At 63.8% G+C, this 109,145-nt stretch carries 110 protein-coding genes, 1 tRNA gene and 1 pseudogene (2 of these 112 only partly in view); 54 read left to right on the top strand and 58 right to left on the bottom strand.

Going from position 1 to position 109,145, the window contains the following annotated elements:
* Together ACTG4K_RS08920 and ACTG4K_RS08915 are read right to left on the bottom strand one after the other, a co-directional pair.
* On the bottom strand, positions 1–1,201 hold the 5' portion of the coding sequence (locus ACTG4K_RS08920) for a DNA translocase FtsK (RefSeq protein ID WP_439113843.1). It extends 1,160 nt beyond the left edge of the window; 1,201 of the gene's 2,361 nt are visible here — the first part of the coding sequence; it begins with the start codon at positions 1,199–1,201; its stop codon lies beyond the left edge, outside the window.
* 113 nt (positions 1,202–1,314) lie between these two features.
* Complete coding sequence (locus tag ACTG4K_RS08915) at positions 1,315–1,989, bottom strand: Crp/Fnr family transcriptional regulator (protein WP_439113842.1); 675 nt, start codon at positions 1,987–1,989, stop codon at positions 1,315–1,317.
* Positions 1,990–2,155: 166 nt separating this feature from the next.
* Here ACTG4K_RS08915 and trxB point away from each other — a divergent pair, with 166 nt between their 5' ends.
* From trxB to rpmG, 3 genes are all read left to right on the top strand, one after another.
* Entirely contained in the window at positions 2,156–3,103 is a 948-nt protein-coding gene (gene trxB / locus ACTG4K_RS08910) for a thioredoxin-disulfide reductase (protein ID WP_439113841.1), read from the top strand.
* Positions 3,104–3,346: 243 nt separating this feature from the next.
* Complete coding sequence (gene rpmB / locus ACTG4K_RS08905) at positions 3,347–3,580, top strand: 50S ribosomal protein L28 (protein WP_056269541.1); 234 nt, start codon at positions 3,347–3,349, stop codon at positions 3,578–3,580.
* A gap of 12 nt (positions 3,581–3,592) precedes the next feature.
* The gene (gene rpmG / locus ACTG4K_RS08900; protein ID WP_056269543.1) at positions 3,593–3,763 is read left to right on the top strand and encodes a 50S ribosomal protein L33; all 171 of its coding nucleotides are present in this window, start codon (positions 3,593–3,595) and stop codon (positions 3,761–3,763) included.
* A gap of 202 nt (positions 3,764–3,965) precedes the next feature.
* On the opposite strand, the gene ACTG4K_RS08895 is transcribed toward rpmG, so the two are convergent.
* Both ACTG4K_RS08895 and ACTG4K_RS08890 read right to left on the bottom strand, forming a co-directional pair.
* Positions 3,966–5,183, bottom strand: coding sequence for a DesA family fatty acid desaturase (locus tag ACTG4K_RS08895; RefSeq protein ID WP_439113840.1), 1,218 nt, complete (start codon positions 5,181–5,183; stop codon positions 3,966–3,968).
* Positions 5,184–5,351: 168 nt separating this feature from the next.
* Positions 5,352–6,620 (bottom strand): RsmB/NOP family class I SAM-dependent RNA methyltransferase, encoded by a 1,269-nt coding sequence (locus ACTG4K_RS08890; RefSeq protein WP_439113839.1) that lies wholly within the window; start codon positions 6,618–6,620, stop codon positions 5,352–5,354.
* A 210-nt stretch (positions 6,621–6,830) separates the two neighbouring features.
* Here ACTG4K_RS08890 and ACTG4K_RS08885 point away from each other — a divergent pair, with 210 nt between their 5' ends.
* Positions 6,831–8,450 (top strand): peptide chain release factor 3, encoded by a 1,620-nt coding sequence (locus ACTG4K_RS08885; protein WP_439113838.1) that lies wholly within the window; start codon positions 6,831–6,833, stop codon positions 8,448–8,450.
* Between the two features lie 88 nt (positions 8,451–8,538).
* Here ACTG4K_RS08885 and purN read toward each other — a convergent pair whose 3' ends face one another.
* Positions 8,539–9,150, bottom strand: coding sequence for a phosphoribosylglycinamide formyltransferase (purN, locus tag ACTG4K_RS08880; protein WP_439113837.1), 612 nt, complete (start codon positions 9,148–9,150; stop codon positions 8,539–8,541).
* A gap of 14 nt (positions 9,151–9,164) precedes the next feature.
* Here purN and ACTG4K_RS08875 point away from each other — a divergent pair, with 14 nt between their 5' ends.
* The 4 genes from ACTG4K_RS08875 to ACTG4K_RS08860 all read left to right on the top strand — a co-directional run bounded on the left by ACTG4K_RS08875 (position 9,165) and on the right by ACTG4K_RS08860 (position 14,921).
* On the top strand, positions 9,165–9,884 hold the full coding sequence (locus tag ACTG4K_RS08875; RefSeq protein ID WP_439113836.1) for a YceH family protein: 720 nt from the start codon (positions 9,165–9,167) through the stop codon (positions 9,882–9,884).
* A gap of 77 nt (positions 9,885–9,961) precedes the next feature.
* Positions 9,962–11,164 carry an acyl-CoA dehydrogenase family protein gene (locus tag ACTG4K_RS08870; RefSeq protein ID WP_439113835.1) on the top strand — a complete coding sequence of 401 codons (1,203 nt, stop codon included), beginning with the start codon at positions 9,962–9,964 and terminating at the stop codon, positions 11,162–11,164.
* 32 nt (positions 11,165–11,196) lie between these two features.
* Positions 11,197–12,312, top strand: a complete 1,116-nt coding sequence (locus ACTG4K_RS08865) for an acyl-CoA dehydrogenase family protein (protein WP_439113834.1) — start codon at positions 11,197–11,199, stop codon at positions 12,310–12,312.
* Between the two features lie 158 nt (positions 12,313–12,470).
* On the top strand, positions 12,471–14,921 hold the full coding sequence (locus ACTG4K_RS08860) for a hypothetical protein (RefSeq protein ID WP_439113833.1): 2,451 nt from the start codon (positions 12,471–12,473) through the stop codon (positions 14,919–14,921).
* An 81-nt stretch (positions 14,922–15,002) separates the two neighbouring features.
* Here ACTG4K_RS08860 and ACTG4K_RS08855 read toward each other — a convergent pair whose 3' ends face one another.
* The gene (locus ACTG4K_RS08855; RefSeq protein ID WP_439113832.1) at positions 15,003–15,560 is read right to left on the bottom strand and encodes an HNH endonuclease; all 558 of its coding nucleotides are present in this window, start codon (positions 15,558–15,560) and stop codon (positions 15,003–15,005) included.
* A 154-nt stretch (positions 15,561–15,714) separates the two neighbouring features.
* Between ACTG4K_RS08855 and ACTG4K_RS08850 the strand changes: the two genes are divergently transcribed.
* The 4 genes from ACTG4K_RS08850 to ACTG4K_RS08835 all read left to right on the top strand — a co-directional run bounded on the left by ACTG4K_RS08850 (position 15,715) and on the right by ACTG4K_RS08835 (position 21,568).
* Positions 15,715–16,788, top strand: coding sequence for a bifunctional riboflavin kinase/FAD synthetase (locus tag ACTG4K_RS08850; RefSeq protein WP_439113831.1), 1,074 nt, complete (start codon positions 15,715–15,717; stop codon positions 16,786–16,788).
* Between the two features lie 116 nt (positions 16,789–16,904).
* On the top strand, positions 16,905–19,829 hold the full coding sequence (gene ileS / locus ACTG4K_RS08845; RefSeq protein WP_439113830.1) for an isoleucine--tRNA ligase: 2,925 nt from the start codon (positions 16,905–16,907) through the stop codon (positions 19,827–19,829).
* Positions 19,829–20,335, top strand: coding sequence for a signal peptidase II (gene lspA, locus ACTG4K_RS08840; RefSeq protein WP_439113829.1), 507 nt, complete (start codon positions 19,829–19,831; stop codon positions 20,333–20,335). Before ileS ends, lspA begins: the two co-directional genes overlap by 1 nt.
* A gap of 87 nt (positions 20,336–20,422) precedes the next feature.
* Complete coding sequence (locus ACTG4K_RS08835; RefSeq protein WP_439113828.1) at positions 20,423–21,568, top strand: aminotransferase class V-fold PLP-dependent enzyme; 1,146 nt, start codon at positions 20,423–20,425, stop codon at positions 21,566–21,568.
* A gap of 76 nt (positions 21,569–21,644) precedes the next feature.
* On the opposite strand, the gene ACTG4K_RS08830 is transcribed toward ACTG4K_RS08835, so the two are convergent.
* Entirely contained in the window at positions 21,645–22,637 is a 993-nt protein-coding gene (locus ACTG4K_RS08830; protein ID WP_439113827.1) for a quinone oxidoreductase family protein, read from the bottom strand.
* A gap of 149 nt (positions 22,638–22,786) precedes the next feature.
* Here ACTG4K_RS08830 and ACTG4K_RS08825 point away from each other — a divergent pair, with 149 nt between their 5' ends.
* The 6 genes from ACTG4K_RS08825 to ACTG4K_RS08800 all read left to right on the top strand — a co-directional run bounded on the left by ACTG4K_RS08825 (position 22,787) and on the right by ACTG4K_RS08800 (position 29,087).
* Positions 22,787–23,725 (top strand): DMT family transporter, encoded by a 939-nt coding sequence (locus tag ACTG4K_RS08825; RefSeq protein WP_439113826.1) that lies wholly within the window; start codon positions 22,787–22,789, stop codon positions 23,723–23,725.
* Positions 23,726–23,767: 42 nt separating this feature from the next.
* The gene (locus tag ACTG4K_RS08820; RefSeq protein WP_439113825.1) at positions 23,768–24,436 is read left to right on the top strand and encodes a response regulator; all 669 of its coding nucleotides are present in this window, start codon (positions 23,768–23,770) and stop codon (positions 24,434–24,436) included.
* Positions 24,433–25,866 carry a sensor histidine kinase gene (locus ACTG4K_RS08815; RefSeq protein ID WP_439113824.1) on the top strand — a complete coding sequence of 478 codons (1,434 nt, stop codon included), beginning with the start codon at positions 24,433–24,435 and terminating at the stop codon, positions 25,864–25,866. Before ACTG4K_RS08820 ends, ACTG4K_RS08815 begins: the two co-directional genes overlap by 4 nt.
* A gap of 113 nt (positions 25,867–25,979) precedes the next feature.
* Positions 25,980–26,966: a Bug family tripartite tricarboxylate transporter substrate binding protein gene (locus ACTG4K_RS08810; RefSeq protein ID WP_439113823.1), complete on the top strand. Its 987-nt coding sequence runs from the start codon at positions 25,980–25,982 to the stop codon at positions 26,964–26,966.
* Between the two features lie 167 nt (positions 26,967–27,133).
* Positions 27,134–27,580, top strand: coding sequence for a tripartite tricarboxylate transporter TctB family protein (locus ACTG4K_RS08805; protein WP_439113822.1), 447 nt, complete (start codon positions 27,134–27,136; stop codon positions 27,578–27,580).
* A gap of 1 nt (position 27,581) precedes the next feature.
* A complete protein-coding gene (locus ACTG4K_RS08800; protein ID WP_439113821.1) occupies positions 27,582–29,087 on the top strand; it encodes a tripartite tricarboxylate transporter permease in 1,506 nt (501 codons plus the stop codon).
* Between the two features lie 69 nt (positions 29,088–29,156).
* Here ACTG4K_RS08800 and ACTG4K_RS08795 read toward each other — a convergent pair whose 3' ends face one another.
* The 5 genes from ACTG4K_RS08795 to ACTG4K_RS08775 all read right to left on the bottom strand — a co-directional run bounded on the left by ACTG4K_RS08795 (position 29,157) and on the right by ACTG4K_RS08775 (position 34,575).
* Positions 29,157–29,954 carry an SDR family oxidoreductase gene (locus ACTG4K_RS08795; protein WP_439113820.1) on the bottom strand — a complete coding sequence of 266 codons (798 nt, stop codon included), beginning with the start codon at positions 29,952–29,954 and terminating at the stop codon, positions 29,157–29,159.
* Positions 29,955–29,975: 21 nt separating this feature from the next.
* Complete coding sequence (locus ACTG4K_RS08790) at positions 29,976–30,899, bottom strand: DMT family transporter (RefSeq protein ID WP_439113819.1); 924 nt, start codon at positions 30,897–30,899, stop codon at positions 29,976–29,978.
* Positions 30,900–30,939: 40 nt separating this feature from the next.
* Positions 30,940–31,650, bottom strand: coding sequence for a Crp/Fnr family transcriptional regulator (locus ACTG4K_RS08785; protein WP_439113818.1), 711 nt, complete (start codon positions 31,648–31,650; stop codon positions 30,940–30,942).
* A gap of 325 nt (positions 31,651–31,975) precedes the next feature.
* Complete coding sequence (locus ACTG4K_RS08780; protein WP_439113817.1) at positions 31,976–33,784, bottom strand: GspE/PulE family protein; 1,809 nt, start codon at positions 33,782–33,784, stop codon at positions 31,976–31,978.
* 8 nt (positions 33,785–33,792) lie between these two features.
* Positions 33,793–34,575, bottom strand: a complete 783-nt coding sequence (locus ACTG4K_RS08775) for a spermidine synthase (RefSeq protein ID WP_439113816.1) — start codon at positions 34,573–34,575, stop codon at positions 33,793–33,795.
* A 140-nt stretch (positions 34,576–34,715) separates the two neighbouring features.
* Between ACTG4K_RS08775 and ACTG4K_RS08770 the strand changes: the two genes are divergently transcribed.
* Positions 34,716–35,525, top strand: a complete 810-nt coding sequence (locus tag ACTG4K_RS08770; RefSeq protein ID WP_439113815.1) for a mechanosensitive ion channel family protein — start codon at positions 34,716–34,718, stop codon at positions 35,523–35,525.
* Between the two features lie 194 nt (positions 35,526–35,719).
* On the opposite strand, the gene ACTG4K_RS08765 is transcribed toward ACTG4K_RS08770, so the two are convergent.
* The 4 genes from ACTG4K_RS08765 to ACTG4K_RS08750 are packed head-to-tail and all read right to left on the bottom strand — an operon-like array spanning position 35,720 to position 39,047.
* Entirely contained in the window at positions 35,720–36,217 is a 498-nt protein-coding gene (locus ACTG4K_RS08765) for a DNA-deoxyinosine glycosylase (protein WP_439113814.1), read from the bottom strand.
* Complete coding sequence (locus ACTG4K_RS08760) at positions 36,214–37,071, bottom strand: TatD family hydrolase (protein WP_439113813.1); 858 nt, start codon at positions 37,069–37,071, stop codon at positions 36,214–36,216. The genes ACTG4K_RS08765 and ACTG4K_RS08760 overlap by 4 nt, the downstream gene beginning before the upstream one ends.
* 40 nt (positions 37,072–37,111) lie before the next feature.
* Entirely contained in the window at positions 37,112–37,786 is a 675-nt protein-coding gene (lolD, locus tag ACTG4K_RS08755; RefSeq protein ID WP_439113812.1) for a lipoprotein-releasing ABC transporter ATP-binding protein LolD, read from the bottom strand.
* Between the two features lie 4 nt (positions 37,787–37,790).
* Complete coding sequence (locus ACTG4K_RS08750) at positions 37,791–39,047, bottom strand: lipoprotein-releasing ABC transporter permease subunit (RefSeq protein ID WP_439113811.1); 1,257 nt, start codon at positions 39,045–39,047, stop codon at positions 37,791–37,793.
* 45 nt (positions 39,048–39,092) lie between these two features.
* Between ACTG4K_RS08750 and ACTG4K_RS08745 the strand changes: the two genes are divergently transcribed.
* Positions 39,093–40,088, top strand: coding sequence for a phosphoglycerate mutase (locus ACTG4K_RS08745; RefSeq protein WP_439113810.1), 996 nt, complete (start codon positions 39,093–39,095; stop codon positions 40,086–40,088).
* The gene (recJ, locus tag ACTG4K_RS08740) at positions 40,085–41,824 is read left to right on the top strand and encodes a single-stranded-DNA-specific exonuclease RecJ (RefSeq protein WP_439113809.1); all 1,740 of its coding nucleotides are present in this window, start codon (positions 40,085–40,087) and stop codon (positions 41,822–41,824) included. Before ACTG4K_RS08745 ends, recJ begins: the two co-directional genes overlap by 4 nt.
* A gap of 25 nt (positions 41,825–41,849) precedes the next feature.
* Here recJ and ACTG4K_RS08735 read toward each other — a convergent pair whose 3' ends face one another.
* From ACTG4K_RS08735 to ACTG4K_RS08725, 3 genes are read right to left on the bottom strand one after another with little or no spacing between them, the layout of a single operon-like run.
* Complete coding sequence (locus tag ACTG4K_RS08735) at positions 41,850–42,380, bottom strand: hypothetical protein (RefSeq protein ID WP_439113808.1); 531 nt, start codon at positions 42,378–42,380, stop codon at positions 41,850–41,852.
* 22 nt (positions 42,381–42,402) lie between these two features.
* The gene (locus tag ACTG4K_RS08730) at positions 42,403–43,155 is read right to left on the bottom strand and encodes a LytR/AlgR family response regulator transcription factor (RefSeq protein ID WP_439113807.1); all 753 of its coding nucleotides are present in this window, start codon (positions 43,153–43,155) and stop codon (positions 42,403–42,405) included.
* Positions 43,156–43,179: 24 nt separating this feature from the next.
* The gene (locus ACTG4K_RS08725) at positions 43,180–44,241 is read right to left on the bottom strand and encodes a sensor histidine kinase (protein ID WP_439113806.1); all 1,062 of its coding nucleotides are present in this window, start codon (positions 44,239–44,241) and stop codon (positions 43,180–43,182) included.
* Positions 44,242–44,402: 161 nt separating this feature from the next.
* Between ACTG4K_RS08725 and argH the strand changes: the two genes are divergently transcribed.
* The 5 genes from argH to ACTG4K_RS08700 all read left to right on the top strand — a co-directional run bounded on the left by argH (position 44,403) and on the right by ACTG4K_RS08700 (position 51,631).
* On the top strand, positions 44,403–45,854 hold the full coding sequence (gene argH, locus ACTG4K_RS08720) for an argininosuccinate lyase (protein ID WP_439113805.1): 1,452 nt from the start codon (positions 44,403–44,405) through the stop codon (positions 45,852–45,854).
* 106 nt (positions 45,855–45,960) lie between these two features.
* On the top strand, positions 45,961–47,124 hold the full coding sequence (locus ACTG4K_RS08715) for an HDOD domain-containing protein (RefSeq protein ID WP_439113804.1): 1,164 nt from the start codon (positions 45,961–45,963) through the stop codon (positions 47,122–47,124).
* Positions 47,125–47,220: 96 nt separating this feature from the next.
* Positions 47,221–49,626 (top strand): alpha/beta hydrolase fold domain-containing protein, encoded by a 2,406-nt coding sequence (locus ACTG4K_RS08710; RefSeq protein WP_439113803.1) that lies wholly within the window; start codon positions 47,221–47,223, stop codon positions 49,624–49,626.
* An 81-nt stretch (positions 49,627–49,707) separates the two neighbouring features.
* Entirely contained in the window at positions 49,708–50,211 is a 504-nt protein-coding gene (locus tag ACTG4K_RS08705) for a bacteriohemerythrin (RefSeq protein WP_439113802.1), read from the top strand.
* A 217-nt stretch (positions 50,212–50,428) separates the two neighbouring features.
* The gene (locus ACTG4K_RS08700) at positions 50,429–51,631 is read left to right on the top strand and encodes an ammonium transporter (protein WP_439113801.1); all 1,203 of its coding nucleotides are present in this window, start codon (positions 50,429–50,431) and stop codon (positions 51,629–51,631) included.
* A 39-nt stretch (positions 51,632–51,670) separates the two neighbouring features.
* Here ACTG4K_RS08700 and ACTG4K_RS08695 read toward each other — a convergent pair whose 3' ends face one another.
* Both ACTG4K_RS08695 and ACTG4K_RS08690 read right to left on the bottom strand, forming a co-directional pair.
* A complete protein-coding gene (locus ACTG4K_RS08695; protein WP_439113800.1) occupies positions 51,671–52,186 on the bottom strand; it encodes a TIGR00645 family protein in 516 nt (171 codons plus the stop codon).
* 115 nt (positions 52,187–52,301) lie between these two features.
* Positions 52,302–52,505, bottom strand: a complete 204-nt coding sequence (locus tag ACTG4K_RS08690) for a YjfB family protein (protein ID WP_439113799.1) — start codon at positions 52,503–52,505, stop codon at positions 52,302–52,304.
* Between the two features lie 170 nt (positions 52,506–52,675).
* Between ACTG4K_RS08690 and ACTG4K_RS08685 the strand changes: the two genes are divergently transcribed.
* Together ACTG4K_RS08685 and ACTG4K_RS08680 are read left to right on the top strand one after the other, a co-directional pair.
* The gene (locus ACTG4K_RS08685; RefSeq protein WP_439113798.1) at positions 52,676–52,966 is read left to right on the top strand and encodes a hypothetical protein; all 291 of its coding nucleotides are present in this window, start codon (positions 52,676–52,678) and stop codon (positions 52,964–52,966) included.
* A complete protein-coding gene (locus ACTG4K_RS08680; protein ID WP_439113797.1) occupies positions 52,963–53,634 on the top strand; it encodes a hypothetical protein in 672 nt (223 codons plus the stop codon). Before ACTG4K_RS08685 ends, ACTG4K_RS08680 begins: the two co-directional genes overlap by 4 nt.
* A gap of 119 nt (positions 53,635–53,753) precedes the next feature.
* On the opposite strand, the gene ACTG4K_RS08675 is transcribed toward ACTG4K_RS08680, so the two are convergent.
* On the bottom strand, positions 53,754–55,301 hold the full coding sequence (locus ACTG4K_RS08675) for a class I adenylate-forming enzyme family protein (RefSeq protein WP_439113796.1): 1,548 nt from the start codon (positions 55,299–55,301) through the stop codon (positions 53,754–53,756).
* A 104-nt stretch (positions 55,302–55,405) separates the two neighbouring features.
* On the opposite strand from ACTG4K_RS08675, the gene ACTG4K_RS08670 reads away from it, so the two are divergent.
* The 3 genes from ACTG4K_RS08670 (at position 55,406) to ACTG4K_RS08660 (ending at position 58,997) form a co-directional block, all read left to right on the top strand.
* Entirely contained in the window at positions 55,406–56,986 is a 1,581-nt protein-coding gene (locus tag ACTG4K_RS08670; protein ID WP_439113795.1) for an AAA family ATPase, read from the top strand.
* Positions 56,987–57,298: 312 nt separating this feature from the next.
* Complete coding sequence (locus tag ACTG4K_RS08665; protein ID WP_439113794.1) at positions 57,299–58,450, top strand: alpha-hydroxy acid oxidase; 1,152 nt, start codon at positions 57,299–57,301, stop codon at positions 58,448–58,450.
* Positions 58,451–58,457: 7 nt separating this feature from the next.
* Complete coding sequence (locus ACTG4K_RS08660) at positions 58,458–58,997, top strand: anti-sigma factor domain-containing protein (protein WP_439113793.1); 540 nt, start codon at positions 58,458–58,460, stop codon at positions 58,995–58,997.
* A 142-nt stretch (positions 58,998–59,139) separates the two neighbouring features.
* On the opposite strand, the gene ACTG4K_RS08655 is transcribed toward ACTG4K_RS08660, so the two are convergent.
* The gene (locus ACTG4K_RS08655) at positions 59,140–59,868 is read right to left on the bottom strand and encodes an SIMPL domain-containing protein (RefSeq protein WP_439113792.1); all 729 of its coding nucleotides are present in this window, start codon (positions 59,866–59,868) and stop codon (positions 59,140–59,142) included.
* Positions 59,869–60,012: 144 nt separating this feature from the next.
* Between ACTG4K_RS08655 and ACTG4K_RS08650 the strand changes: the two genes are divergently transcribed.
* A complete protein-coding gene (locus tag ACTG4K_RS08650; RefSeq protein WP_439114029.1) occupies positions 60,013–61,251 on the top strand; it encodes a Y-family DNA polymerase in 1,239 nt (412 codons plus the stop codon).
* Positions 61,214–62,059: an enoyl-CoA hydratase-related protein gene (locus ACTG4K_RS08645; RefSeq protein WP_439113791.1), complete on the top strand. Its 846-nt coding sequence runs from the start codon at positions 61,214–61,216 to the stop codon at positions 62,057–62,059. Before ACTG4K_RS08650 ends, ACTG4K_RS08645 begins: the two co-directional genes overlap by 38 nt.
* A 20-nt stretch (positions 62,060–62,079) precedes the next feature.
* Here ACTG4K_RS08645 and ACTG4K_RS08640 read toward each other — a convergent pair whose 3' ends face one another.
* Positions 62,080–62,493 carry a DUF1161 domain-containing protein gene (locus ACTG4K_RS08640; RefSeq protein WP_439113790.1) on the bottom strand — a complete coding sequence of 138 codons (414 nt, stop codon included), beginning with the start codon at positions 62,491–62,493 and terminating at the stop codon, positions 62,080–62,082.
* Positions 62,494–62,512: 19 nt separating this feature from the next.
* A complete protein-coding gene (locus tag ACTG4K_RS08635) occupies positions 62,513–63,727 on the bottom strand; it encodes a 6-phosphofructokinase (RefSeq protein ID WP_439113789.1) in 1,215 nt (404 codons plus the stop codon).
* Between the two features lie 434 nt (positions 63,728–64,161).
* Here ACTG4K_RS08635 and ACTG4K_RS08630 point away from each other — a divergent pair, with 434 nt between their 5' ends.
* Positions 64,162–65,223 (top strand): histone deacetylase family protein, encoded by a 1,062-nt coding sequence (locus tag ACTG4K_RS08630; protein ID WP_439113788.1) that lies wholly within the window; start codon positions 64,162–64,164, stop codon positions 65,221–65,223.
* A gap of 146 nt (positions 65,224–65,369) precedes the next feature.
* Here ACTG4K_RS08630 and ACTG4K_RS08625 read toward each other — a convergent pair whose 3' ends face one another.
* Together ACTG4K_RS08625 and ACTG4K_RS08620 are read right to left on the bottom strand one after the other, a co-directional pair.
* Positions 65,370–65,918, bottom strand: coding sequence for a DUF3455 domain-containing protein (locus tag ACTG4K_RS08625; protein ID WP_439113787.1), 549 nt, complete (start codon positions 65,916–65,918; stop codon positions 65,370–65,372).
* 95 nt (positions 65,919–66,013) lie between these two features.
* Positions 66,014–66,616, bottom strand: a complete 603-nt coding sequence (locus tag ACTG4K_RS08620) for a ferritin-like domain-containing protein (protein ID WP_439113786.1) — start codon at positions 66,614–66,616, stop codon at positions 66,014–66,016.
* A 246-nt stretch (positions 66,617–66,862) separates the two neighbouring features.
* Here ACTG4K_RS08620 and ACTG4K_RS08615 point away from each other — a divergent pair, with 246 nt between their 5' ends.
* From ACTG4K_RS08615 to ACTG4K_RS08595, 5 genes are all read left to right on the top strand, one after another.
* On the top strand, positions 66,863–67,807 hold the full coding sequence (locus tag ACTG4K_RS08615; RefSeq protein WP_439113785.1) for a DUF3034 family protein: 945 nt from the start codon (positions 66,863–66,865) through the stop codon (positions 67,805–67,807).
* A 52-nt stretch (positions 67,808–67,859) separates the two neighbouring features.
* Positions 67,860–68,351 carry a group I truncated hemoglobin gene (locus tag ACTG4K_RS08610; RefSeq protein ID WP_439113784.1) on the top strand — a complete coding sequence of 164 codons (492 nt, stop codon included), beginning with the start codon at positions 67,860–67,862 and terminating at the stop codon, positions 68,349–68,351.
* Positions 68,352–68,362: 11 nt separating this feature from the next.
* Positions 68,363–69,019: a cupredoxin domain-containing protein gene (locus ACTG4K_RS08605; protein ID WP_439113783.1), complete on the top strand. Its 657-nt coding sequence runs from the start codon at positions 68,363–68,365 to the stop codon at positions 69,017–69,019.
* Between the two features lie 68 nt (positions 69,020–69,087).
* Positions 69,088–69,660: a sigma-70 family RNA polymerase sigma factor gene (locus ACTG4K_RS08600; RefSeq protein WP_439113782.1), complete on the top strand. Its 573-nt coding sequence runs from the start codon at positions 69,088–69,090 to the stop codon at positions 69,658–69,660.
* Positions 69,661–69,815: 155 nt separating this feature from the next.
* Positions 69,816–70,595, top strand: a complete 780-nt coding sequence (locus ACTG4K_RS08595; protein ID WP_439113781.1) for an anti-sigma factor — start codon at positions 69,816–69,818, stop codon at positions 70,593–70,595.
* Positions 70,596–70,769: 174 nt separating this feature from the next.
* On the opposite strand, the gene queF is transcribed toward ACTG4K_RS08595, so the two are convergent.
* The 4 genes from queF to yaaA form a co-directional block, all read right to left on the bottom strand.
* On the bottom strand, positions 70,770–71,621 hold the full coding sequence (gene queF, locus ACTG4K_RS08590) for an NADPH-dependent 7-cyano-7-deazaguanine reductase QueF (RefSeq protein WP_439113780.1): 852 nt from the start codon (positions 71,619–71,621) through the stop codon (positions 70,770–70,772).
* A complete protein-coding gene (locus tag ACTG4K_RS08585; protein WP_439113779.1) occupies positions 71,618–72,517 on the bottom strand; it encodes an alpha/beta fold hydrolase in 900 nt (299 codons plus the stop codon). The genes queF and ACTG4K_RS08585 overlap by 4 nt, the downstream gene beginning before the upstream one ends.
* A 67-nt stretch (positions 72,518–72,584) precedes the next feature.
* Positions 72,585–73,436, bottom strand: a complete 852-nt coding sequence (locus ACTG4K_RS08580) for a 2OG-Fe(II) oxygenase (protein WP_439113778.1) — start codon at positions 73,434–73,436, stop codon at positions 72,585–72,587.
* A gap of 40 nt (positions 73,437–73,476) precedes the next feature.
* A complete protein-coding gene (gene yaaA / locus ACTG4K_RS08575; RefSeq protein ID WP_439113777.1) occupies positions 73,477–74,253 on the bottom strand; it encodes a peroxide stress protein YaaA in 777 nt (258 codons plus the stop codon).
* Here yaaA and ACTG4K_RS08570 point away from each other — a divergent pair.
* Positions 74,252–74,959 (top strand): pseudouridine synthase, encoded by a 708-nt coding sequence (locus tag ACTG4K_RS08570; protein WP_439113776.1) that lies wholly within the window; start codon positions 74,252–74,254, stop codon positions 74,957–74,959. The two genes, yaaA and ACTG4K_RS08570, sit on opposite strands and share 2 nt — an antisense overlap.
* Here ACTG4K_RS08570 and ACTG4K_RS08565 read toward each other — a convergent pair.
* The 3 genes from ACTG4K_RS08565 to ACTG4K_RS08555 all read right to left on the bottom strand — a co-directional run bounded on the left by ACTG4K_RS08565 (position 74,956) and on the right by ACTG4K_RS08555 (position 77,578).
* Complete coding sequence (locus tag ACTG4K_RS08565) at positions 74,956–75,546, bottom strand: DUF3501 family protein (protein WP_439113775.1); 591 nt, start codon at positions 75,544–75,546, stop codon at positions 74,956–74,958. The genes ACTG4K_RS08570 and ACTG4K_RS08565 overlap by 4 nt on opposite strands.
* A 64-nt stretch (positions 75,547–75,610) precedes the next feature.
* A complete protein-coding gene (locus ACTG4K_RS08560) occupies positions 75,611–76,960 on the bottom strand; it encodes a (Fe-S)-binding protein (RefSeq protein ID WP_439113774.1) in 1,350 nt (449 codons plus the stop codon).
* A 195-nt stretch (positions 76,961–77,155) separates the two neighbouring features.
* Positions 77,156–77,578, bottom strand: coding sequence for a rubrerythrin family protein (locus ACTG4K_RS08555; RefSeq protein WP_439113773.1), 423 nt, complete (start codon positions 77,576–77,578; stop codon positions 77,156–77,158).
* Positions 77,579–77,870: 292 nt separating this feature from the next.
* Here ACTG4K_RS08555 and ACTG4K_RS08550 point away from each other — a divergent pair, with 292 nt between their 5' ends.
* Together ACTG4K_RS08550 and ACTG4K_RS08545 are read left to right on the top strand one after the other, a co-directional pair.
* Positions 77,871–78,482 (top strand): VOC family protein, encoded by a 612-nt coding sequence (locus ACTG4K_RS08550; protein WP_439113772.1) that lies wholly within the window; start codon positions 77,871–77,873, stop codon positions 78,480–78,482.
* A gap of 100 nt (positions 78,483–78,582) precedes the next feature.
* On the top strand, positions 78,583–81,489 hold the full coding sequence (locus ACTG4K_RS08545) for a valine--tRNA ligase (RefSeq protein ID WP_439113771.1): 2,907 nt from the start codon (positions 78,583–78,585) through the stop codon (positions 81,487–81,489).
* Positions 81,490–81,516: 27 nt separating this feature from the next.
* On the opposite strand, the gene ACTG4K_RS08540 is transcribed toward ACTG4K_RS08545, so the two are convergent.
* The 4 genes from ACTG4K_RS08540 to cysM all read right to left on the bottom strand — a co-directional run bounded on the left by ACTG4K_RS08540 (position 81,517) and on the right by cysM (position 84,433).
* On the bottom strand, positions 81,517–82,557 hold the full coding sequence (locus ACTG4K_RS08540; protein ID WP_439113770.1) for an NAD(P)-dependent oxidoreductase: 1,041 nt from the start codon (positions 82,555–82,557) through the stop codon (positions 81,517–81,519).
* 51 nt (positions 82,558–82,608) lie between these two features.
* A complete protein-coding gene (locus ACTG4K_RS08535) occupies positions 82,609–82,836 on the bottom strand; it encodes a sulfurtransferase TusA family protein (protein ID WP_439113769.1) in 228 nt (75 codons plus the stop codon).
* 94 nt (positions 82,837–82,930) lie between these two features.
* Positions 82,931–83,464, bottom strand: a complete 534-nt coding sequence (locus ACTG4K_RS08530; protein ID WP_439113768.1) for an NUDIX domain-containing protein — start codon at positions 83,462–83,464, stop codon at positions 82,931–82,933.
* Positions 83,465–83,530: 66 nt separating this feature from the next.
* The gene (gene cysM, locus ACTG4K_RS08525) at positions 83,531–84,433 is read right to left on the bottom strand and encodes a cysteine synthase CysM (RefSeq protein ID WP_439113767.1); all 903 of its coding nucleotides are present in this window, start codon (positions 84,431–84,433) and stop codon (positions 83,531–83,533) included.
* Between the two features lie 39 nt (positions 84,434–84,472).
* Between cysM and ACTG4K_RS08520 the strand changes: the two genes are divergently transcribed.
* A tRNA-Leu gene (locus tag ACTG4K_RS08520) sits at positions 84,473–84,559 on the top strand.
* A gap of 2 nt (positions 84,560–84,561) precedes the next feature.
* Here the strand turns inward: ACTG4K_RS08520 and ACTG4K_RS08515 are convergent.
* A complete protein-coding gene (locus ACTG4K_RS08515; RefSeq protein WP_439113766.1) occupies positions 84,562–85,284 on the bottom strand; it encodes a glycoside hydrolase family 24 protein in 723 nt (240 codons plus the stop codon).
* A 79-nt stretch (positions 85,285–85,363) separates the two neighbouring features.
* On the opposite strand from ACTG4K_RS08515, the gene ACTG4K_RS08510 reads away from it, so the two are divergent.
* Complete coding sequence (locus tag ACTG4K_RS08510; protein WP_439113765.1) at positions 85,364–86,341, top strand: calcium/sodium antiporter; 978 nt, start codon at positions 85,364–85,366, stop codon at positions 86,339–86,341.
* A 13-nt stretch (positions 86,342–86,354) separates the two neighbouring features.
* Here ACTG4K_RS08510 and ACTG4K_RS08505 read toward each other — a convergent pair whose 3' ends face one another.
* The gene (locus tag ACTG4K_RS08505; protein ID WP_439113764.1) at positions 86,355–87,281 is read right to left on the bottom strand and encodes an NAD-dependent epimerase/dehydratase family protein; all 927 of its coding nucleotides are present in this window, start codon (positions 87,279–87,281) and stop codon (positions 86,355–86,357) included.
* Positions 87,282–87,361: 80 nt separating this feature from the next.
* Between ACTG4K_RS08505 and ACTG4K_RS08500 the strand changes: the two genes are divergently transcribed.
* Together ACTG4K_RS08500 and ACTG4K_RS08495 are read left to right on the top strand one after the other, a co-directional pair.
* The gene (locus tag ACTG4K_RS08500; protein WP_439113763.1) at positions 87,362–88,393 is read left to right on the top strand and encodes a CDP-6-deoxy-delta-3,4-glucoseen reductase; all 1,032 of its coding nucleotides are present in this window, start codon (positions 87,362–87,364) and stop codon (positions 88,391–88,393) included.
* An 81-nt stretch (positions 88,394–88,474) separates the two neighbouring features.
* Positions 88,475–89,417: pseudogene (locus ACTG4K_RS08495) on the top strand (tripartite tricarboxylate transporter substrate-binding protein).
* A gap of 85 nt (positions 89,418–89,502) precedes the next feature.
* Here ACTG4K_RS08495 and ACTG4K_RS08490 read toward each other — a convergent pair.
* The 5 genes from ACTG4K_RS08490 to ACTG4K_RS08470 all read right to left on the bottom strand — a co-directional run bounded on the left by ACTG4K_RS08490 (position 89,503) and on the right by ACTG4K_RS08470 (position 93,777).
* The gene (locus ACTG4K_RS08490) at positions 89,503–90,105 is read right to left on the bottom strand and encodes an SCO family protein (RefSeq protein ID WP_439113762.1); all 603 of its coding nucleotides are present in this window, start codon (positions 90,103–90,105) and stop codon (positions 89,503–89,505) included.
* A gap of 95 nt (positions 90,106–90,200) precedes the next feature.
* A complete protein-coding gene (gene cyoE / locus ACTG4K_RS08485) occupies positions 90,201–91,106 on the bottom strand; it encodes a heme o synthase (RefSeq protein ID WP_439113761.1) in 906 nt (301 codons plus the stop codon).
* Complete coding sequence (locus ACTG4K_RS08480; protein WP_439113760.1) at positions 91,106–92,257, bottom strand: COX15/CtaA family protein; 1,152 nt, start codon at positions 92,255–92,257, stop codon at positions 91,106–91,108. The genes cyoE and ACTG4K_RS08480 overlap by 1 nt, the downstream gene beginning before the upstream one ends.
* Positions 92,258–92,384: 127 nt before the next feature.
* The gene (locus ACTG4K_RS08475) at positions 92,385–93,056 is read right to left on the bottom strand and encodes an SCO family protein (protein WP_439113759.1); all 672 of its coding nucleotides are present in this window, start codon (positions 93,054–93,056) and stop codon (positions 92,385–92,387) included.
* Positions 93,037–93,777: an SURF1 family protein gene (locus ACTG4K_RS08470; RefSeq protein ID WP_439113758.1), complete on the bottom strand. Its 741-nt coding sequence runs from the start codon at positions 93,775–93,777 to the stop codon at positions 93,037–93,039. Before ACTG4K_RS08470 ends, ACTG4K_RS08475 begins: the two co-directional genes overlap by 20 nt.
* Before the next feature lie 45 nt (positions 93,778–93,822).
* Between ACTG4K_RS08470 and ACTG4K_RS08465 the strand changes: the two genes are divergently transcribed.
* Complete coding sequence (locus ACTG4K_RS08465; RefSeq protein ID WP_439113757.1) at positions 93,823–94,062, top strand: twin transmembrane helix small protein; 240 nt, start codon at positions 93,823–93,825, stop codon at positions 94,060–94,062.
* 83 nt (positions 94,063–94,145) lie between these two features.
* Here ACTG4K_RS08465 and ACTG4K_RS08460 read toward each other — a convergent pair whose 3' ends face one another.
* From ACTG4K_RS08460 to ACTG4K_RS08425, 8 genes are all read right to left on the bottom strand, one after another.
* Positions 94,146–95,027, bottom strand: a complete 882-nt coding sequence (locus ACTG4K_RS08460; protein ID WP_439113756.1) for a cytochrome c oxidase subunit 3 — start codon at positions 95,025–95,027, stop codon at positions 94,146–94,148.
* 73 nt (positions 95,028–95,100) lie between these two features.
* Complete coding sequence (locus tag ACTG4K_RS08455) at positions 95,101–95,307, bottom strand: DUF2970 domain-containing protein (protein ID WP_439113755.1); 207 nt, start codon at positions 95,305–95,307, stop codon at positions 95,101–95,103.
* Positions 95,304–95,918, bottom strand: coding sequence for a cytochrome c oxidase assembly protein (locus ACTG4K_RS08450; protein WP_439113754.1), 615 nt, complete (start codon positions 95,916–95,918; stop codon positions 95,304–95,306). The genes ACTG4K_RS08455 and ACTG4K_RS08450 overlap by 4 nt, the downstream gene beginning before the upstream one ends.
* Before the next feature lie 38 nt (positions 95,919–95,956).
* Positions 95,957–96,067, bottom strand: coding sequence for a cytochrome oxidase small assembly protein (locus ACTG4K_RS08445; RefSeq protein WP_304828105.1), 111 nt, complete (start codon positions 96,065–96,067; stop codon positions 95,957–95,959).
* Positions 96,068–96,090: 23 nt separating this feature from the next.
* On the bottom strand, positions 96,091–97,710 hold the full coding sequence (gene ctaD / locus ACTG4K_RS08440) for a cytochrome c oxidase subunit I (protein WP_439113753.1): 1,620 nt from the start codon (positions 97,708–97,710) through the stop codon (positions 96,091–96,093).
* 40 nt (positions 97,711–97,750) lie between these two features.
* Positions 97,751–98,917: a cytochrome c oxidase subunit II gene (coxB, locus tag ACTG4K_RS08435; protein WP_439113752.1), complete on the bottom strand. Its 1,167-nt coding sequence runs from the start codon at positions 98,915–98,917 to the stop codon at positions 97,751–97,753.
* 141 nt (positions 98,918–99,058) lie between these two features.
* Positions 99,059–99,571: a DUF2244 domain-containing protein gene (locus tag ACTG4K_RS08430; protein WP_439113751.1), complete on the bottom strand. Its 513-nt coding sequence runs from the start codon at positions 99,569–99,571 to the stop codon at positions 99,059–99,061.
* Positions 99,572–99,754: 183 nt separating this feature from the next.
* On the bottom strand, positions 99,755–100,675 hold the full coding sequence (locus ACTG4K_RS08425; protein ID WP_439113750.1) for a biotin synthase: 921 nt from the start codon (positions 100,673–100,675) through the stop codon (positions 99,755–99,757).
* 400 nt (positions 100,676–101,075) lie between these two features.
* Here ACTG4K_RS08425 and ACTG4K_RS08420 point away from each other — a divergent pair, with 400 nt between their 5' ends.
* From ACTG4K_RS08420 to ACTG4K_RS08410, 3 genes are all read left to right on the top strand, one after another.
* Complete coding sequence (locus ACTG4K_RS08420; RefSeq protein WP_439113749.1) at positions 101,076–101,603, top strand: ComF family protein; 528 nt, start codon at positions 101,076–101,078, stop codon at positions 101,601–101,603.
* Positions 101,604–101,746: 143 nt separating this feature from the next.
* Entirely contained in the window at positions 101,747–102,220 is a 474-nt protein-coding gene (gene trmL, locus ACTG4K_RS08415; RefSeq protein WP_439114028.1) for a tRNA (uridine(34)/cytosine(34)/5-carboxymethylaminomethyluridine(34)-2'-O)-methyltransferase TrmL, read from the top strand.
* A 169-nt stretch (positions 102,221–102,389) separates the two neighbouring features.
* A complete protein-coding gene (locus ACTG4K_RS08410) occupies positions 102,390–102,692 on the top strand; it encodes a hypothetical protein (protein WP_439113748.1) in 303 nt (100 codons plus the stop codon).
* Between the two features lie 35 nt (positions 102,693–102,727).
* Here the strand turns inward: ACTG4K_RS08410 and ACTG4K_RS08405 are convergent, their stop codons facing one another.
* The 3 genes from ACTG4K_RS08405 to ACTG4K_RS08395 form a co-directional block, all read right to left on the bottom strand.
* Positions 102,728–103,183 (bottom strand): MaoC family dehydratase, encoded by a 456-nt coding sequence (locus tag ACTG4K_RS08405; protein WP_439113747.1) that lies wholly within the window; start codon positions 103,181–103,183, stop codon positions 102,728–102,730.
* Positions 103,184–103,272: 89 nt separating this feature from the next.
* Positions 103,273–103,659: a hypothetical protein gene (locus ACTG4K_RS08400; RefSeq protein ID WP_439113746.1), complete on the bottom strand. Its 387-nt coding sequence runs from the start codon at positions 103,657–103,659 to the stop codon at positions 103,273–103,275.
* 196 nt (positions 103,660–103,855) lie between these two features.
* Entirely contained in the window at positions 103,856–104,605 is a 750-nt protein-coding gene (locus ACTG4K_RS08395; protein WP_439113745.1) for a sulfite exporter TauE/SafE family protein, read from the bottom strand.
* A gap of 17 nt (positions 104,606–104,622) precedes the next feature.
* Between ACTG4K_RS08395 and ACTG4K_RS08390 the strand changes: the two genes are divergently transcribed.
* The gene (locus ACTG4K_RS08390) at positions 104,623–105,261 is read left to right on the top strand and encodes a trimeric intracellular cation channel family protein (RefSeq protein ID WP_439113744.1); all 639 of its coding nucleotides are present in this window, start codon (positions 104,623–104,625) and stop codon (positions 105,259–105,261) included.
* Between the two features lie 52 nt (positions 105,262–105,313).
* On the opposite strand, the gene pcaF is transcribed toward ACTG4K_RS08390, so the two are convergent.
* Entirely contained in the window at positions 105,314–106,516 is a 1,203-nt protein-coding gene (pcaF, locus tag ACTG4K_RS08385) for a 3-oxoadipyl-CoA thiolase (RefSeq protein WP_439113743.1), read from the bottom strand.
* Positions 106,517–106,649: 133 nt separating this feature from the next.
* Between pcaF and ACTG4K_RS08380 the strand changes: the two genes are divergently transcribed.
* Complete coding sequence (locus ACTG4K_RS08380; RefSeq protein ID WP_439114027.1) at positions 106,650–107,084, top strand: DUF1841 family protein; 435 nt, start codon at positions 106,650–106,652, stop codon at positions 107,082–107,084.
* 60 nt (positions 107,085–107,144) lie between these two features.
* Here ACTG4K_RS08380 and ACTG4K_RS08375 read toward each other — a convergent pair whose 3' ends face one another.
* Positions 107,145–107,813: a c-type cytochrome gene (locus ACTG4K_RS08375; protein ID WP_439113742.1), complete on the bottom strand. Its 669-nt coding sequence runs from the start codon at positions 107,811–107,813 to the stop codon at positions 107,145–107,147.
* Between the two features lie 159 nt (positions 107,814–107,972).
* On the opposite strand from ACTG4K_RS08375, the gene ACTG4K_RS08370 reads away from it, so the two are divergent.
* Positions 107,973–108,827, top strand: a complete 855-nt coding sequence (locus ACTG4K_RS08370) for an AAA family ATPase (protein ID WP_439113741.1) — start codon at positions 107,973–107,975, stop codon at positions 108,825–108,827.
* Between the two features lie 26 nt (positions 108,828–108,853).
* Positions 108,854–109,145: the 5' end (the start) of a GNAT family N-acetyltransferase gene (locus ACTG4K_RS08365; protein ID WP_439113740.1), read on the top strand. 323 nt of this gene lie beyond the right edge of the window; the window shows 292 of its 615 coding nt (coding positions 1–292); its start codon is at positions 108,854–108,856; its stop codon lies off the right edge, out of view.

The raw sequence follows: 109,145 nt of genomic DNA, 5'->3' as shown, positions 1-109,145 counted from the left end.
TGGTCTGGCGCTTGGCGTTGGGCAGCTCCAGTGCCATCAGGTTCTTGCCGGGAATGGTCTCAATCACGCGGATCGACACCAGCGACAAGGAGCGCGCCAAGTCGCGGCCCAGATTCACAATCTGCGAGCCTTTCACCCCGGTGGCGGGCTCGATTTCGTAGCGCGTGATCACCGGGCCAGGCGCAGCCGCGACCACCCGCACATCGACCCCAAAGTCCTTGAGCTTCTTCTCAATCAGGCGGCTGGTCATCTCCAGCGTCTGGCTGTCCACGCCCGGCTGGTTCAGCGGCGCGCTGTCCAGCAGATCCACCTGCGGCAGCTTGCTGTCGGGCATTTCACTGAACAAGGGCTTCTGCCGCTCTTTGGCCACCCGTTCGCTCTTGGGCACGTCCACCAGCGTGGGTTCAATCACCACCGGCATCGGGTGGTGCTCTTCAATCTCGACCCGCTCGACCTTTACAACCTCTTCGCGCTCGCGTGCAGCCTGCTCGCCAATGCGCTGGTCTTCCACCGCCTCCCGCTTCTCGCGCCGGGACTCAAACCAGCCGTCGAGCATGGAGCCCAGCCGTTCGGCCCAATGGCCCCACGAAAACCGGAAAACACGGGGCAAGCAGAGCACCAACAAGGCCAGCATGGCCAGCGCCGAGCCGGTGAAACCGAGCCATCGCACAGCGAGCATCCCCAGCGTGTGGCCCAGCACACCGCCAGCATGGCCCGGCAGCACACTTTCAAGCCGGTACATGCGCGTCCACTCCAGCACCGTGCTGGCTGCCAGCAACAACACCAACCCCATCCAGAAAGCGCTGCGGCGGCTCCAGAAACGGCCCCACCGCGTCACCATGGCTGAGGCCGGGCCATCGTCACCCGCCTGGCCGCCTTGCTGCCCCCGAATCCAGTCGGCCAGCGCCGACAACCAGGTGCGCAAACCGGCAAAAAAACACCACCACACCGAAAAGCCCAGCAAGTAGTAGCTGCCGTCGGCCAGCAGCGCGCCCAGCCGGCCGCCCCAGTTGCCGGCCTCGGCCAACGTACCTGTGGTGCTCCAGGCCGGGTCAGCCAGCGAATGGCTGAGCAATGCCAGCAGCCAAAAAGCCAGGGCTGCAGCGCCCAGCACCAACCCAATCTCCTGGGCGAAACGGGCTACCCCTGAGGGTGCAGCGCTGGCACGGTCGGCGTTGAGTGTGTTCAATGAATAGGTCATAAGCTCAAGGTCGTCCTGAAGCAAGCTTAACCCAAGGATTTGGGCGCTCCACGCAGGCCATCGCAGGGTGGTTTCAGTCACCCTGAAGACACACCTACAGCCCACGCCAAGCTTCAGCCCAGCGTGTTGATGCGGTCCTTGATGATCGTGCTGCCGTCTTCGGCCAGCTCAATGAAGCCCCGGTCTTCCAAGTCTTTCATCACGCGGCTCACCATCTCGCGGGAGGCACCGATCATCTTGGCTACATCCTGGCGCGACACGCGGTCGCGAATCATCAACTGACCGTCTTTACCTGGCTGGGCGACCTCCATCAGCGCTCTTGCTACCCGGCCATAAACATCCATCAGCGCCAGCGACTCGATCTTGCGATCGGCATGGCGCAACCGCTGCACCAAACCCTTCATGACCGCGTAGGCCATCGAGGTGTTCTCAGGCAAGCAACGGGCAAATTCAGGGCGCCCCAAAATCAACACATCGGTTTGCACCTCCGCGCGCACCGTGGCAGAGTGCGGCTGGTTGTCAATCAGACTCATTTCGCCCACGTAGTCACCCGGGTTCATGGTCGCCAGGATCACCTCGCGACCGCGCGCATCAGCGGTCACCACGCGGGCACGTCCGGTCAACACAATCGCCAGGAAATTGGATTTCTTACCTTGCTCAACGATGCACTCACCGCGCTTGAAACGCCGCTTGATCACGGCATCAGCCACCGACTCCGCCTGTGCTTGCGTCAGGGTCGAAAACAGGGGAACCCGGCGAATCAAATCCAGATTGGACAGAATGGACATACGTTTATTCCTCTGGTCAGGCGGCATAAGCAGCGCTGTTTCATACAATGCCTCATAGAGATACCGTCCCCCATCCCGAAGCAGGGTGGTTTGAATGGCGTTGGCAGTAACCATTTATCTCAATACTCTAAACCAAACACCCCATGTCACCATCGGGGCTTGCACCATGAAGCATACTAAAGTTCTTATTCTCGGGTCAGGCCCGGCTGGTTACACCGCCGCGGTGTATGCCGCACGCGCCAACCTGAACCCCGTGCTGATCACCGGTATTGCCCAGGGCGGTCAGCTCATGACCACCACCGAAGTGGACAACTGGCCCGCCGACGTGGACGGCGTGCAAGGCCCCGAACTCATGCAGCGCTTTCTGGCGCACGCTGAGCGCTTCAATACCGAAATCGTGTTCGACCACATCCACACAGTCGACTTTTCACAGCGGCCCTTCGTCCTCAAGGGCGACAGCGGCGAATACAGCTGCGACGCCCTGATCATCGCCACCGGCGCCTCGGCCAAGTACCTGGGCCTGCCATCAGAAGAAGCCTTCATGGGCAAGGGTGTTTCGGGTTGTGCCACCTGCGATGGCTTTTTCTACCGCAACGAAATCTGCAGCGTGGTCGGCGGAGGCAACACGGCTGTGGAAGAAGCGCTGTACCTGTCCAACATTGCCAGCAAGGTCTACCTGATCCACCGCCGCGACACCTTCAAAGCCGAAGCCATCATGATCGACAAGCTGATGGAAAAAGTGGCCGCTGGCAAGATCGAACTCAAGCTGCACAGCACCCTCGACGAGGTGCTGGGTGACACCACCGGCGTCACCGGCGTTCGCTTGAAAAACGTTCAAACCGGCGCAACCGAAGACGTGACGGTTAAAGGCTGCTTCATCGCCATCGGACACAGCCCCAACACCGACATCTTCAAAGGTCAACTGGAGATGCAAGACGGCTACATCGTCACCCAGTCGGGCCTCAAAGGCATGGCCACCATGACCAGCATACCCGGCGTGTTCGCAGCCGGCGACGTGCAGGACCACATTTACCGCCAGGCCATCACCAGCGCAGGCACCGGCTGCATGGCCGCGCTGGACGCCCAGCGCTTCCTGGAGCAAAACGACCTGTAAGCCCAGGGCCGCCCAAAAAGCAGGGACCCGCTCCTGAACGGACAGACTTCAAGCCCAAGGCTATAATCCAAGGCTTTGCTGCAATTTCCTGCGTGTTGGGCCTTGGCTCTGCCGCCTGCAGCAAGATTCGGGTTACCGCCACCCTATCCTGGCGAGGTGAGGCTGAAATGCCAGACACGGCCTGTCGCGACACCGCCTCAGGTCTTTGGCAAACAGCTGTTAGAAAATGATCGGAGTGTCCTCATGGCACGCGTCTGCGATGTAACGGGCAAGAAGCCCATGGTCGGGAACAATGTTTCCCACGCCAACAACAAAACCAAGCGCCGGTTCCTGCCGAACCTGCAATACCGCCGTTTCTGGGTCGAGAGCGAAAACCGTTGGGTGCGTCTTCGCGTCTCCGGTGCAGCCCTGCGCCTGATCGACAAAAACGGCATTGATGCTGTGCTCGCAGACTTGCGCGCACGCGGCCAAGCTTAAGGAGAACCGAACATGGCAACCAAAGGCGCACGCGAGAAAATCAAGCTGGAATCCACCGCTGGAACCGGCCATTTCTACACCACCACCAAAAACAAGAAGACCACGCCCGAGAAGATGCTGATCAAAAAGTTTGATCCAAAAGCTCGCAAGCATGTGGACTACAAAGAAATCAAGCTGAAGTAACTCAGCCGGATGCCTCCAACAAAAAAGCCGCTGTAAAACAGCGGCTTTTTTGTTGGAGCGTATCTGAAGAAAACAAAGCCGGGACTATTCCTGCGGCACAGTGCCTTGAACAGAAGGCTGCTCAAGCTGGCTGCGCCAGCCCAACAGCGTTTTCCCCATGAAAGATCAACGCACGCCGCAAGCGCAGCGCGGTTGACCAAATTTAGGCTCTGGCAGAACGCAGCTGGATAGAGAACTCTCGCAGGGCAGCGATACCACTCTCTTCCGCCCGGCGGCACCAAGCCTGCAAATCAGCGGCCAGCTGCTCGCGAGAATGCGAGGTGTTCAGCCAGATCTGACGCAGCTCCTCGCGCATCACCACCATTTTGTCCAGCACCGGGTAAGCAGCGCGAGCCTGGCTGAGCTGGGGCACAGCAGCTGCAGGCACTTTGTCGGCGTCGCGGTGCAGCCAGCGGCTGGCGGTTTTAAGCACGCTGGCGTCCACCTTGGGTGTTGCCGCTTCATGCTGAAACACATCGCGCATCTTGCGGGCGTAACCAGCCATCACCTCGTAGCGGTTGGCAATGATGGCTTCCAGGGTTTTTTCGTCGGCCACGGGCTTGACGTCGCCATAAGCCATCTTCGGTGGCGTCTTTTTCACGGCAGCCAAACCCACCATCTGCATGATGCTGATGTACATCCAGCCAATATCAAACTCGTAAGGCTTCACAGACAGTTTGGCCGACGTGGGGTACGTGTGGTGGTTGTTGTGAAGCTCTTCGCCACCAATAAGGATGCCCCACGGGGAAATGTTGGTGCTAGCGTCCGTCGCTTCAAAGTTGCGGTAGCCCCAGTAGTGGGCTGCACCGTTGATGATGCCGGCCGCCGTGATGGGAATCCAGGCCATTTGAACGGCCCAGACCGCCAGGCCCGCTGCGCCAAAGAGGGCAATGTCGACGATCATCATCAGCGCGACGCCTTGCCAAGAGTACTTGGTGTAGAGGTTTCGCTCAATCCAGTCGTCCGGCGTACCGTGACCGTAGCGGGCCATGGTTTCTTTGTTCTTAGACTCGGCGCGGTACAGTTCAGCACCTTCAAACAGCACCTTCTTGATGCCATGCACGTGTGGGCTGTGTGGATCTTCCGCCTGCTCGCACTTGGCGTGGTGCTTGCGGTGGATGGCTGCCCACTCTTTGGTCACCTGGCCGGTCGTCAGCCAGAGCCAGAAACGGAAAAAGTGCGACGCGATGGGGTGCAGGTCGAGCGCACGGTGCGCCTGGTGACGGTGCAGGTAAATGGTGACGCTGGCGATGGTGATGTGGGTGAACACCAGGGTCACCAGCACGATCTGCCACCAGCTGGCTTCGGTCAATCCGTGGGCCAACTGCTGAATCAGACCATCCCACAAAGTGGAAAAAAATCCGGAATCGTTTGAGAACATTGATTTCCTAAATGACCGCCCAATAGCGGCGAGGACACGAGGGTTAGTCGATCTGGCGAAGGAACGACCAAAACGCTAACAATTTTAAGGCTGGGGGTGAAAAACACCAAATGCTCAACACGGCTGCGAGCGCCAAGCCTGATCAAAATCAGGCTTTTGTTTCATTTTTCAAGTCTTTTTCCGCCAGACGGCAGCAAAAAAGCCGTCTGTTGCATGCCGATGCGGCCACAAACGCAACATTTGACCGCCATCCCCCGTACACAAGGCGGTGGCGTGGGGCACCAGGGCCGTCTCCAGCAAACCCGCCACGGGCACCGGCTCGTAGTCGGGGTGGGTCTCGCCAAACGCGGCCACGACGGCTTCGTTTTCAGCCGGTAACAGGCTGCAGGTGGCGTACACCAAGCGGCCACCTGGCTTCAGCAGGCGTGCTGCGCTGTTCAGAATGGCTTGTTGCAGGTCGGCTTGGGCCGCGACGGTTTGGGGGTTTTGGCGCCATTTCAGGTCGGGGCTGCGGCGCAATGTGCCCAAGCCGGAACAGGGTGCGTCCACCAGCACGCGGTCGATCTTGCCTGCCAGCCGCTTGATGCGGTCATCGCGCTCGTGCGCAATGGCCACCGGGTGGACGTTGGACAAGCCACTGCGTGCCAACCGGGGCTTGAGCGCATCCAGGCGGTGGCCCGACGTATCAAACGCGTACAGGCGCCCGCTGTTGCGCATGGCCGCACCTATGGCCAGCGTCTTGCCGCCGGCGCCAGCGCAAAAGTCCACCACCATTTCACCGCGTTTGGCATCCAGCAGCAGGGCCAGAAGTTGTGAACCCTCGTCTTGCACCTCCACGTCGCCCTGCACGAAAGCCGGTAACTTGGCCAGCGAGGGCTTGCCTTGCAGGCGAATGCCCATGGGTGAATACGGCGTGGGCTCACAGCTCAAACCAGCCTGGCGCAACTCAGCCAGCACGGCTTCACGCTTCTTTTTGAGCACGTTGACGCGCAGGTCCAGCGGCGCGGGCTGGTTCAGGCTCGCCACCAGCGCGTCAAATTCGGTGCCCACTTGCTCGCGCAGCGCAGTCGCCAGCCACTCCGGCAGATTGTGGCGGTGGGGTGCCATCAAATCGGCGTCGGTCACAGCGTCGCAATGGTCGAGCCAATTCTTTTCCACATCGGTGAGCGCACTTTTGAGAAAGTCGCGGTCACCCGGAAAACCCAACACGGCCAGACGGCGCCACTTGGAGCCGCTGCCAGAGCGCGCGAGCCATTCGAATTTCAGGCGTTCGCGCAGGGTGGCGTACACCGTGTCGGACAGGGTGGCCCGCTCGCGCGGCCCAAGCGAGCGGTGCTCGCGAAAGTAACGGGACACCACCGCATCGGCAGGGTGCTCAAATTTGTAAACGAGTTCAATCAGGTTGGAGCATTCGTCCAGCAGGGCTTTTGGGTGCATAGACCGGATTATCCCCCTGCCCCGCTGCGCAGCTTCCCCCAAGGGGCACGATGCCTGTGTCCGGGCAAAGCCCGATCCACGGCATCTCTGGGTAGGGGCATCGCGCACCGGAGGTGTCTGCGGTATGGAGCGCGGGTGTCGCCCCCGGCGGGCGGGTAAGCCGCGCAGCGGCGCGGGGGGAGCCAAGTCCAGGGGGGATAATCCCGGCCCATGTCTGAACTCTCCAACCAAGTGCGCCGCCGGCGCACATTCGCCATCATTTCCCACCCCGATGCGGGCAAAACCACGCTGACCGAAAAGCTGCTGCTGTTTTCGGGCGCCATCAACATCGCTGGATCGGTGAAGGCGCGCAAGGCGGCGCGCCACGCCACGTCCGACTGGATGGAAATTGAAAAACAGCGTGGCATCTCGGTCGCTTCGTCGGTGATGCAGATGGAATACCGCGACTGCGTGATCAACCTGCTCGACACGCCGGGCCACCAGGATTTCAGTGAAGACACCTACCGGGTGCTCACCGCCGTGGATGCCGCGCTGATGGTGATCGACGCCGGTAACGGCGTGGAGCCGCAGACGCGGCGCCTGCTGCAGGTGTGCCGCGCGCGCAACACGCCCATCCTGACGTTCGTCAACAAGATGGACCGCGAGGTGCAGGCACCGCTGGACCTGATGGACGAGATCGAGCGCGAACTGGGTATGACCGTGGTGCCGTTCACCTGGCCGGTGGGCATGGGCAAGACCTTTCGCGGCGTGTTCGACCGCCGCACCGACCAGATGCGCGTGTTCGCCGCTGGCGAAGACCGTCGCGGTGGCGACGAAGACGTGCTCAGTGGGCTGGACAACCCCGAAAGCGTGAAGCGCTTTGGCGCCGAATTTGAGCAGGCCAAAGAAGAACTGGAACTGGTCGAAGGCGCATCGCCTGCGTTTGATGAGGCCGAATTTTTGGCCGGGCGCCAGACGCCCATGCTGTTCGGCTCGGCCGTCAACAACTTTGGCGTGCGCGAGGTGCTGGACGCACTGGTGGACCTGGCGCCACCGCCTGGCGACCGCCCGGCCATTCAACGTGTGGTGCACCCGGACGAGCCCAAGTTCACCGGTGTGGTGTTCAAGATCCAGGCCAACATGGACCCGGCACACCGCGACCGGATTGCCTTTGTGCGCGTGGCCAGCGGCCATTTCGAGCGCGGCATGAAGCTGAAGGTGGTGCGCAGCGGCAAAGACCTGCGCCCGAACACGGTGGTGAGCTTTTTGAGCCAGCGGCGCGAACTGCTGGACGAAGCCTTTGCCGGCGACATCATCGGTATTCCCAACCACGGCGTGCTGCAACTGGGTGACACACTGACCGAAGGCGAAACGCTGCAGTTCACCGGCCTGCCCTTCTTCGCGCCGGAGATCATACGCAGCGTGGAAGTGGCCGACCCGCTGCGCAGCAAGCAGTTGCGCGCGGGTCTGACCCAACTGGGCGAAGAAGGCGCCATCCAGGTGTTCCGCCCCGTGGCCGGCAGCGTGTTGCTGCTGGGCGCCGTGGGCCAGCTGCAGTTTGAGGTGGTGGCACACCGGCTAGAGCACGAATACGGCGTGAAGGCTCGCATCATGGGCAGCCCTTACCAGGTGGCGCGTTGGGTGACCTGCTCCCCCGAAGACGGCGGTGAGATTGAACTGAAGAAGTTCATCGACGCCAACAGCCACCGCGTGGCGCTGGACGCCGTGGACGCACCCACCTTATTGGTGGACCATGCGGCCACGCTGCGGGCGGTGGAAGCGAACTGGCCGAAGATCAAATTCCACGCGATGCGCGAGCATGCGGGATTGGTGTTTCATAAGTCTATGTAACCCCCCGCGCCGCACCTGCGGCGCGTCACCCCCTCAAGGGGGAATGCGAGCGGCCCGGCAAAAGCGGATCCGTTGCGTTCACGGCGAGCTACCCCTTGATGCTGGACGCTATTTCTCCCAGCAAACGCTCCACTGTGCGCGGGTAAATGATGTGCTCCTGCGTCAACGCGCGCGCGGCCAGTGTCTGCGCCGTGTCACCGGGCAGCACCGGTACCACGGCCTGATCCAGAATGTCGCCATGGTCCAGCTCGGCCGTCACCCGGTGCACCGTGACGCCGGCAAACTTGCAGCCCATGTCAATGGCGCGCTGGTGGGTGTTCAACCCAGTGAAAGCTGGCAACAGGCTGGGGTGGATGTTGATGAGCCGGCCTGCGTAGTGCTGCACAAAACCGGGGGTGAGGATGCGCATAAACCCGGCCAACACCACCAGCGCGGGCGCATGGCGGTCGATCGCGGTCATCAGCTCGGCGTCAAAAGCTTCCCGGTTGGCAAACGCCTTGTGGTCCAACACCGCAGTGGCGATGCCCTGTTCATGGGCGAATTCCAGACCCTTTGCCTGCGCCTTGTTGCTGATGACGGCCGCCACACGGGCGCCGAATTGTTCTCTCCAGTGGTGTTTTTGAGCCGTCTTCACGATGGCGGCCATGTTGGAGCCGCTGCCGGAGATCAGAATAACGATGTTTTTGTTCACGCCTGACATGGCCAAGAAGTGTAATGACCCCAGAACCCACGACCACCCCACGCTCACACGATTTTCAACAGCGTCCGCTGTCAGCTGCGGAGGCTCGCGTGCTGGGCACGCTGATGGAGAAGGCACGCACCGTGCCCGACAGCTACCCCCTCACGCTCAACACACTGATCACCGGCTGCAACCAGAAGTCCAGCCGCGACCCGGTGCTGCAACTGCCCGACGCACTGGTGGTAGAAGCGCTGGAGGGCTTGCGGCATTTGAATCTGGTGTTTGAAACCAGTGGCGGACGGGCAACCCGCTACGAACACAACGTGATGCGTGCGGTGGGCGTGCCCGAGCAATCGGCCGTGCTGCTGGGCATGTTGATACTGCGCGGCCCGCAAACCGCCGGTGAGCTGCGGCTGAACACAGAGCGCTGGTACAAGTTTCTAGACATTGCATCGGTCGACGCCTTTCTGGAAGAACTGCAAGACCGGTCCCCCGAAAAAGGCGGTGCTCTGGTTATGAAACTGCCGCGGGCGCCCGGGGCACGCGAACAGCGCTGGGCACACCTGTTGTGCGGTCCGGTCGATCTGTCTGCGCTGCAGAGCGCCGCCGCGCCAGCCAGCATGGGTGCAACCGAAGACGACGTAATCGCGCTGACCCGCCGCGTGGCCCGGCTGGAAGACACCGTGGCCTTGCTGCAAGACCAGCTGCAAAACCTGCACAAAGAACTCGGCTTGTCGCAGCCCGGACAGGACTGAAACGAACGGTCGTGCCAAACTGAGGGTCGCTTTGCGGGGATTCCCCATTCACCCCGCGCCCCACAAGGAGACACCCCATGGATTTGGCATTCACGCCCGAAGAGCAGGCGTTTCGCGAAGACATTCGCGCTTGGGTCAAGGACAATCTGCCCGCCGACATCGCCCACAAGGTACACAACGCGCTGCGCCTTACCCGCGACGACATGCAGCGCTGGGCCAAAATACTGGGCAAAAAAGGCTGGCTCGGTCATGGTTGGCCGAAAGAATTTGGCGGCCCCGGCTGGAACGCGGTGCAAAAACACCTGTTCGAAGAAGAGTGCGCGCTGGCTGGCGCGCCGCGTGTGGTGCCGTTTGGCCCGGTGATGGTGGCCCCGGTCATCATGGCCTTTGGCAACAAAGCCCAGCAGGAGCGTTTTCTTCCAGGTATTGCCAGCGGTGACGTGTGGTGGAGCCAGGGCTACAGCGAACCCGGCTCAGGATCTGATCTGGCCTCGGTCAAATGCCGCGCAGAACGCCAGGGCGACACCTACATCGTCAACGGACAAAAAACCTGGACCACGCTCGGCCAGTACGGCGAGTGGATTTTTTGCCTGGTGCGCACCAGCAACGAGGGCAAGCCGCAAACCGGCATCAGCTTCTTGCTGATCGACATGAAGTCGCCGGGTGTGACGGTGCGCCCGATCCGACTGCTGGACGGCGAATGCGAAGTCAACGAGGTTTGGTTTGACAACGTCGAAGTGCCCGCTGAGAACCTGATCGGCGAAGAAAACAAGGGCTGGACCTACGCCAAGCACTTGCTCAGCCACGAGCGCACCAACATTGCCGACGTGAACCGCGCCAAGCGCGAACTGGAGCGGCTGAAACGCATCGCCAAAGCCGAAGGCGTGTGGGACAGCACCGTGGACGGCCCGTCGGCCGGGCGCTTCCGCGACCAGATCGCGTTGCTGGAAGTGGACGTGGTGGCACTGGAAATGCTGGTGCTCCGGGTGCTGTCGGCTGAGAAGTCGGGCAAGAACTCACTGGACATCGCGGGTCTGCTCAAAATCAAGGGCAGCGAGATCCAGCAGCGCTACGCCGAACTCATGATGCTGGCGGCCGGGCCGTTTGCCCTTCCATTCATCGAAGAAGCCATGGAAGCCGGCTGGCAAGGCAACTTCCCGGGTGGCGAGGTGGCCAACGCGCCGCTGGCCTCCACCTACTTCAACATGCGCAAGACCACCATCTATGGCGGCTCTAACGAAGTGCAGCGCAATATCGTAGCCCAGACGGTCCTCGGCTAAGCCCTTGGACCAGCTCAAAAACGGAGACTCACATGGATTTCGATTTCAGCGATGACCAGGAACAACTGCGTGACGCGGTCCGCAAATGGGTGGACAAGGGCTACGACTTCGAGCGCCGCCGCAGCATCGTGAGCGCTGGCGGCTTTGACCGCGCAGCCTACAACGATCTGGCCGAACTCGGCCTTGCGGGCCTCTACATCAGCGAGGCCAACGGCGGCATGGACATGGGCCCGACCGAAGGCATGCTGGTGATGGAAGCGCTCGGGCGGGGCATCGTGCTGGAGCCGCTGGCCCAAACCCTGATTTGCGGCGGTGTGCTCGGCGCCTATGCAGGAGCCGACCTGAAAGCCGTCTGGCTGCCCCGCGTAGCCTCGGGCGAGGCACTGGTGGTGCTGGCGCACCAGGAGCGCGCAGCGCGCTACCGGCTTGACGTGTGCAAAACCCAAGCCCACGAAGGTCCGGCAGGCTGGACCCTGAGCGGCACCAAGAGCGTAGTGCCGGTGGGTGACCACGCAGATGCATTCATCGTGCCCGCCATGGCGGGCAACCAGCTGGCGCTCTTCCTGGTGGAACGCTCAGCCGCCGGTGTCAGCACACAAGGCTACCGCACACAAGACGGTGGGCGCGCAGCCGAACTGGTGCTGAGCGGCGTCCCCGCACAGCGGATCACCGCCGACGGCCTCACCGCCCTGGAGCACGCAGTCGACATTGGCATCGCAGCTACCTGCGCCGAAGCAGTAGGCGTCATGGACCAAACGCTGGCGATCACCGTCGACTATATGAACACGCGCAAGCAGTTTGGCGTCGCCATTGGCAGCTTTCAGGCGCTACGCCACCGCGTGGCCGACATGAAAATGCAGCTGGAACTGGCCCGTTCCATGAGCTACTACGCCAGCCTCAAGCTCAACGCCCCCGCTGCCGAACGCCGGGCCGCCATGGCCAGGGCCAAGGTGCAACTGGGGAACTCCATGCGCTTTGTAGGCCAGCAAGCCGTGCAATTACACGGCGGCATCGGCGTGACCGACGAGTACATCGTCAGCCACTATTTCAAAAAGCTCACCCAACTGGAAGTGACCTTTGGCGACACGCTGCACCACCTCGGTGAGGTGTCCCGGCAGATGCAAGACACGGCGGGCGTATTTGCCTGAGTCTGACCGTGTTTTTGACACGGTTGACCCTACCAATTGGTTCCGGACTTGACGGTGGTTAGCGGAGGGCTCAATGGCTACGATTAAAATACTACTTTATATCTAGCACAGCCACAGGCTAAATGCCTCTGTCAAATGCCTACCAAGGCAATAAAGCCATGAGCCTCCAATCACGCTGCCCACTTGATTTTCGCAATTTTCGTCAGGCCGTCAGGAGAGTGACTTTACTGTTACTGACCACTATAGTTTGCATACCAGCTATGGCCCAGGTATGTGCAGCGCCAGGAAAAGATGGCGTCAGCTTCTCACGAAACACCTATTTCCCTGGGGTTGGCACCGCAAACACGGGCGCTAGCCTCGTGAACTTTGGCGGTGCCCGCACAGACTCAAATGCCGCGACCACGGGCTTTGCTGCTGGCGATCTTGCCCTGGTGATCCAGATGCAAGACGCGCTGGTCAACAACAGCAATACGAACGCATACGGCAACGGCGTTGCGGGCAATCCGGCCACGGGCTCAACCAACCTCAGGAACGCCGGGGTTTACGAGTTCAAGCGCGTGGTGGCTGCCACGGCCAATTCGATCACGCTGGCCAGTCCGCTAGCCAACACATACACCAATGCCAATGCAGGCACAGCAACAGGGCACCGGCGCTTCCAGGTGATACGCGTGCCTCAGTTTGCGTCGCTCACACTACCAGGGGGTACGTTGAACGTGACCCCGTGGAACGGCAGCACCGGCGGTGTGTTTGCGCTGGACGTTTCGGGCACCCTAAACATGAACGGAACCATCGTCAGCGCAGACGGCTCAGGCTTTCGAGGCGGTGGCGCTCAGGCAGCCGTGTCAACAACGGGTTCGAACATCACCACCTATGCCAGTGCACAGGCCGCCGGCACCCCACCAGCCAACCTTGGCGCAGCAAAAGGCGAGGGTATTGCAGGAACACCGCTCTTTGTGCGCTCAACCGTTGTGACCGATGGATACGCTAGGCAAAGTCTGGGAACTTCTGGCTATCAAGGTGGCGTGGACCTGGCGAGGGGCGCCCCAGGTAATGCAGGCGGCGGTGGCACCCAGCACAATGCCGGCGGCGGCGGTGGCGGCAACGCAGGCACCGGCGGTAGAGGCGGCAACACCTTAGGCTTCTTCGATGCTGATGGCACGAGCACCATGGGCGTATGTATTTCATTTGCCGCAGGCTTTTTCTCCTGCGGGGGCGATGGATCGAGGACCATGGGTGGTTTTGGAGGCACCGGACTGGCGCCGACTGCAGCGCGCCTGTATCTCGGCGGTGGCGGTGGCGCCGGTGATGCGAACAATGCGAACGACAACCCAACGATTGCCCAGGGCGGTGGAGGTCAAGGGGGTGGCATGGTGTTTGTGCGTGCGCGATTCATCACAGGCAACGGTACCCTCAGGGCAAACGGCCAAGGCGGGCTACCCGCTGGTCGCGATGGTGCAGGCGGCGGCGGTGCGGGCGGAACTGTCGTTTTGGTCTCTGAATCGACATCGGTCGCAGGTCTCACCGTGAGCGCGCGCGGTGGCAACGGCGGCGACACAGGCTTGCCACTGCGTGGCGGCGAAACACAGGGCCCTGGCGGTGGTGGCGGTGGCGGCACGTTCATTCGTTCAACGGGCCTCGCTGTTGGACCTGTGAGCGTAGTGGGTGGAGCAGCCGGCGTTAACAGACCGGTCGCTGGCGTGACCAACGCCTATGGCGGCTCAGCAGGCGCTGGCGGTGTGGCAAACGTCAACTTTTCAGGCACCCAGTTCCCCAATCCTGCCAGCTGCTACCCCGCGTTGACGGTGAGCAAGCTTACGTCGTCCCCAAACCGGACCACCCCCGCCAACACCACCGCGCAGTACAGCATCACCGTGTCAAATGCTTCGAACGTCGGCGCTGCTGTGGGAGTAGCGATTGCAGATGTTCTGCCCACCCCCTTCACGCGTTCGAGCAGCACCGCGACGGTTGCTTTCTCAGGCGGTGCATCAGGCCCAGCGCCTGCTCCTGTAACAGGTAGCTCCACCGTGACCATTGCCACCCCAGGTGGAACAACAGCCAACAGCTTTTTTATACCTCCCAACGGTCGATTGACCGTCACATTCAATGTCAACCTGAACGGCGCAAATCCTGGCACGTACCAGAACCCTGCGGCAACCAATTACAGCGACCCCACCAGATCAACAGCAGGCGCCACCGTCTCGCCCGGGAGCACTTACGCGCTGGGTGGCACGGCGGGGGGAAGCAACTATCTAGCCACCTCAAGCACGCAGGAAGACGTGGTGATCACCACCAACGCCAACCTGAGCATCACCAAGACCAATGGGGTGAATACCTTGGTCGCAGGCTCAACCACCACCTACACCGTAACGGTGTCCAACGCAGGACCGGGCAACGCGCACAATTCGACATTGACCGACCCCGTGACCACGGGCCTAAGCTGCACCAGCGTGACCTGTGGCGTAGCCAGCGGTGGTGCGGTATGCCCGGTGCCACCCGCACTGAGCATGGTCAACCTTCAGGGATCTGGCGTACCTATCACTACCTTTCCAGCGAATTCGAGCTTGAACTTTCTCGTGACCTGCAACGTGACCGCCACAGGCGTGCCTTGAGAGGCCAGTGTTTCTGCGGGCCGGTCAACCCATTAAAAAACCCGCTTCGGCGGGTTTTTTAATGGGCGCGTGGCAAGCGCCTCAGGCGTGCAACCGAGAGGACTTGGGCAAATGTGCCATCAAAAACTCCATCTGATCGGCCAGAATGCGGCGGTTGCGCAAAATGAAGTCTTCCCACAGGCTGGGCACGTAAGGCGCGTACAGCAGCGGCATGTGGGCCTGCTCGGGTGTACGGTTGCCCTTGCGGTGGTTGCACGACTTGCAGGCCGTCACCACATTCATCCAGCTGTCTTGGCCTCGCTGCCCCAGTGGCACGATATGCTCCCGCGTCAGCAAGTCCTCGTGAAACTGCGCGCCGCAGTAGCCGCAAAGGCAGCGGTCGCGGGCAAACAGCTTGCTGTTGGTGATGGAAGGGCGCAGGTCAAATGGGTTGATTCGCGGCACGCCCTGGGTACCTATGATGGAATTGATGGTGATGCAGGACTGGAGCCCCGTGAGCGCGTTGTGCCCGCCGCGAAACACGGCCACTTGAGCACCCATTTCCCAGCGTACTTCGTCCGCCGCGTAGTGCAACACGGCCTCCTCAAGGCTTATCCACGACTGTGGCAGCCCCTGTGCTGACAGCTTCAAGACCTTCAAGACCCACCTCCATGTTGACGACCAACCGGACAATCTGTCTTCAAGACGTGACCACCACCTGCGGGAGGACCTTGTCTTGTGTGTCAATATACCGTGCTTCTGTGACAAACACCTTGAACCGCGTTCAACACCCCGGCTTGGACCGACATCTCCCATGAAAATCATCCGAGGTCTGTGGAACCTTCAACACGCCCTGCGCCACGAGCCCACAGCGGGCTGTGCCCTCACAATCGGCAACTTTGACGGTGTCCACCGGGGCCACCAGGCCATGCTGGCCTTGCTGAACAACGAGGCCCGTCACCGTGGCGTGCCCAGCTGCGTGATGACCTTCGAGCCGCACCCCCGCGACTACTTTGCTGCCCTGCACCAAAAGCCCGCCTTGGCCCCGGCCCGTATTGCCACACTGCGCGACAAGCTCGAAGAGCTGGCCCGCTGCGGCGTGGACCGCTGCGTGGTGCTGCCGTTCAACGCACGCCTTGCCGCGCAACTGCCGCAAGCCTTTGTTGAAGACACGCTGGTGGGCGCACTGGGCGTGAAATACGTGCTGGTGGGCGACGACTTTCGCTTTGGCGCCCAGCGGGCAGGCGACTACGCGCTGCTGGACGCTGCCAGCGAACGGCTCGGTTTTGACGTGGCCCGCATGCAAAGCTACGAAGTGCATGGCATTCGCGTGTCCAGCTCGGCAGTGCGCGAAGCCCTGGGCTCGGGGGACATGGAGCGCGTAGCGGCCTTGCTGGGGCGGCCCTATGCCATCAGCGGCCATGTCGTGCACGGGCGCAAACTGGGGCGCGAACTGGGTGCCAGCGCCGAGGGCAAGGGTGACGGCTTTCGCACACTGAACCTGCGTTTTTCGCACTGGAAGCCTGCTGCCAGCGGGATCTTTGCGGTGCATGTGCACGGACTGAACCCCGAAGGCACACCGCTGACTGGCGTGGCCAACCTGGGCGTGCGCCCTTCCATCGACCCCAACGATGTCAACGGTGGCCGCGTGCTGCTGGAAACCCACTGCTTCGATTGGCCCGAGACGCTGGCGCGCAGCCTGCCCGACGGGGAGGCCTACGGTAAAATCATCCGCGTGGACCTGCTGCACAAACTGCATGACGAACTGAAGTACGACAGTCTGGACGCCCTGACCAGGGGCATCGCCAAGGACTGTGACGATGCACGTGCGTTTTTTGCGTCGCTGCACACCCAGACACACCGCCAGACCACGCGCGACCGAATTTAACGCCCGCGCACCCGGTCGCTGCCCTTCGACAGGCTCAGGGCGAACGGTAGCTTCTCCCAGCATTCTTTCACCCCGTTCGGGCTGAGCCAGTCGTTGCCCCCACCGAGCCGTTCCCCATGTCTGAAACCACACCCCACGCAGCCGCCGCCAGCAAACCGGAAGCCAGCGCCTACCGCGCCACACTGAACATGCCCGACACGCCGTTCCCGATGCGCGGCGACCTGCCCAAGCGGGAACCGGCCTGGGTCGGCCAGTGGAACGAAGGCGGTCTGTACAAGCGCCTGCGCGATGCCCGCCAGGGCGCCCCGCTGTTTGTGCTGCACGACGGCCCGCCCTATGCCAACGGCAAGCTGCACATCGGCCACGCACTGAACAAGGTGCTCAAAGACATGATCGTGAAGTCGAAACAGCTCGCTGGTTTCGACGCCCAGTACATCCCCGGCTGGGACTGCCACGGCCTGCCGATCGAAAACGCGATTGAAAAACTGCACGGTCGCAACCTGAGCCGCGACGACATGCAGGCCAAGAGCCGTGCTTTTGCCACCGAGCAGATTGCACAACAGCGCGAAGACTTCAAGCGCCTGGGCGTGCTCGGCGACTGGGAGCGCCCCTACCGCACCATGGACCCGGCCAACGAGGCCGGCCAGATCCGCGCCTTCAAGCGCGTGATCGAGCGCGGCTTCGTTTACCGCGGCCTGAAGCCGGTGTACTGGTGTTTTGACTGCGGTTCTTCGCTGGCCGAATTCGAGATCGAATACGCCGACAAGAAAAGCGACACGCTGGACGTGGCCTTCGAGTCCAACGACGCCGCCGGTCTGGCCCAGGCTTTCGGCCTGGCCGCCCTGCCCGCCGGCAAGTCCGCTTTCGCCGTCATTTGGACCACCACCGCCTGGACCATCCCGGCCAACCAGGCGCTCAACGCCCACCCCGAGCTGGAGTACGCGCTGGTCGATACGCCCAAGGGCGTGTTGCTGCTGGGCGCCAGCCTGGTGGAGAAGTGCCTGGAGCGCTTTGGCCTGGAAGGCAGCGTACTGGCCACAGCCAAGGGCGAGGCCCTGCGCGGCCAGGTGTTCCGCCATCCCCTGCACGACCTGCCTGACGCAGGCGGTGCGTTCACCTACCGGCGGCTCTCCCCGTTGTACCTGGCTGACTACGTGAGCGACGCAGACGGCACCGGCATCGTGCACTCGGCCCCTGCCTACGGCGTGGACGACTTCAACAGCTGCGTGGCCCATGGCCTGGCCTACGACGACATCCTCAACCCGGTACAAGGCAACGGCGTCTACACCGAAGAACTGCCGCTGTTCGGCGGCCAGCACATCTGGAAGGCTTGCCCGGTCATCATCGACACGCTGCGCGAGCACGGCCGCCTCATGGCCACGGTGGGCATCACCCACAGCTACCCGCACTGCTGGCGCCACAAGACACCGGTGATCTACCGCGCCGCCGCACAGTGGTTCGTACGCATGGACGAGGGCGAAGGGGTGTTCACGAAAGACAAGGCACCCAAGACCCTGCGCCAACTGGCGCTGGGCGCCATTGACCACACCCACTTCTACCCAGAAAACGGCAAGGCCCGCCTGCGCGACATGATCGCCAACCGGCCCGACTGGTGCATCAGCCGCCAGCGCAGCTGGGGCGTGCCGGTGCCCTTCTTCCTGCACAAAGATTCGGGCGAGCTGCACCCACGCACCATGGAGATCCTGGACCAGGCGGCCGACATTGTTGAAAAAGGCGGCATCGAAGCCTGGAGCCGCGCCACCGCCGAAGACATCTTGGGCGCCACCGACGCGCCGCACTACACGAAGAGCACCGACATCCTGGAAGTGTGGTTCGACTCCGGTTCCACCTTCTGGCACGTGCTGCGCGGCAGCCACGCCAAGGCGTACCCGAACGGCGCATTCCATGCCGAAGGCCCCGAGGCCGACCTCTACCTCGAAGGCCACGACCAGCACCGCGGCTGGTTCCACAGCTCGCTGCTGCTGGGCTGCGCCCTGTTTGACCGCGCGCCCTACAAAGGCCTGCTGACCCACGGCTTCGCCACCGACGGCCAAGGCCGCAAAATGAGCAAGAGCCTGGGCAACACGGTGGAGCCGCAAAGCGTGACCAGCAAGCTCGGCGCTGAAATCGTGCGCCTGTGGGTGGCCAGCACCGACTACTCGGGCGACCTCAACATCGACGACAAGATCCTCGCCCGGGTGGTGGACGCTTACCGCCGCATCCGCAACACGCTGCGCTTCCTGATGGCCAACACGGCCGACTTCAACGCAGCCACCGACGCTGTGCCGCTGGAGCAGATGCTGGAGATTGACCGCTACGCGCTGGCCCGCGCCAGCGAGCTGCAGGCAGAAATCTTGGCGCACTTCGATGTGTACGAGTTCCACCCCGTGGTGAGCAAGCTGCAGGTGTATTGCTCGGAAGACCTCGGCGCTTTCTACCTCGACGTGTTGAAAGACCGGCTGTACACCACCGCACCCAACAGCCTGGCGCGCCGCTCGGCCCAAACCGCGCTGCACCAGATCACCCAGGCCATGCTGCGCTGGATGGCCCCGTTCCTGAGCTTCACCGCCGAAGAAGCCTGGCCCATGGTGGCTGGGGCCGACAACAAAGGCTCGATCTTCTTTGAGACCTTTTTGCCCCTGCCCGCCCCCAACGAGGCGCTGCTGGCCAAGTGGTCGCGCATCCGCGCTATCCGCGATGTGGCGAACAAAGACATTGAGGCCGTGCGCACCGCCGGGCAGGTGGGTGCTTCGCTGCAAGCCACGCTGAGCATCACCGCAGGTGCCGACGACGCGGCTTTGCTGCGCTCGCTGGGCGACGACCTGAAGTTCGTCACCATCACCTCCACCGCCACGGTGGTGGACGGCAACGAACTGCAGGTGAGCGTGCTGCCAAGCACCGCCACCAAGTGCGAGCGCTGCTGGCACTACAGCGACGACGTGGGCCACCACGCCGAGCACCCCACCGTGTGCGGGCGCTGCGTAAGCAACCTGAATGAGGCGGCTGGCACAGGCGCGGGTGAAACCCGCAAGGTGGCCTGATGGCTCGCACCCAAAGCACGTTCTGGCCCTGGCTGGGCCTGGCCGGCGCCATTTTGATGCTGGACCAGTTCACCAAGGTCTTGATCTTGGGCTACTACCAGCTGGGCGACAGCACGTACGTGACCAGCTTCTTCAACGTGGTTCGCGTGCACAACACCGGCGCAGCCTTCTCGTTTCTGGCCTCGGCCGGGGGCTGGCAGCGCTGGTTTTTCACCGCCGTCGGGGTGGCTGCGGCCATCTTCATTGTGTGGATGCTGCGGTCGCACCCCGGGCAAAAACTGTTTGCCTTTGCGCTGGCCTGCATTTTGGGCGGCGCCATCGGCAACGTGATCGACCGTGTGCTGCACGGCTACGTGGTGGACTTCCTCGATTTCCACTGGTCGTTCCTGTCGGGCGTTTTCCACGGTGGGCACTTCCCGGCCTTCAACGTGGCCGACGCCGGCATCACCATCGGTGCGGCGAGCCTGATCCTGGACGAGATTTTGCGGGTCAGACGAAGCAGGTGAGCGTTTCTCCGGAGCGGTGGGCGAGCCGCTCCATGCTAATCTGACCCATTGGTTTGACGATCGAAATGCCCCGAAGGAGACCCTCACATGCCCGGACTGCTGCCCCACATCGACCCCGACGGTCTGCTCGAGTTTTCGGTGGTCTACACCGACCGCGCGCTCAACCATATGTCCAAGCGCTTTCAGGGCGTGATGACCGACATCTCGGCCATGCTCAAGCGCGTGTACGGCGCCCACTCAGCGGTGCTGGTGCCCGGCAGTGGCACGTTTGGCATGGAGTCGGTCGCGCGCCAGTTTGCCCACGGCAAGCATGCGATGGTCATCCGCAACGGCTGGTTCAGCTTCCGCTGGACGCAGATCTTTGACATGGGTCACATCCCCGCCAGCCATACCGTGCTGAAAGCCCGCCGCACCGGCGAAGGCTCGCAAGCCGCCTGGGCGCCCGCGCCCATTGAAGAAGTGACAGCCGCCATCGCAGCAGAAAAACCGGCGCTGGTGTTTGCCCCTCACGTTGAAACCTCGGCCGGCATGATCTTGCCCAACGACTACCTGAGCGCCGTGGCCGACGCGGTGCACGCCGTGGGTGGGCTGTTTGTGCTGGACTGCATCGCCTCGGGCGCCATGTGGGTCGACATGCAGGCCACCGGCGTGGACATTCTCATCTCAGCCCCGCAAAAAGGCTGGAGCAGCTCACCCTGCTGCGCCATGGTGATGCTGAGCGAGCGCGCCCGCCAAGCCATTGACGCCACCCAGAGCACCACCTTTGCGATGGACCTCAAAAAGTGGCTGCAGATCATGGAAACCTACGAAGGCGGCGGCCATGCGTACCACACCACGCTGCCCACCGACGCCCTGGTGCGCCTGCACGAGACCATGAAAGAAACCGAAGCCTACGGCTACGAGCGCGTGCGCCAGGAGCAACTGGCGCTGGGCCGTGCGGTACGCAGCCTGCTGGAAACACACGGTTTCCCCAGCGTGTCAGCACTCGGTTTCCAGGCCCCCGGCGTGGTGGTGAGCTACACCACCGACCCCGACATCCAGAGCAGCAAGAAGTTTCTGGCCGCAGGGCTGCAAACTGCGGCCGGCGTACCGCTGCAGTGTGACGAACCGGCCGACTTCCGCACCTTCCGCATCGGGCTGTTTGGGCTGGACAAATGGCACGACGTACCCGCCACCTTGCGGCACCTGGAGCGTGCGCTGACCGAGGTGGCGCCAGCGGCGGTGGCGGCTTGAGTGAACGAAACAGCCCCGGCGCGCAGCCGGGTTTGACGTGACGAAACAACCCCGGCTACGCGCCGGGGTTGTTCGTTCAGGGCAGCAACACGGTACAGCCCGTCGTGGCCCGCGCTTCCAGGCTCTCATGCGCTTGGCGCACATCGGTCAGCGCAAAGCGTTGGTCGATGCGGATGTTCACCGCACCGCTTTGCACCACGGCAAACAAATCATCGGCCATGGCCTGGGTGCGCTCGCGGCTGGTAATGTGGCTGAACAGGGTTTGGCGTGTCACGTAAATGGAACCCTTGGGGCCCAAAATGCCGGGTGCAAACGGCGCCACCGGGCCGCTGGCGTTGCCAAAGCTCACCATCAGACCAAACGGCATCAGACAGTCGAGCGACTTGTCAAAGGTGTCTTTGCCCACCGAGTCGTAGACCACCTTCACGCCTTGGCCCCCGGTGATCTCTTTCACCCGGGCAGCAAAATCTTCGGTGCGGTAGTTGATGGTGAACTCGGCGCCGTGCTCGCGGGCCAGCGCACATTTTTCGTCTGACCCGGCCGTGCCGATCAAGCGCAAACCCAGCGCCTTGGCCCACTGGCAGGCAATCAGACCCACGCCACCGGCGGCGGCATGAAAGAGCACAAAGTCGCCCGCGGCCAGGCCTTCCACCGGCTTGCAGCGCTTGAGCAAATACTGCGCGGTCAGGCCCTTGAGCATCATGGCCGCGCCGGTCTCGAAGCTGATCGCGTCGGGCAGCTTGCACACGTTCATGGCCGGCATCACGCGCACATCGCAGTAGCTGCCCGGTGGGTTGGCGGCGTAGGCAGCGCGGTCGCCCGCCTTCAGGTGGGTCACACCCTCACCCACCGCCTCGATCACGCCCGCGCCTTCCATGCCCAGCGCCAGTGGCATTGGGTTGGGGTACAGGCCGGTGCGCTGGTACACATCGATGTAGTTCAGGCCGATGGCGTGGTGGCGAATACGCACCTGGCCCGGGCCGGGCTCGCCCACCTCCACGGTGTCGATCGCAAGCTGTTCGGGGCCGCCAGGGGCATGGATGCGCACGGCGCGGCTGGTCTGGGTCATGGGTATCTCCTCGTTGTTGTGGGGCTGAAAAGGCAAAGTCTGCACGAAACAGGCCCGCCATGCTGCCACGAAATGCCGCCCGCGCCTGCGCGACAGCCGCGCAGCCCCATGCCCGGGTCGGGCTTGGCGTGGTTGTTACAGTGCAGGCCATGCCGCACACCGCCTCCGCACGCCTCACACCCGCCACCGTCGCCCTGCTGGTGATTCCACCGCTTATGTGGGCGGGCAATGCCGTGGTGGGCCGGATGATGCAGGGCGTGTTGCCCCCCATCACCTTCAACCTGCTGCGGTGGTCGCTCGCGCTGTTGATTTTGCTGCCGGTGGCGGGCTGGGTGCTGCGCCCCGGCAGCCCGCTGTGGCCGCACTGGCGGCGCTTTGCGCTGCTCGGTTTGCTGGGCGTGGGGCTGTACAACGCGTTGCAATACATGGCTTTGAAAACATCGACACCGCTCAACGTGACGCTGGTGGCCTCTAGCACACCGGTGTGGATGCTGCTGCTGGGGCGGCTGTTTTACGGGGTTTCCATTTCCAGGCGTGCGGCGTTGGGTGCAGCGCTGTCGCTCGCGGGCGTGGCCACGGTGCTCTCGCGCGGCGAACTGGCCCAACTGCAAGCGGTGCAGCTGGTACCGGGTGATGGCTGGATGCTGCTGGCCTCGCTGGTCTGGGCCTGGTACAGCTGGCTGCTGGCCAAGCCCAAGCCGGGCACCGAGCCCGCCGCCATCAAGGCCGACTGGGCCGCCTTTTTGCTCGCGCAAATGGCCATGGGTGTGGTGTGGTCCAGCGCCATGGTGGCGGCCGAATGGAGCCTGCTGCCCACCCTGCCCGCAGGGCAAAGCCACATCCAGTGGGGTTGGCCGCTGGCGGGCGCCCTGTTGTTCGTTGCCATCGGCCCTTCGCTGCTGGCCTACCGCTGCTGGGGCGCCGGCGTGGGCCGCGTGGGGCCGTCCATAGCCAGCTTTTTCACCAACCTCACGCCGCTGTTTGCGGCACTCATGGCGGCCACGCTGCTGGGTGACATGCCCCGGCTGTACCACGCCGCGGGGTTTGCGCTCATTGTGGGCGGGATCGTGGTGAGTTCGCGGCGGTAGGTCAGGGACAGACTTTGAACCTGCCTGCGTGAAAATACGCGCATGCGCATCCTCCTCGCTGAAGACGAAACCGAACTGGGCAACTGGCTCACCAAGGCTCTTGCCCAGAACGATTTTCAGGTCGACTGGGTGAACGACGGCCGCCTGGTGCGCCGCAGCCTCAAGGCCACCAAATACGACGCGCTCATCCTCGACCTGGGCCTGCCCGGCCTGGGCGGGCACGACGTGCTGGCCGACCTGCGCGAGGCAGACGAGCGCCTGCCGGTGCTCATCCTCACCGCACGCGACTCGCTGATGGAGCGGGTGAACTGCCTGCACGGCGGGGCAGACGATTTTCTGGCCAAACCGTTTGATGTGGCCGAGCTGGAAGCGCGCCTGATCGCGCTGATCCGCCGCTCGCGCGGGCAGGATCACCCGCGCTTTGCCTGCGGGCCGCTGAGCTACGACAGCGTGGCCAAACAATTCCGGCTGCAGCATGAGGTGCTGAGCCTCACGCCGCGCGAACATGCGGTGCTGCGTGCGCTGATCCAGCACCCGGGCGAACCCCTGTCCAAGCGCGAGCTGCTGGAGCGCGTGTTTTCTGACGAGCAGGACGTGAACCCCGAGGCCATTGAGGTGCTGATTCACCGGCTGCGCAAACGGCTGGAAGCCTCGCCGGTGCGCATCGCCACGTTGCGCGGCCTGGGTTATTTGCTGGAGACCGCCGCGTGACGCCTCAGGCGTGGTCGCGCGCGAGCATCCGCCGCTTTTTGCTGGTGCTGCTGCTGCCTGGGCTGGGCGCGGTGTTCGCAGGTGAACTCTGGCTGGCTTGGCGCACCGCCAGCGAAGCGGCCGACGCGGCCTACGACCGATCGCTGCTGGGCGCGGTGAAGTCCATCGATTCGAGCATCTCGACCGCCAGCGGCGGCCTGGGCGTGGAGCTGCCGTACCGCATGCTCGAGTTCTTCGAGCTGACCGCGCAAGGCCAGGTGTTCTACCGCGTGGCAACGGAAGACGGTCTGGTCGAAATCGGCAGTGCCAACCTGCCTGCACCGCCGCGCCCGCTGCTGACGGGCCAGCCCCAGTTCCACGAAGGTGCCTACGTGGGGCAGGCGGTGCGCGTGGGCAGCTACGCGCGCGACCTGCAACCGCCACTGGCGGGGCAGACCGGGCCACAGCGTGTGGTGATCCAGGTGGCCGAAACGCTGGAGGCGCGCACCGGGTTCCGCCGCGCGCTGGTGCTGCAGTCGCTGGGGCGCGACGTGTTGCTGATGCTGGCGGCCAGCGCGCTGCTGGCGCTGGCCATTGCCTGGGCCATGCGCCCACTGGACCGGTTGCGCCAGGAGGTGGACGCGCGCGACCCACAGGACATGACGCCCATGGACGCCAGCGGCGCGCCCGCCGAAGTGTTGCCGCTGGTGCAGGCCATCAACCACCACATTGAGCGCCACCGAGAGCAGACCGAGGCGCAGCGCCGCTTCATCGACGACGCGTCGCACCAACTGCGCACACCGCTGACCACGCTGGCCACGCAGGTGGCCTACGCCCAGCGCGAGGCCAACCCCGCGGCGCAGCGCCAGGCGCTGGACAACATCCGCGCGCAGCTGGACGAAACCATCCGTCAGACCAACCAGATGCTCTCGCTGGCGCGCGCCGACAGCGCCCCGCCGCAGCGCCAGCCCTTCGACGTGGTGGCACTGGCCGAGGCGCTGGTGCGTCAGTGGTGGGGCCCCGCGCGCGACCAGGGTGTGGACCTGGGGCTGGACGCGCCCGATCACGCCCTGCCGCTGGCGGGCGAACCCGACCTTCTGCGCGAAGCCCTGGCCAACCTGCTGCACAACGCCATCCGCCACGGCGGCGCGGGCAGCCACGTGACGCTGACGGTGCGGGCCGATGCCGCAGGCGCGGTGCGCCTGAGCGTGGTGGACGACGGCCCCGGTCTGCCGCCCGAGGAACTGGTGCGCGCGGGCGAACGTTTTTTCCGAGGTGGTGGGGGTGCCCTGCCCGGCTCCGGCCTGGGCCTTGCCATCGTGCGCACCGTGGCCCAGCGGCATGGCGGGCAGATGGAGGTGGCCGCTGGTCCAGAAGGCCAGGGTCTGGCGGTCACGCTCACGCTGCCCACCAGCGCGGCGACCGCAGCCGGTACCGGGGCAACGGGTTAACCCTTGGTTTTTGGCCTGTTGTCTGAAAGCGGGCTGAAAGTGCGTTTTTTCTACAGTGCCCTCATCGCAACACCTCCGTTGCGAGGCTTCCACCCCTTTGAGGAGACACCTTCATGAGCATCGCTTCCAAGTTCATCGCCGCCGCCGTATCGGCCGTGGCACTCACCGCCAGCGCCGGCGCCCTGGACAAGACCGAGTGCATTGCCCCAGCCAAGCCCGGTGGTGGTTTTGACCTCACCTGCAAACTCGTGCAGAGCGCACTGCAGGAAGGCAAGTTCATCGCCGACCCGATGCGCGTGACCTACATGCCCGGCGGCATCGGCGCCGTGGCCTACAACACCGTGATCGCCCAGAAGCCCGACGCGGCCAACGCCATCGTCGCGTTCTCAGGCGGCTCGCTGCTGAACCTGGCCCAGGGCAAGTTTGGCCGCTACAACGAAAACGATGTGCGCTGGCTCGCCGCCATCGGTACCGACTACGGCGCCGTGGTGGTGGCCGAGAACTCGCCCTTCAAGACCCTCAAGGACGTGATGGCTGCCATGAAGGCCGACCCGACCAAGGTGGTGCTGGGTGCCGGCGGCACCGTGGGCAGCCAGGACTGGATGAAGGCCGCGCTGACCGCGCGCGCCGGTGGCGTGAACCCCAAGACCATGCGCTACGTGGCGTTTGAAGGCGGTGGCGAAGCGCTGACCGCGCTGCAAGGCGGCCACATCCACGTCTTCACCGGCGACGCAGCCGAGGCCGGGCAGCAGATCAAGGCCGGCGCCAAGGTGCGCATCCTGGCGGTGATGAACGACAAGCGCCTGAGTGGCGACATGGCCAACATCCCCACCGCCGCCGAGCAGGGCTTTGATGTGGAATGGCCCATCGTGCGCGGTTTTTACGTGGGACCCAAGGTGAGCGACGCCGACTACAAGGTCTGGGCCGACACCTTCACCAAGCTGATGGCCACGCCCGCCTACGACAAGCTGCGCAGCGAGCGTGGCCTGTTCCCCATGGCACTCACCGGCGCACCGCTGGACGCCTACGTCAAGAAGCAGGTGGCCGGCTACCGCAAGCTGGCCGAAGAGTTCGGCCTGAACGTCGTGCCCGCCAAGTAAGCCTTGAACCGTTCGCCCTGAGCCTGTCGAAGGGCTTCGACAGGCTCAGCCCGAACGGATGTGTTGCCTTTCACAGAGCCAGACCGCGCCCTGCGCTGCTCCACGGGTTCTGCCCACTGGGCACCGCAGCGGTGGCCCACGCCTGTCCCTTTTCACCGGAGTCCCCCATGAGTGACCGCGTCCTCGGTGCGGTGTGTGTTGTCGCGTCCGCCGCCATGGCCTGGGCCGCGCAAGACTACGCCGCCGCCATTTCCTACGAACCCGTCGGCCCGCGCGCGTTTCCGCTGCTGCTGGCCGCCGGCCTGAGCCTGTGTGGCCTGTGGCTGGTGCTGCGCCCCACGGCCAGGGCCGAAGCCTTTCGCGGCGTGCCCTGGCGGGGCACCGCCCTGTGCGCGGCGGCTGTGCTGGTGTATGCGCTGCTGTTCCAGTCGCTGGGCTTTGCGCTGGCCACCGCGCTGATGGCGCTGCCCGTGGGCATGGCGTTTGGCGGCAGCTGGAAACAGTCGCTTGCCGGGGGCGCCGCGCTGGGTCTGGTGTTGTACGTGCTGTTTGACAAGCTGCTGGACGTGGTGCTGCCCACCGGCCCGCTGGCGGCCTTGCTGGGAGGGAACTGAGATGGAAGTCCTGCAACACCTCGCCGCCGGCTTTGGCGTGGCGCTGAGCCCGACCAACCTGCTGATCGCCGCCATGGGCTGTTTCATCGGCACCATCGTTGGCCTGCTGCCGGGCCTGGGCCCGATCAACGGCGTGGCCATTTTGATGCCACTGGCCTTCGCCATGAAACTGCCGCCGGAAACCTCGCTGATCCTGCTGGCAGCGGTCTACATCGGCTGCGAGTACGGCGGACGCATTTCGTCCATCCTGCTCAACGTGCCGGGCGACGCGGGCGCCATCATGACCGCGCTCGACGGCTACCCCATGGCCCGCAACGGCCAGGGCGGCGTGGCGCTGTCCATCTCGGCCTGGAGTTCGTTTGTCGGCTCGCTGATCGCCACCATCGGCATCGTGCTGTTTGCACCCCTGCTGGCGCGGTGGGCGCTGTCGTTCGGCCCGGCCGAATACTTCGCGCTCATGTGCTTTGCCTTTGCCTGCATTGCCGGGTTGATGGGCGAATCGCCGGTCAAGGCCGCACTGGCGGCACTCATCGGCCTGTCCATGGCTTGCGTGGGGCTGGACTCGAACTCCGGCGTCTACCGCTTCACCGGGGGCGATGTCCACCTCTCCGACGGCATCCAGTTCGTGGTGGTGGTGATCGGCGTGTTCTCCATCAGCGAGCTGCTGCTGATGCTGGAGCAGCACCACAACAGCGCCGGCATCATCACCCAGACCGGCCGCATGATGTTCAACATGAAGGAACTGGCCCAGACCTGGTGGGGCACGGTGCGCTCGGGTGTGGTGGGTTTTGCGGTGGGTGTGTTGCCCGGCGCGGGCGCAACAATAGCCAGTGCCATGACGTATTCCATGGAGAAAAGCCTGACCGACAAAGAAGGCACGTTCGGCAAAGGCGACATCCGTGGTGTGGCCGCGCCCGAGGCCGCCAACAACTCGGCGGCCACCGGGTCGTTTGTGCCCATGCTCACGCTCGGCGTGCCCGGCTCGGGCACCACGGCGGTGATGGTGGGCGCGCTCTCGCTCTACAACATCACGCCGGGCCCGGCGCTGTTCACCCAGCAGCCCGATCTGGTGTGGGGCCTGATCGCCTCGCTGTTCGTGGCCAACGTGATTCTGCTGGTGCTCAACATCCCGCTGGTGGGCGTGTTCACCAAGGTGCTGAGCGTGCCCAACTGGCTGCTGGTGCCCGGCATTGTGGCCGTCAGCAGCGTGGGCGTGTACGCGGTGCACGCCACCACGTTTGACCTCGTGCTGATGACCGGCCTGGGCTTCTTGGCCTACCTGCTGCGCAAGCAGGGCGTGCCCATGGCGCCGCTGATCCTGGGCTTCGTGCTCGGCGACATGATGGAACAAAACCTGCGCCGCGCCCTGTCCATCAGCAACGGCGACGCCAGCATTCTGGTGGGCAGCCCCATCACCATCGGCCTGTGGGTAGCGGCGGGGTTGATGCTGGTGGTGCCACTGGCGATGCGCTTGCGCTCACGGCGCGGACCTGGCGCTCCCGCCTGAGGTCTGCTTAGACGTGGCCATCGCCCCGGGGCGGCTGCGCCGCGCGCACCACCCCACAACCCGGGCGCTTCAAAAACTCCCTGCGTAAGCCCCGCCATCGGCCAGCACGTTCTGCCCCGTCATGTAGGCGGCCTGCTGGCTGCACAGGAACGCGCAGATAGCGCCGAACTCTTGCGGGTTGCCAAAGCGGCGGGCCGGAATCTGGGCCTGCTGGGCCAGGCGAATCTCGTCCACGCTTTGGCCGGTTTTTTCGGCGGCAGCCTTCAGGGTGGTGGCAATGCGGTCGGTGTCGAACTTCCCCGGCAGCAGGTTGTTGATGGTGACGCCTCGCGCGGCAATGCCGCTGCGCGCCACACCGGCCACAAAGCCTGTCAACCCGCTGCGTGCGCCGTTGGACAGGCCCAGGATGTCGATGGGCGCTTTCACGGCGCTGCTGGTGATGTTGACGATGCGGCCAAAACCGCGCTGCGCCATGCCGTCCACCGTGGCCTTGATGAGTTCGATGGGGGTGAGCATGTTGGCGTCCACGGCCTTGATCCACGCATCGCGGTCCCAGTTGCGAAAGTCACCGGGCGGCGGGCCGCCTGCGTTGGTGACCACAATATCAAACGCCGTGCCAGGGCCACCGGCCACGCCCAGCGCCGCAGCGCGGCCCTCTTCGGTGGTGATGTCGGCGGCCACAGCGATCACCTGCACACCGGGCGACGCGGCGCGCAGCGCGGCCGCTGAAGCTTCCAGCACATCGGCCCGGCGGGCCACCATGACCACGTGTGTGCCCTCGGCCGCCAGTGCCTGCGCGCAGCCCAAGCCCAGCCCTTTGCTGGCGCCGCACACCAGCGCCCATTTGCCTGCAAGTCCCAAGTCCATGTGTTGATCTCCTGATTAAAACTATTTCGCCGCGCCCGCCGAGCCAAAGCGCGTCACCAAAAACACGCCCGACACCACGAGCACGGTGCCCGCCACGATCCAGCCGTTGAACGGCTCGTCCAAAATCAGCACGCCCATGGCGATGGTGGACATGGGGCCGATCATGCCCGTCTGCGCGGCCAGGCCGGCGCCGATGCGCTCAATGGCCATCATGACCATGATGACGGGCGCGAAGGTGCAGAGCGTGGCGTTGAGCACCGACAGCCAGATCACCTCGGGCGCCACCGCCGTGGCCGCCTCCAGCGGACGCAGCAGCACAAACTGCAACAGGCACAAACCGCAGGCCACGCTGGTGGCCAGGCCCACGAGCCGCATGGAGCCCAGGCGCTTGACGAGTTCGCCGCTGTACACGAGGTACATGGCGTAGCTGATGGCGCTGCCGAACACCAGCGCGGCGCCCAGCACCGCGTTGGGGCCGGCAAAGTCGGCCTCATGGCCAAACACCAGCAGCACGCCGGCGTAGCTCACGGCCATGGCCAGCGCTTGCAAGCGGGTGATGCGCCGTTGGTAGACCACCCAGCCCAGCACCAGCACCAGCGTGGGGTTGAGGTACAAGATGAGCCGCTCCAGGCTGGCGCTGATGTATTGCAGGCCCCAGAAGTCCAGAAAGCTCGCCAAGTAGTAGCCGGTGAACCCCAGGCCCAAAATGCCTAGCCAGTCTTGGCGGGTGAGCGCCGCTTTGCCCCGGCTGGCCCACCAGGCCAGCGCCAGAAACAGCGGCAGCGCAAACAGCATGCGGTACATGATGAGCGTGACCGCGTCCACCCCATGGCGGTAGGCCAGCTTCACGATGATGGCCTTGCCCGAAAAAGCAATAGACCCGGCGCTGGCGAGCAGCAAGCCGGTGGCGAGGTGAGGCACAGGGCGCGCAGAGGTCGATGGCATGGCGCCGATTATCGGCACATGCCGTCGGCCCGCCTGTCGCTCAGGACTTGGGCACGGACAGCCGCTCGGCGTCCACCACGCGGTACACGCGGCCCTGTTTGTCCAGCGGCTCTATGAGGCCTTCGCGTTCAAAGGCCGAGAGCGTGCGGCTCACGGTTTCGAGCTTCAGGTCGAGCATGGCGCCCATGTCTTCGCGCGAAAACAGGTGGGACACCGTGGCGTCGTGTTCCGCGCGCATTTTCAGAATGAGCCCGGCCACGCGCTGGCGGGCGTTGCCGAAATTCAGATCGGCCAGCCAGTCGTCGGCCTCTTTCAGGCTGCGGTGCCATTTTTCCAGCAATCGCTGGTGCAGGCGTGGGGTTTCGCGGTTCAGGCGCTGTATCACCTGAAGCGGCAAGCGGCACACCTTGATGGGGGTGAGCGCAATGGCTTCCGAGTCGTAGGTGGGGCCCATGAGCGCTTCCAGGCCCACCACATCGCCCGAGCGCAACACGCGCACGATGCGCTGGCGCCCGTCCACCGTGTTGCGCACCAGCTTGATCATGCCCACGCGCAGCGTGTAGAGCGAGGTGGCGGTTTCACCCATCCGCACCAGCGGTTGGCCAGCGGCGAACTCCAGGTCGTCAATCGGCGCATGGATCAGGGCAAAGTCTTCTTCGCGCAGGTCGGCGAACAGCACCATGTCGCGGATGCCACAGTGGCGGCAGTCGGCGGTGCCGCGCCAGGCGGACTCGGTTTTGATGGGAATCATGCGTAGGCGGTGACGAGTTGGTAACGAACCGTGCAATGTAAGGCACCGGCGGAGCGTAGGGGCATCAGACGGGCCAGCCGCAGGGCCGCCCCAAGGCAGGCCCAGCCCCCGCGGGGGGCAGCGACCCGCGCAGCGGCGGAGCGCGAGGGCATCAGACGGGCCAGCCGCAGGGCCGCCCCAAGGCAGGCCCAGCCCCCTCGGGGGGCAGCGACCCGCGCAGCGGCGGAGCGCGAGGGCATCAGACGGGCCAGCCGCAGGGCCGCCCCAAGGCAGGCCCAGCCCCCTCGGGGGGCAGCGACCCGCGCAGCGGCGGAGCGTGGGGGCATCAGTTCACCGGCGGTGTGGTGGCCAGTACTTCGTCGAGCGTGGTGAGACCCTCAGCCACGCGCGCGGCCCCGGCCAGACGCAATGGGCGCATGCCATCAGCGATGGCCTGTTTGCGCAGGCTCTCCAGCTGCGGCTCGCGGCTCACCTTGTCTTTGAACGCGTCGGTGACCACCAGCAGCTCATAAAGCCCCATGCGCCCGCGAAACCCGGTCATGCGGCAATCCACGCAGCCCACCGGCTGGTAAGGCCGGTAGCTGCCGCTCACGTTCCAGGGCTTCACCAGCGCGGCCAGCGCCTGGCTCGACGTGGCCTTGGAGGCCTCGTCTTCGCGCGTGCGGCAGGCCGGGCACAGCGTGCGCACCAAGCGCTGCGCCAGCACGCCCAGCACCGTGGCATTGATCAAGTAGGGCGGTATGCCCAGCTCCATCAGCCGCATGATGGCCGAGGGCGCGTCGTTGGTGTGCAGTGTGGTGAACACCAGGTGGCCGGTGAGTGCGGCCTGCACCGCCATTTCGGCGGTGGGCAGGTCGCGTATCTCGCCCACCATGATGATGTCCGGGTCTTGCCGCATCAAGGCGCGCAGGCCCTGGGCAAAGTCCAGGTCCAGGTGGGTTTGTACCTGGGTCTGGTTGAACGCCGACTCGATCATCTCGATCGGGTCTTCCACCGTGCTCACGTTCACCTCTTCGGTGGCCAGCCGCTTCAGGGTGGCGTAGAGCGTGGTGGTTTTGCCCGAGCCGGTGGGGCCGGTCACCAGCACAATGCCGTGCGGGCGCTGGGTCAGGCTTTCCCAGCGCTGGGCGTCGTGCGGCGCAAAGCCCAAGGCGCTCAGGTCTTTCACTGTGGCTTCAGGGTCAAAAATGCGCATGACCATCTTTTCGCCGAAGGCGGTGGGCAGGGTCGAGAGACGCATTTCCACCTCGTCGCCGCGCGACGCGCCCACACCGGGCCTGAGCGTCTTGATGCGGCCATCTTGCGGACGACGTTTTTCCACCACGTCCATGCGGCCCAGCAGCTTGATGCGCGCAATCATCGCGTTCATCACACCCATGGGCATCTGGTAAACCGGGTGAAGCACGCCGTCGATGCGGAAACGGATCACGCCCTGCTCACGCCGCGGCTCCAGGTGGATGTCGCTGGCGCGCTGGTCGAAAGCGTATTGCCAGAGCCAGTCCACCACCTGCACCACACCCTGGTCGTTGGCGTCGAGCTGCTTGTTGGCCTTGCCCAGTTCCACCAGCTGCTCGAAGCTGCCAAAGCCACCCGAGCCGCCGCCCTTGTTGGCCGCCCGCACCGACTTGGCCAGCGCGAAAAACTCGGCCGTGTAGCGCGTGATGGCCGTCGGGCTGGCCAGCACCAGACGCACCGCCTTGCGGGTCTGGCGCTCCACCTCGGGCACCCAGTCGCGCATGAACGGCTCGGCCGTGGCCACCACCACCTCGGTCGGGCTCACCTGCACCGGCAGCACCTTGTGGCGTTCGGCGTAGGCCGCGCTCATCACGTCGGCCACCTTGCCCACATCCACCTTCAACGGGTCGATGCGCATGTAGGTGAGGCCACAGCGTTTGGCCAGCCACTCGGTCAGCAACTCAGCATCCAGCACATGGCTGTCGGCCGCCCGCGCCATGCCCACCACCGCCAGGCGCTGCAGCGGGTGCTGCGCACTGTGTGCCGAAGCACAGCGGGCAATGGTGCGCTCGGCCTCCTGGGCGGCAATCACCCCATCGTCACGCAGCCAGCCCACCAGCGTGCGCCAGTCGAGTGGGCCGGTGTCGTTCAAGGCAGCGGCGGGCGTCGGGTTTTTCATGCGGCCCCTCAGGCAACAGGTTTGAATATCTTGAGCCACTTCACCGCCGGCAAGCCCCAGCGCTCTTGCACCGCCTCGGCACGCGCCAGCAGCTCCATGCGGGTGGGCCGGGTGGCCGTGCGCTGCGCCAGCACAATCGTGTTGCCCTCGCGCGTGGGCTTGAAGGCCCACACCGCGTCTTCGCCGAATGCAGCGCAAATGCTCTGCAGCGAGCGTTCGTAACTCGTGTCGCGGCCAAACAGGTTCACGGTCATCACGCCGTCGTCGTTCAGCACCGAGCGGCAATCCACGTAAAAGTCGGGGCTGTCCAGCACCGGGGCGGCGGCTTCGTGGTCGTACAGGTCCACCTGCAAAGCGTCGATGCGCCCGGTGTACGCCGGGTTGCGTATTTCCTGGCCGGCGTCGGCCAGCACCACGCGCAAGCGCGGGCCGTCGTCGGGCAGTTTGAACCAGGTGCGGCACACCGCCAGCACCTGGGGGTTGATCTCGATGGCGGTAGTGTCCATGCGCAGTTTCTTGAAATGAAACTTGGTGAGTGCCGCCGAGCCCAGGCCCAGCTGCATGGCGCGGCGCTTGCTCACCGACTCGGGCGCCACAAACAGCAGCCAGGCCACCATGCGCTGCACATAGTCCAACTCAATGTCGAACGGCGCGTCCAGCAGCATGGAACCCTGGATCCATTCGGTGCCCAGGTGCAAAAACCGCACCTCGCTGTCTTCAGAAATCGTCACATCGGGCAATGTTTGCTGGCCGGTGCGCTTGCGGGCAGCGGCGTTGGCACCGGCCTTCATGCGCAGGCTCCGCAACCCGCAAACAACAGGCCGGGGAACAATGCCACAGCCGTTGCAGGTGTGTGGCGCCATGGGGTAGAGAAACGGGCGGAAGCGGGTGAATACTGCATTTTTGTCTGTGATCTGCGAAAGGAATCATTATGAACATGGAAGCCGTCTGGACATTTCTGTCCACCCAAGGGGCCGACTTCGGCCTGAAGATACTCGGCGCCATAGCTGCCTGGATCGTGGGCCGCTGGCTCATCGGCATGGCCGTGGGCCTCATGGGCCGGGGCCTGGAGCGCGGTAAAAAGATCGACGCCACCCTCATCCAGTACCTCAAGTCCATCATCTCGGTGGGCCTGACGCTCATTTTGGTGCTGGCCATTCTGGATATCTTTGGCATCAAGACCACCTCGTTCGCCGCCTTGCTGGCTGGCGCTGGCTTGGCCATTGGCGCGGCCTGGAGCGGCATGCTGGGCAACTTTGCCGCAGGCTTGTTTTTGCAGGTGCTGCGCCCTTACAAAGTGGGCGACTTCATCAACGCCGGCGGCACGCTGGGCACGGTGAAAGAGCTCGGCCTGTTTGCCACCACCGTGCTCACGCCCGACAACGTGCTGACCGTGGTGGGCAACAACAAGGTGTTCTCGGACAACATCCAAAACTTCAGCGCCGAGCCCTTTCGCCGGGTGGACTGTGCGGCCAAAGTGGCCAACAGCGTGGATGTGATGGACGCCATCGCCCGCCTGCGTCCTGTGATCGCCGCGATCCCGAACGTGAAAGACAGCCCCGCGCCTGACATCGAGATTTTGCAATTCACACCCGAAGGCCCGCTGCTGTGCGTGCGCCCCTACACCCACACCGACCACTACTGGCAGGTGTACTTCGACACGCACAAGGCCATCGTGTCGACGTTTGGCGCGGCGGGATATCCCGTACCTGAAACACCGATGGCGCACCGTACGGTGTGATTCGCTGACCTGAATCGACCCAAGCCGCCCGGTGTTCACGCCGGGCGGCTTTTTTTCTGCGTTCGCGTTTCTGGCCACCATGGTGCGGGGACGCTGCCGCGGTGCGTTCTGCACAGCGAGGTCAAGCAGGATGGCCGCAGGCCTGGGGGACACGAGCGGCGCAGAGCGCACCGCCGCAGCAAGCCAGCGAAGTCTTACAAAGCCAGACCATGCCGCCGCAACACCTCGGCCCACGCGGCCAGCTTGCGGTCAAACGACCAGCTCGCATTCGCCGGGCTGGTGGACGGCAGTTTGTAAACCGGCAGCCCCAAAGCAGCGGTCTGCTTCGCGTGCCGGTAGCTCTCACCCCCGTTGTGCGCAATGGCCTCCAGCAGCGGACATTGCTGCAGCACCGCCGCAAAGTCATTCAACTCGCCGGCCTTGATGTCGGCGTCCAGGCTGCCCTCACGCTCGCAGGCACCGTACACATCCCACAAGCCCACACCGTGGGCGTGCAGTGCGGCAATGCGCTGGGCATAGGGCATCTGCATGAGCGGCAGCGCCCACAAAGCACCCAGAATTTTCCAGAAATGGTTTTGCGGGTGGCCGTAATACTGCTGCGCCCGCAAAGACGCCACACTGGGAAAGCTGCCCAGCACCAGCAGCCGCGTGTGCGGCCCCAGCACCGGCGCCAGGCCTTGCAGGCGGCTCATGCAGCGCCTTGTGGCGGCGGCAGCAGACCCGCCAGCCGGGGCAGCGCCTGCAGGGCGTTGGCCGTGGTGGCCTGGGCCAGCGCTTGCACCGACATGCCGCGCAAACCCGCCACCACCGCTGCAATGCGCGGCAACTCGGCGGGGGAGTTGATGCCTTGCGCGCGCCCATTCAGGCGCTCAGCTGCGGTGGCGTAAAGCCAGTGCGGCGGTATGTCGGGCGCATCGGTTTCCAGCACCAGCGCCGACAGCGGCAGTGTGCTGGCCAGGCGGCGCAGGCGCTGAGCGGGTTCAAACGTGACTGCCCCGCCAAAACCCAGTTTGAACCCCAGGCCCAGAAACGCCTGGGCTTGCTGTTCGCTGCCGCTGAAGGCGTGGGCAATGCCACCGCCCGTGGGCACTTCGCGCAGGTGCTTGAGCAAGGCGTCGGCGCTGCGGCGCACATGCAAGATCACTGGCAGGCCGTGCGCTCGCGCTAGCTTGAGCTGCTCGCGGTAAAACCACGTCTGGCGCTCGCGCATCGCGCTCTCGCACAAGGCGGGCACAAAAAAGTCCAGCCCAACCTCACCCACCGCCACCAGGCGCGGGTCGTTGCGGTGCTCGGTCAGCGCAGCGTCCAGCGCCTGCAAGTCGCCCTCTTGCGCTTGCGGCACAAACAGGGGGTGGATGCCCAGCGCGTAGGCATCTCCGAGGCGGTGGGCCAGCTGGCGCACGGTGTCCAGGTTGGCCTGCTCCACCGCCGGTATCACGCACAGCCCTACGCCCAGGCCTGCAGCGCGCTCGCGCAGATGCTGCGCCAGCGCGTGGTCAGCACCAAATTCGGGGGCGTCCAGGTGGCAATGGGTATCGATCCACATAGGCGTGTACGCGCAGCCGCTGACCGCTGTTCAACCCGAGTCAGGTCAGCACACCGGCGGTGAGCCGCATCACGCGGCCGCAGCGGGCGGCCAACGCTTCGTCGTGGGTGACCACAATAAAGGCGGTGCCCTGGTCGCGGGCCAGCTGCATCATGAGTTCAAACACGCCGTCGGCGGTGGCGCGGTCGAGGTTGCCGGTGGGCTCGTCGGCCAGCACGCAGGCCGGCTGGGTGACCAGCGCCCGCGCCATGGCCACGCGCTGGCGCTCGCCGCCCGAAAGCTCGGCTGGCCGGTGCGCCAGGCGCTCGGTCAGGCCCACGCGTTGCAGCATCTGCGCAGCGCGCTCGCCCGCAACCGGGCGCGGCATGCGGCGAATCCACAGCGGCATGGCCACGTTGTCGCGCGCGCTGAATTCGGGCAGCAGGTGATGAAACTGGTACACAAAGCCCAGGTGCTGGTTGCGCAACTGGCCTTGCTGCGTGGCGCTTAGGCTAGAGAGCGTTTGCCCCATCAGCTGCACTGTGCCGCTGGTGGGCGCGTCCAGCCCGCCCAGCAGGTGCAGCAGCGTGCTCTTGCCCGAGCCCGAGGCGCCCACAATGGCGATGGTTTCGCCCGCCCGCACGGTCAGGTCCACACCCTTGAGCACGGTCACGTCCAGCCGGCCTTCGGTGAAGCGTTTGGTGAGGCCGGTGGCCTGAAGAACGATGTCGGTCATGGTCTTATTCGTACCTCAGGGCTTCTGCCGGATTGACGCGGCTTGCACGCCAACTGGGGTAGATGGTGGCGACAAACGACAGCGCCAGCGAAATCAGTGCAATCGGCAAGATGTCGCTTTGCTGCGGGTCGCTGGGCATGCGGCTGATAAGGTAAATGTCTTGCGGCAAGAAACTGGCGCCCAGGGCGCGCTCCAGCGCGGGAACCAGGGTGTCGATGTTGAACGCCACCCCCAGGCCCAGCAGCAGGCCCAGGCCGGTGCCGATGATGCCCACCATGGCGCCTTGCACCATGAAGATGCCCATGATGCTCTGCGGGCTGGCGCCCAGCGTGCGCAAAATGGCAATGTCGGCGTGCTTGTCGGTCACCGTCATCACCAGCGTGGACACCAGATTGAACGCCGCCACCGCCACGATGAGCGTGAGGATGATGAACATCATGCGTTTTTCCAGCTGCACAGCGGCAAACCAGGTGCGGTTCTGGCGCGTCCAGTCGCGCACCAGCAGGCCGGGGTCGAGGTCAGCGGCCATGGAAATGGCCACCTCGCGCGCCGCGTGCAGGTCTTTGATCTTCACGCGCACACCGGTGGCGCCTTCCACGCGAAAGATGCGCGCCGCGTCGTCCATGTGCAGCAGCGCCAGCGCGGAGTCGTATTCAAAGTGCCCCGAGTCAAACACCCCCACCACCGTCATCTGCCGTATGCGCGGCACCACGCCAGCCGGCGTCACCTGCCCGCTGGGGGCGATCAGCGTCACCGTGTCCCCCTGGGCCACGCCCAGGCTGCGCGCCAGTTCGCCACCCAAAATAACGCCAAAGGCACCGGGCACGAGCCGGGGCAGCACGGTGTCGGCCAGATCGGCCACCAGGTCGGTCACCTGGGGCTCCAGCGCCGGGTCAATGCCCCGCACCAGCGCACCCTTCATGTCTTCACCGCGCGCAATGAGCGCCTGCGCCCCCACAAACGGTGCTGCGCCCAGCACCTCGGGGTGGCGCTCAATGGCGGCCAGGGTACCGGCCAGGTTGGGAATGGCCTGGCCACCGGGCTCGAACACCTCGATGTGCGAGAGCACGCCGAGCATGCGGTCGCGCACCTCTTTTTGAAAGCCGTTCATCACGCTGAGCACGATGATGAGCGCGGCCACGCCCAGCGCAATGCCCAGCATGGACACGCCCGAAATGAAGGAAATGAAGCCGTTGCGCCGGGTGGCGCGGCCCGCGCGGGTGTAGCGCCAGCCAAGAATGAGTTCGTAAGGGGTTTGCATGGGTGAAAGCTTTGGGCGATTGTGGCATCCCCGACAATCAAGGCCATGTCCGCCTCCCCCATGGCCCCAGAAGCCCCCCAGCACCTGCTGATTCCGTTTGCCAGCGCCAGCGCACCCGAGTGCCGGGCCATCGGGCCCCAGCTGGCCACGCCGCACTTGGCCGCCCTGCTGTCCGAGCTGACACTGCAACACACCGACACCGGTGACGACCACAGCCTGAGCCTGCCGCACGAACGAGCCCTGGCCCATGCACTGGGCCTGGTGCAGCCCGCTGGCAGCGCCTATGGCGACGGACTGCTTCCCTGGGCTGCCGCACAAAGCCACACCCCGGCCACGCCACAAGCCTGGTTCACGCCCTGCCATTTTCAAGTGGGCATGGAGCAGGTCACCCTGCTTCCGGGCGAGCAACTGGGCCTGGACGACACCCATGCCAGGCTGCTTTTTGACGCGCTGGCGCCGTTTTGCGCTGAAGACGGTATCAACCTTCACTTTGAGAGCGCCACCCGATGGCACGCCAGCGGCGAGGCGCTGCGCGGCATTGCCTGCGCCAGCCTGGACCGCGTGATCGGCCGCCCGGTGGACGCCTGGCTGGTAGAGAGCCCCGCCAACCCGGCGGGCGCCCAGTTGCTCAAGCGGCTGCAGAGCGAGGCGCAAATGCTGTTCTACACCCACGCGGTGAACGACGCGCGCGAGGCCGCCCGCCAACACATCATCAACGGCATCTGGATCAGCGGTGCCGGCGCCTTGCCCGCGCCCCTGGCGCCACCCACCACACCCGACATGCCCGACACCCTGCGCCAGGCCGCGCTGCGCGCCGACTGGGCCGCCTGGCAAGCGGCCTGGGCTGCGCTGGACGCCACCGCCATCAAGCCTCTGCTGGACGCCGCCCGCCGGGGCGAAGCCGTCACCCTTACCCTGTGTGGCGAACGCAGCGCGCAGCGCTGGGTCAACGCGCCGCGCAGCGCTGGCGCACGCCTGGGCCACTTCTTCAAAAACCTGCGGGGTCCTGCCCCGGCCTGGAAAGTTCTCGAATCGTTATGAAAATCATCACCCGCGATGTACCACCCCGCGCCGCCTGGGCGCTGGAGCAAAGTGGCCTGCACCCGCTGCTGGCCCGCCTGTTTGCCGCCCGCGGCATCACCAGCAAAGAGCAGCTGGACGACGCCCTTTCGCTGCTGCTGCCGCCGTTGTCCATGAAAGGCGCCGCCGAGGCTGCCCGCGCGCTGGCCGACGCCATGGCAGCGAACCAAGCCATCTGCATCGTGGCCGACTACGACTGCGACGGTGCCACCGCCTGCGCCGTGGGCCTGCGCGGCCTGCGCCTGCTGGGTGCCCCCATGGGCTTTGGCCGCGTGAACTACCTGGTGCCCGACCGCGTGACCGACGGCTACGGCCTCACGCCTGCTATTGCCAAGCGGGTGAAGGCCCAGGGCGCCGACGTGCTGGTGACGGTGGACAACGGCATTGCCAGCCTGGACGGCGTGCGTGCCGCCCGCGAGCTGGGCCTGCAAGTGATCGTGACCGACCACCACCTGCCCGCACTGAAAAACGGCGAGGTGGTGGTGCCCGAAGACTGCGTGATCGTGAACCCCAACCAGCCGGGCTGTGACTTTGAGAGCAAGTCGATTGCCGGTGTGGGCGTGATGTTTTATGTGCTGCTGGCCTTGCGGGCCGAACTGCGCGAGCGCGGGGTCTTTGATGCGAAGTCACAACCCAAAATCGACGCGCTGCTGCCATTGGTGGCCTTGGGCACCGTGGCCGATGTGGTGAAGCTCGACGCCAACAACCGCCGTTTGGTGGCCCAAGGCCTCAAGCGCGTGCGCGCCGGCGCCATGCCGCCGGGCATGGCCGCGCTGTTCAACGTGGCCGCACGCCAGCCGGCCAAAGCCACCAGCTTCGACTTCGGCTTTGCCCTGGGTCCGCGCCTGAACGCCGCCGGCCGCCTGGCCGACATGACCCTGGGCATTGAGTGCCTGAGCACCGACGACGCGCTGCGCGCCGACGAACTCGCCCGCACGCTCGACGGCATCAACCGCGAGCGCAAGGCCATTGAAGGCGACATGCGCGACCAGGCCCTGATGCTGGCGGAAGACATGTTTGACGAATCCGAAGAGCCGCCGCCAGCGCTGATCGTGTTCGACCCGGACTTCCATGAAGGCGTGGTCGGCATCGTGGCCTCGCGCCTGAAAGACAAGCTGCACCGCCCTACTTTTGTGTTTGCCGCCAGCGGCGCCGAGGGCAAAGAAAACGAGCTCAAGGGCTCGGGCCGCTCCATCCCGGGCTTTCATCTGCGCGACGCGCTCGATCTCGTGGCCAAGCGCCACCCGGGTGTGTTGCTGCGCTTTGGCGGGCACGCCATGGCCGCCGGCTGCACCATTGATGAGGAACACCTGGAGACCTTCGAGGCCGCCTTGCAGCGGGTGGCTCACGAATGGCTGGACGCCGCCACCTTGCAACGCCGGCTGGAAGCCGACGGCGTGCTGGACAAACAGTACCGCCGCACCGACCTGGTGGACACGCTGCACAAAGAGGTGTGGGGCCAGGGCTTTGCGCCGCCGGTGTTTTGCGAAGAGGTGCAAATCGTCAGCCAGCGGCTGGTGGGCGAAAAACACCTGGCGCTGAAAATGAAGCACCAGGGCGAGCCGGTGGACGGCATCTGGTTCGGCCACACCGAGCCGCTGCCCGAGCGGGTGAAGCTCGCGTTTCGGCTGGACGCCGACGAGTGGCAAGGCCAGCGGCGGGTGCGGTTTCTGGTGGAAGCGGCAGAGCTGGACTGAAGCCGCCCCAAACTGCCCAGGCGGCTCAGCGGAACGCCGAGTTGATCATGAGGAACGCGATGAACAGCTGGGTGGGCAGGTCCAGTGAAGCGGGCAAGTCCACCCGCAGCTCCCGCTTGAAACTCAGCGCACGCGGCTCTTCCACCCAGCCCAGCGTTTGCCCCTCGTGCTCCAGCCGGTAGCGCGCCCGGGTCCAGTGGTTGGCGGGCACCAGCTGGGCGGCCAGGGGCTGACGCAGCCAGATTTCGGCACGTTTGAGCTTTTCCGGCGGAAACAGCACCTCGGCCACAGCCAGCGGCTCGCCGCCCTGGTGCAGGGTAAAGCGCACATCGTTGGCAAAAGCGCGGGTCAGGTATTCAAACCCGATGCGGTAGTGGCCCTGGGTGCAACGCACTTGCAAGTCGCCTTCGGGCGAGCCCGGCTTGTGCCAGCGCAGCCGCGCGTTTTTGGCCTGCGCCCAGGTGGGCCAAACCACCTCGCCCACGGGCAGCCCGTGCGCGTCAAACGCCTCGTAATGAAAGCCCGACAGGGCCGACTTTTGGCAAACAGTGAGCATGCAGCGACCCGGCTCTGGCGGTTCAGCTCATCAGCGCTTCACGCACCGCCGCCAGCTGCCGGCGCGACACGGCCAAGCGCTCTTCCACGCCATCTAGCCGCACCGTCCAACCTTCGCCTTCCACCGGGTCGTTGTGCTTTTCCACCGCCCGCACCGCCCGCCGCGCCACCAGGGCGTTGCGGTGCACGCGCACAAACAGGTGGGCGTAGCGCTGTTCCAGGTCGCTCAGGGCGCCGTCAAAAATGTGCTCTTTGTCGGCCGTGCGCACGGTGATGTATTTCAGCTCGGCCTTGAGGTAGACCACGTCGGACAGCGCCACGCGCTCGCTGCGCCCGCGCTCCTGAATGATCAGGCTTTCGGAGCCGGCGCTGTTGGACTCGTATTGCGGCGCGCCATCGGCCGCCAGCCGCAGGCGCTCGACCTTTTGCAGCGCCTGCTGCAGCCGCTCGCGGCGCACCGGCTTGGTCAGGTAGTCAATGGCTTCGAGTTCAAACGCCTGCACCGCGTGCTCGGCGTAAGCGGTCACAAACACCACCACCGGTGGCGCCGCCATCTGGCGCAGGGTGGCGGCCAGCGTCATGCCATCCACGCCAGGCATGTGCACGTCCAGCAACACCAGGTCGCAGCCCGTGCGCTGAATCTGGTCCATGGCCTGCACGGCGTTGGCAGCCTCGCCCACCACGTCCACGCGCGGGTCGGTGCATTCAGCCAGCAGGGTACGCAACCGGGACCGCGCCAGTGTTTCGTCGTCGACGATCAGTACCTTGAGTGTCATGCCATGCTCCCTTGCAGCGTCCACTTATACCGGTATTTCCAGGCGCACCTGAAACACGCCCTTGACCAGCGCACTTTGAAAGCGCCCCTGCACGTCGTGCAGCAGCGTCAGGCGCTGGCGCACGTTGTCCAGCGCCAAGCCGTGACCTCGGCGCCCGCTGCCCGCTGGCACCGTGTTGGTGACCTTGATCACCACCACACTGCCCCGGCGCTGGGTGCTGATGCGAACCATAGCGCCTTCCGGGCTGGGTTCCACGCCATGTTTGACCGCGTTTTCCACCAGCGGCTGCAAGATCAGCGGAGGCAGCCGCGCTTTGGAAGCGGCCTCGTCAATACTCCATTCGACCTTCAGGCGCTCGCCAAAGCGCAGCTGCTCAATAGCCAAGTAGTGCTCGGCCAGCTCCAGCTCTTGCCACAACGGCACCGCCTCTTTGGTGTCGGCCAGGGCGTGGCGAAACAGCTCACTCAGGTCTTCCAGCAGGTTTTCGGCCTTGGCCGGTTCTTCACGCACCAGCGCAATCGCGGTGTTGAGGGTGTTGAACAAAAAGTGCGGCCGTATGCGCGCCTGCAGCTCGGCCAGCTGCGCGGTGGTGCCTGCGGGGGCGCGGGCCTTGGTGCGCCACACCAGCGCCGCCACCAACACCGCCGCCACCAGCGCGCCAGCCGCCGCGCTGCCCAGCCAGGGCGCGGGCTGTACCAGACCCATCCACACCAGCAAGCCACAGCCATACAGCGCAGCCAGCGCGCCCAGTGCAATGCCCGCCGCCCATTGCGCCGGCATAGGCAGGCGGCCCAGCGGCATTTTCAGGGCACACACCGCCAGCAGCCACACCAGTGTGGCGGGCAAGGCCGCCCCGGTGAACATGGCCATTTGCGCGAGCCAGACCTCTACCGTGTCGGCACCAAAAAGCCCCACCACCGCCACAATGGCCTGCACAAACAGCACCGCGCGCAGCACCACCCCCACCTTGCAGGTGTCAAACACCAAGTCGCGCACGCGCGCGAGTTCCGGCATCTGCGCCAGCGGGCGTGCGCCTTCCGCCTGGGGCAGCTCCTGGAAGCTCGATAAAATTCGGGAATCTCTCATGGGTGCACTATAGGCTCAGGCCAGCCGCAGGGCGGGCCGGGAAACCGCCGGCATGACAAATCAAATGCCGGGCGTTTCCAATCTGGCCCCCGCCCCGCCCGTGGCGACACGCCGCCCTTTTCAAACCCCGTTCAACCCCTCACCCAGCCGCTGGCAACACCATGTCCACCAATCAACTCGACAAGAAATCTGAAGCCTGGTCCGCCCTATTCTCGGAGCCCATGAGCGAGTTGGTCAAGCGCTACACCGCCAGCGTGTTCTTTGACAAACGCCTCTGGCTGGCCGACATCACAGGCAGCCTGGCCCACGCCGAAATGCTGGCCGCGCAAGGCATCATCGGCACCGAAGACCGGGCCGCCATCGAGCGCGGCATGGCGCAGATTCGCAGCGAAATCGAAGCCGGCAGCTTTGAATGGAAGCTGGACCTGGAAGACGTGCACCTGAACATCGAAGCCCGCCTGACCCAGCTGGTGGGCGACGCCGGCAAGCGCCTGCACACCGGGCGCAGCCGCAACGACCAGGTCGCCACCGACGTGCGCCTGTGGCTACGCAGCGAGATCGACCTGATCTCCGATCTGCTCAAAGAACTGCAAACCGCGCTGGTGGACGTGGCCGAGAAAAACGTGGAAGTCATCATGCCGGGCTTCACCCACCTGCAGGTGGCGCAGCCGGTGAGCTTTGCACACCACCTGCTGGCCTATGTGGAGATGTTCGCGCGCGACGCAGAGCGCATGGCCGACGTGCGCCGGCGCACCAACCGCCTGCCGCTGGGCAGCGCCGCGCTGGCCGGCACCACCTACCCGCTGGACCGCGAGCGCGTGGCCGTGAGCCTGGGCATGGTCGATGAACAAGGCGTTGCACAGGTGTGCCAGAACAGCCTGGACGGCGTGAGCGACCGCGACTTCGCGATCGAATTCACCGCCGCCGCCAGCCTGTGCATGGTGCACATCAGCCGCTTCAGCGAAGAACTGATTTTGTGGATGAGCCAGAACTTCAACTTCGTGAAGATCGCCGACCGCTTCACCACCGGCAGTTCCATCATGCCGCAGAAGAAAAATCCCGACGTACCCGAACTGGCCCGCGGCAAGACGGGCCGCGTGGTGGGACATTTGATGGGCCTGATCACGCTCATGAAGGGCCAGCCCCTGGCCTACAACAAGGACAACCAGGAAGACAAAGAGCCGCTGTTTGACACCGTGGACACGCTCAAAGACACGCTGCGTATCTTTGCCGAGATGGTGGGCGGCCAGCTGAACCCGGCAACCGGCGCCAAAGAAGGCGGCATCACCGTCAACGCCATCGCCATGGAAGAAGCCGCCAAGAAGGGCTACGCCACCGCCACCGACCTGGCCGACTACTTGGTGAAAAAAGGCCTGCCCTTCCGAGACGCGCACGAGACCGTGGCGCACGCCGTGAAGGCCGCCACCAGCCACGCCTGCGACCTGTCTGAGCTGCCGCTGACCGTGCTGCAAAGCTTCAACGCCAGCATTGAAAAAGACGTGTACGAGTGCCTGAGCCTGCGCGGCAGCCTGAACGCCCGCAACACCCTGGGCGGCACCGCCCCGGTGCAGGTGCTGGCGCAAATTGCGCGCCACCGCGCCCGCCTGGGCTGAGCAGCAGGGTTCAAGTCGCCGGCGCAGCAGCCGATAAACAAGGCGTACCGACTGTGAGACGCCACCCCGTTTCAAGGTCGGCCATCAGACCCTGGGAGTCCCTGCTGTGTCCTTTTTGCTGCTTTGGATCGTTGGCGTGCTCGCCATGGCGCTGGTGTGGTGGTTTTTGCGCCGCCCCTTGGCGCCCAAGCCCCTGCTGACCATGCCCCTGGCGGCAGCCAGACAACCGGCACAGCGCAGCGCCCAGCCGCCCGGGGCCGTGGTCCCAGCATCTGTGGCTGCGCCGACCACGGCTGGCGCCACCGCAGCCGCAGCCGCAGAGCACACACCCTTTGAACTGCGCGCATTCCATTGGGTCAAGGAAGCCGACCTGGAGGCTCCGCGGCGCGACGCCTTGATGGGCGCCATCAAGGGTATTCCGCACCCACCCCGCTCCCTGCAAAAGCTGCTGTCGCCTGACTTCGTGGCCCGGGCCAACTCCAACGAACTGAGCGAACTCGTGCTGACCGAGCCCCTGATCGCTGCCAAAGTGCTGGCCACCGTGAACGGCCCGTTTTACGGGCTGCGCACGCCGATCAGCGGCATTGGGCAGGCGGTTACGTTTCTGGGCATGAACACGGTGCGCAACCTCTGCATGCAATACATGTTGGCCGAAGCATTCAAGCCCAGCCTGGCCACATCGACACAGGCCTTTGACGCGATCTGGCGCGCCAGCGCCATTGCCAGTGAACTCTGCGTGCGCCTGGGCAAAGCCCTGCACCTGCCCGACCACAGCACCCTGGCCACTCAGGTGGTGCTGGGCTTTGTGGGCCACCTGGCCACCGTCTCACTGATGCCGCCCAAGGCGCTGAGCGCATGGTTGTCGGCCGGCTGCCTGCAGCGCGCCCAGCTCGAACAAGCGGCGCTTGACCTCACCGCCAGCGAGATCGGCGGCCTGCTGATGCGCGCCTGGGACCTGCCGCTGGCGCTGGTGGACGACGTGTGCGAAAGCAGCCGCGTGCTGATCACACCGGTGAGCCAGGCCGACCCGCTGCGTGCGCCCCGCCTGGCGCTGAGCTACCTGTGCGCCCGCCTAGGCGAGCGCCTTGCCTCGGGCCAGCTGGCTTCGCTGCGCGACCACGACCCACTGAAAGACGCCGACATCGACACCTTCCACCTGCGCGGCTACCTGGCGCTGCCCGCACTGGCCCGGCTGAACGACACCCTGCACTCCGACGAGCTTCAGGCCGCCGTGAACAACATGCTGGGCAACCGCCCGACAAGCGCCTGACCCAGCCACAGCGGGCCATTTAACGCTGCCCACCGCCGCGACACCCGCCCGGCCGGCCCGCTCGTACACTGGCCCTCACCCCTGTGAGAGGTCCAGATGGTTGTCTACACCCCCCATGGCATGGTTGAAAAACTGCTGGCCCGGCTGCAGCGCTGGTCGCTGCAGCTGTTGATCAAGCCGGTTTTTTCGCCGCGTTTTTCCATCGCATTCCAGCGACACTGGCTGGCTGTGCTGGCGCGCCTTTCGCTGCCGGTGCCGCGTGCGGCCAGCGCCACACGCGCTGAAGTAGGCGGCGTGCCCGCCGAGTGGCTGCGCCCACGCAGCGCCGCTGCGGCCACAGCCACCACAGCTCACTCAGCCAGCCCGGCCACGGTGCTCTACCTGCACGGCGGCGCTTACTGCATTGGCTCGCCCGCCACCCACCGCTCACTCACCGCCCGGCTGGCGCTGACCAGCGGGCTACCGGTGTTTGCGCTCGACTACCGGCTGGCGCCCGAACACCCCTACCCCGCCGCCCTGCACGATGCGCTGGCCGCCTTTCGTGCGCTGCGCGCCCAAGGCCCGGTGGTCGTGGGTGGCGACTCGGCCGGCGGCGGCCTGGCCTTGGCGCTGGCCATGGCCCTGCGCGACGCCGGCGAGCCCGGGCCCGCCTCGCTGCTGCTGCTTTCGCCGCTGGGCGACGCGGTTGCGCCCAATCCGCTGCCCGTGCCACCGCCCGGCGAAGCCATGCTCAGCCACCGCTGGGCACAAGCCTGTGTGGACTTTTATCGGGCACAGCACAGCGCCGCCGAGCCCGGCATTTCACCCTTGCGGGGCCACCTCGGCGGCCTACCCCCGGTGCTGATACAGGCGGGCACCGACGAGCTGCTGCACGACCAGGCACTGGCGCTGCACGCCGCGCTGGAAGCGGCCGGTGTGCCCTCCCGGCTGGAAGTGACGCAACACCGCTGGCATGTGTTCCAGCTGCACGGTGGCGTGTTGAAAAGCGCCGACGAAGCCATTGCCCGCCTGGCCAGCTTTGCCCACGCGCACCTGCCGCGTGCGCAGCCCGGCGGGGTGGCCGAACACGAGGTGGTCATTTTGGGCGCGGGCATGTCGGGCCTGTGCATGGCCATCCAGCTGCAGCGCGCGGGCCTGCACAACTTCGTCATTCTGGAAAAGCAGCCCGGGCTGGGCGGCACCTGGTGGGACAACACCTACCCCGGCGCCCATGTGGACGTGCCCGCGCCGGCCTATTCGTTTTCATTTGCGCCCAACCCCGGCTGGACGCGGCGCTTTGCCTCGGCCCCCGAAATACAGGCCTACATGCAGCAACTGGCCGAACGCCACGGGCTGCTAGCGCACATCCGCTTTGGCACCCGGCTCACCGAAGCGCAGTTTGAAGAAACCACCGGCCACTGGCGCTTTGCCACCGAGCAAGGCACCTCCCTGCGCTCGCGCTTTTTTGTGTGCAGCACCGGGCCGCTGAACCAGCTGCGCTGGCCCGACATTCCGGGCCTTGAAAGCTTCAAGGGCCGCAAACTGCACTCGGCCCGCTGGGAAGCGCAGTGCCCGCTGCAAGGCCGGCGCGTGGCGGTCATTGGCACCGGCTCCACCGCTTCGCAGCTGGTGCCCCACATGGCCGCGCAAGCCGGGCAACTGCATGTGTTTCAGCGCACCGCCAACTGGGTGCTGCCCCGGCTGGACCGGCGCTACCACGCGCTCGACCGCTGGCTCACCGGCTTCAGCACCTACAACCGGCTGGTGCGCTGGAGCTGGGTACAGGTGCTCGAATGGGGCCGCCGCGGCTTTGAAGACGGCACCCTGGCCCGAAAAGGCATGCTCAAAACCGCCGCCACCCACCGCCAGCGCCAGGTGCCCAACGCCGCTCTGCGCCAGCAACTCACGCCGCCCTACCCGCTGGGCTGCAAACGCATCATTTATTCCAACGACTTTTACCCCGCGCTGAGCCAGCCCCATGTAGAGCTGGTGACCACCGGCATCGAACGCATCACCGAACACGGCATCGTGACCACCGACGGCCAAGAGCGCGCGGTGGACGTGCTGGTGTGCGCCACCGGCTTTGACGCCGTGCACCTGCTTTCAAACCTGCGCGTGACCGGGCTGCAGGGCCGCACGCTGGCCAGCGCGTGGGCCAACGGCCCCGAGGCCTACCAGGGCATCACCGTGGCAGGCTTCCCCAACCTGTTTCTCATGCTCGGCCCCAACACCGCCACCGGCCACACCTCCACCCTGCTCTACATAGAGCCCGAAGTGGACCACGCCATTGCCTGCATGCAGGCTGTGCGCCAAGGCCCACACCGCTGGATCGACGTGCGCGCCGACGTGATGGCCGCCCACAACCAGCAACTGCAGCAGCGCCTGGCCGGCTCGGTCTGGAGCCAGTGCCGCAGCTGGTACCGCATGGACAACGGCCGCATCGTGGCGCTGTTCCCCGGCTTTACCGCCGAATACGTAAAAGCCGTGCAGCGCCCCCGCCTGGCCGACTACCACTTGCGATAAGCCTCAAACCCGTCAATAGGCCAGGGACTGTTGACGTGCGTCAAAACCACCCGAACCACCCCGCTGCTAAGCTCTCGCCCCATGCAAAACACCGCCACCCCAGACAACCCCGCCGCTGCACCGCTCAACTGGTCGCCCGCCCTGGCCGTGGGCGACGCCCGCATGGACGACACCCACGAAGAATTTGTGGACATGCTCAACCAGCTGCTCGCCACTCCACAAGACCAGCAACTGCCGCTGTACCGCGAGTTTGTTGCACACACGGTGGAGCACTTTGCGCAAGAAGAGCGCTGGATGCTCGCCACCGGCTTTTCGGCCGACAACTGCCACGCCAGCCACCACGCCACCATTTTGGAAACCATGCACGCCGTGGTGGAGCACTACGAGAAAGAAGACAAAGAAATCATCACCCGGCTGGCCCAGGCCCTGGCCGAATGGTTTCCCCAGCACGCCGCCAGCATGGACGCCGGCCTGGCCCTGCACCTGAAAGAAGTGGGCTTTGACTCGCGCACCGAAACGCTGAGCGACCCCAGCAAAGTGCGCCCGGCCAGCATGAGCGGCTGCGGCAGCGTCACCTGCAGCTGACCCGGAACCGGGGCCGACGCACCGGCCCACCGGGCTCCTAACCCACCGCCGGCGCACCATACCGAGGCACACGCCCTCACCGCCAGCGCCAAAACCCAAGCGCACCCGCCTCCAAGCTGGTGCGTTTTTTGCTTTCATGTGGTGCAAACCGCCATACACACCCTGTTTTGGCGCTTTTCACGCACCAAAACAATCTTTTTTTGTACGGAGACTCCTCATGGACGCACTGAAACAGGGCGCTGACGCCTTGTTCATCCTGCTCGGCGGCATCATGGTCCTGGCCATGCACGCGGGTTTTGCCTTCCTCGAACTCGGCACGGTTCGCAAGAAGAACCAGGTCAACGCTCTGGTCAAAATCCTGGTGGACTTCTCGGTTTCCACCATCGCCTACTTCGTGGTGGGCTACGGCGTGGCCTACGGCGCCTCGTTTTTCGTGGGCGCCGAAACGCTGGCCCAGAAAAACGGCTACGAGCTGGTGAAGTTCTTCTTTCTGCTCACCTTCGCTGCCGCCATCCCCGCCATCATTTCCGGCGGCATTGCTGAACGCGCGAAATTTTGGCCGCAGCTGATCGCCACAGCAGCCATCGTCGGCCTGGTCTACCCCTTCTTTGAAGGCATCGCCTGGAACGGCCACTTTGGCGTGCAAGCCTGGATCACCGAAACCACCGGCGCAGCGTTCCACGACTTCGCGGGTTCGGTCGTGGTTCACGCCGTGGGCGGCTGGATCGCGCTGCCCGCTGTGGTGTTGCTGGGCGCCCGCGCCAACCGCTACCGCAAAGACGGCGGCATCTCCGCCCATCCGCCGTCGAGCATTCCCTTCCTCGCGCTGGGCGCGTGGATCTTGTGCGTGGGCTGGTTTGGCTTCAACGTGATGAGCGCGCAGCGGCTAGAAAACATCTCAGGCCTCGTCGCCGTGAACTCGCTTATGGCCATGGTAGGCGGCACGCTGGCGGCGCTGCTGGCCGGCAAAAACGACCCCGGTTTCGTGCACAACGGCCCACTGGCTGGCCTGGTGGCCGTGTGCGCCGGCTCGGACATCATGCACCCGCTGGGGGCGCTGGTGGTGGGCGCGGTGGCGGGCGCTCTGTTTGTGGGCATGTTCACACTCACGCAAAACCGCTGGAAGATCGACGACGTGCTGGGTGTCTGGCCGCTGCACGGCCTGTGCGGCACCTGGGGCGGCATCGCAGCCGGGATCTTCGGCCAACAGGCACTGGGCGGCCTGGGCAACGTGAGCTTCACGGCACAGCTCATTGGCACTGCGCTGGGTGTGGCCTGGGCGCTGCTGGGCGGCGTGGTGGTCTATGGCGCGCTCAAGGCCACGATGGGCCTGCGACTGGACGCCGAAGAGGAACACGACGGCGCTGATCTGACCATCCACAAGATCAGCGCCACGCCGGAGCGCGAAGTCAGCTGGTGAACCGGCGCGCCGCCAGCCCTGGGCGGCGCCTCCACCCTTTCACTTGCGCTGGTCGCTGATCCAGTCGGCCAGGGCAAACAGCAGGCCCGACACCACAAACGTGAGGTGAATGGCAATTTTCCACTTCAGCTGCTCGCTGGTGAGCGAGGTGCTGACCAGGAAAGCCTTGAGCAGTTCCACCGCCGAAATCGCCACGATGGCACCGATCAGCTTCATCTTCAGGTCTGAAAACCCCACCTTGCCCATCCAGGCCGGCCGGTCTTCGTGGTCGCCAATGCTCAGCTTGGAGACGAAGTTTTCGTAAGCGCTGAACACAATGATCAGCAGCAGCACCGCGATCAGCGCCGTGTCCACCAGCGTCAAGATGGAAATGACCGTGTCGTGCTCGATGATGCCCAGCACGCCCTGAACCAGCAGCCACATTTCCTTGAAGAACTTGATCAGCAACACCGCCATGCTGACGATGAGACCCAGGAAAAAAGGCACCAGCAGCCAGCGGCTGGAGAAGATGAACTTTTCCAGCGTCAATTCAAATTTGTTGGGGGTAGCAGGCATGGGAAAACACTCAGATTGCGAAAAAACGCAAGCATAGCGAAAGATGCGGGCGGGGGTATGACGGCGCGCAACCCTCACCGCAAGAGCCCCGCCAAGCCGGTGGCGCCGCGCGGCATCACACCAGCGTGTTCACCTGCGTGCCCACTGCGCCACCATTGGCCAGCGGCAAATTGCCCGCCACCGCATTCAGCAACGCGGCAGAAGCCGACTCTTGCATGTCCATGGCCTTCTTCAACACGCTGATCTGCACATCCTGCGTGGTCTGGTTGTTGCGCGTCTGCAGCACGCGGTCCACAAGCAAAGCGGGAGAAACGTCCATGGTGAATCCTTCAAAAGTGTTCAGCCTTTATCGGCCCCCGGCAGCCGCAACTTGAAGCCCTGGCCTGCTAGGGATGACAGCGGAGACACATAACGCAGTAACCATTTAGACCACAATGACTGCAGAGCCACAGGCCAGCCAGCACAACGCCAACCGGGGAGGGAAGCCACATGAACGATTCAGACGCACGGCAGCGCCCGTTTGACATCCTCACTGAACTGCTGAACCTCGCCCGCCAGCGCGGCTACGCGCGCGTAAGCCTGGAAACCGGCAGCACGCCGAGATTTGATGCGGCGGTAGCGATGTACCGGCGCTTCGGGTTTGTGGACTGCTGGCCGTTTTGCGGATTACCGGGAGGATCCGTTCAGTCGGTTTATGGCTATGTCGGTCGGGACATGAAGACGTCTGGTTTGCCCAAACGACAACCAACGCTCGCCAAAGGAGCACGTACAACACCATGAGTGAATTCAATTCGGACGTTAGAGCTGTGATGACTCGCGTCTCTGACACGCTTGAAACCGCAAAGCTGGGGCTTAACGACTTACTTGACCCGGCTCGAAATCGCAGGATGAGCGGGCTGCGGAACGTCATCGCATTTGGTCGATCGGTAACTTTTGTTCTCCAGAACCTTCGCTCAGTAGTACCGAACTTCGACGCGTGGTATGGGCCTCTCCAAGAGGAACTGAAAGCTGATTCGCTCATGCGCTATTTCGTCGAAGCACGCAATGAACTCGAGAAGCAAGGCAAGCTAAGTATTGCGACGAGCACTCACATTCACTCGTTTTCTACGAGTGACATTGGCAAGTTTGGTCCCCCACCTCGCGGTGCAAAGGCCTTTTTCATTGGAGACCAATTCGGTGGGAGCGGATGGGAGGTTGAGCTCGCAGATGGAAGCACGGAGAAGTACTACGTAGAAATCTCCACCTCGTTGGCGGAAGTCCGGCAGCAGTTTTCCAACCTTCCTGACGCGATGGATCCCGAACTACGAGGCTCCTCAATTGAGGATCTTTGTCAGAGGTACATCTCCAAGCTCACCCAAATTGTTGACGCGGCAAACGACCAGTTTGGAAGCAGGGAGGTCACGTTGAAAACCAAGAAAGCGGTTCCCTACCTCAGACGAATAAAGTGATTAAAGCGTGGCAGGTATCGGAATTACAGGACATGGGTACAACCATCGGAATCAGTCGCATCAGCACGCAGGCAGTATTCGTCGGGGTCCATGCGGCGAGGTCGGTCCGTGCGGCGGGGTCAGGTCTTGCCTTTTGCCTTTTGCCCCACCCGCTCCCGCAAAACCGTCTTCAACACCTTCCCATAGTTGTTCTTCGGCAGCGCCTCGACGAACTCGTAGCGCTTGGGCCGCTTGAAGCGGGCGATCTGGTCCAGGCAGAAGGCGTCGAGCGCCTTCGCATCCAGCGCGGCCCCGGGCTGCGGCACCACGAAAGCCACCACGATTTCGCCCCACTCGGGGTCGGGCGCGCCGACCACGGCCACCTCGCTCACGCCGGGTGCGGTGAGAAGCACTTCTTCGACCTCGCGCGGGTAGATGTTGCTGCCGCCGCTGATGATGAGGTCCTTGCTGCGGTCTTTGAGGGTGAGGAAGCCGTCGGCGTCGAGCGTGCCCATGTCACCGGTCCAGAGCCAGCCGTCTCTGATGGCGGCGGCGGTGGCCTCTGGGTTTTGCCAATAGCCGGCCATGACGCTGTCGCCCTGAATGAGCACTTCGCCCACCTCGCCCGGTGGCAGCGCCCGCCCATCCGGCCCCGCCACGCGGATGCGCACGGGCGTTTGCGCCACGCCCACGGAGGCGATGCGCGACGCAAAGCGCGGGTGGCTGGCGTCGGCCAGGTGGGTGCGGCTGAGCGCGGTGCCGACCATGGGACTTTCTCCCTGGCCGTAAATTTGCACGAAGCGCGGGCCCATGGTGTGCAAAGCGCGCTGGATGTCCGCCGCATACATGGGCGCGCCACCGTAGACGATGGTCTTGAAGCTTTGGCCGCATTGCTCGAGCGTGAGGCCTTGCGCCACGGCTTCGTCGACGATGCGTTTGACGATGGTTGGCGCGGCAAACAGCGACAGCGGCCCGAGCTGGCGGCCCAGGGCAAACAGCTCAGCGGCGTCGAACCCGCCCGAGGCGGGCACCGTGTGGCGAGCGCCGGCCATGAGGTGCGGTATGGCGTAGATGCCGGCGCCGTGCGACATGGGCGCGGCGTAGGCGATGGCGTCGTCGGGTGCCACCGCGTCCACGTCGTTGAAATAGGTGAGCCCCATGGTGAGCAGGTTGCGGTGCGTGATCATCACGCCCTTGGGCCGGCCGGTGGTGCCGCTGGTGTAGAACAGCCAGGCGGTGTCAGCAGGGCCGCGCTCGGTGATGGCGGACAAGCCCTCGCCGGCCTCCAGCCAAGCGGTGCAGGCGGCGCTGTCGGCATCTATCACGCCGTCCAGCCCGCTGAATGCCGTCGGGTCGGGCGCTACGTCGCTCGTCACAAAGGCCCAGCGGGCCTGGGCGTTGTCCACAATCCACTGCACTTCTTTCTGGTGCAGTTTGGCGTTGACCGGCACCACCACCAGCCCGGCCCACCAGGCGCCAAACATCAGCTCCAGGTAGCGTGGGTGGTTGCGCATGAAAAGCACCACGCGGTCGCCCGGCGCCAGACCGGCAGCGCGCAGGTGAGCGCCCACTCGCGCGGCGCGTGCCGCCCACTGGCCGTGGGAAGCCACGCACTGGGCGCCACTGAAAATGGCGGGGCGGGTGGGGTCTTGCAGGGCGGCACGTTCGAGCAGGTGGGCGAGGTTCATGGTGTGGTCTCAAAGGCCTTGGGTGTCGTTTTGCCGCTATTTTCGCCCCCGCAGGCGGTGCGGCGTCAGGCTGCCAAAGGTTGTGGCGGCTTACATTGGCGGGCATGAACGACACGCAGCCGCCCCTGATCACCGCCCTGCTGGACCCCGCCCGCTACCCGCAGCCGCTGGAGCGTGTGGAGCTGGTGGAAACACACGGCGCCTGGGTGCTGCTGGCAGGCGCGTTCGCCTACAAGATCAAGAAGCCGGTGCGCTTTGCGTTCATGGACTTCAGCACCCTGGCCCTGCGCCGCCAGGCCTGCGAGACCGAGATTCGGGTGAACCGGCGCTTTCAGCAACACGACCGACCCGATACGCAGCTGTATCTGGGCGTGCTGCCCATTGTGGGTACGGCCACACAACCCCGCTGGGGCGTGCCCGGCACCACCGACGACGCGCAAGCCATTGAATACGCGGTGCGCATGCGCCGCTTTGACGAAGCGGCCCGGCTGGACCACCTGTGTGAGCGCGGCGCGCTCACCCCCGAGCACATGGCCGGGCTGGCGCGGCGCATGGTGATGTTTCAGGCCCGGGCCGCCGTGGCGGGCAATGGGCAGGAATGGGGCCACGCAGCCGCCGCCATGCGCTGGCCGCGCGACAACTTCAACACCCTGCGCACGGCCCTGACCGACCCTGCCGACGCCGCGCTGGTGCGCGAACTGAGCGAATGGACCGAACAACGCTTCAACGCAATTGAACCGCTGCTTTCGCGGCGGCGCCAAAAGGGCCGCGTGCGCGAAGGCCATGGCGACTTGCACCTGGCCAACCTGGTGCTGGTGGGGGAACACGGCCAGCAAGACGTGTTGCCCTTCGACGCCATTGAGTTCAACGACGCGCTGCGCTGGATCGACGTGGCCAACGACATGGCCTTTGCCTGGATGGACCTGCTGAACCACGGCCGCCCCGGGCTGGCCAACGTGTTGCTGAGCGCCTGGCTGGACGACAGCGGCGATGTGTCGGCCCCCACGGTATGGTGCTTTTTTGCCACCTACCGCGCCGGGGTGCGCGCCAAGGTGGCCGCCCTGCGCCTGGGGCAGTTGGGCGGCTCGGGCTCGGGTGTGGCCGCTTCGCCCGAAGCCCAGGCCTGCCTGGCCGAAGCGCGGCGCTACCTGGCGCTGGCGCGCGGCATTGCGCGCCCGCCCACACCGCGACTCGTCATCACCCACGGGCTTTCGGGCAGCGGCAAAACCTGGGCTTCCAGCCGCTGGCTGGCTGCCGAGTCCACAGGCCGTGCCATACGCCTGCGCTCGGACGTGGAGCGCAAGCGCCTGCACGGCCTGAGCGCGCTGGCAACCAGCGGCTCGGGCTTGAACACCGGGCTTTACAGCCCGCAGGCGCATGGAGACACCTATGCGTCGCTGCTGGCGCGCGCGCGCCGCCTGCTGGACGAGGGCTGGACGGTGCTGGTGGACGCCGCTTTTTTGCGGGCGGGCGAACGTGGCGCCTTTGCCGCACTGGCCGAAGAACAGCGCGTGCCGTTTCACATCCTGGCCTGCGAGGCGCCGGCGGAGGTGCTGCGCCAGCGCATCACCGAACGGCAGGCGCGCGGGGCCGATGCCTCAGAAGCCACCGTGGCGGTGCTGGCACAGCAACTGGACTGGCTGGAACCACTGACCGACGCCGAGCGGGCGCGGTGCCTGCCGTAAACCGGCGACCTGTGCGGGTTTGACGCCCCCACCAGGGAATGGCCGAGGGTGGTTACAACCCGCCCGCGCCAGCCTGCTCAGGACTCACGCAAAGCCGCAGCCAGTGCGAGTGCGAGTGCGAGTGCGAGTGCGAGTGCGAGTGCGAGTGCGAAAGCACGGCAAGGTGAAGCAACAACGCCGCAGCGGTTTTGCGCAAGTCCTGCTTCACCGAAAATTTCAAACGGCCATGTCTCGCTTTCACAAGCCTTTTCCGGGTGGTCTCGCTACCATCGTGCGCAGAACACCTAAACACAACACCGGAGACACCCCCCTATGACCGTCATCACCACCATTGAAGACCTGCGCGTATTGGCCAAAAAGCGCGTGCCGCGCATGTTTTACGACTACGCAGACAGCGGCTCATGGACGGAGAGCACCTACCGCGCCAACAGCGACGACTTTCAAAAGATCAAGCTTCGCCAGCGTGTGGCGGTCAACATGGAAAACCGCAGCACCGCCACCACCATGGTGGGTCAGGCGGTAAAGATGCCGGTGTGCATTGCGCCGGTGGGCCTCACAGGCATGCAAAGCGCCGACGGCGAGATCAAGGCGGCCAAGGCGGCCGAAAAGTTTGGCATTCCATTCACCTTGTCCACCATGAGCATTTGCTCGATTGAGGACATTGCCGAGCACACCACCGCGCCGTTCTGGTTTCAGCTCTACATGATGCGCGACCGCGAAGCCATGGCCCGCATGATCGAGCGCTGCAAGGTGGCCAAGTGCAGCGCGCTGGTACTCACGCTGGACCTGCAGGTGATTGGCCAGCGCCACAAAGACCTGAAGAACAAGATGCGCGCCTCGGTCATTCCGTCGCTGGGCAACATGCTGGACATTGCCACCAAGCCGCGCTGGGTGCTGGGCATGATGGGCACGCGCCGCCACACCTTTCGCAACCTGGTGGGCCATGTGAAGGGCGTGAGCGACATGAGTTCGCTGGCCTCCTGGACCAACGAGCAGTTTGACCCGACGCTGAACTGGGAGGACGTGGCCTGGGTGAAGAAGCAGTGGGGCGGCAAACTCATTCTGAAGGGCATCATGGACGTGGAAGACGCCCGCCTGGCCGTGGCCAGCGGGGCCGACGCCATCGTGGTGAGCAACCACGGCGGGCGCCAGCTCGACGGCGCACCCAGCAGCATCGAAGCACTGCCAGCCATCGTGGCGGCGGTGGGCGAGCAGATTGAGGTGTGGATGGACGGCGGCATTCGCAGCGGGCAAGACGTGTTGAAGGCCTGGGCGCTGGGCGCACGCGGCACCATGATCGGCCGCGCCATGGTCTACGGCCTGGGTGCCATGGGTGAAGAAGGCGTGACCAAGGTGCTGCAAATCATCCACAAGGAACTGGATGTGACCATGGCGTTTTGCGGGCACACGAGCATCCAGAATGTGGACAAAGGCATACTCTTACCCGGTACCTACCCCACCTGATTGACCCATGAACGACACCGCGACCGCCACCGACAACACCCCCGTATCCACCCCGGCCTCGCGCCGCGTCAGCCCCTGGTGGCGCGCACTGGCCATCTTTTTGCTGCTGGTGCTGCTGATGGGCTGGGCGGCCAACGCCAGCATGATGACCCAGCTGAAAGCGCAGATTCAGCACGCGCAGGCCCGGCTGATCGAGGTGCCACAGATACGGCAGGTGGCGGTGCTGCTGGACAACCAGCAACAACCCGCCATGCTGGTGACCTACAACCCCAAAAACGGCGCGCTGCTGGTGCAGCGGCTCAATGAGGTGAAAGAAGGCCGCGAAGACAGCATGCAGGTGTGGGCCATTGCCGGTGACGCGGCTCCGCGCTCACTCGGCGTGGTGACGAGCAAATACAAAACGCTGCAAATGCCGGTGAAAGAAACCGATCTGCAAGGTGTGACAGAAATTGGCGTCAGCGCCGAAAACAAAGGCGGCGTGGCCACCGGCGTGGCACCCAGCCTGCCCTGGCTGTTCAAAGGCTGGTTGGTTCAGAAGTCGATCTGATCTGCATGCGCTCTGCCATGCTGCCGAAGCACCACGCTGATGCGTGTGACGCAACCAACCAGGGCACCGCCGGGCCCGCTTTGCCGGACGGCCAGTGCCGCCCCCTCGGGGGGTGGCGCGCAGCGCTGCGGGGGGCGGCCTGTCACCTCAATTCATATTCAAACGTGCTCACCACCCGCAGCCGCTTGGTGCGCGAGCTGCCGTCGTCAAAGTCGTTGCCGTCGTCGCCCGCGATGCGAATCACGCCCTGGTTGGCGTTTTTCAGCGGGCCCAGCTGGGCGCCGGCTTCGGCGGCAAATTTGTCGGCTTGCTCGCGGGCGTTGCGGGTGGCCTCGGCCAGCAAGGGCGCCTTCACGTCGTTGAAGCCGCGCAGCTGAAAGCGTGGTCCGCTGCGACCGCCTTCGTTTTCACCACCCAACTGAACCCCGGCCTGAATCAGCGGGTCCACCGCGCGGGCGGCAGCGTCGACCTCGGCCACCCGGGGCGATTTCACCAGCACCTGGTCGGTGCCGTTGAAGCGAAACGGCGTGTTGGCCTGCGCATATTCACGCGCATGCAGGTCTTGCACCTGCAGCGGCCGAGCGTCCAGCTCGGCTTCGGTGAAACCGCGCGCCTTCAAAAAGGCCAACACCTTGTCGCGGTCGCCTGCCAGGGCTTGCTGCACGCTACCGAAGTCGTTGTCGGCGCGGCGAAAACTCAGCGTCCACACGGCAAAGTCGCTCTCCACGTCTTTTTCGGCCAGGCCTTTGACAGTGACTGAGCGGTCGGACATGCGAAAGCGCTCCAGCCCCTGGCTGACAGCGAAGCCAGCCAAAGCCATGCCCGCACCCACCAGCAGAGCGGCCAGCAGCCGAGTCAAGGTGTTGTTCATGGTGTTTCTTTTCCCGAAAACAGCGGGACCACATGCCCGCCACAGTGGCCATCTTAGACCTGCGAAATCCCGTTTGTGTAGCGCTATGCTTGCAGCGTGAACACCACCCCAACGCAGCCGCAGCGCCGCATTGCCCACCTCGACATGGACGCGTTTTTTGCGTCGGTGGAGCTGCTGCGTTACCCGCAGCTCAAGGGGCTACCGGTGGTGATTGGGGGCGGCCGGCGCAAGGAAGACGATGTGTTGGAACGGCTGCGCGAGGCCTACCCTGAGCGCGACTGGTCGGGCGACACGCTGGACCGTATTCCGGTGGACTTCTTCCCGCGGCTGGCGGGCTACACAGGGCGCGGCGTGGCCACCACCGCCACCTATGCGGCGCGGCAGTTTGGCGTGGGCTCGGCCATGGGGCTGATGAAAGCGGCCAAACTGTGCCCGCAGGCCATTTTGTTGCCGGTGGACTTTGACGAGGTGCGCCGCATGTCGCGCCTGTTCAAAAGCACGATCGCTGACATTGCACCGCTGGTGGAAGACCGAGGCGTGGACGAGGTGTACATCGACTTCACCCATGTGCCCGGCGGCCAGCGAGAGGGCGGTCGGGTGCTGGCGCGGCTGATTCAAAAAAGCATTTTTCAGGCCACCGGGCTCACCTGCTCGATTGGCGTGGCGCCCAACAAGCTCATTGCCAAAATGGCGAGCGAGTTCAACAAGCCCAACGGCATCAGCATCGTGCACGAAGACGATCTGGAAGACAAAATCTGGCCCCTGCCGTGCCGAAAGATCAACGGCGTGGGTCCCAAGGCCGACGAGAAGCTGCAAGGCCACGGCATTCGCACCATTGGCGAACTGGCCGCCCGTGAACGCGCCTGGCTGGTGGAGCACTTTGGCAAGAGCTACGGCCACTGGCTGTTTGACGTGAGCCGGGGCCGCGACGAGCGCCCCGTGGTGACCGAGAGCGAGCCGGTGAGCATGAGCCGCGAAACCACCTTTGAGCGCGACCTGCACGCCGTGCGCGACCGCACCGAGCTGGGCGCGGTGTTCACCCGGCTGTGCGAGCAAGTGGCCGCCGACCTCCAGCGCAAGGGCTATGCTGGCAAAACCATTGGTATCAAGCTGCGCTACGACAACTTTCAGAGCGTCACGCGCGACACCACCATCGACAGCTTCACCGCCGACGCCGCAGCCATTCGCCGCCACGCCGGCCTGTGCCTGAAGCGGGTGGACCTGAGCCGGCGCATTCGCCTGCTGGGCGTGCGGGTGAGCAAACTCGTCAAGCCCGGGACAGACGCCACCCTGCGCGGCCACTACAGTGAAATCCTTCCGAAAACACCCCGAGAAAAGGCCACCGATGTCCACACCGACCTGCTTTTCCCTGAGCTCGACTGACGACCACGTAGCCCACCTGGTGCTCAGCCGGCCTGAGGCCATGAACACCATGCACCCCACCTTCTGGCGCGAGCTGGACGAGGTACTGACGAAGCTCCACACCGAAGGCACGGCGCGTGCCCTGGTCATCAGCAGCACCGGCAAACACTTCAGCGCCGGCATGGCGCTGGAAACCTTCAGCGGCGCCATCGCCATGGACGACCAAAGCCCCGAAGGTCGGGCCGCCATTTTTGACCTGCTCACCGACATGCAGGCCACCTTCACCAAGATCGAAAACCTGCGCATCCCGGTGATCTGCGCCATTCAGGGCGGATGTATTGGCGGTGCGGTGGACATGGTCACGGCGGCCTGTATCCGCTATTGCACGGCCGATGCGTTTTTTTGCATCCAGGAAATCAACATCGGCATGGTGGCCGACGTGGGCACGCTGCAGCGCCTACCCAAGCTGGTGCCGTTTGCGGTGGTGAAAGAAATGGCCTACACCGGCCGGCGGCTTCCCGCCCAGCGCGCACTGGCCTACGGGCTGGTGAACGAGGTGTTTGACACCGCAGAAACCATGCTCACCGCCGCGCTGCAATGCGCGAAAGAAATTGCCAGCAAACCACCCATTGCCATCTGGGGCACCAAGCAGGCCGTGACCTATGCGCGCGACCATTCGGTGGAAGACAGCCTGCGCCAGATGGGCTGGCTGCAAGGGGCCATCTGGAGCAACGCACATGTGCGCGAGTCCATCGTGGCCATGAAGGAAAAACGCGCCGGTGCGTTCACCCCGCTATCAGCGCTGCAGTCGTTCAAAGCGCTGGGCTGAGCCAGCGCCCGCTCAGCGCTTCAGTTCTTGCAATTACCGCCGCGCACCACGCTGCCGTCTTTGCACTCGGTCAAGATGCCGTCGTCCTGGGTTAGGCGCTGTGGGCTGGCGGGCTGGGCCGGTTGCGCCGCCTTGGGTTGAGCCGGTGTGGTTGCGGGTCCCGTTGCGGGTGCCTTGACCGCTGGCGCCGTCTTGGTCGGCGCAGCGCCCTTGGCGTAAACAATTTTTCGGGTGCCATTGCCACAGGTGCCTACCACGCCACCTGACACCACAGCGTCGGCCGGTACCACGGTCAAAGCAAAGCCAGTGACGCCTTTGGCCGCAATTTTGGCCTGAATCTGCGCGCGCAGCGGCTCGCAGTTGTCTGGTGTCTGGGCCGCGCCTGGGTTGGGCAGCAACGCCAGAACGAGCGAGAAAAGAATGGGATGGATCATGGTTACGCTGTCTTGGGACTTAAGGGTTGAGCACCTTGGCCACCGGGTTGTCACGCAGGCGGTAGGCGTCGGGCATGTCCGAGCCCAGCAGCGGACGCAGGTACAGGCGAAAGGCGTCGGTCACGTCGGTGCCGCTGGCGGCGATGAATTCGTCTTCCATGGTGCGCGTCTTGCCGGCCACTGCGTCCAGCGACAGCAGCTCGTAGTCGGCTGAATAAAAGCCAGTGCGCTTGATCGCCACGGAGCCGTCTACGCTGCCCCACATGGCAAACTGCACCGCCTTTTCGCCCACTTCGCGCGCCTCGCGCTGGTCCACGTCGCTCACGCAGCCAATGAAACTGCGTTGCAAATAGCCAAACGTGTCACCCCGCACGCGTTTGATGCCCAGCTTGGCCTTGATCGCTTCGCACAGCAGGTCAGCCAGCGCGCCGGTGCCCGAGAGCTGCACGTTGCCGTGCGCGTCCTTCTCCACGTCCTTCGCCAGCTGGGTGATGATGGGCTGGCCCGACGCATCGTGAATGCCCTCGCTCACCGCAATCACGCAGCGGCCGTAGCGCTCGTACGTCGCCTTCACGTCGGCCAGAAATTTTGGAATCTCGAACACGCGCTCGGGCACATAAATCAGGTGCGGTCCGTCGTCCGGAAACTTCTTGCCCAGGGCAGAAGCGGCGGTGAGAAAACCCGCGTGCCGGCCCATCACCACACCCACGTACACGCCTGGCAAGGCCGCGTTGTCCAGATTGGCCCCGGCAAACGCCTGCGCCACAAAGCGAGCCGCCGAAGGAAAGCCGGGCGTGTGGTCGTTGCCCACCAGGTCGTTGTCGATCGTCTTGGGGATGTGAATGGAGCGCAGCGGGTAGTGGGCCTTGCGCGCTTCTTCGCTCACGATGCGCACCGTGTCCGAAGAATCGTTGCCACCGATGTAGAAAAAGTGCTCAATCTCATGCGCCTTCAGCACCTTGAAGATTTCCTGGCAATAGGCCAGGTCGGGCTTGTCGCGCGTGGAGCCCAGCGCCGAAGACGGCGTGCGCGCCACCGCTTCCAGGTTGTGGCTGGTCTCCTGCGTCAGGTCCACAAAGTCCTCGTCGACGATACCGCGCACCCCGTGGCGCGCACCGTAGACGCGCTTCACATTTTGAAAACGCCGCGCCTCCAGCGCCACACCGACGAGCGACTGGTTGATCACAGCGGTGGGACCACCGCCCTGGGCGACGAGGATTTTTCCGGATGACATCGGGGCGTGCTCCTTGAAGGATGGCGAGAAAACAGAGGCTGCGGTACGCGGTCGAAAAGCACGGGCACATAAGCTCAACGACGAACGGATTTGCGAGCACATTGTCGCGCCAGATGGACCATCCGATACAAAGAATCCTCCAAGGCGAAGGCACCGCCGAGGTCGAAGGTGCTCAGCCCAGAACCACCGGGTTAGCCGGCTACAGAGCCCCGATGAGGCAAGGCAAACCCTAACCAGGCCAGGCAGGGCTGCAGCAAGGTGCCAGCCAGCCGGCCAGGCACAGGCGTTGTTGGGGGCGGGAAAGGTGCTGGGGTGGAGGCGCCGGAGGCGGTGAACCAGCGCAATGGGCTTGGTGGTGACCGCCCGAACGGTACCTCGCATGGATGGGCCCATTGGCGCCCGCTGCTGGCGCGACCCGTGCGACACTGCGGCGCATGAAAACCTTCCACAACCCCCACCACGCCCTGCACCAGGGGCGCGAAGAAATGTTCCGCGGCCGTATGGTGCCGTGCCACGAAGTACCGGCGCGGCTGGACTTTGTGCTGGACGAGCTGCAACGCCGCCCGCTGGGCACGCTGGAGACGCCCGATTTGAACGACGCTGAACTGGACGCCGCCATTGCCCGCGTGCATGCGCCGCGGTACACCCAGTTTCTGGCTGGCGCCTGGGACGAATGGGTGGCCATGGACCCCAACAACGCCCAGCGCGACGCCCTGCCCTCGGTGTGGCCTCTGGGCAACCGCCACGGCTTTCGCACCGATGTGCTGCCCACCAACTTTGCGGCCCGGCTGGGCCTGTTTTCGTTTGACTCGGGTTCGCCGCTGATGGCGGGCACCTGGGCGGCGGCGCGGGGCGGTGCGGCGTGCGCGCTGGGTGCAGCGCGTGAGGTGCTTGGCGGCGCACGCAGCGCGTTTGCGCTCACACGCCCACCCGGCCACCACGCGGGGCCTGACTTTTTTGGTGGCTACTGTTTTTTGAACAACGCAGCCATTGCCGCGCAAGCTTTGCGTGACGGCGGCAAACAGCGCGTGGCCGTGCTGGACGTGGACTACCACCACGGCAACGGGACGCAAACCATTTTTTACGAGCGTGCAGACGTGCTCACGGTCTCCATTCACGGTGACCCGGCCACCGAGTACCCGTTTTTTCTGGGCCATGCGGACGAACGCGGCGCGGGCGCTGGCGAAGGCTTCAACCTCAACCTGCCGCTGCTGCGGGGAACAAACTTCGGCACCTGGCGCGCGGCGCTGGGCCAGGCGCTGGACGCGGTAAAAGCCTTCAAGGCCGATGCGCTGGTGGTGCCGATGGGCCTGGACACATTTGAGGGCGACCCGATCTCGGGATTCACGCTGCAAAGCGCCGACTACTTTGCCGTAGGCGAGGCACTGGCCAGAGCGGGCCTGCCCACGGTGTTCACGTTTGAAGGCGGCTACGCGGTGGATGCGGTGGGCACCAACGCGGTGAACCTGCTGGAAGGCTTCAACCGCTCCATCTGAGCGATTTTTCAGCGATCCGTACAGCAGGAACCACGCCCCCGCATGAAGCAGGGCCAACCGAGACGCACCGCCGGGCTGGCTCGTTCAGACAGCCAGTGCCGCCCCCTTGGAGGGGGTGACGCGGCGCGGCGCGGGGGGTGTTCACATCAAACTGCCTTCCAGAAGATGTAGTCGGCCTGGTAGTTGACGATCTGCTGGCTGCCCAGGTTGCCCGCGCCACAAGCCATGGCCGGCGCCACACCGCCTTGGGTGGCCACGCGCTGGATGTAGCTCACGCCCTGCATCGCGCCCATGCCCATGGCGGGGTTGGCTTTCACCAGTTGCAGCGGGATGCTGCCTGCCATGGCAGGCGACACGGCAAGCTGGGTGGCGGTGAGCTTGGAGCCGTCCAGGCTCTCCCAGGTGGCGGGCGGGCCGTAGTACCTTCCGACCTGCTGGCCGTTGCGGCTCATCAGCTTGGCATCAGGCCCCGCAAACACCCACTCAAACTGACCGGCCATGTCTTTCTTGGCCCGGCACTCGTAGGTGATCTGGCCCACACCCACGGTTTCCATGGCCACCTTGTGGCCGGCAGGCACCTGCACCGCAGCGGGCAGGCTGGCCTGCGAAAACGCCGCGGCGGGCGCGCTCATGTTGGAAGCACAGGCCGAAAGGGCGAGCGCTGCGGTGGTAGCCAGGGTGGTTTTGGTAAACATGGAATAGCTCCTCGTTGCGGTTAAAAAAACAAGCACATCTGACAGCGAAAAAGCCGGGCGGGCCGACGCCAGCCCCGGCCCGCAATACACGGGGCTCAGGCACCAAACGACAAAGCGCCGGCGGGCAGCGGACGGCCCAGCGCGTTGTTCAAGATGGTGAAGTGCATGGTTTCGTCGGCAGCCAGGCGCGCAGCCACTTTGGCCAGGTCGCGGTTGCCCAGCGACGGAATGACGCTCAGGTAGGCGTTGGTGGCACCCAGCTCCAGGCGGGCGGCCAGGTCGAGCACGTCAGCCTGGCTTTTCAGAGCGCCCGCGTTCAGCGCTTTGGCGTAGGCGTCAAGCGTCATTTCAGCCACCGGCTTGCCACCCAGTTTCTGGATCGTGGCCACCAACGCGTCGCGGTGGGTCTTGTGGTGGCCCTGGAACTGCACCGCAATGTCGAGCACGGGCTTTTGCAGCAGGCCGCTGCCGGCACCCAGCTGGTACGCGTTGATGGCTTCGTGCTCTAGGCCCAGCGCCACGTTGAGGATGGCCACGTCTTTGGACGTGTCGGCGCTCATGCCCTGGGCCAGCACATCTTTGCCGGCGAGCAAGGCCACAGCCACGGCAGACAGAGCGCCGCCGCTGCGCATGAAACCGCGGCGTGAAGCCGGCGTGGCGATGAGGGAGGAAGAAGAAACGGGGGTGATGTTGGACATGGTTTTTCCAGTGAAGCGTGGGTTTGAAAGAAAGGACGAGGCCAGGAAGCCGCCGGTGCACCGGTGAAGGTTTTTGCACAACCGACGTGCTGGATACGCAGGCCGTCTCTGCTTTGGATTCACAAACCCCTTCCATCCACAAGGGTTTTGTTGGAACTGAATCCAGCCAGTGAGCGGCTGCGTAACCAGAACGCCAGATGCACTGGCTGTTTCGCAAGCCTCTTGTCCAACCGAATCCCAACACCCATGACACACCACATCCCCACCCTGCTTCGCATGCCCCTGGCCTTGCTGCCCCTGGCAACGGCCGCCTTGCTCGCCGCCGCGCCCGCCCAAGCCGACACCGGCAAACTCTTGCTCACCGGGGGCGTGAGCACGGTCGAAGGCGCCGCCGGCGGTGGCCTCACGCCCTGGGCCGTCATTGGCAGCCAGGCCACCGAAGGCGAAACCGGCGTGTCTGCCTTTGTGAGCCGCGCCACCACGCAGGACTACGGCCTGACCGTGGTGGGCGCGGCGGTGGGCATCAACGACCGGGTGGAACTGTCCATTGCCCGGCAAGACTTCAACACCGGGATCACCGGCACCCTGCTGGGCCTGCCCGGCCTGCACCTGAAGCAAAACATCGTGGGCGCCAAGCTGCGCGTGGCGGGCGACGCCGTGCTGGACAGCGACACGCTGATGCCGCAGATTGCGGTGGGCGTGCAGCTAAAAAACCTGCAGCGCAGCGGGCTCGACGGCACGCTGGATGCCCTGGGCGCCCAACGCGACGGTGTGGACGTGTATGTGAGCGCCACCAAGCTGTTTCTGGCGCAAGGGGTGCTGGTGAACGGCACACTGCGCGCCACCCGCGCCAACCAGAATGGCCTGCTGGGTCACGGTGCCAAGCTCGGCGGCGCGGACAACGGCTACGAGCTGCAACCCGAAATTTCGGTGGCCTACCTGCTGAGCCGCAACGTGGCGGTGGGCTTTGAATACCGCGCCATGCCCAACAAGCTGCAGCGCGCGGGTGCTGCTGCGGGCTTGGGCAACGGCCTGCGGGCCGACGACTGGAAAGACATCTTCATTGCCTGGGCGCCGAGCAAGAACGTGTCGCTCACCGCCACCTATGTGGACCTGGGCCGCATCGTGCCCGCCACCACCAAAAACAAGAAACAGACCGGTGTGTACCTCTCAGCCCAGGTCGCTTTCTGACCGTTGCCACCACACCAACCTGCCCAATCACATCTCTTTTTGGACCCATCCCATGAAAACCTTCATTACCTCTGCCGCCCTCACCTTGCTCGCCATGGGCAGCGGCCACGCCTTGGCACAGTCAATGGCACTGAAAGCCACGGCGCCGGCCACCTCGCCCGCAAGCGCCTACCCCATGGCACCGGCCGCCGGTCTGTACCAGGCCTTTGGCGAACAAGCCGGTATCCGCGCGCTGATGGACGATTTTGTGGTGCGCCTCAAGGCCGACCCGCGCATCGGTGACCAGTTCAAAGACACCCAGCTCGACAACCTGGCCAAGCAACTGACCGACCAGGTGTGCCAGCTCGCTGGCGGCCCTTGCGTTTACAAAGGCCCCGACATGAAAGCAGCCCACGCCAACATGGACGTCACCCGCAGCCACTTCAACGCGCTGGTGGAGGTGCTGCAAATGAGCATGAACGCACGCGGCATTCCCTTCTCGCGCCAGAACCAGTTGCTGGCGCTGCTGGCCCCCATGCACCGCGACGTGGTCACGGTTCGCTGAAAGCCACCGCCATGCAAACCCTTATGAAGTGTGCACAGGCTCTAACCTGGTTGGCACTGGCCGGGGCGGCGCAAGCGGCCACGGTGCAGGTCACGGTGCTGGCCCGCGACGGCAAACCCCTGGCCGACGCGGTGGTGGTACTGGAGCCCGCCAGTGGGCAACCGCCGCGTGCACCGGCGCCGGTGCAAACGACCATCACCCAGCAAAAGATGCAGTTTTCGCCTGCGGTCAGCGTGCTGCCAGTGGGCTCGCGCGTGCGCTTCACCAACCAGGACAGCTGGGAACACCATGTGCGCGGCACGCCCGCCGGCCTGGCGGGCCTGAACGCCCCCGTACAAGCGGGGTTTGAACTGCGGCTGGCCGGCAAACTGGAGGGCAAGGAACCCAGCAGCGCCGACGTGACGCTGGACAAGGCCGGTCCCCTGCAGCTGGGCTGCCACCTGCATGGCTCCATGCGCGGCTTTGTGTTTGTGGCCACCACGCCCTGGGCGGTGAAGACCGGGGCCGACGGTATGGCGGTGCTGCAAGACGTGCCCGAGGGCGCCGCGCGGGTGCGCGTGTGGCATGCCGACCAGCTGCTGGAGTTGCCAGCCACAGCCATCAGCGTGTTACCGGTCACCGCGCTCAGCGTGCCCACCCAGGTGGTGCCGCGCCGGCGCCGTTTGTGATGGGCTGGCTTGGTCATTGGGCAGCCTTTGCGCCGGCAAAGGCTGCAGGCTTGCCCCACAATGCGCCCATGCAAGACGAACCCGATGCACAACTGATGGGCCTGCTGGACCGCGTGGCCCGGCGCGACGAGGCCGCACTCAAGGCGCTCTACGACATGACCTCGGGCAAACTCTACGGCCTGTCGCTGCGGGTGGTGCGCAACAACGAGTGGGCCGAAGACGCGTTGCAAGACACGTTTTTGCAGATCTGGCGCACCGCGCCCGACTACCGCGCCACCCTGAGCCCGCCCATGGCCTGGCTGGGCCTGATCGTGCGCAGCCGCTCGCTGGACCTGCTGCGCCGCCGCAAGGCCGAGCGCGAACACCTGACCGACGAAATCGACGACACCATGGCCGACACACTGGCCGGCGACTCGCCCAACCCCATGGACACCAGCCTGGCCAGCCAGCAGGCCTGGGCCTTGCACCAATGCCTGGGCAAGCTCGAGAACAAGCAGCGCGAGGTGGTGAGTCTGGCCTATTTGCGCGACCTGAGCCACGGCGAGCTGGCCACACAGCTCAAGCTCCCGCTGGGCACGGTAAAAACCTGGATACGGCGCGGGCTGGACCAGCTGCGCAACTGCATGGCGAGGTATGCATGAAGTTATCGGAGCACCCCCCGCGCCGCTTCGCGTCACCCCCCTCCAGGGGGACGGCACTGGCCGTCCGGCAAAGCCGGCCCGGCGGTGCCCTTGGATTGGACCGCTTCGTGCGGTGCGCAAGGCGCTCCGGTGCCAAGAGAGATTGAAACCTGCCCATGAACTTGTCCCAACACCCCGAACTGCTCGACAAACTGGCCAGCGCTTACGCGCTCGGCACGTTGCGCGGTGGCGCACGCCGCCGGTTTGAGACCCTGGCCCGCGAACAGGCGCCGGTGCGTGCAGCGGCACTCATCTGGCAAAGCCGCGTCGCCAGCATGAACGAGCTGCAAAACCCCAGCACACCGCCCCCAGCCGTGTGGACGCGCATTGACAACCTGGTGCGCGCCGACGGCGAACAAGCCGCCATGACTGCCGCCCGCGTGCAGGCGGCGAAACCCGCGCCGGGCGGCTGGCTGCGCAGTCTGGCACTGTGGCGCGGCACCACCGTTGCGGGGGCGCTGGCCACGGTGCTGGCGGTGGTCACCGCCGTGGGCCTGCGCGACAACCTGGGCGCACAGGTGGATGAGCTGCAAGCGCAGCTGTCGGCCCAGCCGCAGATCGAATACGTGGCGGTGCTCAACGATGATCAGGCCAGCGCGTCCATGCTGGTCACGTTTGACCCGAAAAACGGCCGCCTGACGCTGCAGCGCGTGGGCGGCTACCAGGAAGCGGCCGACAAGTCGTTGCAACTGTGGGCCTTGCCACCCGCCGGTGGCCCGCGCTCACTCGGGGTTTTGAGCCCAGACAAATTGCTGCAGCTGGCCGCCGACCAGCGCGACGTACGCGAAGTGCCCGCGCTGGCCATCAGCCTGGAGCCCAAAGGCGGCGTGCCAAGCGAAACTGGCCCAACCGGACCGGTGTTGTTCAAGGGCGCGCTGATCCAGAAGATGCTTTGATCCAGCCCACCCCCGCCGTGCTGCGCGCGCCCCCCTTCAAGGGGGCGATGTGAGTGGCCCGGCAGAGTCGGCTCCACCGCATCCTGGGTGGGTGCACGGCGCTCCGGGCAAGCTCCAGCCGCGCTGTGAGCGACCTTGTCAAAAGGTGATCAGGTCGCGTTGTGGCAGATGCGGCTACTGCCGCGCGGTGCGCACATTGGCGGGCGGCAGCTGCGGGTGGCTGCTGCGCCAGGGGTTGATGTCGAGCCCGCCGCGGCGCGTGTAGCGCGCGTACACCATGAGCTTGGCGGGTTTGCAGCGCGCCATGATGTCCATGTAGATGCGCTCCACACACTGCTCGTGAAACTCGTTGTGGTTGCGAAAGCTCACGATGTATTGCAGCAGCCCCGCCTGGTCAATCTGCGGGCCGCTGTACCGGATCTGCACCGTGCCCCAGTCGGGTTGGCCCGTCACTAGGCAGTTGCTTTTGAGCAGGTCGCTCACCAGCGTTTCCTCCACCGGTTTTTCGTGCAGCGCGGCGCTCAGCAGCTCGGGCGCAGGCTGGTATTGCGTGCACTCCACGTCCAGCCGGTCAATGCACAGGCCGTCGAGCTCCTGCACCGGCTCGCAGTCAAACAGCTCGGGCAGCAGCAGGCGCACGCCGGCCGTGATCTGCACCGGACCACCGTGCCAGATGGCCGCACTGATGTCGTTGCGCATGCGCTCGCGCACCGCGTCGGCGTTTTCAAACCGGGTGTTGTTCAGGCTGTTCAGGTACAGCTTGAACGACTTGCTTTCAACAATGTGCGTGCTCTCGCACGGAATCGTGATGTGCGCCAGTGCCACCTGGGGCTTGCCACGCAGGTTGAGCCAGCTGAGTTCAAACGCGGTCCACATATCTGCACCGAGAAACGGCACGCTGCCGGCTATGCCGATTTCGCGCCGCTTGGCCTCGCGCGCCAGCGGGTACAGCAGCGAGGGGTCGTACTGGTCGATGTAGGCGGATGCCTTGCCCAGCTGGGAGTGTTCGGGTGTGTTGGAGTTCATGCTGGCTTGGTCGTGGTTGCAGCGTTGAGATGCGGAACAATGTGGTTGGCCAGCAGGGTGGCCACACCCGGCGGCCAGTCGTGGCCCATGCCCTGTATGGCTTCAAAACGGGCGCCGGGTATGCGCGTCGCCGTGTCCTTGCCACAGGCCATGGGCACCAGCGGGTCGGCCGCGCCATGGATGACCAGTGTGGGGCAGGCAATACTCGGCAGCAGGGTGTGGCGATCCCGGTCGGTCATGATGGCGAGCAACTGGCGCGCCACACCTTCGCGGTGGTAGCTGCGCTGCACGCCGTCCAGCAAGTGCTGGCGAAAAACCGGCATGTCTTGCGGGTAGGCCGGGCTGCCAATGAGGCGAAAAATGCCGAGCGTATGTTCCACCACGTCTTGTGGCGATGGGCTTTTGGGCCGCGTGACCATGGTGCGCGACACCTCGGGGGTGGGACCGGGCAAGCCCGGTGCGCCGCTGGAACTCATGACGCTGGTGAGGCTGAGCACACGCTCGGACGCGGTGGCCGCAATGCGCTGCGAGATCATGCCGCCCATGGACACCCCCACCAGGTGCGCACGCGCCACACCCAGCGCGTCCAGAATGCCCAGCGCGTCTTGCGCCATGTCTTGCAAACCGTAGGCCGAACGCAAGCTCAGCCCCAGGCGCGACTTGACAAACTGCCACAGCAAGTTGGGCTCCCCCAGCGCATCGAGGTGGCTGGACAAACCGATGTCGCGGTTGTCGTAGCGGATCACGCGGTAACCCGCCTCCACCAGCGCGGTCAACAGCCGCTCGGGCCAGGCCGTGAGCTGCATACCCAGCCCCATGGTGAGCAACACCGCCGGGGCCTGGTCGTCGCCCGCCGTTTCAACTTCAAAACGCAGGCCGTTGCTGGCAATTCTCATGGGGTTCCTGTGCGCAAGGCATGGGCGGGCGTGGTTGACCACCGCATCACATGGGGGCGTGCCGCCGTCATTCAAACACACGCTCGCGCAACCACTTGGTGGCCACCCACTTTTCACCTTCGATCACCGGGGCACCGCCATGCAGCGTGCCGGTGGCAGGGTGCGGGCGGTCGTAGCTGAAGAACACCGCATTGCCGCGCACTGGGGCCACTTCGAGCCCGGCGTCCGGAAAGACGGTGCCGCCACCACGGACGGGCTCACTCAGGTACATCACCAGCGTGGCCACGCGCTGGCCTCCGCGTCGCAAGATGGTGGGCGTGCCCGGCTCGGCGGGGTCAAAGTAGTCGTAATGCGGTTTGTATTGCGCGCCTGCGCCATAGCGCAGCACCTGCATGCCTTCGCCGTGGTCCACCGGCCAGTTCACCAGCCGAGCAATGCGGGCTTCAATGCGGGCGAGCAGCTCGCTTTCACCCCGGCTGAAAAACATGCCCTGGCTGGTGCGGTCGGGGTTCAGCTCTTCACCGCCGGTCTGGGTCTGCACCGTGAGCGAACGCGTCAGCCGGGGGCGCGCCGCCGCTACCAGCGCATCGCACTCGTCTGCACTCAGCAAATTGCCCAGCACCACCACGCGCGGCGTTGCCAAGGTGGCGACCACGTCCACCCAGCGGTCGCCGGCGTCGATCTGGCGCGGCGACAGGGCCAGGTCCAGGTCGGGCAAGCGCTGGCCCTGGGCCGGCGCTGCAGCCGTGCTGGCCTGTTGGCGCTGGTGAGCAGCCCACTCGCTATCCAGTGCGACGGCGGCCAGCTCGGGCTGCCAGCCGGCTTTCAGCAAAGCGTCCAGCAACGACTGCCGTGAATGGCCTTCAGCAGCCTGCTCTTGCAGCCAGCTGCGCAGTTCGGGCGTGATGATCTGATGCATGGGTGAAACTTCGGCAAAAGGCGCTTGGGCTCTCAGACATTCAGGCCTTGTGCTCGCGCCGGAACACCAGGCGATCGGGCTCAGAGGCGGCAGGCACAAAACGATAGCCCTCCAGGTCAAAGGCTTTGAGCTGCTCGGGCGTGCTCAGGCGGTGCTGCACGGCGTAGCGGACCATGAGACCGCGGGCGCGCTTGGCCATGAAACTGATGATCTTGTAGCCATCGCCCTTTCGCTCTTCAAACGCACAGGTCACCACGCGCGGCTTCAGCGCCTTTCGGTCCACCGACTTGAAATATTCCTCACTGGCCAGGTTGACCACCACCGGACTCAGGTCGGCCGCAGCGCGTGCGTTCAGGTACTCGGCGATCTGGCTGCCCCAGAACTGGTAGAGGTTTTTGCCCTGCCCGGTGGGCAGGCGCGTGCCCATTTCGAGGCGGTAGGGCTGCATCCAGTCCAGCGGGCGCAACACGCCGTAGAGGCCGCTCAAAATACACAGATGCTGCTGCAGCCAGTCCAGATCGGGCTCGGTGAGCGACTTGGCATCCAGTCCCTCGTACACATCCCCGTTGAAGGCCAGCACCGCCTGCTTGGAGTTTTTGGCTGTGAACTTGGGCGCCCAGGCGGCGTAGCGCGCCACGTTCAGGCCCGAGAGCGGGTCCGACAGCTTCATCAGCTCGGCAATCTGCTGCGGCGACTTTTCGCGCAGCACGCCAATCAGCTCGCTGGCCTGCTTCACAAACAGCGGCTGGGTGTGGACCGACACATGCGGCGGGGTCTCGTAATCCAGCGCCTTGGCCGGGGACAATAGAAACAACATGCTGGACATCCTTTACATCGACGATTATCTTGCAGCGGTGAACAAGCCGCCCGGCCTCTTGGTGCACCGCACCGGGCTGGACGCCGGTGAAACCCGCTTTGCCCTGCAGATGCTGCGCAACCAGCTGGACCGCCCGGTGTGGCCCGCGCACCGGCTCGACAAAGGCACCAGCGGCGTGCTGCTGTTTGCGCTGAGTGCGGCCACCGCGCGCACGTTGGGCCAGGCTTTTGAGGCAGGTCATGGCCTGGAAAAAACCTACCAGGCGGTGGTGCGCGGCTGGCCAGCCCCCGAAGGTTTCACCGACCACCCGCTCAAGCGCATGCCCGACGACATGCGCAGCGAGCGCGAGGAAGTGCAGGCAGCCCAGACGCGCTGGCGCACCCTGGAACGCTACGAACTGCCCCTGCCCCAGGGCAACTTTGAGACCACACGCTGCGCCCGGGTCGAGCTGCAGCCGCTCACCGGGCGACGCCACCAGCTGCGCCGCCACATGAAGCACATCGCCCACCCCATCTTGGGCGACGCCACACACGGAAAAGGTCCGCTGAACCGCGCTGTGGCCGAGTTGCTGGGCCTGCAGCGCCTGTGGCTGCACGCACACACGCTGGCGCTCAAACATCCCGCCACCGGAAAGCCGCTGCACATTGAAGCGGCGCTGGACGCAGAATGGGCCGCCTGGTCGGCCGGAGATTGCGCGCAGGGTTAGCGCAAATCGCCCGCCAGGCTGGCCAGGGTTTCAGGCGGAATCTGCATGTGGGCCGGGTAGTGGGTGTGGTCGCAGCCCAGCTTGACAGCGCCACCAGCCTTGACCGATGCGCACATGGCGGGGGTCAGTTCAAACCGCACGAAATGCACCGCGCTGGTTTTTTCGTCGTTTTCACGGTCCAGGTCTTCGTCGGCAATGGCGTACACACGGGCGTGGCCTTCCACCTCCACAAACATGCGGTCTTCCACGCCGATCAGCCGGGCCAGCTCGCGCTTGCGCTCGTTGATGTCGGTGTACTCGATCATCATGGTGGCCTTCCAGTTGGCGCCGTCGGGCACCAGCGGTGCATAGGCCTCAATCTCTTGCTGAATGCCCTCTTCTTCAAAGATTTTTTCAATACGCAGCATCTCCTGAATCTGGTAGCGGATGGTGGTCTCGCTTTCAAACTGCAGGTTGATGTGTTCGCCCAGTACCACGCTGCGCAGCTTGCGGTGCGCCATGATTTCTGGCTTGTGGAGCTTGCGCCACTTGGTGTAGGCCTCAAGACTCATGAGGCTCTCAGGGGTGATGTTGCCGGTCAGTTGCATGGGGGTTTCTCCAAATAAAAGCTGAAACAGGTGTCACAAAAACGCAGGCTGCCTGCCGTGTCACTCACTTCAAGCCATATGCCTTGGCCACCAGGCTGATCGGGTGCTGCAGCTCGGGCGCGCCCAGGCCGTTCACCTCGAAGCCCTGCGCAATGTGGTGACCACCCAGCGGACAGTCCGAGCTGATGAAGTCGGGCTTGGTGCCGTCTTTCATGGTGGCCATGGCCTTGAACACGGGTTTGCCGATCTTCATGGCGGTCTGGTGGTAGGCCTTCTTCACGCCAAATGTGCCCGCATGACCCGAACACCGCTCAATGGTGTTGATGGTGGTCTCCGGAATCATCTTCAGCATTTCTTCCGTCTTTTTGCCGATGTTTTGCACCCGGCCGTGGCACGGAATCTGGTAGCTCACGTTGCCCAGTTTTTGCGGAAACTCGGTCTTCAGCAGGCCGTCGCGCTTGCGGGCCATGAAGTACTCAAACGGGTCCCACATGTGCTCTTTCACCAGCTGGGTATCGGCATCGTCCGGGAACATCAGCGGGATTTCCTGCTTGAACATCAGCGCGCAGCTGGGCACTGCGGCCAGAATGGCAAAACCGTCTTTCGCGTACTTGGCCAGCACCGGGATGTTGGCCTCTTTGCTGGCCTGCACCGACTCCAGGTCGCCCAGCTCCAGCTTGGGCATGCCGCAGCACTTTTCCTTTTCCACAATCACATAAGGCACATCGTTGTGGTCGAGCACCTTCAACAGGTCCAGGCCAATGCCGGGCTCGTTGTAGTTGATGTAGCAGGTGGCGAAAATGGCCACTTTTCCGGGTGTTTTGGCGCCGTCCACCACGGCGGTGGCTTTGGCTTCGGGCGTACCAGAGCGGAATTTTTGGGTGGCCAGCTCGGGCAGCCAGGCGTCTTTGTCCACGCCGGCCACGCGTTCCAGCACGTTGCGCATCACCTTGGTTTTGTTCAGCGCATTGGCCGCCTGCACCACAATGGGAATGCCCGCAAATTGGCCGTGCACGTCGGTCGAGGCCAGAAACTTCTCGGCCGCACCCACCTCACCTTTTTTGAACTTGATGGCCTTGGCGCGCAACATGGTGTGCGGGAAGTCCAGGTTCCATTCATGCGGCGGGGTGTACGGGCACTTGGTCATGTAGCACAAGTCGCACATGTAGCACTGGTCCACCACCTTCCAGTAGTCCTCCTTGTCAACCCCGTCGACCTCCATGGTCTTGCTCTCGTCCACCAGGTCGAACAGCGTGGGAAAGGAACCGCACAAGCTCACACAGCGGCGGCACCCGTGGCAGATGTCAAAAATCCGCTCCAGCTCGTCAAAGCATTTTTCTTCGTCGTAAAAGTCGGGGTTTTTCCAGTCCAGCGCGTGCCGGGTCGGCGCTTGCAAGTTGCCTTCGGTTGCCATGTCTCTGCTCCTCGTCTGTGCGGGTTTTTCGTGGGTTTTTGGGAGCGCTCAATCAAACGCTTTCAAAAACGCCCTCCGGTAGAAGGGCAATTCAACCCCAGGGCGCCGCGGACCTGACTTTGCCAGGCAGCCAGCGCCGCCCCTTGAGGGGCTGAGCTGGCCACACAAAGTGGGCCAGCGATGGGGGTGGGCCTATCAGTCCACCAATTCGTTCAAGGCCTTCTGGTAGCGGTTGGCGTGTGAACGCTCGGCCTTGGCCAAGGTTTCAAACCAGTCGGCCACTTCGTCAAAGCCTTCTTCACGGGCCGTCTTGGCCATGCCGGGGTACATGTCGGTGTACTCGTGGGTTTCGCCCGCCACGGCCGAAGCCAAGTTGTCGCGGGTGGAGCCAATCGGCAGGCCGGTGGCAGGGTCGCCCGACTGCTCCAAAAACTCCAGGTGGCCGTGGGCGTGACCGGTTTCACCTTCGGCGGTGGAACGGAACAGCGCAGCCACGTCGTTCTGGCCTTCCACGTCGGCCTTGTTCGCGAAATACAGGTAGCGGCGGTTGGCCTGCGATTCGCCAGAGAAGGCGTCTTTCAGGCATTGCTCGGTTTTCGAGCCTTTCAATGCGGGCATGTTTATCTCCTGTTCGTGGTTGAAGAAAGACCCAGCGGGTCGTCCGGCGTGGGCCAGCACCCGTTGGGACCACGACACCTTACGCCGGGTAGAGAGGTCCGTCTAATTGTTCTGCCCTATTCAACACATTGCCTCAAACTATCAAAAAATATCAATTGATAACCATTCTCAACACAATCGACAGCTGTGCAGAAAACCTGCAAGCTGTGCAGGCAATTACATGTCTAAAAATTTCTTTTTAAGAAATGCATTGCACAATGTTGAATTACGAGACCAATCTTAGGAGACCCGCATGACCCCCAACAACCTGCCCCCACCAGCGCCGGTGCAGCAGCTGCACCACTACGCCTACCGTGCCAAAGACGCCGAGGAAACGCGCCAGTTTTATGAGGACATTCTGGGTCTGCCGCTCTACCACATCATTCAAAGCGACCACGTGCCCAGCACCGGCGAGTACTGCCCGTACACGCATTTTTTCTTCCGCCTGCAAGACGGCTCGTTCATTGCCTTTTTCGACCTGGGGGATGACGTGGCCGCCCTGCCCAGCCCGAACACGCCGAAGTGGGTCAACCACATCAGCTTTCGTGTGAACACCGAACAGGAGCTGGAAAACACCAAGGCCCGGCTGCAGGCCCATGGCATTGAGGTGCTCGGGGTGACCGACCACCACATCTTCAAAAGCATTTATTTCTTTGACCCGAACGGTATCCGCCTGGAACTCACCGCCCAGCTGGCCGACGAGTTCGAAATGCTGGAAGAGAGCAAGACCGCGCACGCTCGACTGGCCGAATGGACCGCGCGCAAAGAACAGTGGCGCCGTGAACGTGCCGAAGGCAAGACGGCCGCGCCGCTGAAGCCCCAGCAAAACGACCGACCCGAGGTGGTTGCCCGCAGCCAGAGCTGAAGCGACGCCCGAGTGGGATCGGTCGAATAAAATTGGCTGATTCCCGAGCTTTCCCTGACGGCGCCCTTCGGAGCGCCGTTTCATTTTTTGCGCCCATCCCATGTCTGACACCTTGCACCAACCCGGTCTGCTCTCTCTGTCCAAATCGTTTGAGCCTGCCGCGCTCGAAGCCCATTGGGGCCCGGAGTGGGAGCAGCGCGGCTACGGTGCGGCTGGCTTCCGGGGCACCGGGGCGCCGGTAGAAGGCGCACCGGCATTTGCCATTCAGCTACCACCGCCCAACGTGACCGGCACGCTGCACATGGGCCATGCGTTCAACCAGACCATCATGGACTCGCTCACGCGATACCACCGCATGAGCGGTGCCAATACCGTCTGGGTGCCCGGCACCGACCACGCCGGCATTGCCACGCAGATCGTGGTGGAGCGCCAGTTGCAGGCGCAAGGCATCAGCCGGCACGACATGGGCCCCACGCCCGCCGAGGCGCGCAAGAACTTTGTGGCCAAGGTCTGGGAGTGGAAGGAAGAAAGCGGCAACACCATCACCACGCAGATGCGCCGCATGGGCGATTCCGTGGACTGGAGCCGCGAGTACTTCACCATGGACCCCAAGCTCAGCAAAGTGGTCACTGAGACGTTTGTGAAGCTGTACCAGCAAGGCCTGATCTACCGCGGCAAGCGTCTGGTGAACTGGGACCCGGTGCTGATGTCGGCCGTGTCCGACCTCGAAGTGGAAAGCGAAGAGGAAGACGGCTCGCTCTGGCACATCGCCTACCCGCTGGTCAACGGTTCTGGCCACCTGACCGTGGCCACCACCCGCCCCGAGACGCTGCTGGGTGACGTGGCCGTGATGGTGCACCCCGAAGACGAGCGCTACAGCGCGCTCATCGGCCAATATGTGAAGCTGCCACTGTGCGACCGCGAGATCCCGGTGATTGCAGACGAGTACGTGGACCGCGCCTTCGGCACCGGCGTGGTGAAGGTGACACCCGCGCACGACGCCAACGACTACGCGGTGGGCCAGCGCCACCAGCTGCCCATCATCGGCGTGCTGCACCTCAACGCCACCATCAACGACAACGCGCCGGAAAAGTACCGCGGTCTGGACCGCTTCGTAGCACGCAAGGCCGTGGTGGCCGACCTCGAAGCCGCCGGCTTGCTGGTGGAAGTAAAAAAGCACAAGCTGATGGTGCCGCGCTGCGCCCGCACCGGCCAGGTGATTGAGCCCATGCTGACCGACCAGTGGTTTGTGGCCATGACCAGCAAGGGCAACGAACACAACACCAGCGGCACCTCGATTGCCGACAAGGCCATCGCTGCCGTGCAGTCGGGCGAGGTGAAATTTGTGCCCGAAAACTGGGTCAACACCTACAACCAGTGGATGAACAACATCCAGGACTGGTGCATAAGCCGCCAGCTGTGGTGGGGTCACCAGATCCCCGCCTGGTACGACGAGCAGGGCCAGGTGTATGTGGCGCGCAACCTCGAAGAGGCCCAGGCCCAGGCGGGTGCTGGCAAAACGCTCACGCGCGACGAAGACGTGCTCGACACCTGGTATTCCAGCGCATTGGTGCCCTTCTCCACCATGGGCTGGCCAGACCAAGGCGACAAGCCTACCGACGACTACAACCTTTACCTGCCCAGCAGCGTGCTGGTGACGGGCTACGACATCATCTTCTTCTGGGTGGCCCGGATGATCATGATGACGACGCACTTCACCGGCCGCGTGCCGTTCAAGCACGTCTACATCCACGGCCTCGTGCGCGATGCGCAGGGCCAGAAAATGAGCAAAAGCGAAGGCAACGTGCTCGACCCGGTCGACCTGATCGACGGCATTGACCTGGCCCCGCTGCTCGACAAGCGCACCACAGGACTGCGCAAGCCCGAAACCGCGCCTAAGGTGCGCAAACAGACCGAAAAAGAATTCCCCGACGGCATACCGGCCTACGGCGCCGACGCGCTGCGCTTCACATTTGCGGCACTCGCTTCGCTGGGCCGCAGCATCAACTTCGACAGCAAGCGCTGCGAGGGCTACCGCAATTTCTGCAACAAGCTCTGGAACGCCACCCGCTTCACGCTGATGAACTGCGAAGGCCAGGACTGCGGCCTGAAACAACACACCAAGGCCGACTGTGAAGTCGGCGGCTCTGCCCACGGCTACCTGGCGTTCAGCCCGGCCGACCGCTGGATCGCGTCTACCTTGCAGCGCGTGCAAGCCGATGTGGCCAAAGGCTTTGCCGAATACCGCCTGGACAACGTGGCCAACACGATCTACCAGTTCGTCTGGGACGAGTTCTGCGACTGGTACCTGGAAATCGCCAAAGTGCAGATCAACACCGGCAACGAGGCACAGCAACGCGCCACCCGCCGCACGCTGATTCGAACGCTGGAAACCATCCTGCGGCTGGCGCACCCGGTGATTCCCTTCATCACCGAAGAACTCTGGCAAAAGGTCGCGCCCGTGGCAGGCCGCGCTGGCCCATCGGTCAGCATCGCCGCCTACCCGGTGAGCCAGACCGAGCGTATCGACGAACAAGCCGAGGCCCATGTGGCCAAGCTCAAGGGACTGGTGGACGCCTGCCGCAATCTGCGCGGTGAAATGAACGTGTCACCCGCCACCCGGCTGCCGCTCTACGTGCTGGGCGACACCACCTTCATGCAAACCGCTGGCCCGGTGCTGCAGGCGCTGGCCAAGCTCAGCGAAGTGAAGGTATTTGAAGACGAGGCCGCTTGGGTTGCTGCCGCGCAATCGGCGCCGGTGGCGGTGGTGGGCGAAGCACGCATGTGCCTCTTCATGGAAATTGACGTGGCCGCCGAAAAGCTGCGCCTGAGCAAGGAGGCCACGCGCCTGGAAGGCGAAATCACCAAGGCAGGCGCAAAGCTGGCGAACGAAGCATTTGTGGCGAAAGCGCCGCCAGCCGTGATTGACCAGGAGAAAAAGCGGGTGGCCGACTTCACCGCCACGCTGGCCAAGGTGCGCGAGCAGCTGGCCCGACTGGGGAACTGATCGGCTTGGCGCCGTCAGCGCTGGGTTTCAGCGCTTGTGGAGCTCCAGGGAACTCCACTGCGACGGCGACACCGCCTGCGGGTCTTCCTGGTCGGCGTAGTCCAAGCTGTCGAGAGCAGAAAAGTCACTCTGCCCGGTTGCCGGCTTGACAACCTGGGGCGCCAGGCTTTCGTGGATGCGGTGTGCGACGTACCAGCTGGCGCGCAGCTTGGCTTCGCGCGTGTGCGAGCCCAAGCGCGGCGTCAGGTGCAGATTGGGCACGGCATGCAGCGGGGTGCCCTCGGCCACAAAGTTGGGGTTGGCGCCATCGAGCAAGCAGGCGTCAATGCGGCCGTCACACAAGGCATGCGCCAGGGCCTCCGCATCAAACAGCGAACTGCGGCTCACCCCCACCCACAGCTGCCCCGGCTTGCAGTGGTTCAGCAGGCGCTCGTTGATCCATCCCTTGAAACGCGAGGCATACACCACCTGCAGCGACACAGCGTCAGAGCGGGCCAGCAGATCTTGCGCTGTGGTGGGCTCAACCCCCAGTTTGTCCCAGATGGGTGCGGCGTGGTGCACCGCCGGGTCGTAGCCCAGCAGCCGCACACCCAGGCCTTTGAGCATGGGCGCCAGCGTGTGTGCTACCGGCGCCAGCCCCAGCAAGCCCACGGTGCTGCCCGCCAGCTCGCGGCCCATGCGCACCTGCGAAATCTTGCGCCCCAGCAGGGCGCTGATCATGCCCCGGCGGTACAGCATGAGCAGCCCGTAGAGCAGGTATTCGGCGTTGGAACGCACCGTGGCACTGCGCGCCTGGATCACCCGGACTTGGCGGCGCGAGCAGGCGTCGAGATCGGTGTTGTCGCTGGAAATCTGCATGCGCGCCACCAACTTCAACTTGGGCGAAAAGTCCAGGAACTCCTGCGACACGATGACATGCGGCGGCAGCACAATGGCGCGCGTCTTGTACATGTTCTTGCGCAGCCCGATCGGGTCGTCACCGAGCTCGGGCCGGTAGCTCACTTCATGGCGCTCCTGAAGCCAGCCAAGGGCTTCAGGCACCAAAGGATCAACCAGCAGGACATCCATGTTGCGCGGTTGTCTTGGGAATGCTGGTCGGTCAAAAAACCAGCGTGCCGATCAGCGGCGTTTCAGCAATGTGAAATGGTCGCTGCCCACGGACTGCTGCTCAATCAGCTCGTTGCCCGTCTGTTTGGCAAAGGCCTGGAAGTCACGCACCGAACCGGCATCGGTGGAGATCACGCACAGGGTTTGGCCGCTGAGCATATCGGACAAGGCTTTCTTGGCCTTCAAAATGGGCAGCGGGCAGTTCAGGCCACGGGCATCGAGTTCTTTGTCGGCTTGCATGGGGTGTTCCTCAGGATGGCTGATTCTAAGCGGGCAGACGCGTCTGAAGCAGGGCGCGGTTTTGTGCGGCCGGTGAGTCCCGGCCCAGGGCTACTCAAAGGCTGGACGGTGAAGCATCCAGAAACACGGGCTCAACGCCCCGGCCACGCAGCCAGTCGGCCAGCGCAAAGCCGGTGCCGGCGCGCCAGCAGCGCACCTGCTCGGGGCGCATGAGCTTGTATTCAAGCAGCTCTGGCGACAGCAGCACCTCGCCATGGGCCACCGCGTGGTAAGTGATCAGCACTTGGTTCATGCGCTGAAAATCGTGCACGCCCACCAGAGTCAACTGACTCACCTGCAAGCTGGTTTCTTCGGCAATTTCCCGGCGAATGCCGTCTTCGGGGGTTTCGCCAGCCTCCATGAAGCCGGTGATGAGGCCAAACATGCGGTTTTGCCAGGCGGCATTGCGCGCCAGCAGCACCAGACCATCCACCTCGACAATGGCCGCCAGCACCGGCGTAGGATTGTTCCAGTGGGTAAAACCACAGGCCGCGCAGCGCAAGCGGTGCGTCAGGCCACCGTCTTCCTCTTTGCCGATGACGGCCAGCGGCCCGGTACAAGACGGACAAAACCGAAACTCGGTGTTCATGCCATCAGCCTTTGATGTTGAATGGGATCTTGGCCTGAACAGCCCGTCTTGGATTGAAACAGCCCATCAGGCAGGGAAGACGCCGGTGGACAGGTAGCGGTCGCCACGGTCGCACACAATGAACGCGATGGTGGCGTTTTCCACCTGCTGCGCCACCTGCTGCGCCACCCAGCAAGCGCCAGCGGCCGAAATGCCCGCAAAAATACCCTCCTCGCGGGCCAGCCGGCGGCACATGTCTTCTGCGTCGGACTGACTCACGTAAATCAGCTCGTCCACCGCACTGGGCTCGTAAATTTTGGGCAGGTATTCCTGCGGCCATTTGCGAATGCCCGGAATGCGCGAGCCCTCACTGGGCTGGGCGCCCACGATGCGAACCGCCGGGTTCTTTTCTTTCAGGAAACGCGATACGCCGGTGATCGTGCCGGTGGTGCCCATGGCGCTCACGAAATGGGTGATGCGCCCAGCCGTTTGCTCCCACAGCTCGGGGCCGGTGGTCTCGTAATGGATGCGGGGATTGTCGGCGTTGGCGAACTGGTCAAGCACCCGCCCCTTGCCGTCGGCCTGCATGCGGTCGGCCAAGTCGCGGGCCGACTCCATGCCGCCGCTCTTGGGGGTCAAAATCAACTCCGCGCCAAACGCCTTCATGGTCTGCGCCCGCTCAATCGACAGGTCCTCCGGCATGATCAGCACCATGCGATAACCCTTGATGGCGGCCGCCATCGCCAGCGCAATGCCGGTGTTGCCCGACGTGGCTTCAATCAGTGTGTCACCGGGCTTGATCTCGCCGCGCTCTTCAGCGCGCCGAATCATGGACACTGCGGGCCGGTCTTTCACCGAACCGGCCGGGTTGTTGCCTTCGAGCTTGCCCAAAATCACATTCCCTCGCACGGCGTTTTCTGCCGCACCAATGCGCTGCAAGGCCACAAGCGGGGTTTTTCCAATGGAATCTTCAATGGTTGGGTAGTTCATGGTCAACACTGTGCCATAATTTGTGGCTTACGAATTGCCGCCCGGGTGGTGAAATTGGTAGACGCAGGGGACTCAAAATCCCCCGCCAGAGATGGCGTGCCGGTTCGATTCCGGCCCCGGGCACCAAATCAAGGCCGTGCAGCTTCTGCTGCACGGCCTTTTTGCTGCGCGTCAGGCACAGAAGGTTTGTCTTTGGCGGACCGGGCCAGCTCGTCTTGAAGCACGCGTTGGTAAACCCGGGGCAGCTCGCGGCTCATGCTGTTGTCCTCAAGGCCATAGCCCAGGCTGGTCCAGGTGCCGGACAGCCGCCGCAACACCGGCTGCACCCGCCCCTGGCGCAGCTGGGCAGACAGATTGCCCCAACGGGGCTCGGACAACCAGGCGTACACCACGGCGTCCTGGTAGCGCGGCGCAAAGCTCAGTTGCGTGGCATCCAGGGGGTCGCTGGTGCGATCGGGGTGGTGGCGTGCGGCCAGCTCGACCCAGGTGCCCGCCAGCAATTGGTAGCGCCCGGCCGCAGTGGAGCAGTTGCCTTTATTGGGTCCGCGCCCGATGGGTTCGCAGCGGTTGGGGTGCCGCTCCAGCGTCCAGACGTACCGACCGCCGTAGAGTACGTTGTAGGGCCGCAACACGTTGGATTCACTTGCCGAAATGGTGCGCATGAGCGCCCGCACATAGGGGTCTCCGCCCTGCATCACCAGCGCACGGGTGCCCGGCATGAGCACCACCGGGCGCCACCACCACAGCAACAACAGCATCAGCGCTGCCACGCTCAGCGCAGCACCCATGCGCCAGCGCAAGGCTGCGCCGGGCTGGCTGGGTTCGGAGCGTGAAGAACGGGGTGTGAACATGTCGCCTTGAAGGAAAGTGGCCGCAGCTGCCTGAGACAATACGGATTGTCCAACACCACGCCACTGCGCACCGCTCAACATGCTGCTGCCCTCACTTGCCATCCTCGTAGGCCTTGCTTTGCTGGTCTGGAGTGCCGACCGCTTTGTGGAAGGCGCCTCTTCGACAGCGGGGCATTATTCCGTTCCGCCCTTGCTGGTGGGTATGTTGATTGTGGGTTTTGGTACCTCGGCACCTGAAATGGTGGTATCTACCCTGGCTGCCAGCCAGGGCAACCCCGGGCTGGCGTTGGGCAACGCCTGGGGCTCCAACATCGTCAATATCGCACTGATTCTGGGGGTGACGGCCCTGATCTCACCCATCATCGTCCACTCGATGATTTTGCGCAAAGAGCTACCCATCCTGGCCGCCGTGACGGCGTTGTCGGCCTACCTGGTTTGGGACGGCCAGATCACCCGGCTGGACGCCTGGGTGCTGCTGGCGGTGTTTGGCGTGCTGGTGACCTGGTCCATCGTGGAAGGCATGCGCGGCGGCGGCGATGCGCTGGCCGTTGAAACGGCTACCGAGCTGAAAGCGCATGCGATGCCGCTGAAGCGTTCGCTGGTGTGGCTGGTGGTGGGCCTGCTGGTGTTGGTGGGCAGTTCGCGCCTGCTGGTTTGGGGCGCCGTGAGCATTGCGCAGTCGCTGGGTGTCAGCGACCTGATCATTGGCCTGACGGTGGTGGCCGTGGGCACCTCACTGCCCGAACTGGCGTCGTGTGTGGCCGCTGCGCGCAAAGGCGAGCACGACATCGCGCTGGGCAATGTGTTGGGCTCGAATCTGTTCAACACGTTGGCGGTGGTGGGCATTGCTGGTGCCATTTCGCCCATACAGATAGAGGCCGCCTCAATCACCCGCGACCTGCCCGTGATGGTGGGCTTGACGCTGGTGCTGTTCGTGATGGGATGGGGCTTTCGCGGGCGCCAGGGGCGCATCAACCGCTGGGAAGCCGGGGCGCTGCTGGCGGCCTACCTGGCCTACACCGGCTGGCTGCTGAGCACCATCTCGCCAGCCGCCTGACCGGGCGCACCACTTAGCCGGGCTGAGCCAACCCCTCTGCCACGGTGGGGAACTGCAGGCGCAGGCGCAGCTCGGTTTTCATGCGCTCGTTGTGCAGGCGACGCGACTCGCTCATGAAACTCAACAGCATCAGCGGCAGTTGGTCGCTCGCCGTATCGCGCCCGATGCGGGGCGGGCGCTGCAGGCCATAGAGGTCGGCGGCCAGGTCGAAGTAGTCCCCCATCTTCAGCTGGGTATCGTCCACCACGTTCACATTGCGCTGCGGCCGCCCGCGCCACAGCGCCAGCACGCAAGCGCGCGCCAAGTCGGTGGCGTGTATGTGGTTGGTGTACACGTCATCACTTTCGCGCAGCACCGGTGTGCCGCGCAGCAGGCGCTCGCGCGGCGTGCCGCCGGCCCGGTCGGGCGCGTAAATGCCCGGAATGCGCAGCACGCTGGTGCGAACGCCGGTGGCGCGCCCCAGCCAGTGCACGGCAGTTTCGGCATCAACCCGGCGCCAGGCGCGCGGGGTGCGCGGCTGGGCGGGGGTGGCTTCGCTGACCCAGCGGCCCTGCCAGTCGCCATAGACACCGCTGGTAGACCCATACACCAGCGCGGCCGGTACCGAGCGCTGTGCCAGCACACGCACCAGGGCTCGGGTACGCGGGTCCAGCCGCCAGTCGGCTTGCTCACCCGAGGGGGGTGGCGCCAGGTGCAGCACCCGGGTGGCCAGGCCAGCCAGCCGCTGTAGGCTGCGCGCGTCGTCCAGGTTACCCAGCAGGGGGGTGATGCCCTGCGCGCGCAGGCTGGCGCGTCGCTCAGGCGACGAGGTCAGGGCCAAGATGCGGGTGCGCGCACCACCGCCGAGCACGCGGGCAGCGCGCTGGCCGACATCACCACAGCCAATGATCAAAACCCGCTCACGCCGAAAGCGTGCGGGCAAAGCGCCAAGTAGGCTCATGCGAATTCCGAATTTGCGACAATAGAAAATGACCGGTGCGGCTGCGGCACACCGAAGGCACCTCAACACCCTCAGACTGTATGACATTCACCATCACCGTTCAGCCCAGCGGACGCACCTTTGAAGCCCAGCCCGACGAAGCCATGTTGGCCGCCGGTATTCGCCAGGGCATTGGCCTGCCCTATGGCTGCAAAGACGGCGCCTGCGGCTCCTGCAAGTGCAAGCTGCTGTCGGGCAGCGTGACCCACGGCGCGCACCAGGCCAAAGCGCTCAGCGCGGATGAAGAGGCTGCTGGCTACGTGCTCACCTGCTGCGGCGTGGCACACAGCGACGTGGTGCTGGAATCGCGCCAGGTCACGGAAGCCGGCGCATTCCCCATCAAAAAAATGCCGGTGCGCGTAAGCGCACTCGAACGCGTTTCGCAGGACGTGATCGTGCTTCGCCTGCAGCTGCCAGCCAGCGACACCTTTCAGTACCACGCGGGCCAATATGTGGAATTTTTGCTGCGCGACGGCGACCGGCGCAGCTATTCCATGGCGAACGCGCCGCACACGCAGGCGGTTCAGCCGTCCGTGGAGCTGCATTTGCGGCACATGCCCGGCGGCAAGTTCACCGACCACGTGTTTGGTGCCCTGAAGGAAAAAGACATCTTGCGTATTGAAGGGCCCTACGGCAGCTTCTACCTGCGCGAAGACAGCCCAAAGCCCATGATTTTTCTGGCCTCGGGCACGGGCTTTGCACCCATCAAGGCGATCATAGAGCACATGCAGTTCAAGGGCATCACCCGCCCCACCACGCTGTACTGGGGCGGTCGCCGCCCTGCCGATCTGTACCAGAGCACCTGGATCGACGCCCAGCTGGCCAGTATGCCCCACCTGCGTTATGTGCCGGTGGTGTCTGACGCTCTGCCCGAAGACCAGTGGACCGGGCGCACGGGCTTTGTGCACCGGGCCGTGCTGCAAGACTTCCCCGATCTGTCGGGCCACCAAGTGTATGCCTGCGGTGCGCCCATCGTGGTGGAGTCAGCCCGTAACGACTTCAGCGCGCAAGCGGGCCTGCCACCCGAGGAGTTTTTTGCAGATTCGTTCACCAGCGCGGCCGACAAGACCTGATCAACTTCTTGAACCTTGCCCGAACCTCAACGAGGGCGAGCTAACCATGCTGAACCGCCGCTACCTCATCACCTTTTGACCCTGAGCGCGGCGACGCTGGCGCTGCCTGGGCTCGCACAGGCTCAGACTGCCACCACCACACGCATCGTGGTGCCCTTTGTGGCCGGCGGGTCGGTGACGTGGCGACACGCATTCTGGCCGAAGCGGTCAAGGGATCGCTCGGCGCCGTGATCGTGGACAACCGGCCCGGTGCGGGCGGCAACATGGGTGTGAGCGCCGCAGCCAAGGCTGTGCGCGCCGGCTTGGCGCTAGGCATTGCCTCCACCGCGTCGCACGGCATCAACCCGTGACTGTGCAGCAAACTGCCCTACGACCCGGCCAAAGATGTCTCGGCGGTCACGCAGATGCTGTGGGTGCCCAACGTGCTGGCGTTGAACACCGACGCAGCGAAACGGCTGAACATCAACACCCTGGCCGACCTGATTGCCTACGCCAAGGACAACCCCGCCAAGCTCAACTACGGCTCGGGTGGTAACGGCAGCGCGGGCCACCTCGCTGGTGAAATGTTCAAGAACCAGTCGGGTATTTTTGCGGTGCACATTCCACACCACGACGGCAACCCGGCACAGCTGGGTCTGCTGCCGGGTCAGGTCGATTTCAACTTCGACAACCTGGCCACCGCTGCACCCAACATCCGGTCGGGCAAGCTGAAAGCGCTGGCGCTCACCACCGCACAGCGCTCGGCGCCATGCCCGAGGTGCCGCCGGTTGCAGACACCTTGCCCGGCTTTGAAATCAACACCTGGTGGGGTCTGGTGGTGCCGACCGCTACGCCGGCCGACACGGCGCGCAAACTCAATACTGCCCTCACCGAGGCTTTGCGCTCGCCTGAGGCGAAGGAGCGCTTTTCCGCCCTGATGGCCGAACCCGCTCACAGCACACCAGAGCAGTTTGAAGCCTTCATGGCGTGTGAACGCAGCAAGTACAAGCGCGTGGTCAAAATCAGCGTTGCAAAGATCGACTGACGTGCACACCAAAAAGCCTCACACGACTGCGGCACCCTGAAGATACCGTGGTCGTGTGAGGCTTGACTTTTGTTTCGCTCGGACGTTACTCGTCGTTCAGCAAGCGCTTCACGTCATCGGCCAAGGCCTGCGCACCGCTGCCGTAGCGGTGGTACAGGCGCACACGGCCTTTGGCATCGTACACGTAGCTGCCGGCCGAGTGGTCCATGGTGTAACTGGTGGGGGTGCTGCCCGGCACCTTTTTGTAATAGATTCGATAGCTCTTGGCCAGCTCGGGCAAGGCATCTGGGGCAGCGTACAGGGCCAGAAAACTCGGGTCGAAGTTGACCATGTAAGCCTTCATGATCTCAGGCGTGTCGCGCTCGGGGTCGATGCTGACGAACAGGCCCTGCAAGCGCTCGCCATCGGCACCCAGCAGACGGCGGGCCTCGGCCAACTCGCCAAGCGACGTGGGGCACACATCGGGACACTGGGTGAAACCAAAGAAGATCACCACCGCCTTGCCCTGAAAGTCGGCCAGCGTGCGTGGTTGCCCGTTGTGGTCGGTCAACGTGAACCCGGTGGCGTAGTCGGCACCGGTGATGTCGATGCCCGTGAACGCCGGTTTGTTCTCACCGCAGGCAGCCAGAGCCAAGGCCGAAGCACCCCAAACCAGGGCATGGCGGCGGTTCAGGTAAGTCGAGGGCATATCGTGTATTCCAGACAGAGATGAAAAATCTCGCGGCGGGCCGCAAGCCTGGCCGGGGTTATTCCCTGTGGCGGCTTGCCCCGTCACCGGAGTGGTCATAAATAATGATCGACCAGCAGTGCCGCGAACAGCAGCGACAAATGGATCAGGGAAAAACGAAAGGTTTTGCGCGCCAGCGCATCCGAATAGTCGCGCCACAGCGCGTAGGCGTAGCCGGTGAACCCGATGCTCAAGACCACCGCCACCGCGAGGTAAAACCAGCCACTCATGCGCATCACAAAGGGCATGAGGCATGCGGCAAACAACACCAAGGTGTAGAGAAAAATCTGCAAGCGGGTGAATTCAGAGCCATGTGTGACAGGCAGCATGGGCAAGCCAGACTTGCGATAGTCTTCCACCCGGTACAAGGCAAGCGCCCAGAAGTGCGGCGGCGTCCACAGGAAAATGATAAGGAAAAGAATCAGCGCTTCCGGAGACACCACACCGGTCATGGCTGCCCAGCCCAACACCGGTGGCATGGCGCCAGAGGCCCCGCCAATGACGATGTTTTGCGGTGTCAGGGGCTTCAGAATCACGGTGTAGATGACCGCGTAACCCACAAAGGTTGCAAAGGTCAGCCACATGGTGAGCGGGTTGACCCAGAAGTACAGGATGCCGGAACCCAGCCCACACAACACGGCGGAAAAGGTGAGCGTCTTGAGGTTGGACAACTCGCCTTTGGCGGTGGGGCGCCAGGCGGTGCGCTTCATCTTGGCGTCAATTTGCTGTTCGACCACACAGTTGAAAGCAGCGGCAGCGCCCGCCACCAGCCAGATACCCAGCGACGCTATGGCGGCCAGCTGCACCTGTGCCCAGGTGGGCACCCCGGGCACAGCCAGCACCATGCCGATCAAGGCACAAAACACAATGAGCTGGATCACGCGCGGCTTGGTCAGCGCATAGAACTGCCGCCAGGCGGATGGCAAGGCAACGGCAGTGGTGTTGGAAGACGCGGTGCTCATCAGATCGGTCGAGAAGTGTTGAATGCGGTGGCACCCAAGTGTTCATGGGCGGTGCGGGTGCTGAAAAGGGCGCTGGTCATGACCACCACGAGCGCGGCAGCGCCTCCAGTGTGCCCCACGGCAGCCAGCAACGGCCAATCGAGCACCACATTGGTCAAACCACTGGCAAACTGCCACAGGGCCAAACCGATCAACCAGCGCGCGGTAGAGCGCATGGCGACCACCGACCACAAACGCCAGACCAGCCAGAACAAGGCGGCAAACACCACATATGCACTAAGCCTGTGCACGTAATGAATGGCCGTCAGCGCCGAGAAGGCAATGGCTTCACCGGCCCGGTTTTGGCCCAGCTCTCGCCACAACGAAAACCCGTGCTGAAAGTCCATGTCCGGCCACCAGCTACCCTGGCACCTGGGGAAGTCGCTGCAGGCCAGCACCGCGTAGTTGGTGCTGACCCATCCTCCGAGCGCGATCTGAACCCACAACAAACCATACACCAGACCCAGAGCGAGCCGGGTGTTGGCGTGCAAAGGCACGGTGGTTTGACCGCCCGGGGTGGCCAGTGCGTAGCCCGTGGCCTGTGCTCGCAGCAGCGCCAGCAGCGCCATGCCGCCCAACAGGTGCAGGGTAACAACAGCGGGAAAGAGCTTCATGGTGACCGTGAGCGCACCGAAGGCACCCTGCAGACACACCCAGATCAGCGTGACCAACGGCCAGACATACGACACCGAGAGCTTGCGCCGCTCGACCCAGCTGACGCTGGCCAACACCAGAATCAACACCCCCACCGCCGTAGCCAGGTACCGATGGATCATCTCGATCCAGGCCTTTGAAAACGTCACCGGTCCCGTAGGCATGGCTTCCTGTGCAGCAGCAATGGCGCTGCTGGCGCCAACCGGGCTGGCGCTGCCATAACATCCAGGCCAGTCAGGACATCCCAAGCCGGAGTCGGTGAGCCGGGTGAAGGCTCCAAACAGCACGAGGTCGAAAGTCAGAAACAAAGTCACCAGGGTGAGCATGCGCAGGCGCTGAGCCGGCGCCGCGTGCCGGTTGCGCACCCAGACCCAGGCCAGCGGGCCCAAGGCGATCACCACCCCCAGCAACATCAGCCGCGCGATGGGCGCGAAATCGTACAAGGCTTGTGTTTCCATATCAGTGGCGCCCGGCCGCACAGAGGCACCGATGTACCCCCTTGGTGGACAGCGAAAGAAGTGAGCGAGTGGCTTGTTGCATCCTAGGAGCCTGGGCAGCGCTGTGCGCGTGGAGTGCGGCTCGCCATCATCGGCCTGCCTTGTCCCAGAATGCCGAGGCGCGCAGCAACCGGTCGAGGTCGCGCTTGGCTTGTTTGGCGTCCAGATTGGCTGGGAAGCGCATCATCCAGTTCCCAAGCGGGTCCACCACATAAAGGTGGTCTTCCAGCCGTTGCCCGGGTGCGGGCTCCAGCCAGGCAGCCAGCTGCGCAGCTTCGACCTGCAGCACGACCGCAGGCGCGGTGGCCTGCTGCAGCGCTTCGGTCAAAGGTGTGTCGCCCGTGCGCATCCACACCCAATCCAGCCGGTCTTTTTCTTTGCCCAGGGTTTCTCGCAACTGGCGCTGCAGCAGAAGATGTTCCTGGCAGTCGGCATCGCAGCTGCTGTCTGCCACGCTGATGAGCAGCCACTGGTCTTTGAGCTGCGCTAGCGGTACGGGCTGACCTTTAGCGTCAATGCCGATGAAGGTCGGCAGTGGGCGCTGGGGATTGACCAGCTCGCCATAGTTGCGCCGTCCCTCTGGTCGCACCACGTAGTACATGAGGTAAGAAGCCACCACAGGCGCTGCACACACCAGCAGCAAGGCGAACATTTTCCAGCGCCCAGCGCGGGTGCTGGCTTCAGAGCGCGCACTGCTCTGGTCCAGCTGGGGCAAGCTGTGCACAGTCATCGTCAAGGGTTCATCGGGCGTCTTGGCCATGGAGGGTGCGCTTTCGGCGGGGAGAGATGAATTGGAACCAGACATACAAAATGCCTGCAAGGGCACACAAACCGAACCACTGAAATGCATAACCATGGTGCTTGTGCACGCCTTCGGTGATGCGGGGCCAGTTGCGATGCAGTCCATCGGTTGGGTCGCCGGTTTGCAGGACGGATACATCCAGCAGGGCAAGCCCCGTCTCCTGCGACAACTCAGCAACGCCGATATTTTGCCGGATCGGCCCGGAACTTGCCGCGCCGAATTCAAAAAGCTTGCCTGGTGCTGGGGCTAAACGCCCTTCGACTTGGACCACCCCTTCAGGAGTTTCAACGGCCGGCACACGGCTGCGGTCGTTAAAGTCGCGCGGAACCCATCCACGCTGAATCAAGATCACCCGATCGCTGCCAAACAGCCGCATTGGCGTGACCACAAAGAAGCCCACCCGCCCATCCATCTGGCGGTTGTCCAAAAAAACATTGAAGTCTGTCACCCATTGGCCCTTGAGCTGGACCGAGCGGTGCAGACCGACTTTCGGGTCCAGCGCTTCCAGCAGGTCCCGCTCGGTCCAGGAGGCCAATTCGCTGCGCTGACTCACCTGATCCTGTAGCGCTTGCTTTTGCGATGCACGGTCGAGCTGCCACATACCAAGTGATGCGGTCACGCCCATGGTGAACGCGGTGGCCAAGGTGACCACCCAGAAGCGACCTGATAGGGAACTCATGCCCTGGCTCCCATGCCCAGCACAAAGAACCGGATAATCCGAACCATGAAATACCTCGTCATCGCCGCGTTCATCGCCATTCTCGGCAGCCTTGGCGCTGCATTGCTTTTCATGATGCGCGGAGGCACCACCAACCCGCAGGATAGCGAGGCAGCACCGCGCAAAAACCACATGGCGCGGGCTCTGGCGTTTCGGGTCGGTTTTTCCATCCTGCTCTTTGTGGTGGTGATGATCAGTTATTGGATGGGCTGGATCCAACCCACAGGCCTGCCCATGCAGCCCTGACCAGCGGGTTCTCTTCAAAGAAAAAAGCGCCGTCAGGCGCTTTTTTCCGGGCGGGAACGGGATGCTGCCATCCCGCCAGCGGCTTACATCCAATATACAAGGATGTACAAACCCAGCCAGACCACGTCCACAAAGTGCCAGTACCAGGCAGCACCTTCGAAGCCGAAGTGGCTCTTGGAGGTGAAATGGCCCTTTTGCAGGCGCAAGGTAATGAACAGCAACATCAACATGCCCACGAACACGTGGAAGCCGTGGAAACCGGTCAGCATGTAAAAAGTGGATCCAAAAATGCCCGAGGACATCTTGAGGTTCAGATCGTTGTAGGCGTGGGCGTACTCGTAGCCTTGAACAAACAAGAAAACAATACCCAGCACAACGGTCATCCACATGAACGCGATGGTTTTGCTGCGGTTTCCAACCTGCAGTGCGTGGTGAGCAACCGTCAATGTCACGCCAGACGTCAACAGCAGCGCGGTGTTGATGGTGGGCAACCAGAAGGGGCCCATGGTTTGGAAGGGCTCAACGATGCCGCCGGGAGACGCGGTAACGCCAGCTTGCATGCTGGGCCAGATAGAGGTGAAGTCCGGCCAGATCAGGGCGTTTTCAATGTTGCCCAGCGCGGGAACCGAGTGCACGCGCGCCCACCACAGCGCAGTGAAAAAGGCGCCAAAGAACATCACCTCGGAGAAGATGAACCAGCTCATGCTCCAGCGGTATGAGAGGTCAATTTTGTGACCATACAGTCCACCTTCACTCTCGTTGACTGCGTCGCGGAACCACTGGAACAGGACGATCAGCCAAAAGGCCATGCCAAACGCCAGCGAGTACATACCCCAGTCGGCACCATTGATCCATTGGCCTGCGCCCAGGATCACGAAAAACAGACCAATGGCGGCCATTACCGGATGGCGCGAAGGCCCGGGTACGTAGTAATAAGGCGTCGTGCCGTGTGTTGCTGCTGACATGCTCACTCCTAATTGCTTTCGCTTGTATGAATATCGGAAAAATGAAAATTGCGATGTTGTTGATGTCGTGCGCTCAAGCCACAACCCAATTGACGAGCAGGATCAAGGCAAGGACAAACAGCAAGGCCATGAGCACACCCACCACCATGATGTGGATCGGGTTGAGCTTGGCAATATCGTTTTGGTAATCGGCATTTCTGCGGACACCCAAAAAGCCCCAAAGCACGGCTTTCACTGTGCCCACAATCGAACCCTTGCGCTGGTGCAGCGGTTCGGTCATACCGGATCAGCCCCCTTGGGCAAGACCACCGCTGGCACTTGAGCGGCCACATCTTGCGGTGCCTGTGGCACTTTGCCACCCACTTCAAAAAATGTGTACGAGAGCGTGATGGTGGTCACGTCTTTGGGCAAGCGGGGATCAATGATAAACGCCACCGGCCACTCTTTTTTCTCGCCAGCCGCCAGTGTGTACTGTGTAAAACAGAAACATTCCAACTTGTTGAAATGCGCTGCGGACTGCTTGGGTGCGTAGCTTGGAATAGCTTGGGCAGCCATGGTCCGGTTTTGGATGTTCTGAAACTCGTACACCACGGTGCTCAGTTCACCTGGGTGGACTTGCATGGAGCGCACCGCAGGCTTGAAATGCCAAGGGCCGCGGGTGTTCACATCGAATTCCACCGTGATGGTCCGCGAACGGTCCACCTGGGTGTTGGCCGGCAATTTGGGACGCGAGCCAGGCACTTCACGCTCGGACAAAGCGAGTATGTTGATACCCGTCATTTCGCAGATGGCGTTGTAGATCGGCACCAGCGCATAGCCAAAACCGAACATGCCCAGCGTGATAACGCAGAGCTTGCCCACCATCTTGAAATTTTCGCGACGCAGTCCCATGGGGTGCTACTTTTTAATTTAGGTGTCGAGGCGGATGTTCAGCCGCCGAACAACACCAGCTTGCCCACGAAACCCAGGAAAAAAACCAGCGCCACCGAGCCAAGGATCAAGCCCAGGCGCAGGTTGTTCTTTTTTTGGTCAGGCGTCATGTGTTGAACCGGTGCGAACAAGATCAGCCAATCACTTTGGTAGCAGTAACATCCAGTTTGGGCGGATTCTCAAAGGTATGGAAAGGAGCAGGCGACGGCACTTCCCACTCAAGACCCTCCGCACCCTCCCAAGGTTTTTGAACCGCTTTTTCACCTTTGCCACGCATGGCCGGAATGATCACTGCGACAAAGAAATACACCTGGGCGATACCGAACGCAAACGCACCGACCGATGCAACAGCGTTGAAGTCTGCGAACTGCATGGGGTAGTCGGCATAGCGGCGGGGCATGCCGGCCAGACCCAGGAAGTGCATTGGGAAGAAGGTGATGTTGAACGAAATCATCGACCACCAAAAGTGAATTTTGCCGCGCGTCTCGCTGTACATCACACCGGTCCACTTGGGCAGCCAGTAGTAGATGCCGGCAAACATGGCAAACAGCGAACCCGCCACCAACACATAGTGGAAGTGCGCCACCACGTAGTAGGTGTCCTGCATCTGGATGTCGATCGGAGCGACCGACAGGATCAGACCGGTGAAGCCCCCGATGGTGAACACGAAGATGAAGCCAACGGCCCACAGCATGGGCGTTTCGAAGGTCATCGACCCCTTCCACATGGTCGCGATCCAGTTGAAGATCTTGACGCCCGTGGGCACGGCGATCAGCATCGTCGAGTACATGAAGAACAGCTGGCCCGTGACCGGCATGCCGGTGGTGAACATGTGGTGTGCCCACACGACGAAAGACAGGATGGCGATGGAGCCGGTCGCGTAGACCATGGACGCGTAGCCAAACAGCTTCTTGCGCGAGAATGCGGGCACGACCTGGCTGACGATACCGAAGGCCGGCAAGATCATGATGTAGACCTCGGGGTGGCCGAAGAACCAAAAGATGTGCTGGTACATCACTGGGTCACCGCCGCCAGCGGGGTTGAAGAAGCTGGTGCCGAAATGGCGGTCGGTCAGCGTCATGGTGATGGCACCGGCGAGCACAGGCATCACGGCGATCAGCAGGTAGGCGGTGATCAGCCAAGTCCAGCAGAACATGGGCATTTTCATCAGCGTCATGCCGGGAGCGCGCATGTTCAAGATGGTCACAATGATGTTGATCGAACCCATGATCGACGAGGCACCCAGGATGTGCATGGCAAAAATGCCAGCATCCATGGAGGGGCCCATCTGCAGGGTCAGCGGTGCATACAGCGTCCAGCCGGCAGCGGGTGCACCACCGGGCATGAAGAACGACGCAACCAGCATGAGCGCCGCAGGAATCATCAGCCAGAAGCTGAAGTTGTTCATGCGGGCAAAGGCCATGTCGGAAGCGCCGATTTGCAGCGGAATCATCCAGTTAGCAAAACCCACAAAGGCCGGCATGATGGCGCCGAACACCATGATGAGGCCGTGCATGGTGGTGAGCTGATTGAACAGCCCGGGGTTGACCAGCTGCAGACCTGGCTGAAACAGTTCGGCTCGGATCAGCAGGGCCAGCACGCCACCCACCATGAGCATGGTGAAGGCGAACAGCAGGTACAGCGTGCCGATGTCTTTGTGGTTGGTGGCGTAAACCCAACGGCGCCAGCCCGTGGGGGCGTGGTGGTCGTGGTCGTGGCCATGTGCGTCGTGGTGGTCAAGAACTGCACTCATGATCGATTCCTTTGATGCTCAATATTTATCTGCAAACAGATCATTTGCGAGCGGCCACCACGTCGGCGGGCTGCACGATTTGCTCGGTTTTGTTGGACCAGGTGTTCTTGGCGTAGGTCATGACGGCCGCCAACTCGGTGTCCGAGAGCTGCTTCCAGGCTGGCATGGTCCCTCCAGCTGCGCCGTTGAGCATGACGTTGATCATCAGTCCGTTGTTGGCGTCGGTCACCAGCGCTGAGCCGTCCAGCGGCTTGATCGGGCCAGCGCCCTTGCCGTTGGCTTGGTGGCACGCGACGCAGTTGGCGGCATACACCGATTCACCGCGCTTGACCATGTCCGTCAGGGCCCAGACTTTGCTGGGATCGTCAGCGGCAGCGGACATGGCCTTTTGCTGCTCACCGACCCAAGCGGTGTATTCCTCGGCCGAAACCACTTTCACATGGATGGGCATGTAGGCGTGCTCTTTGCCGCACAGCTCTGCACACTGGCCATAAAAATCGCCGGTTTTTTCAGCACGAAACCACGTGTCGCGCACGAAGCCGGGGATGGCGTCTTGCTTGACGCCGAAGGCGGGCACCATCCAAGCGTGGATCACGTCGTTGGCTGTCGTGATGATGCGGATTTTCTTGCCCACCGGCACCACCATCGGGTTGTCGACCTTGAGCAGGTAATTGTCGGTTGGCGGGGGGTTGCCGCTGTTGGACATTTCGCGGTGGCTGTTGTCCAGCGTGGACAGGAAACCGATGCCCTCACCCTCACCCTTGATGTAGTCGTAGCCCCATTTCCACTGCATGCCCGTGGCCTTGATGGTCAGGTCGCTGTTGGTGGTGTCTTTCTGCGCAACCAGCACTTTGGTAGCGGGCAGTGCCATGCCAATCACGATCAGCAAGGGGACGATGGTCCAGCCCAGCTCGACCCAGATAGGCTCAGCCAGCTCTTGCGACTTGTGACCCACCGACTTGCGGTGCTTCAAGATCGAATAGAACATGACGCCAAACACAATGACGAAAATGACGGCGCAAATGGCCATCATGAACCAGTGCAGCCAGTGCTGTTCTTCGGCAATGCGGGTGACCGCAGGCGCGAAGTTGAGCTGGTTCACAGCCGGACCGCCGGGCAGGTCGTTGACCTGTGCGCCCGCTGTTGCCCACACCCCCGCACCCAGCGCGGTAGCCGCTGCGCGCAGCGTTGTCAGCCGTTTTCGCATGAAATCACCCGTTTTCTTCGTCGTACTCACTTTAAGCGCCTCAAATATAAGTATTGATTTATATCAATGCAGATTAGAACAAATTTTTTCAGGGACGCCCACTCAGGGAATACCCAACCCCCTCAACCTCACCCTCAAAACTCACACCTTGCTCAAAGCCTGCCGAATCTCACGCGCCAGCACTGGCCGCAGTTCTGGCCGAAGAAAGCGCCCCACCTGCACCGATGCACCGCCGCTGCGCACTTCGACCAGCTGGCCGCTGGACAGCGGTTCTATACGAACCCACTCCCTCACGAACTCACTGCGCCTAACACTGCCAGCGGTCTCCAGCTCGACGATCAGGCGACCGCCCTGCAGTATCACCCGCTCGCTGTCGGCAGCGTGGCGCGCGTAGACCACAAAGGCAGTGGCAAGCGCAGCCAGCTCCAACAAGGCAAATGGCAGCACCAGCACCGCCCCCTGAAACCAGAAGAACACCGCCACCGTCAGTGACAAGGCGCCCAGAGCCCCAAACGTGATGGCCAGTTGCGTAGGCGTGACCGAACAGTTGCGCCGCAATGTCCAGTGCAAGCCGTCTTTAGACTCCGTCGCCAGTCGAAAAGCTTTGCTGGTTTGACCCACCATCCACCACCAGTCGGGTTCTGAAACGGCCAAAGGACGGTCCAGATGCGCAGGGAAAATACCCTGAAGGCTTTGATTTATGTCAATTGTAGCGGCCGCTCTCATGGGCTTCCCTGACAAAACCGCCACATCCGACTGGGACAAGGTGGCTTAGGTCACTTTCGACCTACCCCGAGTGGTTCCGCCAGCGGCAGCCGGCACACCGGCGCACCCCTTTCAGCGCCGCCCCGAGCGGAGCATGGCCCTCATAGCGTCCATGGAAACGGCGGTGGTTGCGTCCAATTTCGCGCGTGGGATGGGCTTGAAAGCGTGGCCGTAAATGATTTCCAGCGTCAGCAACAGCCGGCCGTCGGTTGAGCGCGGGCAGTCGGACTCAATGGCTTCGCACAACCGGGCTTGCCATGCCCGCGAACGCAGGCCCGGGGACCGTTGGGCGTTCAGATTTCGCCCCAGCAAGCGCAGGTCTTGCAGCATGGGCTTTGCGCCGCTGTATGAAAGGGATATGCGCTCCATGTCCATCACCGGCTCGGCGAAACCGCTGTGGACCAGCATGTCGCCCCAGTCGTGCATATCGGTGAACGGATGGGTAGGCTCAGGCCACCCCAGACGGGCATATACGGCGCGCAGTTCGCGCAATGTGTCTGGCCCGAGGCAGGAAAACATCAAAAAACCGTTGGTTTCAATGGCCGCATGCCAACGCCTCAGCAACGCCTGGGGCCGGGCTTCCGTGTGCAGCGCCATGTTGGCCCACACCATGCCAACCCGGGTGTCGTCACCCGCTGGCGTGGGCAGCTTGGCGCGCAACCAATGCTTGGGGTTCCATGAGGGTGCCGGCGACTCGCGGGTGGCCTCCAGGGCCTGCGGCATTTGTGCCGCAGCCACATGAACCTGCGCGCCCGGCAAGACCGCACGCAACCGCTTGTGGGCCTGCAAGCCACCCTGGACAGGCTCCCAATGCAGCCAGCTGACAGGTTTGTCGCGAAACCACTGAAGCCGCTCGACCATGCGCGAAGCCACTTCTTCGTGCAGCCACGGACTGTCGACGCGCGGGTACAGTCGCCAACGCAAAGCCGCCTGGGGGTCCAGACCGGGGACAGCGGTTTCGGCTTCGGCTTCGGCTTCGGGCGCAGTGTTCACAGGTAGAGCGGAGTTTGATGCGCTTTCAGCGGCGGCCAGGATCGGCCGGGCAAGAAGCTGGTAAACAGTATCTGGAACGACGCAAAGTGGTCAGGGCCAAGCACAAAGCCGTAGGCAGTAAGAGAAAGCACGGCAAAGCAACGCAACAACGCTGCGGCAGCTTTGCTAACACCTTGAGTATATTGGGGTCATGTTCAACGCATGGCGACGGCTCTCAAAACACCTGCCCAGCAGTTGCCAGGTGTGCGAGCGATGGCCTGCGCAGCCGGTTTGCAGCGCTTGCACGGCACGTTTTGCGCCCCAGCGGCCGCGCTGCAGCGCATGCGCCGCCCCCTTGAGTCCGTCAGCGTTGCCAGCGGGGTTTTGTGGGGGGTGTCGCACCCGAACTACACCGAGGCTGGTGCAGTCTTGCGTGGCTGCGGTGGACTACGCCTACCCATGGGACGGGCTGATCGCCCGCTTCAAGTTTCGCGGCGAACCGGGCTGGGCCCAACCCATGGCCGCGCTGACACTGCAAACGCCCGGCGCGGTGGCCGCACTACAGACTTGTGACCTGGTGGTGCCGATACCGCTGACCACCACACGGCTCGCCACCCGGGGCTACAACCAGGCGTGGGAACTCGCCAAAGCCCTGCGCGCAGCAGCCCCCGGTGAATCGGCTCGCAACGAAGCCATGGCCGACGCCCTGGTCCGGCTGGGCGAGGTGCCGGATCAGCACAGCCTGTCGCGCGAACAGCGACTGCGCAACTTGCAGGGCGCTTTTGCGGCGCATCCGTTTCGAGCAGCTCGACTGGTGGGCGCCCGCGTGTTGCTGGTCGATGATGTAACCACCACGGGCGCCACCCTGCACAGCGCGGCACAGGCACTCTTGATGGCGGGCGCCCAGCAGGTCAGTGCCCTGGTTTTTGCGCGCACACCACCCCATTGAAGGCACGCGGGCCAGAGCACCGCAGGGGCCACGCCAACCCGTCAACCTGCAGGGTTATCATCGTAGCTGATGCAGGGAGAGCAAATAGACCAGTCACTGGCATGCTCAAAAATCTGGCCATGCCAGCACGCACGCCTGTAGCCATGTTCCATATCGTTCTTGTTGCGCCCGAAATACCGCCCAACACCGGGAACGTGATCCGGCTGAGTGCCAACACCGGTTGCACGCTGCACCTCATCGAGCCGCTGGGATTTTCGATGGACGACAAGCACATGCGCCGCGCCGGCCTGGACTACCACGAGTACGCACGCCTGCGCCAACATGCCGACTGGGATGCCTTTCTGAGCGCCGAGTCGCCCAACCCTGACCGACTGTTTGCCTTCACCACACGGGGCAGCCGCAGCGTGTTCGCCAACGCCTTCCAAGCTGGCGACTGGCTGGTCTTTGGCTCTGAAACCCAGGGCCTACCGCAAGCCCTGCGCGAGCGCTTCCCGACCCAACAGCGCTTGCGCCTGCCCATGGTCAACGGTCAGCGCAGCCTGAACCTGTCGAACGCGGTGGCGGTGTCGGTGTTCGAAGCCTGGCGCCAAATTGACTTTGAGGCCACAACAGCGTGAACCAGTTCACCCCTGCCGAGAAGTGCAAACTCCACCCTGTGGCTAGCAACCTGTGCACAATGCGAGCTGATTTGCTCTTGCGCTGCCCGTGCAAAACTTTGGCCGCCACGCCGATTTCTGCGGCCCGCCCGGCCGCCTGGAGACCGCATTGATTCCCTCCATCACCCGAATGTTGAAAGTTGCTTTCGCGCCGCGGCACCAGGCTCGCAAACCCGCCACGCTGAAAGACTTGGCCACCATCCGCAAGGCGCTGCTGCTGAGCCTGGAAGACTGCACGAGTGCGGGTGCGGCGCGCTTGCGCACCAAGGTGGCACAAGCCAAAACGCCGCAAGAACTGTGGATGCTGCGCAACGACGCCTACCAGCTCATCTCACAGCAACACAACCAGTCGGTTGCGGCAGAGCGCATCAACGACATGATCCATTTCTTTCAAGGCTGGCTCGACCCCAAGCAGATCGCCAGGATCAAATAAGCTGGCACCTTGGCCTGCGCGCCATGCCAAGTTGTTCAGGGATAGCGCCTCACCAGTGCTTCGGCCACACACACGGGTTTATCACTCCCCTCACGCTCCACCACCACCGTCCAAGTCATCTGCAGACCGCCGTGTTCAATGGGCTCTGTGGCCAACAGCGTCAGCCGCCCGCGCAAGCGGCTGCCCACCGGCACTGGCGCGGTGAAGCGCACGCGGTTCAGACCATAGTTGACGCCCATGCCAGAGCCGCGAACGTCAAAAGACGACTCCAAAAACACCGGCAACAGCGAAAGCGTGAGGAAGCCGTGTGCAATCGGTGCCCCGAAGGGTCCAGCACGCGCCTTTTCCACATCCACGTGGATCCACTGGTGGTCGCCTGTGGCTTGGGCGAACTGGTTGACCTGCTCTTGGGTGATGGTGAGCCAGTCGCTGACAGCCACTTCCTGGCCCACGCAAGCGGCCAGATCGACCAAGGTTTCAAATATTTTCATGCACACCACTCTATCGGGCCCTGGCACAGGTGGGTGTCGGCACCGCGACAAGCCCGGTGTGTCGCCTGGCACTTTCGGCATCAAGTTGCTCAGCGGTCCAGCCCATCGCAGATAGCCTTCCACGGCTGCAGATCATTGGCTACCCAGCCAGGGGCCGCATCAAACAGCGTCAATCTGCGCGCCGTCAAATAGCTATCGCTTTGCGTGTCGCGCAAACAGCCCAGCACCGGCAAGCCCAAAACACCCACCAACGCCTGCAGCCTCTCGGCGGCAACGGTGCAGCCGTCCACACGCATACCCACGATGCCGACTTTGGGCTTGTCCACGTCGCGAAATCCGGTCGCCTTGTCCAGAAAGTTGCGTGTGGCGCAGCTGTCAAAATTGCTGGGCTGCAAGGGCGCCAGCGCCTTGTTGGCCATGCGCATCAGGACTTTGTAACGCCAGCTATGCAAGCCTTCGGGTGTGTCCAGCTCCACGTAGGGGTGCCCCGCAGCGCACGAGCAATGCGGTCGTGCAACACGGCGTGGCCCTGGCTATCAACGTAACCCGCCACGTTGCGGGACAGCGTAGACGCCCCCACAGCGCCCCTGGGATGGGCTACCACCACGACGGGCTTAACGAACGCCGCGCATGAGCGGTATTTTTCAAACGTTATCAGCCGGCCCCTGACGCTCAGCGAAAGGCGTCCCACAACAGCTTCACACCCGTGAGAAACATGCCGGCGTACACCATGCGGTAGAACAGCAGCGGCTGGATGCGGTGCGCAATGCGCACGCCCACCCACACACCCAATGGTGCAAACGGCAGCAACGCGAGCGAGGTGGTCATGTTGCGAGCATCCAGCAGGCCCAGCCAGGCATATGGAATCCACTTGGCGAGGTTGATGAAGAAAAAGAAAAAGGCCATGGTGCCGGTGAACAGCAAAGGCGACAGGCGCAACGGAATCACATAGGCGTTGATGGGCGGGCCACCGGCGTGTGCGATGAAACTGGTGAAGCCTGAGATCAGCGTCAGCAGGGCGCCCAGCCACTTCGGCGGCGGCGCGCTGTTGGGCTGGGGCGAAAACAGCAGGCGTTGCGCCAGAAACAGCAGGGTGAAGCCCCCCACAATGCCCGCGACCACGCGCGCGTCGAGCGCCTTGAACAACAACGCGCCCACCACAATGCCCAACAGGCCAAAGGGAATCAGAAAACGCAGCAAACGGCGGTCCACGTTTTTCCGAAAAGCGGCCATTCCCAACAGGTCCATGAACAGCAGCACCGGCATCAGAATGGCGGCTGCTTGAGGCACGCTCACTGCCAGCGCCATCATAGGCACCGCCAGCGAACCGAAGCCGGCCCCAAAACCGCTTTTACTCACACCCAGCAGCAGCACCGCCGGAATGGCCACCGCATAGAAAAACGGGTCGGTGATCAGGGACATGGGGTGACAATCCGGGGATGCAAAACGTTCAATTTTGGGGCGAAACCCTGCGCTTGCTGGTCGAGCTGGCGGCCACAGCAGCCTTTGCCATGGCGGGCATCATGGAGGCGGCCCGTAAACGCCTTGATGCCGTGGGCGTGTGTGTGGTGGGCTTCTTGACCGCCTTTGGGGGCGGCACCCTGCGCGACCTGCTGCTGGACCAGCGGCCTTTTTTCTGGGTGCGTCATGTGGAGATGCTGTGGGGTGTGCTGACGCTGTGTGTGCTCGCGATGCTCTTTTTACGCCACCGCCATTTTGACCTGACGGAGCGCGCCATCCAGTGGCCCGACGCACTGGGGCTGGGTCTGTTTGCCGCCACCGGCGTGCACCAGGCCCTGCTGCTCGAACTGCCCGGCCTGGTGGCCGTGCTCATGGGCCTCATCACCGGCGTGTTTGGCGGCGTGCTGCGCGACGTGGTGTGCAACCAAATACCCACTGCATTTCACGACCACCGACCCTACGCCGTGTGTGCGTTTGCGGGCGGATGGGTGTATGTGGGCCTTTGGCAGATGGACGCCCCGGGCTGGCTGGCCCTGGTGGCCTGTGTGGCGGTCACGGCTGGGCTGAGGGGGCTGGCCTTGTGGCGCAACTGGCAACTGCCTGCGTGGCGGGAATAAGCCGGGCGCTCAAGCGCCCAGCTACCACGTTGGCCACCGAAACAGCGGTTTATCAGACCCGCTCGATGATCAGTGCAATGCCCTGCCCCACGCCGATGCACATGGTGCACAGCGCATAGCGCCCACCCGTGGCATGCAGGCGGTTCACGGCCGTGGTGGCCAGGCGTGCACCGCTGGCGCCCAGCGGGTGGCCCAGCGCAATGGCGCCGCCCCAGGCGTTGACGCGCTCATCGTCGTCCTTCAAACCCAGCATTCTCAAAACGGCCAGGCCCTGAGCGGCAAAGGCTTCATTGAGCTCAATCACGTCCAGCTGTTCCAGCGTCAGACCCGTGAGTGTCAGCACCTTCTGCGTGGCGGGCGCCGGACCGATGCCCATGATGCGTGGCGCGACACCGGCCGTGGCCATGCCGACGATACGGGCCTTGGGCGTCAGACCATTCTTGGCGGCCGTGGCCTCGTCGGCCAGCAGCAGCGCGCAGGCGCCGTCGTTCACGCCGCTGGCGTTGCCTGCGGTCACGGTGCCATCCGGGCGCACCACCCCTTTGAGCTTGGCCAGCGTTTCCAGCGTGGTGGCCCGGGGATGTTCGTCGGTGTCCACCACCAGCGCATCACCCTTTTTCTGCGGGATAGTGACCGCGCAGATCTCGCGCGCCAAGTGACCCGCTTGAATAGCGGCCACGGCCTTCATCTGGCTGGCCAGGGCCATGCGGTCTTGCGCTTCGCGCTCGATCTTGAATTCGGTGGCCACGTTTTCGGCCGTCTCAGGCATGGAGTCCACGCCGTACTGCGCCTTCATGAGTTTGTTGACGAAGCGCCAGCCAATGGTGGTGTCGTAGACGGCGTTGTTGCGCGAAAACGCGCTTTCCGCCTTGGGCATGACAAACGGCGCGCGGCTCATGCTCTCCACGCCGCCGGCAACCATCAGACCCGCCTCCCCGGCCTTGATGGCCCTCGCGGCGGTGCCCACGGCGTCCAGGCCCGAACCGCACAGGCGGTTGATGGTGCCCCCGGGAACCTCCACCGGCAGGCCGGCGAGCAAACTGCTCATGTGGGCCACGTTGCGGTTGTCTTCGCCGGCCTGGTTGGCGCAGCCGTACAGCACGTCGGTGATGGCAGCCCAGTCCACCTGAGGGTTGCGCGCCATGAGCGCGCGCAAGGGAATGGCGCCCAAGTCGTCGGTTCGCACGCTGCTCAGTGCACCACCGTAGCGGCCGAAAGGGGTGCGAATGGCGTCGCAGATGAAGGCTTGGTTCATGCAGTCTCCTGTTGTAGAGTTCATTTCAGCAAAAAAGAATGATGCATTATCTTGCATGTTTCTTCAACGATTCGCAAGCTATTGTGCCGTCGCTCACCACCCATAGCGGCCTGTGCGCGACAATTCCGGCATGCTGATTCAACCCTCCCAGGCCGATGTGCGGCGTTATTTTTGCGGCGTGTACGCCAAAGCCCGTTCGGGTTCGCCCCTGGATGCCATGGAGACATTGGTCAGCCAGTGGATCGACGAGCATCCCGAGTACCACACCACCCTATCCAACCTGGACGCCGCCCTGCGCGACATGGCGGTGGCAGACCCGAACCAGGAAAATCCCTTCTTGCACCTGTCCATGCACCTGTCCATCAGCGAGCAGTCCAGCATTGACCAGCCTCCCGGCATCCGCCAGGCGGTGGAACTGCTCGCCGCCCGCCGCGATGACCTGCACACCGCCCACCACGAGGTGATGGAATGCCTAGGCCGCATGATCTGGGAAAGCCAGCGCGCCGGACGCCCACCCGACGGGGAAGCATACATAGCCCAAGTGCGCCAACGGGCCACCAAAGACTGAAGGTGGTGGCAAAAAAAAGCCGCTCAGTGAGCGGCTTTTTTGTGGGACGCAGACCCGCAATCAGCGGAAGCGGGGCTGGGGGACGATTTTCAGCTCGCCTTCAACCGAGGCCAGGTACTTGGCGATTTCGCGCATTTCAGCCGTGGAATACTGCTTGGCGATGCCCGCCATGATGCCGTTGGAACGACCCACCACGTTGTTGCCCTCCACCGTGTACGACTTGAGCGCCACGAACAGGTAGTCGGCGTGCTGGCCACCCAGCTTGGGGTAGCTGGGGTCGATCGGCTTGCTGAAGTTGGCGCCGTGGCAAGAGGCGCACGCGCCTTTTTCGATCAAGGCAGCGGCGGCGGTGCTGGCGGTGCGGGGCGCGTCCGGGGCGCCTTTGTCGGCGTGGGAAGCGTAGAACGCACCCAGGTCGGCCATGTCCTGCTCCGTCAACGAACCCGCGATACCGCGCATGGAAGGGTGCTTGCGCTCACCCTTCTTGTATGCGGTCAGTGCGGAGACGATGTACTTGTCCGATTGGCCCGAAATCATCGGTACTTTGTGGATCTCAGGGAAGCTGTTCTGGTAGCCGGGAATGCCGTGGCATCCGATGCACATGTCGGCTTTTTTCTGGCCAGCCTGTGCGTCGCCAGTGACGCCCTGAGCGTGGGCGGTCAATGCTGCTGCTGAAAGCGTCGCAGCGGCGACAAGAGTACGAACGATCGTGGGCAACAGTAAGTTCATTTTGCAAGCACAATGAGATGGACATTGATAAAAATCAATGGACGATTATATAGACTCGATCATCACCACCGACTTATTGATTACCCTGAGCTGCCACGCTATGCCCGGCAGACCCCACCTGAGCCCGGCCTGCTGGCCACTTACCTGTCGACACCGCCCATGAAATTCCAAGGTTCACAAAACTACGTCGCCACCCAGGACCTGATGCTGGCCGTCAACGCGGCGATCACGCTCAAACGCCCGCTGCTTGTGAAGGGCGAGCCCGGCACCGGCAAGACCATGCTGGCTGAAGAAGTGGCGCAAGCGCTCGATATGCCCCTGCTGCAGTGGCACATCAAAAGCACCACCAAGGCCCAGCAGGGTCTGTACGAGTACGACGCCGTGAGCCGCCTGCGCGACTCGCAAATGGCCGACGTGGATGGCGGTGAACGCGTCAAGAACATCCACAACTACATCGTCAAGGGCGTTCTGTGGCAAGCGTTCACGGCCGACCAGCCAGTGGCGCTGTTGATCGACGAGATTGACAAGGCGGACATCGAGTTTCCGAACGACCTGTTGCGCGAACTTGACCGCATGGAGTTCTACTGCTACGAGACGCGTGAGATGGTTAGGGCGAAACACCGACCGCTGGTGTTCATCACCTCGAACAACGAAAAGGAGTTGCCCGACGCGTTTTTGCGCCGCTGCTTTTTTCACTACATCAAGTTCCCTGACGCCGAGACGATGCAGCGTATCGTGGACGTGCACTTCCCGAACCTCAAAAAGGAACTGCTGGCTGCGGCCATGAAAACCTTCTTTGATGTGCGCAACCTGCCAGGCCTGAAAAAGAAGCCATCCACCAGCGAACTGCTGGACTGGCTCAAGCTGCTGATGGCCGAAGACATTCCGCTGGAGGCCCTGCAAAGCGCCGACAGCAAGGTGAGCATTCCCCCGCTGGTGGGGGCCTTGCTTAAAAACGAGCAGGACACCACGCTGTTTGAAAAGCTGGTTTTCATGAACCAGCGCAACCGCTGAACAGCGCCTGCAGAAAGCGCCCACGCATGAGCCTCGCCCAACCCGTCACGCTGCAAGGGGCCCGCGTCACGCTGGTGCCCCTGTCGATGGCGCACCATGAAGACCTGTGCGAGGCCGTGCGCGACGGCGAACTGTGGAAGCTTTGGTACACCAGCATTGCGTCGCCCGACTTGATGGCCTGCGACATTGAAAACCGCCTGTCGTTGCAGGCTGCGGGCAGCATGCTGCCATTTGCGGTGCTCAACCCCACGGGCCAGGCGGTGGGCATGACGACGTACCTGCACATTGACGCGGCCAACCGGCGTCTGGAAATCGGCG

Source organism: Hydrogenophaga sp., assembly GCF_965657535.1.
In the GTDB taxonomy this organism is placed as follows: domain Bacteria; phylum Pseudomonadota; class Gammaproteobacteria; order Burkholderiales; family Burkholderiaceae_C; genus Hydrogenophaga.
The sequence above is the reverse complement of the archived record's forward strand: the minus strand, read 5'-3'. Positions and strand labels throughout refer to the sequence as shown.

What these genes read in the sequence shown, in the direction of transcription:
- ACTG4K_RS08780 (WP_439113817.1), bottom strand. Translation starts at nt 33,784, where the DNA reads ATGAAAAACCCGACGCCCGCCGCTGCCTTGAACGACACCGGCCCACTC.
- cysM (WP_439113767.1), bottom strand. Translation starts at nt 84,433, where the DNA reads ATGAACTACCCAACCATTGAAGATTCCATTGGAAAAACCCCGCTTGTG.
- ACTG4K_RS08480 (WP_439113760.1), bottom strand. Translation starts at nt 92,257, where the DNA reads ATGGAAACACAAGCCTTGTACGATTTCGCGCCCATCGCGCGGCTGATG.
- ACTG4K_RS08785 (WP_439113818.1), bottom strand. Translation starts at nt 31,650, where the DNA reads ATGATTCCCATCAAAACCGAGTCCGCCTGGCGCGGCACCGCCGACTGC.
- ACTG4K_RS08445 (WP_304828105.1), bottom strand. Translation starts at nt 96,067, where the DNA reads ATGACGCCTGACCAAAAAAAGAACAACCTGCGCCTGGGCTTGATCCTT.
- rpmG (WP_056269543.1), top strand. Translation starts at nt 3,593, where the DNA reads ATGGCAACCAAAGGCGCACGCGAGAAAATCAAGCTGGAATCCACCGCT.
- ACTG4K_RS08670 (WP_439113795.1), top strand. Translation starts at nt 55,406, where the DNA reads ATGAACGACACGCAGCCGCCCCTGATCACCGCCCTGCTGGACCCCGCC.
- ACTG4K_RS08390 (WP_439113744.1), top strand. Translation starts at nt 104,623, where the DNA reads ATGCAAAACGTTCAATTTTGGGGCGAAACCCTGCGCTTGCTGGTCGAG.
- ACTG4K_RS08710 (WP_439113803.1), top strand. Translation starts at nt 47,221, where the DNA reads ATGGTTGTCTACACCCCCCATGGCATGGTTGAAAAACTGCTGGCCCGG.
- ACTG4K_RS08370 (WP_439113741.1), top strand. Translation starts at nt 107,973, where the DNA reads ATGAAATTCCAAGGTTCACAAAACTACGTCGCCACCCAGGACCTGATG.
- ACTG4K_RS08805 (WP_439113822.1), top strand. Translation starts at nt 27,134, where the DNA reads ATGAGTGACCGCGTCCTCGGTGCGGTGTGTGTTGTCGCGTCCGCCGCC.
- ACTG4K_RS08830 (WP_439113827.1), bottom strand. Translation starts at nt 22,637, where the DNA reads ATGACCCAGACCAGCCGCGCCGTGCGCATCCATGCCCCTGGCGGCCCC.
- ACTG4K_RS08535 (WP_439113769.1), bottom strand. Translation starts at nt 82,836, where the DNA reads ATGCAAGCCGACAAAGAACTCGATGCCCGTGGCCTGAACTGCCCGCTG.
- purN (WP_439113837.1), bottom strand. Translation starts at nt 9,150, where the DNA reads ATGTCAGGCGTGAACAAAAACATCGTTATTCTGATCTCCGGCAGCGGC.
- ACTG4K_RS08595 (WP_439113781.1), top strand. Translation starts at nt 69,816, where the DNA reads ATGAACTTGTCCCAACACCCCGAACTGCTCGACAAACTGGCCAGCGCT.
- ACTG4K_RS08790 (WP_439113819.1), bottom strand. Translation starts at nt 30,899, where the DNA reads ATGCCATCGACCTCTGCGCGCCCTGTGCCTCACCTCGCCACCGGCTTG.
- cyoE (WP_439113761.1), bottom strand. Translation starts at nt 91,106, where the DNA reads ATGAGCACCGCGTCTTCCAACACCACTGCCGTTGCCTTGCCATCCGCC.
- recJ (WP_439113809.1), top strand. Translation starts at nt 40,085, where the DNA reads ATGAAAATCATCACCCGCGATGTACCACCCCGCGCCGCCTGGGCGCTG.
- ACTG4K_RS08600 (WP_439113782.1), top strand. Translation starts at nt 69,088, where the DNA reads ATGCAAGACGAACCCGATGCACAACTGATGGGCCTGCTGGACCGCGTG.
- ACTG4K_RS08890 (WP_439113839.1), bottom strand. Translation starts at nt 6,620, where the DNA reads ATGCACCCAAAAGCCCTGCTGGACGAATGCTCCAACCTGATTGAACTC.
- argH (WP_439113805.1), top strand. Translation starts at nt 44,403, where the DNA reads ATGTCCACCAATCAACTCGACAAGAAATCTGAAGCCTGGTCCGCCCTA.
- ACTG4K_RS08775 (WP_439113816.1), bottom strand. Translation starts at nt 34,575, where the DNA reads ATGAAGGCCGGTGCCAACGCCGCTGCCCGCAAGCGCACCGGCCAGCAA.
- ACTG4K_RS08725 (WP_439113806.1), bottom strand. Translation starts at nt 44,241, where the DNA reads ATGAGAGATTCCCGAATTTTATCGAGCTTCCAGGAGCTGCCCCAGGCG.
- ACTG4K_RS08490 (WP_439113762.1), bottom strand. Translation starts at nt 90,105, where the DNA reads ATGCCCTCGACTTACCTGAACCGCCGCCATGCCCTGGTTTGGGGTGCT.
- ACTG4K_RS08700 (WP_439113801.1), top strand. Translation starts at nt 50,429, where the DNA reads ATGGACGCACTGAAACAGGGCGCTGACGCCTTGTTCATCCTGCTCGGC.
- ACTG4K_RS08810 (WP_439113823.1), top strand. Translation starts at nt 25,980, where the DNA reads ATGAGCATCGCTTCCAAGTTCATCGCCGCCGCCGTATCGGCCGTGGCA.
- ACTG4K_RS08550 (WP_439113772.1), top strand. Translation starts at nt 77,871, where the DNA reads ATGACCCCCAACAACCTGCCCCCACCAGCGCCGGTGCAGCAGCTGCAC.
- ACTG4K_RS08540 (WP_439113770.1), bottom strand. Translation starts at nt 82,557, where the DNA reads ATGGATGTCCTGCTGGTTGATCCTTTGGTGCCTGAAGCCCTTGGCTGG.
- ACTG4K_RS08750 (WP_439113811.1), bottom strand. Translation starts at nt 39,047, where the DNA reads ATGCAAACCCCTTACGAACTCATTCTTGGCTGGCGCTACACCCGCGCG.
- ACTG4K_RS08760 (WP_439113813.1), bottom strand. Translation starts at nt 37,071, where the DNA reads ATGTGGATCGATACCCATTGCCACCTGGACGCCCCCGAATTTGGTGCT.
- ACTG4K_RS08610 (WP_439113784.1), top strand. Translation starts at nt 67,860, where the DNA reads ATGAAAACCTTCATTACCTCTGCCGCCCTCACCTTGCTCGCCATGGGC.
- queF (WP_439113780.1), bottom strand. Translation starts at nt 71,621, where the DNA reads ATGAACTCCAACACACCCGAACACTCCCAGCTGGGCAAGGCATCCGCC.
- ACTG4K_RS08640 (WP_439113790.1), bottom strand. Translation starts at nt 62,493, where the DNA reads ATGATCCATCCCATTCTTTTCTCGCTCGTTCTGGCGTTGCTGCCCAAC.
- ACTG4K_RS08475 (WP_439113759.1), bottom strand. Translation starts at nt 93,056, where the DNA reads ATGGCCAAGACGCCCGATGAACCCTTGACGATGACTGTGCACAGCTTG.
- ACTG4K_RS08705 (WP_439113802.1), top strand. Translation starts at nt 49,708, where the DNA reads ATGCAAAACACCGCCACCCCAGACAACCCCGCCGCTGCACCGCTCAAC.
- ACTG4K_RS08510 (WP_439113765.1), top strand. Translation starts at nt 85,364, where the DNA reads ATGCTGCTGCCCTCACTTGCCATCCTCGTAGGCCTTGCTTTGCTGGTC.
- ACTG4K_RS08560 (WP_439113774.1), bottom strand. Translation starts at nt 76,960, where the DNA reads ATGGCAACCGAAGGCAACTTGCAAGCGCCGACCCGGCACGCGCTGGAC.
- lspA (WP_439113829.1), top strand. Translation starts at nt 19,829, where the DNA reads ATGGCTCGCACCCAAAGCACGTTCTGGCCCTGGCTGGGCCTGGCCGGC.
- ACTG4K_RS08405 (WP_439113747.1), bottom strand. Translation starts at nt 103,183, where the DNA reads ATGAAAATATTTGAAACCTTGGTCGATCTGGCCGCTTGCGTGGGCCAG.
- ACTG4K_RS08570 (WP_439113776.1), top strand. Translation starts at nt 74,252, where the DNA reads ATGCTGGACATCCTTTACATCGACGATTATCTTGCAGCGGTGAACAAG.
- ACTG4K_RS08885 (WP_439113838.1), top strand. Translation starts at nt 6,831, where the DNA reads ATGTCTGAACTCTCCAACCAAGTGCGCCGCCGGCGCACATTCGCCATC.
- ACTG4K_RS08580 (WP_439113778.1), bottom strand. Translation starts at nt 73,436, where the DNA reads ATGCATCAGATCATCACGCCCGAACTGCGCAGCTGGCTGCAAGAGCAG.
- ACTG4K_RS08555 (WP_439113773.1), bottom strand. Translation starts at nt 77,578, where the DNA reads ATGCCCGCATTGAAAGGCTCGAAAACCGAGCAATGCCTGAAAGACGCC.
- ACTG4K_RS08870 (WP_439113835.1), top strand. Translation starts at nt 9,962, where the DNA reads ATGGATTTGGCATTCACGCCCGAAGAGCAGGCGTTTCGCGAAGACATT.
- ACTG4K_RS08735 (WP_439113808.1), bottom strand. Translation starts at nt 42,380, where the DNA reads ATGCTCACTGTTTGCCAAAAGTCGGCCCTGTCGGGCTTTCATTACGAG.
- rpmB (WP_056269541.1), top strand. Translation starts at nt 3,347, where the DNA reads ATGGCACGCGTCTGCGATGTAACGGGCAAGAAGCCCATGGTCGGGAAC.
- ACTG4K_RS08620 (WP_439113786.1), bottom strand. Translation starts at nt 66,616, where the DNA reads ATGTCCAACATCACCCCCGTTTCTTCTTCCTCCCTCATCGCCACGCCG.
- ACTG4K_RS08675 (WP_439113796.1), bottom strand. Translation starts at nt 55,301, where the DNA reads ATGAACCTCGCCCACCTGCTCGAACGTGCCGCCCTGCAAGACCCCACC.
- ACTG4K_RS08545 (WP_439113771.1), top strand. Translation starts at nt 78,583, where the DNA reads ATGTCTGACACCTTGCACCAACCCGGTCTGCTCTCTCTGTCCAAATCG.
- ACTG4K_RS08745 (WP_439113810.1), top strand. Translation starts at nt 39,093, where the DNA reads ATGTCCGCCTCCCCCATGGCCCCAGAAGCCCCCCAGCACCTGCTGATT.
- ACTG4K_RS08615 (WP_439113785.1), top strand. Translation starts at nt 66,863, where the DNA reads ATGACACACCACATCCCCACCCTGCTTCGCATGCCCCTGGCCTTGCTG.
- ACTG4K_RS08795 (WP_439113820.1), bottom strand. Translation starts at nt 29,954, where the DNA reads ATGGACTTGGGACTTGCAGGCAAATGGGCGCTGGTGTGCGGCGCCAGC.
- ACTG4K_RS08730 (WP_439113807.1), bottom strand. Translation starts at nt 43,155, where the DNA reads ATGACACTCAAGGTACTGATCGTCGACGACGAAACACTGGCGCGGTCC.
- ACTG4K_RS08585 (WP_439113779.1), bottom strand. Translation starts at nt 72,517, where the DNA reads ATGAGAATTGCCAGCAACGGCCTGCGTTTTGAAGTTGAAACGGCGGGC.
- ACTG4K_RS08895 (WP_439113840.1), bottom strand. Translation starts at nt 5,183, where the DNA reads ATGTTCTCAAACGATTCCGGATTTTTTTCCACTTTGTGGGATGGTCTG.
- ACTG4K_RS08875 (WP_439113836.1), top strand. Translation starts at nt 9,165, where the DNA reads ATGACCCCAGAACCCACGACCACCCCACGCTCACACGATTTTCAACAG.
- ACTG4K_RS08465 (WP_439113757.1), top strand. Translation starts at nt 93,823, where the DNA reads ATGAAATACCTCGTCATCGCCGCGTTCATCGCCATTCTCGGCAGCCTT.
- ACTG4K_RS08690 (WP_439113799.1), bottom strand. Translation starts at nt 52,505, where the DNA reads ATGGACGTTTCTCCCGCTTTGCTTGTGGACCGCGTGCTGCAGACGCGC.
- ACTG4K_RS08375 (WP_439113742.1), bottom strand. Translation starts at nt 107,813, where the DNA reads ATGAACTTACTGTTGCCCACGATCGTTCGTACTCTTGTCGCCGCTGCG.
- ctaD (WP_439113753.1), bottom strand. Translation starts at nt 97,710, where the DNA reads ATGAGTGCAGTTCTTGACCACCACGACGCACATGGCCACGACCACGAC.
- ACTG4K_RS08645 (WP_439113791.1), top strand. Translation starts at nt 61,214, where the DNA reads ATGTCCACACCGACCTGCTTTTCCCTGAGCTCGACTGACGACCACGTA.
- ACTG4K_RS08450 (WP_439113754.1), bottom strand. Translation starts at nt 95,918, where the DNA reads ATGGGACTGCGTCGCGAAAATTTCAAGATGGTGGGCAAGCTCTGCGTT.
- ACTG4K_RS08770 (WP_439113815.1), top strand. Translation starts at nt 34,716, where the DNA reads ATGAACATGGAAGCCGTCTGGACATTTCTGTCCACCCAAGGGGCCGAC.
- ACTG4K_RS08635 (WP_439113789.1), bottom strand. Translation starts at nt 63,727, where the DNA reads ATGTCATCCGGAAAAATCCTCGTCGCCCAGGGCGGTGGTCCCACCGCT.
- ACTG4K_RS08395 (WP_439113745.1), bottom strand. Translation starts at nt 104,605, where the DNA reads ATGTCCCTGATCACCGACCCGTTTTTCTATGCGGTGGCCATTCCGGCG.
- ACTG4K_RS08655 (WP_439113792.1), bottom strand. Translation starts at nt 59,868, where the DNA reads ATGAACAACACCTTGACTCGGCTGCTGGCCGCTCTGCTGGTGGGTGCG.
- ACTG4K_RS08470 (WP_439113758.1), bottom strand. Translation starts at nt 93,777, where the DNA reads ATGAGTTCCCTATCAGGTCGCTTCTGGGTGGTCACCTTGGCCACCGCG.
- ACTG4K_RS08410 (WP_439113748.1), top strand. Translation starts at nt 102,390, where the DNA reads ATGTTGAAAGTTGCTTTCGCGCCGCGGCACCAGGCTCGCAAACCCGCC.
- yaaA (WP_439113777.1), bottom strand. Translation starts at nt 74,253, where the DNA reads ATGTTGTTTCTATTGTCCCCGGCCAAGGCGCTGGATTACGAGACCCCG.
- pcaF (WP_439113743.1), bottom strand. Translation starts at nt 106,516, where the DNA reads ATGAACCAAGCCTTCATCTGCGACGCCATTCGCACCCCTTTCGGCCGC.
- ACTG4K_RS08695 (WP_439113800.1), bottom strand. Translation starts at nt 52,186, where the DNA reads ATGCCTGCTACCCCCAACAAATTTGAATTGACGCTGGAAAAGTTCATC.
- ACTG4K_RS08765 (WP_439113814.1), bottom strand. Translation starts at nt 36,217, where the DNA reads ATGAGCCGCCTGCAAGGCCTGGCGCCGGTGCTGGGGCCGCACACGCGG.
- ACTG4K_RS08500 (WP_439113763.1), top strand. Translation starts at nt 87,362, where the DNA reads ATGACATTCACCATCACCGTTCAGCCCAGCGGACGCACCTTTGAAGCC.
- lolD (WP_439113812.1), bottom strand. Translation starts at nt 37,786, where the DNA reads ATGACCGACATCGTTCTTCAGGCCACCGGCCTCACCAAACGCTTCACC.
- ACTG4K_RS08825 (WP_439113826.1), top strand. Translation starts at nt 22,787, where the DNA reads ATGCCGCACACCGCCTCCGCACGCCTCACACCCGCCACCGTCGCCCTG.
- ACTG4K_RS08605 (WP_439113783.1), top strand. Translation starts at nt 68,363, where the DNA reads ATGCAAACCCTTATGAAGTGTGCACAGGCTCTAACCTGGTTGGCACTG.
- ACTG4K_RS08685 (WP_439113798.1), top strand. Translation starts at nt 52,676, where the DNA reads ATGAACGATTCAGACGCACGGCAGCGCCCGTTTGACATCCTCACTGAA.
- ACTG4K_RS08915 (WP_439113842.1), bottom strand. Translation starts at nt 1,989, where the DNA reads ATGTCCATTCTGTCCAATCTGGATTTGATTCGCCGGGTTCCCCTGTTT.
- ACTG4K_RS08835 (WP_439113828.1), top strand. Translation starts at nt 20,423, where the DNA reads ATGCCCGGACTGCTGCCCCACATCGACCCCGACGGTCTGCTCGAGTTT.
- ACTG4K_RS08455 (WP_439113755.1), bottom strand. Translation starts at nt 95,307, where the DNA reads ATGACCGAACCGCTGCACCAGCGCAAGGGTTCGATTGTGGGCACAGTG.
- ACTG4K_RS08865 (WP_439113834.1), top strand. Translation starts at nt 11,197, where the DNA reads ATGGATTTCGATTTCAGCGATGACCAGGAACAACTGCGTGACGCGGTC.
- ACTG4K_RS08505 (WP_439113764.1), bottom strand. Translation starts at nt 87,281, where the DNA reads ATGAGCCTACTTGGCGCTTTGCCCGCACGCTTTCGGCGTGAGCGGGTT.
- ACTG4K_RS08850 (WP_439113831.1), top strand. Translation starts at nt 15,715, where the DNA reads ATGAAAATCATCCGAGGTCTGTGGAACCTTCAACACGCCCTGCGCCAC.
- ACTG4K_RS08630 (WP_439113788.1), top strand. Translation starts at nt 64,162, where the DNA reads ATGAAAACCTTCCACAACCCCCACCACGCCCTGCACCAGGGGCGCGAA.
- ACTG4K_RS08650 (WP_439114029.1), top strand. Translation starts at nt 60,013, where the DNA reads ATGGACGCGTTTTTTGCGTCGGTGGAGCTGCTGCGTTACCCGCAGCTC.
- ACTG4K_RS08665 (WP_439113794.1), top strand. Translation starts at nt 57,299, where the DNA reads ATGACCGTCATCACCACCATTGAAGACCTGCGCGTATTGGCCAAAAAG.
- ACTG4K_RS08860 (WP_439113833.1), top strand. Translation starts at nt 12,471, where the DNA reads ATGAGCCTCCAATCACGCTGCCCACTTGATTTTCGCAATTTTCGTCAG.
- ACTG4K_RS08565 (WP_439113775.1), bottom strand. Translation starts at nt 75,546, where the DNA reads ATGCAACTGACCGGCAACATCACCCCTGAGAGCCTCATGAGTCTTGAG.
- ACTG4K_RS08460 (WP_439113756.1), bottom strand. Translation starts at nt 95,027, where the DNA reads ATGTCAGCAGCAACACACGGCACGACGCCTTATTACTACGTACCCGGG.
- ACTG4K_RS08625 (WP_439113787.1), bottom strand. Translation starts at nt 65,918, where the DNA reads ATGTTTACCAAAACCACCCTGGCTACCACCGCAGCGCTCGCCCTTTCG.
- ACTG4K_RS08530 (WP_439113768.1), bottom strand. Translation starts at nt 83,464, where the DNA reads ATGAACACCGAGTTTCGGTTTTGTCCGTCTTGTACCGGGCCGCTGGCC.
- ACTG4K_RS08800 (WP_439113821.1), top strand. Translation starts at nt 27,582, where the DNA reads ATGGAAGTCCTGCAACACCTCGCCGCCGGCTTTGGCGTGGCGCTGAGC.
- ACTG4K_RS08515 (WP_439113766.1), bottom strand. Translation starts at nt 85,284, where the DNA reads ATGTTCACACCCCGTTCTTCACGCTCCGAACCCAGCCAGCCCGGCGCA.
- trmL (WP_439114028.1), top strand. Translation starts at nt 101,747, where the DNA reads ATGTTCCATATCGTTCTTGTTGCGCCCGAAATACCGCCCAACACCGGG.
- ACTG4K_RS08680 (WP_439113797.1), top strand. Translation starts at nt 52,963, where the DNA reads ATGAGTGAATTCAATTCGGACGTTAGAGCTGTGATGACTCGCGTCTCT.
- trxB (WP_439113841.1), top strand. Translation starts at nt 2,156, where the DNA reads ATGAAGCATACTAAAGTTCTTATTCTCGGGTCAGGCCCGGCTGGTTAC.
- coxB (WP_439113752.1), bottom strand. Translation starts at nt 98,917, where the DNA reads ATGCGAAAACGGCTGACAACGCTGCGCGCAGCGGCTACCGCGCTGGGT.
- ACTG4K_RS08660 (WP_439113793.1), top strand. Translation starts at nt 58,458, where the DNA reads ATGAACGACACCGCGACCGCCACCGACAACACCCCCGTATCCACCCCG.
- ACTG4K_RS08820 (WP_439113825.1), top strand. Translation starts at nt 23,768, where the DNA reads ATGCGCATCCTCCTCGCTGAAGACGAAACCGAACTGGGCAACTGGCTC.
- ileS (WP_439113830.1), top strand. Translation starts at nt 16,905, where the DNA reads ATGTCTGAAACCACACCCCACGCAGCCGCCGCCAGCAAACCGGAAGCC.